Source organism: Halomonas sp. MS1 (assembly GCF_024182575.1).
GTDB lineage: Bacteria > Pseudomonadota > Gammaproteobacteria > Pseudomonadales > Halomonadaceae > Vreelandella.
In genome coordinates this window covers 1,612,879-1,728,221 of the sequence record NZ_CP098926.1, presented here as the reverse complement: position 1 = coordinate 1,728,221, position 115,343 = coordinate 1,612,879, and the positions used below count along the sequence as shown (strand labels likewise).

At 52.9% G+C, this 115,343-nt stretch carries 100 protein-coding genes, 6 rRNA genes, 1 other RNA gene and 1 pseudogene (2 of these 108 only partly in view); 46 read left to right on the top strand and 62 right to left on the bottom strand.

Features of this window, described 5'->3' with window-relative positions:
- From cheY to NF683_RS07675, 17 genes and pseudogenes are all read right to left on the bottom strand, one after another.
- Window positions 1-363 carry the 5' portion of a chemotaxis response regulator CheY gene (cheY, locus tag NF683_RS07755; RefSeq protein WP_009097747.1) on the bottom strand. It extends 27 nt beyond the left edge of the window, so 363 of the gene's 390 nt are visible here — the first part of the coding sequence; the start codon lies at window positions 361-363; the stop codon falls past the left edge of the window.
- 97 nt (window positions 364-460) lie between these two features.
- Window positions 461-2,146, bottom strand: a complete 1,686-nt coding sequence (locus tag NF683_RS07750; RefSeq protein ID WP_089040053.1) for a methyl-accepting chemotaxis protein — start codon at window positions 2,144-2,146, stop codon at window positions 461-463.
- 38 nt (window positions 2,147-2,184) lie between these two features.
- Entirely contained in the window at window positions 2,185-3,246 is a 1,062-nt protein-coding gene (locus NF683_RS07745; RefSeq protein WP_089040054.1) for a protein-glutamate methylesterase/protein-glutamine glutaminase, read from the bottom strand.
- 88 nt (window positions 3,247-3,334) lie between these two features.
- Window positions 3,335-4,207, bottom strand: a complete 873-nt coding sequence (locus NF683_RS07740; RefSeq protein ID WP_089040055.1) for a CheR family methyltransferase — start codon at window positions 4,205-4,207, stop codon at window positions 3,335-3,337.
- Window positions 4,204-6,366 (bottom strand): methyl-accepting chemotaxis protein, encoded by a 2,163-nt coding sequence (locus NF683_RS07735; protein WP_253921678.1) that lies wholly within the window; start codon window positions 6,364-6,366, stop codon window positions 4,204-4,206. The genes NF683_RS07740 and NF683_RS07735 overlap by 4 nt, the downstream gene beginning before the upstream one ends.
- Window positions 6,367-6,424: 58 nt before the next feature.
- The gene (locus NF683_RS07730) at window positions 6,425-7,738 is read right to left on the bottom strand and encodes a methyl-accepting chemotaxis protein (protein ID WP_089040057.1); all 1,314 of its coding nucleotides are present in this window, start codon (window positions 7,736-7,738) and stop codon (window positions 6,425-6,427) included.
- 102 nt (window positions 7,739-7,840) lie between these two features.
- Window positions 7,841-8,341, bottom strand: a complete 501-nt coding sequence (gene cheW, locus NF683_RS07725; protein ID WP_038480211.1) for a chemotaxis protein CheW — start codon at window positions 8,339-8,341, stop codon at window positions 7,841-7,843.
- Window positions 8,338-10,428: a chemotaxis protein CheA gene (gene cheA / locus NF683_RS07720; protein ID WP_253921677.1), complete on the bottom strand. Its 2,091-nt coding sequence runs from the start codon at window positions 10,426-10,428 to the stop codon at window positions 8,338-8,340. Before cheA ends, cheW begins: the two co-directional genes overlap by 4 nt.
- A 43-nt stretch (window positions 10,429-10,471) precedes the next feature.
- On the bottom strand, window positions 10,472-11,392 hold the full coding sequence (motB, locus tag NF683_RS07715; RefSeq protein ID WP_253921676.1) for a flagellar motor protein MotB: 921 nt from the start codon (window positions 11,390-11,392) through the stop codon (window positions 10,472-10,474).
- Window positions 11,389-12,257 (bottom strand): annotated as a pseudogene (motA, locus tag NF683_RS07710) (flagellar motor stator protein MotA). Before motA ends, motB begins: the two are co-directional and overlap by 4 nt.
- 227 nt (window positions 12,258-12,484) lie before the next feature.
- Entirely contained in the window at window positions 12,485-13,009 is a 525-nt protein-coding gene (gene flhC / locus NF683_RS07705; RefSeq protein ID WP_095604338.1) for a flagellar transcriptional regulator FlhC, read from the bottom strand.
- Window positions 13,006-13,338 carry a flagellar transcriptional regulator FlhD gene (gene flhD, locus NF683_RS07700; protein WP_089040062.1) on the bottom strand — a complete coding sequence of 111 codons (333 nt, stop codon included), beginning with the start codon at window positions 13,336-13,338 and terminating at the stop codon, window positions 13,006-13,008. The genes flhC and flhD overlap by 4 nt, the downstream gene beginning before the upstream one ends.
- Window positions 13,339-13,441: 103 nt before the next feature.
- Window positions 13,442-13,735: an EscU/YscU/HrcU family type III secretion system export apparatus switch protein gene (locus NF683_RS07695; RefSeq protein WP_253921889.1), complete on the bottom strand. Its 294-nt coding sequence runs from the start codon at window positions 13,733-13,735 to the stop codon at window positions 13,442-13,444.
- Window positions 13,719-14,945, bottom strand: coding sequence for a flagellar hook-length control protein FliK (gene fliK / locus NF683_RS07690; RefSeq protein ID WP_253921675.1), 1,227 nt, complete (start codon window positions 14,943-14,945; stop codon window positions 13,719-13,721). Before fliK ends, NF683_RS07695 begins: the two co-directional genes overlap by 17 nt.
- Entirely contained in the window at window positions 14,942-15,349 is a 408-nt protein-coding gene (fliT, locus tag NF683_RS07685) for a flagellar protein FliT (RefSeq protein WP_253921674.1), read from the bottom strand. Before fliT ends, fliK begins: the two co-directional genes overlap by 4 nt.
- Before the next feature lie 8 nt (window positions 15,350-15,357).
- Window positions 15,358-15,774, bottom strand: coding sequence for a flagellar export chaperone FliS (gene fliS, locus NF683_RS07680; protein ID WP_125744821.1), 417 nt, complete (start codon window positions 15,772-15,774; stop codon window positions 15,358-15,360).
- 196 nt (window positions 15,775-15,970) lie between these two features.
- Complete coding sequence (locus tag NF683_RS07675; protein WP_253921673.1) at window positions 15,971-17,662, bottom strand: HD domain-containing phosphohydrolase; 1,692 nt, start codon at window positions 17,660-17,662, stop codon at window positions 15,971-15,973.
- 230 nt (window positions 17,663-17,892) lie between these two features.
- Here NF683_RS07675 and NF683_RS07670 point away from each other — a divergent pair, with 230 nt between their 5' ends.
- Complete coding sequence (locus NF683_RS07670; protein WP_089040068.1) at window positions 17,893-18,261, top strand: flagellar protein FlaG; 369 nt, start codon at window positions 17,893-17,895, stop codon at window positions 18,259-18,261.
- A gap of 131 nt (window positions 18,262-18,392) precedes the next feature.
- Here the strand turns inward: NF683_RS07670 and fliE are convergent, their stop codons facing one another.
- On the bottom strand, window positions 18,393-18,719 hold the full coding sequence (gene fliE, locus NF683_RS07665) for a flagellar hook-basal body complex protein FliE (RefSeq protein ID WP_089040069.1): 327 nt from the start codon (window positions 18,717-18,719) through the stop codon (window positions 18,393-18,395).
- 257 nt (window positions 18,720-18,976) lie between these two features.
- Here fliE and fliF point away from each other — a divergent pair, with 257 nt between their 5' ends.
- From fliF to fliR, 13 genes are all read left to right on the top strand, one after another.
- On the top strand, window positions 18,977-20,740 hold the full coding sequence (fliF, locus tag NF683_RS07660) for a flagellar basal-body MS-ring/collar protein FliF (protein WP_089040070.1): 1,764 nt from the start codon (window positions 18,977-18,979) through the stop codon (window positions 20,738-20,740).
- Complete coding sequence (gene fliG, locus NF683_RS07655) at window positions 20,733-21,740, top strand: flagellar motor switch protein FliG (RefSeq protein ID WP_089040071.1); 1,008 nt, start codon at window positions 20,733-20,735, stop codon at window positions 21,738-21,740. Before fliF ends, fliG begins: the two co-directional genes overlap by 8 nt.
- The gene (locus NF683_RS07650) at window positions 21,733-22,503 is read left to right on the top strand and encodes a flagellar assembly protein FliH (RefSeq protein WP_253921888.1); all 771 of its coding nucleotides are present in this window, start codon (window positions 21,733-21,735) and stop codon (window positions 22,501-22,503) included. Before fliG ends, NF683_RS07650 begins: the two co-directional genes overlap by 8 nt.
- 40 nt (window positions 22,504-22,543) lie before the next feature.
- The gene (gene fliI / locus NF683_RS07645) at window positions 22,544-23,932 is read left to right on the top strand and encodes a flagellar protein export ATPase FliI (protein WP_089040072.1); all 1,389 of its coding nucleotides are present in this window, start codon (window positions 22,544-22,546) and stop codon (window positions 23,930-23,932) included.
- Between the two features lie 2 nt (window positions 23,933-23,934).
- Window positions 23,935-24,387: a flagellar export protein FliJ gene (fliJ, locus tag NF683_RS07640; protein WP_089040073.1), complete on the top strand. Its 453-nt coding sequence runs from the start codon at window positions 23,935-23,937 to the stop codon at window positions 24,385-24,387.
- Window positions 24,388-24,410: 23 nt separating this feature from the next.
- Entirely contained in the window at window positions 24,411-26,048 is a 1,638-nt protein-coding gene (locus NF683_RS07635; RefSeq protein WP_253921672.1) for a flagellar hook-length control protein FliK, read from the top strand.
- Window positions 26,049-26,216: 168 nt separating this feature from the next.
- Complete coding sequence (fliL, locus tag NF683_RS07630; RefSeq protein WP_089040075.1) at window positions 26,217-26,693, top strand: flagellar basal body-associated protein FliL; 477 nt, start codon at window positions 26,217-26,219, stop codon at window positions 26,691-26,693.
- A 20-nt stretch (window positions 26,694-26,713) separates the two neighbouring features.
- Window positions 26,714-27,769: a flagellar motor switch protein FliM gene (gene fliM, locus NF683_RS07625; protein WP_038480163.1), complete on the top strand. Its 1,056-nt coding sequence runs from the start codon at window positions 26,714-26,716 to the stop codon at window positions 27,767-27,769.
- On the top strand, window positions 27,766-28,284 hold the full coding sequence (gene fliN, locus NF683_RS07620) for a flagellar motor switch protein FliN (RefSeq protein ID WP_089040076.1): 519 nt from the start codon (window positions 27,766-27,768) through the stop codon (window positions 28,282-28,284). Before fliM ends, fliN begins: the two co-directional genes overlap by 4 nt.
- Complete coding sequence (gene fliO / locus NF683_RS07615; RefSeq protein WP_089040077.1) at window positions 28,281-28,733, top strand: flagellar biosynthetic protein FliO; 453 nt, start codon at window positions 28,281-28,283, stop codon at window positions 28,731-28,733. Before fliN ends, fliO begins: the two co-directional genes overlap by 4 nt.
- Before the next feature lie 8 nt (window positions 28,734-28,741).
- The gene (gene fliP, locus NF683_RS07610) at window positions 28,742-29,509 is read left to right on the top strand and encodes a flagellar type III secretion system pore protein FliP (protein WP_089040078.1); all 768 of its coding nucleotides are present in this window, start codon (window positions 28,742-28,744) and stop codon (window positions 29,507-29,509) included.
- A 28-nt stretch (window positions 29,510-29,537) separates the two neighbouring features.
- Complete coding sequence (gene fliQ / locus NF683_RS07605; protein ID WP_009723992.1) at window positions 29,538-29,807, top strand: flagellar biosynthesis protein FliQ; 270 nt, start codon at window positions 29,538-29,540, stop codon at window positions 29,805-29,807.
- A 4-nt stretch (window positions 29,808-29,811) separates the two neighbouring features.
- Window positions 29,812-30,603, top strand: coding sequence for a flagellar biosynthetic protein FliR (gene fliR / locus NF683_RS07600; protein ID WP_253921671.1), 792 nt, complete (start codon window positions 29,812-29,814; stop codon window positions 30,601-30,603).
- An 89-nt stretch (window positions 30,604-30,692) separates the two neighbouring features.
- Here the strand turns inward: fliR and flgL are convergent, their stop codons facing one another.
- The 11 genes from flgL to flgB form a co-directional block, all read right to left on the bottom strand.
- Window positions 30,693-31,946, bottom strand: a complete 1,254-nt coding sequence (flgL, locus tag NF683_RS07595; protein ID WP_253921670.1) for a flagellar hook-associated protein FlgL — start codon at window positions 31,944-31,946, stop codon at window positions 30,693-30,695.
- 15 nt (window positions 31,947-31,961) lie between these two features.
- Window positions 31,962-33,620 (bottom strand): flagellar hook-associated protein FlgK, encoded by a 1,659-nt coding sequence (gene flgK / locus NF683_RS07590; RefSeq protein WP_253921669.1) that lies wholly within the window; start codon window positions 33,618-33,620, stop codon window positions 31,962-31,964.
- Window positions 33,621-33,682: 62 nt separating this feature from the next.
- Window positions 33,683-34,738 carry a flagellar assembly peptidoglycan hydrolase FlgJ gene (gene flgJ / locus NF683_RS07585; protein ID WP_089040082.1) on the bottom strand — a complete coding sequence of 352 codons (1,056 nt, stop codon included), beginning with the start codon at window positions 34,736-34,738 and terminating at the stop codon, window positions 33,683-33,685.
- A complete protein-coding gene (locus NF683_RS07580) occupies window positions 34,739-35,881 on the bottom strand; it encodes a flagellar basal body P-ring protein FlgI (RefSeq protein ID WP_089040964.1) in 1,143 nt (380 codons plus the stop codon). It abuts the gene before it with no gap.
- 39 nt (window positions 35,882-35,920) lie between these two features.
- Window positions 35,921-36,610, bottom strand: coding sequence for a flagellar basal body L-ring protein FlgH (locus NF683_RS07575; RefSeq protein ID WP_089040083.1), 690 nt, complete (start codon window positions 36,608-36,610; stop codon window positions 35,921-35,923).
- A gap of 51 nt (window positions 36,611-36,661) precedes the next feature.
- Window positions 36,662-37,444 (bottom strand): flagellar basal-body rod protein FlgG, encoded by a 783-nt coding sequence (gene flgG, locus NF683_RS07570; RefSeq protein ID WP_089040084.1) that lies wholly within the window; start codon window positions 37,442-37,444, stop codon window positions 36,662-36,664.
- A gap of 30 nt (window positions 37,445-37,474) precedes the next feature.
- On the bottom strand, window positions 37,475-38,233 hold the full coding sequence (locus NF683_RS07565; RefSeq protein ID WP_089040085.1) for a flagellar basal body rod protein FlgF: 759 nt from the start codon (window positions 38,231-38,233) through the stop codon (window positions 37,475-37,477).
- A gap of 42 nt (window positions 38,234-38,275) precedes the next feature.
- The gene (locus tag NF683_RS07560; RefSeq protein ID WP_089040086.1) at window positions 38,276-39,607 is read right to left on the bottom strand and encodes a flagellar hook protein FlgE; all 1,332 of its coding nucleotides are present in this window, start codon (window positions 39,605-39,607) and stop codon (window positions 38,276-38,278) included.
- Between the two features lie 75 nt (window positions 39,608-39,682).
- Window positions 39,683-40,381 (bottom strand): flagellar hook assembly protein FlgD, encoded by a 699-nt coding sequence (locus NF683_RS07555; protein ID WP_232471397.1) that lies wholly within the window; start codon window positions 40,379-40,381, stop codon window positions 39,683-39,685.
- Window positions 40,381-40,791 carry a flagellar basal body rod protein FlgC gene (flgC, locus tag NF683_RS07550; protein ID WP_089040088.1) on the bottom strand — a complete coding sequence of 137 codons (411 nt, stop codon included), beginning with the start codon at window positions 40,789-40,791 and terminating at the stop codon, window positions 40,381-40,383. The genes NF683_RS07555 and flgC overlap by 1 nt, the downstream gene beginning before the upstream one ends.
- A 24-nt stretch (window positions 40,792-40,815) precedes the next feature.
- Window positions 40,816-41,247 carry a flagellar basal body rod protein FlgB gene (flgB, locus tag NF683_RS07545; RefSeq protein ID WP_089040089.1) on the bottom strand — a complete coding sequence of 144 codons (432 nt, stop codon included), beginning with the start codon at window positions 41,245-41,247 and terminating at the stop codon, window positions 40,816-40,818.
- Window positions 41,248-41,441: 194 nt separating this feature from the next.
- On the opposite strand from flgB, the gene flgA reads away from it, so the two are divergent.
- From flgA to NF683_RS07525, 4 genes are all read left to right on the top strand, one after another.
- Window positions 41,442-42,158 carry a flagellar basal body P-ring formation chaperone FlgA gene (gene flgA / locus NF683_RS07540; protein ID WP_083000285.1) on the top strand — a complete coding sequence of 239 codons (717 nt, stop codon included), beginning with the start codon at window positions 41,442-41,444 and terminating at the stop codon, window positions 42,156-42,158.
- An 85-nt stretch (window positions 42,159-42,243) separates the two neighbouring features.
- A complete protein-coding gene (flgM, locus tag NF683_RS07535) occupies window positions 42,244-42,510 on the top strand; it encodes a flagellar biosynthesis anti-sigma factor FlgM (protein ID WP_089040090.1) in 267 nt (88 codons plus the stop codon).
- 10 nt (window positions 42,511-42,520) lie between these two features.
- Window positions 42,521-42,970 (top strand): flagella synthesis protein FlgN, encoded by a 450-nt coding sequence (locus NF683_RS07530; protein WP_253921668.1) that lies wholly within the window; start codon window positions 42,521-42,523, stop codon window positions 42,968-42,970.
- Between the two features lie 107 nt (window positions 42,971-43,077).
- Entirely contained in the window at window positions 43,078-43,833 is a 756-nt protein-coding gene (locus NF683_RS07525) for an SDR family NAD(P)-dependent oxidoreductase (protein ID WP_089040092.1), read from the top strand.
- 302 nt (window positions 43,834-44,135) lie between these two features.
- Here NF683_RS07525 and rrf (NF683_RS07520) read toward each other — a convergent pair.
- The 4 genes from rrf (NF683_RS07520) to lldD all read right to left on the bottom strand — a co-directional run bounded on the left by rrf (NF683_RS07520) (window position 44,136) and on the right by lldD (window position 50,840).
- Window positions 44,136-44,251, bottom strand: a 5S ribosomal RNA gene (gene rrf / locus NF683_RS07520).
- A gap of 128 nt (window positions 44,252-44,379) precedes the next feature.
- Window positions 44,380-47,272: ribosomal RNA gene (locus NF683_RS07515) — 23S ribosomal RNA — on the bottom strand.
- A gap of 293 nt (window positions 47,273-47,565) precedes the next feature.
- Window positions 47,566-49,100: ribosomal RNA gene (locus NF683_RS07510) — 16S ribosomal RNA — on the bottom strand.
- The 16S, 23S and 5S rRNA genes sit together here, the layout of an rRNA operon.
- Window positions 49,101-49,685: 585 nt before the next feature.
- Entirely contained in the window at window positions 49,686-50,840 is a 1,155-nt protein-coding gene (gene lldD, locus NF683_RS07505; protein ID WP_089037296.1) for an FMN-dependent L-lactate dehydrogenase LldD, read from the bottom strand.
- 308 nt (window positions 50,841-51,148) lie between these two features.
- On the opposite strand from lldD, the gene NF683_RS07500 reads away from it, so the two are divergent.
- The 3 genes from NF683_RS07500 to NF683_RS07490 are packed head-to-tail and all read left to right on the top strand — an operon-like array spanning window position 51,149 to window position 55,213.
- On the top strand, window positions 51,149-51,922 hold the full coding sequence (locus NF683_RS07500; RefSeq protein WP_009724995.1) for a GntR family transcriptional regulator: 774 nt from the start codon (window positions 51,149-51,151) through the stop codon (window positions 51,920-51,922).
- On the top strand, window positions 51,919-53,838 hold the full coding sequence (locus NF683_RS07495) for a sensor histidine kinase (protein ID WP_253921667.1): 1,920 nt from the start codon (window positions 51,919-51,921) through the stop codon (window positions 53,836-53,838). The genes NF683_RS07500 and NF683_RS07495 overlap by 4 nt, the downstream gene beginning before the upstream one ends.
- A complete protein-coding gene (locus NF683_RS07490; protein ID WP_253921666.1) occupies window positions 53,831-55,213 on the top strand; it encodes a sigma-54-dependent transcriptional regulator in 1,383 nt (460 codons plus the stop codon). Before NF683_RS07495 ends, NF683_RS07490 begins: the two co-directional genes overlap by 8 nt.
- On the opposite strand, the gene NF683_RS07485 is transcribed toward NF683_RS07490, so the two are convergent.
- The 3 genes from NF683_RS07485 to NF683_RS07475 form a co-directional block, all read right to left on the bottom strand.
- Complete coding sequence (locus NF683_RS07485; RefSeq protein ID WP_253921665.1) at window positions 55,189-55,860, bottom strand: metal-dependent hydrolase; 672 nt, start codon at window positions 55,858-55,860, stop codon at window positions 55,189-55,191. The two genes, NF683_RS07490 and NF683_RS07485, sit on opposite strands and share 25 nt — an antisense overlap.
- A gap of 111 nt (window positions 55,861-55,971) precedes the next feature.
- Window positions 55,972-56,508 carry a gamma carbonic anhydrase family protein gene (locus NF683_RS07480; RefSeq protein ID WP_089037291.1) on the bottom strand — a complete coding sequence of 179 codons (537 nt, stop codon included), beginning with the start codon at window positions 56,506-56,508 and terminating at the stop codon, window positions 55,972-55,974.
- Window positions 56,509-56,551: 43 nt separating this feature from the next.
- Complete coding sequence (locus tag NF683_RS07475; RefSeq protein ID WP_253921664.1) at window positions 56,552-57,892, bottom strand: sodium-dependent transporter; 1,341 nt, start codon at window positions 57,890-57,892, stop codon at window positions 56,552-56,554.
- 222 nt (window positions 57,893-58,114) lie between these two features.
- Between NF683_RS07475 and prlC the strand changes: the two genes are divergently transcribed.
- The 4 genes from prlC to NF683_RS07455 all read left to right on the top strand — a co-directional run bounded on the left by prlC (window position 58,115) and on the right by NF683_RS07455 (window position 64,130).
- Window positions 58,115-60,163, top strand: coding sequence for an oligopeptidase A (prlC, locus tag NF683_RS07470; protein ID WP_089037289.1), 2,049 nt, complete (start codon window positions 58,115-58,117; stop codon window positions 60,161-60,163).
- A 62-nt stretch (window positions 60,164-60,225) separates the two neighbouring features.
- Window positions 60,226-60,477 carry a YheV family putative zinc ribbon protein gene (locus NF683_RS07465; RefSeq protein WP_089037288.1) on the top strand — a complete coding sequence of 84 codons (252 nt, stop codon included), beginning with the start codon at window positions 60,226-60,228 and terminating at the stop codon, window positions 60,475-60,477.
- 375 nt (window positions 60,478-60,852) lie between these two features.
- Window positions 60,853-61,833 (top strand): TAXI family TRAP transporter solute-binding subunit, encoded by a 981-nt coding sequence (locus NF683_RS07460; RefSeq protein ID WP_253921663.1) that lies wholly within the window; start codon window positions 60,853-60,855, stop codon window positions 61,831-61,833.
- Window positions 61,834-61,994: 161 nt separating this feature from the next.
- A complete protein-coding gene (locus NF683_RS07455; protein ID WP_253921887.1) occupies window positions 61,995-64,130 on the top strand; it encodes a TRAP transporter permease in 2,136 nt (711 codons plus the stop codon).
- 118 nt (window positions 64,131-64,248) lie between these two features.
- Here the strand turns inward: NF683_RS07455 and metF are convergent, their stop codons facing one another.
- A complete protein-coding gene (gene metF / locus NF683_RS07450; RefSeq protein WP_089037284.1) occupies window positions 64,249-65,091 on the bottom strand; it encodes a methylenetetrahydrofolate reductase [NAD(P)H] in 843 nt (280 codons plus the stop codon).
- A gap of 178 nt (window positions 65,092-65,269) precedes the next feature.
- Here metF and NF683_RS07445 point away from each other — a divergent pair, with 178 nt between their 5' ends.
- Complete coding sequence (locus tag NF683_RS07445) at window positions 65,270-66,208, top strand: AEC family transporter (protein ID WP_253921662.1); 939 nt, start codon at window positions 65,270-65,272, stop codon at window positions 66,206-66,208.
- Window positions 66,209-66,213: 5 nt separating this feature from the next.
- Here NF683_RS07445 and ligB read toward each other — a convergent pair whose 3' ends face one another.
- Window positions 66,214-67,899: an NAD-dependent DNA ligase LigB gene (ligB, locus tag NF683_RS07440; protein ID WP_253921661.1), complete on the bottom strand. Its 1,686-nt coding sequence runs from the start codon at window positions 67,897-67,899 to the stop codon at window positions 66,214-66,216.
- A gap of 138 nt (window positions 67,900-68,037) precedes the next feature.
- A complete protein-coding gene (metK, locus tag NF683_RS07435; RefSeq protein ID WP_089037281.1) occupies window positions 68,038-69,258 on the bottom strand; it encodes a methionine adenosyltransferase in 1,221 nt (406 codons plus the stop codon).
- Between the two features lie 247 nt (window positions 69,259-69,505).
- Between metK and tkt the strand changes: the two genes are divergently transcribed.
- From tkt to fba, 6 genes are all read left to right on the top strand, one after another.
- Window positions 69,506-71,497 carry a transketolase gene (gene tkt / locus NF683_RS07430; RefSeq protein WP_253921660.1) on the top strand — a complete coding sequence of 664 codons (1,992 nt, stop codon included), beginning with the start codon at window positions 69,506-69,508 and terminating at the stop codon, window positions 71,495-71,497.
- Between the two features lie 33 nt (window positions 71,498-71,530).
- Window positions 71,531-71,884, top strand: coding sequence for a CidA/LrgA family protein (locus NF683_RS07425; RefSeq protein ID WP_089037279.1), 354 nt, complete (start codon window positions 71,531-71,533; stop codon window positions 71,882-71,884).
- Entirely contained in the window at window positions 71,874-72,593 is a 720-nt protein-coding gene (locus NF683_RS07420) for an LrgB family protein (protein WP_193060204.1), read from the top strand. Before NF683_RS07425 ends, NF683_RS07420 begins: the two co-directional genes overlap by 11 nt.
- 60 nt (window positions 72,594-72,653) lie before the next feature.
- Window positions 72,654-73,697, top strand: a complete 1,044-nt coding sequence (locus NF683_RS07415; protein ID WP_253921659.1) for a type I glyceraldehyde-3-phosphate dehydrogenase — start codon at window positions 72,654-72,656, stop codon at window positions 73,695-73,697.
- Window positions 73,698-73,745: 48 nt separating this feature from the next.
- Window positions 73,746-74,915 (top strand): phosphoglycerate kinase, encoded by a 1,170-nt coding sequence (locus tag NF683_RS07410; protein WP_253921658.1) that lies wholly within the window; start codon window positions 73,746-73,748, stop codon window positions 74,913-74,915.
- A 64-nt stretch (window positions 74,916-74,979) separates the two neighbouring features.
- Window positions 74,980-76,044 (top strand): class II fructose-bisphosphate aldolase, encoded by a 1,065-nt coding sequence (gene fba, locus NF683_RS07405; protein WP_038480053.1) that lies wholly within the window; start codon window positions 74,980-74,982, stop codon window positions 76,042-76,044.
- Window positions 76,045-76,143: 99 nt separating this feature from the next.
- Here fba and NF683_RS07400 read toward each other — a convergent pair whose 3' ends face one another.
- The gene (locus tag NF683_RS07400; RefSeq protein ID WP_253921657.1) at window positions 76,144-76,485 is read right to left on the bottom strand and encodes a hypothetical protein; all 342 of its coding nucleotides are present in this window, start codon (window positions 76,483-76,485) and stop codon (window positions 76,144-76,146) included.
- A 248-nt stretch (window positions 76,486-76,733) separates the two neighbouring features.
- On the opposite strand from NF683_RS07400, the gene NF683_RS07395 reads away from it, so the two are divergent.
- From NF683_RS07395 to NF683_RS07385, 3 genes are read left to right on the top strand one after another with little or no spacing between them, the layout of a single operon-like run.
- On the top strand, window positions 76,734-77,432 hold the full coding sequence (locus NF683_RS07395; RefSeq protein ID WP_089037274.1) for an HAD family hydrolase: 699 nt from the start codon (window positions 76,734-76,736) through the stop codon (window positions 77,430-77,432).
- 2 nt (window positions 77,433-77,434) lie between these two features.
- Window positions 77,435-77,809, top strand: coding sequence for a translation initiation factor Sui1 (locus tag NF683_RS07390; protein ID WP_089037273.1), 375 nt, complete (start codon window positions 77,435-77,437; stop codon window positions 77,807-77,809).
- 58 nt (window positions 77,810-77,867) lie between these two features.
- Window positions 77,868-78,776 (top strand): nuclease-related domain-containing protein, encoded by a 909-nt coding sequence (locus NF683_RS07385; RefSeq protein ID WP_089037272.1) that lies wholly within the window; start codon window positions 77,868-77,870, stop codon window positions 78,774-78,776.
- Between the two features lie 4 nt (window positions 78,777-78,780).
- Here the strand turns inward: NF683_RS07385 and NF683_RS07380 are convergent, their stop codons facing one another.
- The 5 genes from NF683_RS07380 to NF683_RS07360 all read right to left on the bottom strand — a co-directional run bounded on the left by NF683_RS07380 (window position 78,781) and on the right by NF683_RS07360 (window position 87,385).
- Entirely contained in the window at window positions 78,781-80,124 is a 1,344-nt protein-coding gene (locus NF683_RS07380; RefSeq protein WP_089037271.1) for a deoxyguanosinetriphosphate triphosphohydrolase, read from the bottom strand.
- Between the two features lie 128 nt (window positions 80,125-80,252).
- Entirely contained in the window at window positions 80,253-81,788 is a 1,536-nt protein-coding gene (locus NF683_RS07375; protein WP_253921656.1) for a class I SAM-dependent methyltransferase, read from the bottom strand.
- Window positions 81,789-82,381: 593 nt separating this feature from the next.
- Window positions 82,382-82,497, bottom strand: a 5S ribosomal RNA gene (gene rrf / locus NF683_RS07370).
- 128 nt (window positions 82,498-82,625) lie between these two features.
- Window positions 82,626-85,519: ribosomal RNA gene (locus NF683_RS07365) — 23S ribosomal RNA — on the bottom strand.
- A gap of 331 nt (window positions 85,520-85,850) precedes the next feature.
- Window positions 85,851-87,385 (bottom strand): 16S ribosomal RNA (locus NF683_RS07360).
- A 643-nt stretch (window positions 87,386-88,028) separates the two neighbouring features.
- Here NF683_RS07360 and pyrB point away from each other — a divergent pair.
- The gene (pyrB, locus tag NF683_RS07355) at window positions 88,029-89,054 is read left to right on the top strand and encodes an aspartate carbamoyltransferase (protein WP_083000221.1); all 1,026 of its coding nucleotides are present in this window, start codon (window positions 88,029-88,031) and stop codon (window positions 89,052-89,054) included.
- A 15-nt stretch (window positions 89,055-89,069) separates the two neighbouring features.
- On the opposite strand, the gene ruvX is transcribed toward pyrB, so the two are convergent.
- From ruvX to NF683_RS07320, 7 genes are all read right to left on the bottom strand, one after another.
- Complete coding sequence (gene ruvX, locus NF683_RS07350; RefSeq protein ID WP_038480028.1) at window positions 89,070-89,525, bottom strand: Holliday junction resolvase RuvX; 456 nt, start codon at window positions 89,523-89,525, stop codon at window positions 89,070-89,072.
- 12 nt (window positions 89,526-89,537) lie between these two features.
- Entirely contained in the window at window positions 89,538-90,095 is a 558-nt protein-coding gene (locus NF683_RS07345; protein ID WP_089040093.1) for a YqgE/AlgH family protein, read from the bottom strand.
- Between the two features lie 73 nt (window positions 90,096-90,168).
- Window positions 90,169-91,125, bottom strand: coding sequence for a glutathione synthase (gene gshB, locus NF683_RS07340; RefSeq protein WP_089040094.1), 957 nt, complete (start codon window positions 91,123-91,125; stop codon window positions 90,169-90,171).
- Window positions 91,126-91,201: 76 nt separating this feature from the next.
- Window positions 91,202-91,906: a CvfB family protein gene (locus NF683_RS07335; protein WP_089040095.1), complete on the bottom strand. Its 705-nt coding sequence runs from the start codon at window positions 91,904-91,906 to the stop codon at window positions 91,202-91,204.
- Window positions 91,907-92,174: 268 nt separating this feature from the next.
- Entirely contained in the window at window positions 92,175-92,930 is a 756-nt protein-coding gene (locus tag NF683_RS07330; protein WP_089040096.1) for a 16S rRNA (uracil(1498)-N(3))-methyltransferase, read from the bottom strand.
- A gap of 2 nt (window positions 92,931-92,932) precedes the next feature.
- Window positions 92,933-93,442, bottom strand: coding sequence for a protein-export chaperone SecB (secB, locus tag NF683_RS07325; protein ID WP_009102012.1), 510 nt, complete (start codon window positions 93,440-93,442; stop codon window positions 92,933-92,935).
- A gap of 70 nt (window positions 93,443-93,512) precedes the next feature.
- The gene (locus NF683_RS07320; RefSeq protein ID WP_030071716.1) at window positions 93,513-93,935 is read right to left on the bottom strand and encodes a rhodanese-like domain-containing protein; all 423 of its coding nucleotides are present in this window, start codon (window positions 93,933-93,935) and stop codon (window positions 93,513-93,515) included.
- Between the two features lie 251 nt (window positions 93,936-94,186).
- On the opposite strand from NF683_RS07320, the gene gpmI reads away from it, so the two are divergent.
- The 3 genes from gpmI to NF683_RS07305 all read left to right on the top strand — a co-directional run bounded on the left by gpmI (window position 94,187) and on the right by NF683_RS07305 (window position 98,280).
- Window positions 94,187-95,749, top strand: a complete 1,563-nt coding sequence (gpmI, locus tag NF683_RS07315) for a 2,3-bisphosphoglycerate-independent phosphoglycerate mutase (RefSeq protein ID WP_253921655.1) — start codon at window positions 94,187-94,189, stop codon at window positions 95,747-95,749.
- Complete coding sequence (locus NF683_RS07310; protein ID WP_456362355.1) at window positions 95,749-96,891, top strand: murein hydrolase activator EnvC family protein; 1,143 nt, start codon at window positions 95,749-95,751, stop codon at window positions 96,889-96,891. The genes gpmI and NF683_RS07310 overlap by 1 nt, the downstream gene beginning before the upstream one ends.
- 87 nt (window positions 96,892-96,978) lie before the next feature.
- Window positions 96,979-98,280 carry a S41 family peptidase gene (locus NF683_RS07305; RefSeq protein ID WP_193059895.1) on the top strand — a complete coding sequence of 434 codons (1,302 nt, stop codon included), beginning with the start codon at window positions 96,979-96,981 and terminating at the stop codon, window positions 98,278-98,280.
- On the opposite strand, the gene NF683_RS07300 is transcribed toward NF683_RS07305, so the two are convergent.
- From NF683_RS07300 to NF683_RS07285, 4 genes are all read right to left on the bottom strand, one after another.
- Window positions 98,277-99,533 carry a UbiH/UbiF/VisC/COQ6 family ubiquinone biosynthesis hydroxylase gene (locus tag NF683_RS07300; protein ID WP_253921653.1) on the bottom strand — a complete coding sequence of 419 codons (1,257 nt, stop codon included), beginning with the start codon at window positions 99,531-99,533 and terminating at the stop codon, window positions 98,277-98,279. The two genes, NF683_RS07305 and NF683_RS07300, sit on opposite strands and share 4 nt — an antisense overlap.
- Window positions 99,534-99,558: 25 nt before the next feature.
- On the bottom strand, window positions 99,559-100,797 hold the full coding sequence (gene ubiH, locus NF683_RS07295; RefSeq protein ID WP_193059897.1) for a 2-octaprenyl-6-methoxyphenyl hydroxylase: 1,239 nt from the start codon (window positions 100,795-100,797) through the stop codon (window positions 99,559-99,561).
- A gap of 86 nt (window positions 100,798-100,883) precedes the next feature.
- On the bottom strand, window positions 100,884-102,224 hold the full coding sequence (gene pepP, locus NF683_RS07290) for a Xaa-Pro aminopeptidase (protein ID WP_253921652.1): 1,341 nt from the start codon (window positions 102,222-102,224) through the stop codon (window positions 100,884-100,886).
- Between the two features lie 14 nt (window positions 102,225-102,238).
- Window positions 102,239-102,817, bottom strand: coding sequence for a UPF0149 family protein (locus tag NF683_RS07285; RefSeq protein ID WP_193059899.1), 579 nt, complete (start codon window positions 102,815-102,817; stop codon window positions 102,239-102,241).
- Window positions 102,818-103,021: 204 nt separating this feature from the next.
- Between NF683_RS07285 and NF683_RS07280 the strand changes: the two genes are divergently transcribed.
- From NF683_RS07280 to NF683_RS07270, 3 genes are all read left to right on the top strand, one after another.
- A complete protein-coding gene (locus NF683_RS07280; RefSeq protein ID WP_089040104.1) occupies window positions 103,022-103,330 on the top strand; it encodes a cell division protein ZapA in 309 nt (102 codons plus the stop codon).
- Window positions 103,331-103,381: 51 nt separating this feature from the next.
- A non-coding RNA gene (gene ssrS / locus NF683_RS07275) (6S RNA) lies at window positions 103,382-103,564 on the top strand.
- 34 nt (window positions 103,565-103,598) lie between these two features.
- Window positions 103,599-104,231 carry a 5-formyltetrahydrofolate cyclo-ligase gene (locus tag NF683_RS07270; protein ID WP_089040105.1) on the top strand — a complete coding sequence of 211 codons (633 nt, stop codon included), beginning with the start codon at window positions 103,599-103,601 and terminating at the stop codon, window positions 104,229-104,231.
- Window positions 104,232-104,643: 412 nt separating this feature from the next.
- Here NF683_RS07270 and ilvA read toward each other — a convergent pair whose 3' ends face one another.
- Window positions 104,644-106,158: a threonine ammonia-lyase, biosynthetic gene (gene ilvA / locus NF683_RS07265; protein WP_253921651.1), complete on the bottom strand. Its 1,515-nt coding sequence runs from the start codon at window positions 106,156-106,158 to the stop codon at window positions 104,644-104,646.
- A gap of 160 nt (window positions 106,159-106,318) precedes the next feature.
- Between ilvA and rpiA the strand changes: the two genes are divergently transcribed.
- On the top strand, window positions 106,319-106,993 hold the full coding sequence (gene rpiA, locus NF683_RS07260; protein ID WP_198348717.1) for a ribose-5-phosphate isomerase RpiA: 675 nt from the start codon (window positions 106,319-106,321) through the stop codon (window positions 106,991-106,993).
- Here rpiA and waaA read toward each other — a convergent pair.
- From waaA to NF683_RS07245, 3 genes are read right to left on the bottom strand one after another with little or no spacing between them, the layout of a single operon-like run.
- Entirely contained in the window at window positions 106,985-108,274 is a 1,290-nt protein-coding gene (gene waaA, locus NF683_RS07255) for a lipid IV(A) 3-deoxy-D-manno-octulosonic acid transferase (RefSeq protein ID WP_253921650.1), read from the bottom strand. The two genes, rpiA and waaA, sit on opposite strands and share 9 nt — an antisense overlap.
- Window positions 108,274-109,704, bottom strand: coding sequence for a bifunctional D-glycero-beta-D-manno-heptose-7-phosphate kinase/D-glycero-beta-D-manno-heptose 1-phosphate adenylyltransferase HldE (gene hldE, locus NF683_RS07250; protein WP_253921649.1), 1,431 nt, complete (start codon window positions 109,702-109,704; stop codon window positions 108,274-108,276). The genes waaA and hldE overlap by 1 nt, the downstream gene beginning before the upstream one ends.
- Entirely contained in the window at window positions 109,694-110,791 is a 1,098-nt protein-coding gene (locus NF683_RS07245) for a glycosyltransferase family 9 protein (RefSeq protein WP_089040108.1), read from the bottom strand. Before NF683_RS07245 ends, hldE begins: the two co-directional genes overlap by 11 nt.
- On the opposite strand from NF683_RS07245, the gene NF683_RS07240 reads away from it, so the two are divergent.
- Window positions 110,790-111,545, top strand: a complete 756-nt coding sequence (locus tag NF683_RS07240) for a 3-deoxy-D-manno-octulosonic acid kinase (protein WP_253921648.1) — start codon at window positions 110,790-110,792, stop codon at window positions 111,543-111,545. The two genes, NF683_RS07245 and NF683_RS07240, sit on opposite strands and share 2 nt — an antisense overlap.
- A 3-nt stretch (window positions 111,546-111,548) precedes the next feature.
- On the opposite strand, the gene NF683_RS07235 is transcribed toward NF683_RS07240, so the two are convergent.
- Together NF683_RS07235 and NF683_RS07230 are read right to left on the bottom strand one after the other, a co-directional pair.
- Entirely contained in the window at window positions 111,549-112,463 is a 915-nt protein-coding gene (locus NF683_RS07235; protein ID WP_253921647.1) for a glycosyltransferase family 9 protein, read from the bottom strand.
- Window positions 112,460-113,491 (bottom strand): glycosyltransferase family 4 protein, encoded by a 1,032-nt coding sequence (locus tag NF683_RS07230; protein ID WP_253921646.1) that lies wholly within the window; start codon window positions 113,489-113,491, stop codon window positions 112,460-112,462. The genes NF683_RS07235 and NF683_RS07230 overlap by 4 nt, the downstream gene beginning before the upstream one ends.
- Window positions 113,492-113,568: 77 nt before the next feature.
- Between NF683_RS07230 and NF683_RS07225 the strand changes: the two genes are divergently transcribed.
- Both NF683_RS07225 and NF683_RS07220 read left to right on the top strand, forming a co-directional pair.
- Window positions 113,569-114,321: a glycosyltransferase family 2 protein gene (locus NF683_RS07225; RefSeq protein WP_253921645.1), complete on the top strand. Its 753-nt coding sequence runs from the start codon at window positions 113,569-113,571 to the stop codon at window positions 114,319-114,321.
- A 135-nt stretch (window positions 114,322-114,456) separates the two neighbouring features.
- A protein-coding gene (locus NF683_RS07220) for a sulfatase-like hydrolase/transferase (protein WP_253921644.1) crosses the window boundary here: on the top strand, window positions 114,457-115,343 show its 5' portion. The gene runs 766 nt beyond the window's last position; the window shows 887 of its 1,653 coding nt (coding positions 1-887); the start codon lies at window positions 114,457-114,459; its stop codon lies beyond the right edge, outside the window.

Sequence of the window (115,343 nt, the reverse complement as noted above, 5' to 3'; positions counted from 1 at the left end):
GTTTAGCTTTTCTTCGAGTGTGGCTGCTGTAAACGGCTTGACGACATAGCCGTTAGCGCCCGCTTGAGCGGCCGCGATGATGTTCTCTTTTTTGGCTTCCGCGGTCACCATCAATACGGGTAGCCCTTTCAGTGCTTCATCCTGGCGGATCTCTTTAAGCATTTCTAAGCCGTCCAGATTAGGCATATTCCAATCGGATACAACGAATTCGAAGTTACCCGCACGCAGCTTATTCAGCGCGTCCTGACCATCTTCTGCTTCATCAACATTGGTAAAACCCAGCTCTTTCAACAAGCTGCGAACGATCCGACGCATGGTGGGAAAATCGTCAACTACCAGAAAACTCATGTTCTTATCGGCCATTGGTCATCCTCTCAATCAAATTATTTCTTACATAACGATGCTTAAAAATCGTTCTTAAAACCGTCCTTAAAACGGCTCTTACAACAATCCTTAAAACCTAGAACGCTTCCCACTCGTCGTGGTGGCTAGGCTCTGGGATTCGGCGAGGGCTGGGCGCAGTGTCTGCCTGCGGCCTAGCCGCAGGCACGTTTACTTGGCTACTCGCTGGCAGTGCTTGACGCTGCACGCCCGCTTGGCTAGTTAACAAAGCAAAGACAGCCACCGCCTCTTCTAACTTGTTTGCTTGCTCTTCGAGCGACATAGCCGCCGCGGAGGCTTGCTGAACCAGCGCTGCATTCTGCTGGGTCACTTCATCCATCTGCCCTACCGCTTGGCTGACCTGCTCAATGCCATCGCTCTGTTCCTGAGACGCTGCAGAAATCTCATCCATAATATCGGTCACCCGACGGACAGCCGTCACCACATCGGACATGGTAGTGCCCGCTTGCTCTACCAGCGTAGAGCCTTGCTTGATTTGTGCAACGGAGGCATCAATCAGCGTTTTGATCTCTTTTGCCGCATCGGCACTGCGGCTAGCCAAGTTGCGCACCTCACCTGCCACAACGGCAAAACCACGCCCTTGCTCGCCAGCGCGTGCCGCTTCGACCGAGGCATTGAGCGCCAAAATATTGGTTTGAAAAGCGATAGAGTCGATCACACTGGTGATATCTGCCACTTTCTGGGAGCTGGTAGAAATACCGTGCATGGTCTGCACTACCTGCTCAACCACTTGGCCCCCCTGCTCGGCAGTAGTGGAGGCATCTGCTGCCAGCGTGCTTGCCTGGCGCGCATTGTCGGCATTTTGTTTAACCGTGGCCGTCATTTGTTCCATGCTGGCGGCCGTTTCTTCGATCGAGGCGGCCTGCTGTTCAGTGCGTGATGACAAATCCGCATTACCACTGGCTATCTCACGAGTGCCGTGATGAATTTCACTACTGCCTTCACGAACCCGCGTCACAATCGCCGTCAGGTTTTGCTGCATCGTGCCCATCGCTGAAAACAGACGCCCCACTTCATTTTTGCCTGATGCAGGAACGGGTTCCGTTAAGTCAGCCTGGGAAATTTTGTCTAGTCGCCTTACGGCGTCATTCAACGGCGCGATGACCGTACGGCGTAATGCTATATAGATGAGCACAGTCACCAATAGCGCAATTGCCACGGCAAGCGCATTGACTAACATAAACATATCGCCTTGCGCTTCAGCGTCGCCACGAATGCTATCTACCTGCTGAAAACCATGCTGCACAAAAGCAGTGGCGCTATTGGCTAAATTGCTCAATGGCTCAACCAGCTCGCCCCGAAGCCGATTAAAAGCATTGATGTCCATGGTTTCGAACGTCGCATGCTGCTGTTTGACCAAGGCCAGTACGTCGCGAAAGTCGTCTATCAATGCCTCGCCCAATGCGTCGTTTGTCGTCGCAGCGAAGCGTTCAAAACGCTCTTCGGAACGGGCAATTCGATCCAGAGCAATGTCGACCTGGGCATTGGATTGGCGCGTTTGACCGACCATTAAAAAGTTGGATGCCGTTTCCATAGCCAGCATCGCCTGATTGAGCAACGAGTCAGCGCGATTAATCTCATTGAGCTGACTATTACTGATGAGGCTATAGGTTGACAGGTTAGCCTGAGCATTACGGTCTGCCATAAAGCTGATACCAGCTAACACCACTATCAGCATGACAAAGCTAGCCAACGCGGTAATAACGGCAGAGTGAATACTGATATGACGCAGTGAGCGTGTCATTTTTGTCCCCTTTTTTTTTATTTATGCGCAATGGGGTGTTATACCCGCTGAGCACGCCCTGAAGCGGCAATTAAGGCCATCAACCGCGATGGAATATCATCTAACGCAACCACTTCGACTGCTCCCCCGACGGCGATGGCTTCTCTTGGCATACCAAACACCACACAGCTTTGTTCATTTTGCGCAATGGTAGCCGCCCCGGCTTCACGCATCTCAAGCAGACCTGCAGCGCCATCCTTGCCCATGCCGGTCAAAATCACCCCAATGGCGTTTTTACCCGCATGCTTGGAAGCAGAGTGAAACAGCACATCAACAGAGGGACGGTGACGGTTGACCGGTGGGCCATCATTTAAGCGCACGACATAGTTAGCACCACTGCGGACAAGCTCTAGGTGCTGGTCGCCTGGGGCAATGTAGGCATGGCCTGGCAAGACACGCTCGCCATCGGTGGCTTCTTTTACGCTAATTCGGCACAGCCGATCTAGCCGCTCAGCGAAAGAGCGGGTAAAACCACCCGGCATGTGCTGGGTAATCAAGATGGCTGGCGCATTCGCCGGCAGTGGTTCGAGCACTGAGCGAATTGCCTCTGTGCCGCCGGTAGAAGCGCCAATGATAATCAGCTTCTCGCTCGACACCATGGGTGCTTTTAGCTGTGTGGGTGGCGGCGCATTTTTATGACGGGCCTGGCGAGGACGCGAGCGGGCAGCGGCGCGAAGCTTGTCGGTAATTTCAGTTGCATACTCCATCATGCCACTGCGAATACCCAAGCTGGGCTTGGCCACAAAATCCAATGCGCCTAACTCTAACGCACGCAGAGTGATCTCTGAGCCGCTCTGGGTCAGCGATGACACCATGAGCACCGGCATAGGGCGCAGCCGCATTAAACGCTCAAGAAAATCAAGACCATCCATCCGTGGCATTTCTACGTCCAATGTCAGCACATCAGGATTGTGTTGTTTGATCAGATCCCTCGCAGCAATCGGGTCTGGCGCGACGGCGACGACTTCCATATCCGGCTGAGAGTTGATTATTTCCGTTAACAAATCACGAATCAGCGCCGAATCATCAACGCACAACACTTTGATTTTGGCTGCGCTCAAAGCACGCCTCCTTTATGACGGTAGCCACCTGTGTGCCAGCCCACTCCGCTAAGGCGATTGCCAAAAGGAGTCAACGCACGTAACCGATTTATTTTTTTGCGAGGGTATAAACCGTTTGCCCACGCAGCTTGAATGCATCGCTGATATACGAAAAATTTTCCGAGTGTCCCGCAAACAGTAAGGCGTCTGGCTTCATTAGCGGGGCAAACCGTTTTAATATCTTGGCCTGGGTATCTTTATCGAAATAAATCATAATATTACGACAAAAAACGGCATCAAAAGGGCCTTTTACCGACCACTGGGACGCCAGCAAATTGAGCGGCAAAAACTCCACCAACGATGAGACTTCTGGCCTTATACGTGCCAAACCTGCATGACCACCGGTGCCTTTCTGGAAAAATCGCTTAACCCGCCCTTCGTCTAATTTACGCACCTGTTCAAGCGGATAAATACCGGCACGCGCTTTACTGAGTGCGTCGGTGTCAATATCGGTGGCAATGACTTTGGCCTGGGTGGCTTTTGGCCCCAAGGTTTCTAGCAGCGTCATTGCAATCGAGTAGGGCTCTTCCCCGGTGGACGCCGCTGAGCACCAAATAGTCACGGGACTTTGCTGTTTCTTAATGTGCTCAGCTAATAGCGGAAAGTGGTGCGCCTCACGAAAAAAAGCCGTGAGGTTGGTGGTTAAGGCGTTGGTAAACGCCTCCCACTCTTTAGCGTCCGGCTGGCGCTCCAACCGAGACAAATAGTCGGTAAAACGCGTAATACCGTGGTGACGCAGTCGCTTGGCTAAGCGGCTGTAGACCATTTCACGCTTATGCTCAGCCAGCACTATTCCGGCACGCTGGTATATCAATTCTCGTATACGCGCAAAGTCGGCATCGGTTAGCACCAGATCACGTTCGATCTGCCCTCCCGATGCCCACTGGCCGACGTCAACTCCCCGCTCGCGTTGGTCGATCAAAATTCTTCCCACTCCTCTACTGCGGCCAGCTGCCGCGTGGTTGGCGACGAAGGCGGTTTAGTTGGGCTATCTGGGAGCAGTGTTGGCGACCGATAGGCAGTAGGTGCTGTGCTAAGCGCTGTTGTTGGCGAGTTTTGATGATTCAAACGAAACGCCTCAACCGACAGGGCCAATAGACCCGCTTGCTGCTCTAATGCCACGGCGGCGCGCGCTGTTTCCTGAACACGAACGGCATTCTGCTGTGTCGCTTGATCCATTTCGGCAACGGCTTGATTCACTTCCGCGATACCGTGGCTCTGTTCTGCTGACGCTGATGAAATGTCATGCATGATCTGGGTAACATTGCGCGCCGCGTCGGCCACCTCACTAATCGCTACTTCGGCTTTTTTGACCAGCCCAGCACCCACATTGACTTCTTGATTAGAACCATCAATCAACACGCGAATCTCTTGAGAAGCACTTGCGCTTCTTCCTGCCAGCTTGCGCACTTCTTCAGCAACCACCGCAAACCCACGACCATGCTCACCTGCCCTGGCGGCTTCTACCGATGCGTTGAGTGCCAGGATATTGGTTTGAAAAGCAATCGAGTCAATCACATTGATGATGTCAGTCATTTTTTGCGAGCTTTGGGTAATTCGCTGCATATTCTCGACCAATTGCGACATTAGCTCCCCGGTCTGGGTCACTTGCTTAGCATTGTTATCGGCAAGACGGCGCGCTTCTTGAGCGTTATCGCTGTTTTGACGCACAGTCGTGGTCATTTCTTCCATGCTGGATGCGGTTTGCTGGAGCGACGCGGCCTGTTGCTCGGTACGAGACGATAACGCCTCATTACCGCTGGCAATATCCCGCGCGGCAGGGGTAACCACATTAATACCGCCTTTTACATCGCTGATAATGCTGCTCAAACTTTTCCGCATAGTGTTCAGCGACTCCATCAGCATCCCAACCTCATCCCGCTGGTGGGGGGGCACTTTTGCGGCTAGGTTTCCGCCCGCAATTTGCAAGGTAAAGCGAGACGCGCTTTTAAGCGGCCGAACAATGGAACGTAACATCAGCCCCCCAAGCAGGATAAGCGCCAGCACGCCAACACCTAGTACAGCGGCCTGAGCGCTTAACATGCGGGTTTGACCTTGCTCAGCATCAGCAGCCATTACCTCCGCGGCCACCTGTTTTTCAGCGATGAGCTGGTTCACCATCGTCGAGAGTTCGCGCCCTTCGTTATTCATCACACTGATGACTGCGTCCAAACCGGTAAACACCTGATACGTGTCTTCTGCTTGCAAGACGGTTTCCGCTTGGAACATGCCATTGTCTAAAAAGCTTTGCAGCTGAGTATTGAAGGAGCTGGCTAGCGCTGTCGTGTTGACATCTCGGGAGTAGTATTGCTGCCAAGCTGACTCGATCGTCGCCGCGCTCTTGGCAATCATGTCGCCCATCTCGAAGCGCTGTTGAATCAGCTCCATACGCTCTGGTTCAATCATGGCCTGGCGTGTTTGCGCGATGGTCTGGTCAATTTGCTGTAAGCGAATAACATCTTGCAGGCCATCATGATTAAGCGTCGCTAACCGCTCTCCGGCGACGTTAAGGCCATACAGCCCAAGGCCACCACTCACCAGCAGCAGTGCGCCAGCGACGACAATCATGCCAACCAATTTGGCGCGCAGGGTATCCAGTCGTATCCGTTTTAAGCCTTGAGTTAGACCTTTCTTACGCAACTTCCCCTTGTCTAAATAGAGCTGTTTGTTACGGCCTTCACGGATTTCAGCGTAGGCCTGTTCCGCTTGGGCGATCGCCTCTCGGGTTGCCTGCACCCTGACAGAGGCATAGCCAACGACCTGGTCGTCTTCAATAATCGGCGTTACGCTGGCACTCACCCAGTAGTGGTCACCATTCTTACAGCGGTTTTTAACCAGTCCTCGCCATGTTTCACCGCTTTTCACGGTCTGCCACAGGTTTTCAAATGCTGCCGACGGCATATCCGGGTGTCGAATCAGGTTATGGGGCGCACCTATCAGCTCTTCATACTGAAAACCACTGATCTCGATAAACGCCGGGTTGGCATAGGTAATGCGCCCTTTAAGATCCGTACGCGAAACGAGGAAATCATCACTCTGTAGTTCAATTTCACGCTGAGTGACTGGCTGGTTATTACGCATCCGCATACCTTATTTTTAGTATTGAAGCCGAGGAAGTCATGAGCCTAAACCGCAAGACCTAAAACGCTTCCCACTCATCGACTGCCGTGTTGCGAGCAGGTGTTTTTTTGGCCGCCGGGGTTTGGGCAGCAGGTACTGGCTGAAGAGCGCGGGGCCGCACGGCATACTTCCCCTCTGCCAGGGCAGGCGTCACCTGGAAGCGCTCAACCGCTTCTCTAAGGCGTGCCGCTTCGCTTTCTAATTCGTTGGCGCTACGTGCTGCCTGTTGAACCAGCTGGGCATTTTGCTGAACAACCTGATCCATTTGGGCAACCGCTTGATTAACTTGCCCAATACCATTGCTTTGCTCTTCGGAGGCAGCCGCAATCTCATCCATAATATCGTTGACCCGCTGCACCGCAGCGACAAGATCCTGCATGGTTTTTCCCGCGTGATTCACCCGCTGGGTGCCCGCGTCCACTTTGCCAAGCGATGCATCGATCAGCGTGCGAATTTCTTTGGCAGCATTAGCGCTGCGGCTAGCGAGACTGCGAACTTCCTGTGCGACAACGGCAAACCCTTTGCCATGTTCACCCGCACGGGCGGCTTCTACCGAGGCATTTAAAGCGAGAATATTGGTTTGAAAGGCAATGTTATCGATCACCGTAATAATGTCGGCAACCTGGTGGGAGCTGGCGCTAATGTCTTGCATGGTTTCAACAATATTGGCAACTTCTTCGCCGCTGCGTTTGGCGGTTAGCGTTACCTCATTGGCGAGCTGACTGGCTTGTAGTGCATTGTCAGCATTGTGCCCAACGGTAGAGGCCAACTGCTCCATGCTCGAGGCCGTCTCTTCTAGCGAAGAGGCCTGCTGTTCGGTACGTGAGGAGAGGTCGTTATTGCCACTGGCGATATGCTGAGAGCGCTCAAAAATTGACGCACCGCTTTGGCGTACCACGCCAACCGTTTCAGACAGTGAAGACTGCATATGCGCCATGGCAGTGTACAACCTGCCAATTTCATTATTGCCAGGCGAGGTAATTTGCTGGCTTAGATCGCCCTGGGCCATTTTCTCAAAGTAACCGACCAGACGATCCAAGGGACGCAACACATTAACGGTCACTCCCCACACCACCACAGCGACCGTTACGCCGGTCATGATCACCACGCCAATCAACACCCAGCGAATACGTGTCGCAAACTCACTGAACGCCGCTTGCTGCGCCTGCAAATCACTCGATGCCTGCACAATAGCGGCACCGTGGTGGAGCGCATAAAGACCTATAGCGCAGGCCACCACCACCAACATTGAAAAAGTGGCTAACACCAGCCCCCAACTGAGACGCACGGTCATATTGCTCATCATTTGACGCAGTAGCGGTGTCACACGCATTACTCCAAACACAACCGTAGTGGCCGATGCTATCCGTAGCACCAGAGAGGGCTGTTTTTTTGGCTTAAGAAGGCACTCTCCCTGTGCCCAGTTACACAGGTATTAGCGGCTGCTAGTGCTATCGACTAAGGCCATTTCTTCGCTGGTTAGCAGCTTATCGATATCAACCAGCACCAACATGCGGTCTTCAAGACTGCCTAAACCGCTCAAGAAATCAGAGGAGAGCGTGACGCCGAACTCAGGCGCTGGTTTGATTTGCTCGGGTGTTAATGTCATGACATCGGAAACGCCATCCACGACAATACCAACGACGCGGTCGGCGACATTGACCACGATAACAACGGTTTGGCCACCGTACTCGACACTGTCTAGGTGAAATTTAATGCGCAGATCGACAATAGGCACAATGACGCCGCGCAAATTGGTCACCCCTTTAATAAAATCAGGGGCATTGGCAATGCGCGTGACATTTTCATAACCGCGTATTTCCTGAACCTTCAGAATATCAATGGCATACTCTTCTTCTCCCAAAGAGAACACCAAAAATTCGCGATTATCGGCTTCTGCGGCGGACAACACCGCTCCATTGTTTGCCTGGCTCATGACGGCTCGGCCTCCTGGTAATAAGAGAGATGGGGATAACTCACCTGTTTTCCGGCTTCTTTCTTGGCACGGCTTAACCGATGTAAACCTGTAATATCTAGAATAAGCGCGACGCTACCGTCACCAAGGATGGTCGCCGCCGAAACGCCCGGCACTTTGCGGTAGTTATCTTCTAAGTTCTTTACAACCACCTGTTGCTGGCCAATCAGCTCATCGACCAACATGGCATAACGACGCCCCTCCCCCTGCACGATGACGGCAATACTTTTGGTCGGGTCGGTAATGGCATTTTCCACATCCAGCACTTCATGGATCGCAATCACCGGCAGGTACTCATCGCGCACTTTAAGCACCACATCATCGCCCGCCATGGCATACATATCGCCTTTGGCAGGCTGCAACGACTCGAGTACCGTGGAAAGTGGCAAAATAAAGGTTTCACTGCCTACTTTGATCGACATGCCGTCAAGAATGGCGAGCGTCAGCGGCAACACGATGCGCGTGTTGGTGCCTTCACCTTTCTTGGATTGGATTTCAACCCGGCCACCCATGCCTTGAATATTCCGCTTGACCACATCCATTCCGACACCGCGGCCAGAAACGTCGGTGACTTCTTTTGCCGTGGAGAAACCCGGCGCAAAAATCAGCTGGAAGACTTCTTCGTCGGGCATGTTGTCGGAAACGTTTAGGCCATTCTCACGCGCCTTGGCCAACAACCGATCACGATCCATACCCGCGCCATCATCACGCACTTCAATCAGAATATTGCCGCCCTGATGGCGTGCTGATAACACTAGCTTGCCAACTCGGGGCTTACCTACCGCTTCGCGCTCATCCGGCATTTCGATGCCGTGATCCAAACTATTACGTACTAGGTGCGTTAACGGATCGGTAATGCGCTCAACCAGACTTTTATCCAGCTCGGTGGACTTACCTTCGGTAATAAGCTCAATTTCTTTGCCCAATTTACCGGCGGTATCACGTACAACACGGGGAAATCGGCTAAACACAAATTCCATCGGAATCATGCGGATCGACATCACCGCTTCCTGAAGATCCCGCGCGTTACGCTGGAGCAGACTCATGCCATTTTGTAGCGAGCTATTGCCAACAGATTGATCACCAAGGTCACTGACCGTTTGGTCCAGCATCGACTGGGTAATAATCAGCTCGCCCACCAAATTGATGATTTGGTCGACTTTATCTACCGACACACGGATCGAGGCAGACTCTGCGGCGGCTTTTTTAGGGGCGGATTTGGCTGGCTTTTCTGGCGAGGGTGTTTTGTCAGCGGGTTTAGCCACCGCTGGCGCCGCAGGCTCAACACTATCAGTCGGCTCAACAACATCAGTCGGCGCGGCTGCTGGCGCGCTAGCACTTTCGTCTTTTTCAACGGCTACCACGCTAATTTCGATCTGCTCAGGCTCAATAATGAAGCACATCACCGCTTCAATATCGTCAGCACTAACGTCACCTGTCAGCGTGACTTCGTAACGTTTTTCATCCCCCGAGTGGGCTTGGACATCGCCCAGTTGCTCCAGCTCTTCCACCAGCAGCGTGCGATCTTTTTCGCTGACATTCAGTAGCGCAACCAACAGATGGCGTTCGCTTGGCGAGGAGGACTCAGCAGCCTCGGCGTTGGTTGATGGTTTTTTTTCAACCACTGGCGCGGGGGCCGCAGGTGCATCCAACGTCTGACCAATTTCTTCTAGCGCGATCTGCTGCAGTGTCTGGCAAATTCGCTCGTAGGCTTCTTGGTTGGGCTCTTCCTCGTTGCGATAGGCATCGAGTTGCTCATGCATGATGTCTTTTGCCTCTAAAAAAGTATCAACGAGGTCGGCTCGCAATGTCAGTTCACCTTTGCGTGCGTGATCTAACAAGTTTTCAAAGATGTGCGTGGTTTTCTGCAGCACACTGAAGCCGAAGGTACCTGCGCCGCCTTTTATGGAGTGGGCGGCGCGGAAGATAGCGTTTAGCTGCTCGCTATCCGGATCATCGACATCCAGTTCCAGCAGATGCTGCTCCATATCGGCCAGCAGCTCTTCAGCTTCTTCAAAAAAGGTGTCAAAAAAATCCGCTATATCCATGCACCGCTCCACATAAACGTCTTAGTGTTGTGATAAGCCCTACTCATTCGCTTTCATCGCTCTGAGACGCGCTTTGTGGCAGCGCCTCTAAAAGCGCATCTTCATCAGGCAATGAGGAATCAAAACTCATAACGCCTGGATTACGAATCGCTTCAGCGATTTCTGGCAATAAGACAACGAGCTCAATGCGGCGATTAACCGGGTCTGTCGGCGCAGTGTCAGGCAACCTGACACGATCGGCAAAGCCCGATACGCGCAGCAGTTGATCTGGATCAAGCCCACCAGCAACTAATTCACGCCGAGAGGCATTTGCTCGGTCGTTGGACAACTCCCAGTTACTGTAGCCTCGAAAACCACCGGCATAAGGCACGCTGTCGGTGTGGCCGCTGATGCTTAAGTCATTGGGTAATTCGTTGAGTAGCGGTGCCATCGTACGTAGCAGGTTGCGCATGTAGGGAGCCACTTGATCGCTGCCTAACTCGAACATGGGCCGCTGCTCCGTATCGAGCAGCTGAATACGTAGCCCTTCGCGGGTTAAATCAAAGCGCATTTGGCTACGTAGGTGGCGCAGCTCCGGGTCTTGTTCAATGGCCCGCTCAATACGCTCTTGCAAATCGTTAAAGAAACGCCGCTCCTGAACACTGGGACGGCTATGCTGAAGAATATCAATCCGAGCACGTTCGCCATCGCTGTGGGTCGGGTCTGGGCCGCCGCCAGGAATCACCTGGGTGCTTCCTGACCGATCGCCACTGGTCATTGCCGAGATCAATGGCGTGCTGAAGTACTCTGCAACACTGCGGCGGGTTTCATCGTCGGAAACACTTAAAATCCACATGACCAAAAACAGCGCCATCAAAGCTGTCATAAAGTCAGCAAGGGCAATCTTCCACGCACCGCCATGGTGGGCATGCACCACTTTTTTGCGCCGAATAACAATCGGACGCTTATCGCCCCCCTTACTCATGCATTACCGCCCTTTTTAGCGTCGCGAACATACTCTTCAAGCTCTGCGAAGCTGGGGCGCTCGGTGCTGTGTAGTGCTTTCCGACCAAATTCAACGGCTAACTGAGGAGCATAACCATGCAGGCTAGCCAGTAGCGTGACACGGATACACTGGAGCATTTTTTCTGCTTCTTTGGCTTGCCGTTCGGCATAGCTCGCGATAGGGCTAATAAATCCATAGCCCATTAAAATCCCCAGGAAGGTACCCACCAACGCCATGGCAATCATTTGTCCCATTTGTTCAGGACTGGCATCTCGTAGGTCAGTGCTTTAATAACCCCCATTACCGCCGCTACGATACCGAACGCAGGCATTGCATCACCGACTTTGGCAATCGCATCGATGGGAATATGGGCTTCCTGCTCAAATACTTCGATTTCGTGAAGCATTAACTCATCGATTTCCATCGGTTCCATGCCACCGCTCACCATTAACCGCAGATAATCGGTTAAAAAATCCATAATATGAGGGTCTGCAAGCACCGTGGGATGCTCTTGAAACAGGGGACTTTCCTGAGGGTTGTCAATGTCACGCTCAATGCCCAACATCCCCTCGCGGCGCACTTTAGAGAGGATCTTGTATTGCAGCGCCATTAACTCCATATACAGGGCTTTATTATATTTTTTGGTGCGTTTGAGCCGGGGAAGTATTTTAAACGTGGCTTTAATCGCTTTGCCGTTATTGGCAGCAATAAAAGCGCCAACGCCTGCACCGCCAATAATCAGCAGCTCCAGGGGTTGGAACAAGGGGCCCAAGCTACCGCCTGCCATCACATAACCGCCAAAGACAGATAGCAGTACGACCAAATAACCCAGAGGAATCAGCACAAGCAGTGTCCTTGCGGTATCAGTTTTATCTCAAGGGAGCGCGATTGCCGTGTTTCAAAAAGAAGACACAGAAAAGTCCCGCTCCACGCGTTTCTTAGCCATAGCATACGCAGGCGTAGGCAGTTCTAATGAAAAAGTACCCACCCCTTTTGGTGCTATCTATACGTTAAAGTCGCACTTTATTGGTTATATGCTTACCCGCTGTGGGCGCGGCCGTTTTTTATCTTTCAAAGCCGCGCCTTGCGTGTTTTGCCAGCTCGCGAGGGAGGCTGGCAAATACCGCAAACATAATCATGAGCGGGGCTATGCGCATGCGCGACAAAGTGCCCCCCACAACGCGTACACATGTTGAGCTGCAGCAAGTCACTTTCAAAAAACCGTACCAGTGTCCACGCCCGCGTAAGCCCCAGCACCGGTTCAACGTTTTCAAGGTTTATCTGCTCTTCATACAGGCGGTAAGCTTTGACAAAGGCATCAATACGCTCGCAGCAGGTATTTTTTTGTATACTGTTGTAAATGTTGTAAAACAGCGACGAATGCACGTTTGGCAGCCACGTTACGAACCAGTCCGCGGAAAAAGGCAGCATACCTTTAGGCGGCGACATCCCCCGCACTTCTTTGTACAACTTAATCAAGCGCGTGCGACTTAGGTCTGTCTCGGTCTCTAGTACTTGTAAGCGTGCACCTAACTCAATCAGCTCTATGGCCAGTTGTACTTGGTGCATTTCATCAACCAAGCTTTTCTGACTCACTCGGACTCTCCTACTGGAAACACCTCAAACTCTTCACAAGCCGACAGTAAAGAAGCATGTAACCCTGAAAGACCTTGATCCCGAGGATTCTGAGTAATTTTGCGCAGTTGATGGACGCTCGTTTGGCTTAGCCTGCATATCAGCTGATTATTGCGTGCCAGTTTCGTCAACTGCCGAGCATTTAGAGACACCAGCAGATCGGCAAGCTCACTGTCTACTTTTAAGCGAAACATCGCTGCCTCACGGTCTTCGACCAATAGGCGCTGCGCGAGAAGTAAATACGCTAAATTAATTTCTTGAATTTCATCGAGAAAGCTGGTTTGACTCATAGTGTTCCATCGAACGGCATGGGCGTTTCATTATGACTTTATATCGACGCCTTAAAGGTTTTTAACATTCCTCTGTCATGGTTACATACAACGTTTATATTGGCTACCAACGCTCTTGCCGAAGAATTAACCCTTCTTCGGATAACTCAAATACCCACACAAGAAGCTCTGCAATCACCTGGTATAAACTTGCAGGAACCTCGGCATCGAGATCTAACTGCATCAGCAGTGCCACAAGCTCAGGCGCATCGTGCACATAAATGCCTTGGCGCTGTGCCTCCGCCATAATCCGCTCCGCCAGCTCGCCGTAACCTTTTGCGATCACTCTCGGCGCCTGATCTTTATCTTGATAGGCTAGCGCGACGGCTTGACGACGATGTTCACCCGAGGTCGCCATCATGACTCTCCAAGGTGGCATAGTGGGCTTTCACCTGAACACTGCGAAAATCTAACGCCTGCAGACGTTTTTCCAAACGCTCGCTCCCCAGCTCTAGAGACTGGTAAGTCGACGCCGTATCCGTGGTCAGATCAATGCTTAACACTGATTGGTAAAGTCTCAGTGATGCACTGAACGCTCCCAGATTAGGCACGTCGAGCTGCATATCTGACTGCCAGACACCATCACCTTCTGCCTCTTGCTGGGCACTTTCGCGCTCACCTTCCCGGGTAGGCATATGAATGACTAATGCCATAAAAATACCGGCCCAAACATCACCTTCCCAGCGAATAACCGGCATCACGAGCATATCGAGCTGTTGACGCACCAGGCTCTGCAAACTTTCATGCACAATCTCACGGCCACCGCGCACTAGCGAACTCTCTTCCATTGCCCGCGCGCTTGCCATATCAATACTGGCGGAAGCGCTCGCAGAGACATTGGCAGGCACACTTTCACGCTGCGCGCCTGCTGGCAGGGTACTATCCGGCATAAGCGCAGCTGGGCGGATCAAACCAGCTTGATCACTTGCCACAGGTATCAGCAACGAATTCGGCAATATGGCAACGTTTGTATTACTCGCACCCAATGTGGCATTTGCCGCAAAAGGAGGCATTACAAACGTGGCCAGACTGGCAGGCAGCAGAGGTCGTGGGCCTGGCTGCATCTGCGGTTCTCGCAGCAATTGTTGTCGGGAAGAGTCCCCTTGAAACCATCGCTTTAAATGCGATTCGTAAAACAGTCCGCTATCCCTAACGCTACTTTCTAACCGACTTGCTAGTGCCGTAGCAGAGGGCGCTTCCTCCAATCCCATCAATGGCGCCTGCGGGCGTATCATCGCCGGTGGTGCAGGAAAGCGCAGTAATACATCGGCGATGGTGCGTGCCGCAGGGCTAAAGTGTGTTTGCGTCGAGCCTAGTGGTGTGTTGGCTAGCTCTCCCTTCGCAGCGGGCAGCCGTTGCCCATCAAGCGAGGAGGAAAGACGCCTAAGATCATCGAGTGGCGATGTTAGAGGGCGCCCATCCAAGCTTGAATCGCCTTGCAGTGCACGCGGCCCCTCACCCGGCGGTACTGGTTGCACGGGCGCGTTAAGAGGACGCTGGGACAGCTCGCCCTTACGCCCAAGCACTTGGTGCATGAGCGTATCGATAAGTGGCGTAATGCCACTCACGTAGCCCCCTTCTCCTGATCGCTACCGGTATCGAAAAGCGCCGCATCACCTTGCTGAGGCGCATAAGCACGATGCAGACTTCGCTGACGTTGAGAAACACCTATCAGTTTGCCTAGCTCATCTCGCCTAGCCACCAAACGACGACGAATTTCAACATCATGCTCAAGAATGCTCTCCAGCAACTCTGCTTTTCGCTTCCGGCCATCATCGTCAAGTACGGTTTCTTCATCGCGCTGACGCAACGCTTCAACTGACATCACATAGTGAGTACGCTGCTCGATAAGCTCTGCCCACTGCTCCGCATGCGCGAGCTCGTGCATTTTTGTCACACAGATGAGTAGCTTAGCGTACGCTTCAATAAGCGCTTGCTGGGCATTTTCACGAGCAGTTTCAGAAGCCGACATGCTTTGCCTCACGCACTTTGCTGTTGACCGATTTCACGCCATGCAGAGGCGATGTCTTCAAGCAAACGTTCTGCTTGGTTAAGGCTGTCTTCATCATTTCGAAGGTTTGCGGCTAACAATAAGCGGGAAATGTAGTCATATAGAGAAGCAAGGCGCTCAGCAATATCGCCGCCCTTCTCTTGATCCAGCGCAGCCACCAAGCCATTGTTAATAATATCCAAGGCCTTGGAAATCGACTTCCCCTTTTCAGCCGTGTGACCTGCCTGCATATGAATACGCGCCGCACGGATGGCCGCCTGAGCACCATCAAACAGCATTACAATAAGCTGATGAGGATCAGCTGACATAACGCCGCTTTCCACGCCAACGCGGGCGTAGGCATTGGCACCTCGGCCATAAGCGGCGCCACCGCGGGAGTATGTCATAAGCGGGCTCTCCTTTATTAATGTGAACAACAGCCACACAATCAACGACTCGTGCTGTTTCTCGTTAGCTGTTTCGCGTCCAAAATCGAGCTTATTGACTCGGTTATAACTAGTATCGGCGCCTGACTAATAGACTTTAATGTTTACCTTACTTTTCGCTCAGAAAATTTCGCTCTCTTTGCCAAGCAGTAAACGGCTACGTAGACACCGCCACTTCACGTGTTGGCTTACCCAACCTTTCTAGAACGTCCCCACGCAGCGTATTACCCAACGTCTTGCGCATGGGCGCCTCTGCCTGACGAGTCAGCGCCACTTCAGCCGGCGCACCTTGCTCGTCAAGGCGAACAATCCAAGCCATCTGTTCACTGGAAAAATACGCCAGCGACCCCACCGGCAGTGGTTTGAAATGCTCGATGTAGCGCTTGGTCCAGCGGGGATCAAATTGGTGAGGGTGGCTCAGCAAATGACGATATATTTGCTGCGCCGTTTTAGCGGGTCGGTCTGCTCGATCACGTCGCATCGCTTCTACCACATCGACCACAGCGCTCGCTTTCGCCAGCTCGTTAATATCATTGCCGGTTAAGCCATCAGGATAGCCACTACCATCCAACCGTTCGTTAATACCACCTATCACCGCTTGGGCAACGGCAGCAGAAAGCCACTGACAGTGCTGAAGACGATCTAACAGCAACGCCACATGCTCGCTCATGGCTTGGCGATGAGTGGCCTCGAAGTGTGGCGCCTTGAACAGTATTTGCGGAACAAGCGCTTTACCAAGATCATGCACTAAACCACTCGCTACAACCGCTTTGCGCACATCACGGGGCATATTTGTCCCCACCAAATCGAGCAAATGCACGGCTACTGCAATGCCATGGCGAACAAGCAGCGGTTCTGGCGACAAGCAGCGCGTCGCAAACAGCAGCGCTTCACGGTCTTCTTCGTGGAGCAACAAAAGACGGTCTGCATTACGTGATAGCTGGCGAGAATCGATGTCGCTGCCTTGCTGTAAAAGCAGCAGCTGGGCATCCAGGTAAGCCGCTATTTTCACTAAGCGCCGCGCCATTGGCGTTGCATAACGGCGAATATCACGCCGCCCGACATGCTCACTCCCCGTCGTACGCTTGCCCGGCTGCTCGAATAGCGGCGATGGCTGACGATCGTCCTGGGCCTCTTTTTTATAGCGGGCGGCTTCGCGCTCGATTTCACAGACAAAATACCAAATTTGTCGCTCTTGCTCGGCAGCGCAATTCGTAAAGCGGAAGCCCACGCGCAATAAGTGCCGTTCAGGATCGGTTTTTTGATGGCGCGGAACACCCTGCACTTCAAAATAGGTGCCATCTGGGAATGTAAAGGCGAGCGTTAGCGGCAGGTCAGCGTCAGCCAACACGCCACTGGCAGTCAGCGGCAGCTCTATTTGGCAGCCATCCTGAGAAAGGTCGCGTAGCTCCCCGTCAACCCCATCACCACTTTCGCCGCATATTGAAGCGGGCACGACCATACCTAAACGCAGCTCAGCGCGAAACGATTCGCGGCGCTGGAGCACCTCCAGGGTCGCGGGGTAGTCGCTACAACATAAAAAGCGCCCCCCTGCATGGCGGGTCTCGGTTAACGATAGAAACGGCGTGCGCACCACTTTGCCCTGGGAGTGGCCGCGCAGAAAAAATGATTCACCTTGCTGTAAGCGGTTTAACAAATGATCGACCGAGGATAAGTCCATCACTAGCGTCTTGCCGGCGTACTGCTCCATTAACACGATAGGTTCTGGGTGTGCATCAGCGGAGGCCAGGCAAAGCGACACCCCACCACCCTCGATCATGGTATTTAAAAGAGAGCTTACGGCCGTTGGACTGGTAACTCTTTCATATTCATCTTGTTGGACTGACATTCTCGTCTCGCTCGCTACCACGTTGTTATTACGTCACACCCACAAAAAGGCGACAGAGCATATCAGAAGCTTTTGGGCTGTCGTTATAACGATCACAGTCCTGCGCTATGCAAAAATAAAGTTTGTAGCTCCCCGGCCGATAATCGTGAAGAGGCCTATAGCTACGATTCGACGGCCTTATCACCTTGTTGCCACCACGCCGCGTGGCTTTTATCTAAAGGATTCCGTCTATGGGCCCCTTGTTAATTGATGAGCTAATCTCGATAGCAACAACTCCCTATCAATCAACCAGCTACCAATCAACCAATCCAACAACATCGTTACAGCAGGCACCTGGCATCACAGGCGTTGCCGGAGAGCAGCCCGAACTTCGCAGCGTGAGCAAAGAGTCACTTGCGGTACCTATACAGCGGATCAACGAAACCTTGCGGCCACGGGGGTTGGAATTTGTACTGAGTGAGCAATCCGAGCGCGTCATCACGAAAGTCATCGACCGCGAAACCGGTGATGTTATTCGCCAAATACCAGCCGAAGAGGTGTTGCTCGTCGCAGAGCGGCTGGAAGAGTTACAAGGACGAATTATTTCTTTAGAAGCCTGACCAAGCGATAGGAGAGGTTACTTCATCATGACCAGTGATCTCTCTTGCTGACGCCACCCGCTAATCAATTACCCACCGTTGTCATTAGCGCTTGTTACTCGCTTTTTTCGACACCAACGAATAAACGCTATCTACACCTGCATATTCATTACGTCGCGATAGGCCGTTACCAGGCGATTACGCACTTGAAGGCCCATCTGAAAAGCAACACTCGCCTTCTGCATATCGACCATCACGTCGTTCAGTTCAACATTCGGCTCGCCTGCCTGAAAAGCCGTCGCTTTTGCGTTAGCAGCCTGCTGTAAGCGATTGATACGCTGAATAGACGCCTGCAACTCACTACCAAAACTGCCCTGACCCACCGCCGTGGCAACCTGCTCACCCTTGATAGGCTGGGCTGCCTGGGTAGCTAAACCTTGCATTTGCTGCAGCGCTGATTGTATGGCAGGTGAACTCATAAGCACGACTCATCCGGAGGAAGGTGAAGTAATACCAAAAGCCTATCACTGGTAGCAGAACACTCATACGTACAAATACGCCTTAAAAGACAACCTGTTCGTTCATTTATGCTCGACCTGCCACAGGATAATGGCGTCCATCACAATTCCGCTTCATCTTTTTAGCGGATAACCGCGATTGACGGATATTAGCCTATGCCTTCTTTGGTGATGCGCCTGAGCCGTCATCAGTTTTGCCTGTCCTCGTGGGGGCACGCATGAGCGAAACTGGTGCTACGGCAGGCCGTCAGAACAGTACGACACAACATGCACCCCGCAGCGGAACGGCAGACAATGACACCAAAAGCCCCACGACGGCTCAGCGCACGTTAAAACAGCTGCGTGGCAACCCGTTGGTTGTGCTGTTGGTCGCTGCTGCAGCTTCTATTGCGATTATTGCTGCCCTTTTCATGTGGGCCAGCAGCCCTGAGTATCGGGTTCTGTATAGCAACCTGAATGAAGCCGATGGTGGACGTATCATTGCGGAGCTGGATAGCCGCGGCGTTCCCTATCAGTTCAGCGAGGGCGGTCAAGCGCTGTTAATACCCAGCGATCAGGTGCACACGCTAAGGTTACAACTTGCTGAGCAAGGGCTCCCCCGTGGCGGTAATCTGGGCTTTGAGCTGATGGAGAATCAAGCCTTTGGTATCAGCCAGTTTGCTGAACAAGTTAACTTTCAACGTGGCCTTGAAGGTGAGCTGTCTCGCTCCATTGAATCACTGGGCCCCGTCGATAAGGTTCGCGTTCATCTTTCGATGGCCAAGCCGTCGGTCTTTATCCGTGATCGTGAGCCGGCCAAAGCCTCCGTTGTACTGACGATGTTGCCTGGGCGTGTTCTGGGCGAGGGGCAAGTCAGCGCTATCGTCCATATGGTATCCAGCAGTGTCCCTGAGCTGGCACCGGAAGACGTCACCATTGTGGATCAGAATGGTCGCCTGCTTTCGTCTACAGCGTCACAAGGCAACGACCTGGATGGCTCTCAGCTGGCGTACATCGCAGAAGTCGAACGCTCCTATCAGCGCCGTATCGAAAATATCCTGTCTCCCATTCTTGGCAATGACAACGTACGCGCCCAGGTAGCGGCGCAGATCGACTTTTCTCGCCGTGAACAGACCTCCGAGCGCTACGCCCCCAACCAGGCCCCCAATGAGTCCGCGGTTCGCAGCCGTCAGCTCAGCCTGTCGTACGATGGCGAGGATCCTCTGGCGACCGGTATTCCAGGGGCATTAAGCAACACCCCTCCCGGTGTAGCGCCATCACCTATCAATCAGCCCGACGCTGATGAAGAGGATGCCGAAGTACCTGAAAACGCCTTACAGAATCTGCGTCAAGATGACGTGGTGAACTATGAAGTTGACCGTAGCATTGAACACATTCAGCACCGCCTTGGCCAGGTAGAGCGCCTATCGGCAGCGGTTGTCGTGAACTTCCGTCAGGTTATTAATGACGAGGGCGAAGCAGAGCAAGTTGCGCTAAGCCCAGAAGAGGTTGCTCAGCTGGAGCGCTTGGTTCAACAGGCCATGGGCTTTTCGCAAGCGCGTGGCGATCAGGTGGAAGTCGTCAATACGCCGTTCGTCAGTGTCGATGACAGCGCGTCTGACGTCGCTTGGTGGCAACAGCCGGAGACCCTGTCGATTGCCTCAACCCTGGGCCGCTATCTGCTTGTCGCCCTGGCAACGCTATTGCTCTATTTGCTGATTCTACGGCCACTGATCAAGCGCTATACCCAGCCACCGGTGATGGCTGCCGCCATGCCTGGCAGTACGTTTAGCGCCAGCGTTGGAGGCGAAAGCGAAGAAGATGAGCAAGAGAACGAGGCATCTGCGTCTGGTGAGAACGAGGATACCTACAGCAACAAGCCCAAACGGCGGCGCAAAACCTCGCTGTACGAACACAATCTTAACGACCTGCGTGAAATGGCCCAGGAAGATCCCCGTATGGTCGCAATGATTATCCGCAGCTGGATGAACACTCATGAGTAGCCCGATTGCCGAGATGACCGGTGCACGCAAAAGCGCCATTCTCTTGCTTGCGCTGGACGAAGATAGCGCGGCGGAGGTCTTCAAGTACCTCAGCGCCAGCGAAGTACAAGATATCAGTCTGGAAATGGCCCGCTTGCATCAAGTCTCACACGAAGACATGAAAGCAGTGCTGGAAGCCTTCCATAAAGAAAGCGAAGAGTTTGTGGCGCTAAACCTCAACTCTAGTGAGCATATTCGCTCGGTACTCACCAAAGCGCTGGGGAGCGAACGTGCCACCAGCCTTATCGAAGATATTCTCGAGACCACGGGCGGCAACTCAGGCATTGATGCGCTAAATCTCATGGAAGCCTCCATGGTGTCTGAGCTAATTCGTGACGAACATCCGCAGATTATCGCCACTATTCTGGTTCATCTGGACCGCCACCAGGCGGCCGATATTCTTGAGCTGTTTGAAGAGAAGCTGCGTAACGATGTGGTATTGCGTATCGCAACCTTCAGCGGCGTTCAGCCAGCCGCGCTGCAAGAGCTAACAGAAGTGCTGACCAGCATGCTGGATGGCCAAAACCTCAAGCGCAGCAAGATGGGTGGCGTAAGAACGGCAGCCGAAATTCTCAACTTAATGAATTCGTCTCAAGAAGAAGTCGCCATCGAAACCGTACGCTCACACAGCGAAGATTTGGCGCAAAAAATTATCGACGAAATGTTCCTGTTCGAGAACCTACTCGACCTGGACAACCGTGCCATTCAGATGGTGCTTCAAGAAGTCGAAACCAACTCTCTGGTGGTGGCCCTCAAGGGCGCCCAAGAAGCCTTGGTCGACAAGTTCCTGCGCAACATGTCGCAGCGGGCAGCGGATCTTGTTCGCGAAGATATGGAAGCCCGAGGCCCTATTCGCGTTTCACAGGTAGAAACCGAGCAGAAAGCTATTTTGCAGGTGGTACGCCGATTGGCGGATTCCGGTGAGATCGTCTTAGCAGGCGGGGACGATGAGTATGTCTAACGCCAAAACGCCTGAATTTGACCGTCACGGTAGTTGGCGGCGCTGGCAGATGGATGAATTGGCTGAACAAAAGACAGGCTCACAACCGGGCGGCATACCAACGCCTTCCGCCCAGCAACGCAAAGTAGAGGCTGCCAAGAAAGCAGCCGAGCAGGCACGCCAACGTGAAGAGCAGGAACGCCAGGCGCTTTACGAACGCATTCGCCGGGAAGCTGAGGAAGCGGGTTATCAGGATGGCTTAGCCCGAGGCCATCAAGAAGGTCTTGAACAAGGCCTTAGCGAAGGGCGCGCCCAGGCAGAGACAGAGCTAGAGCAACACATACGTAAAACCGTGGCGCCCCTACGCTCACTGGCAAAACAGTTTGCTGATGCGCTAGAGCGTATTGATGAAACGGTGGCACACGACCTCGCCGAGCTCGCGCTAGCAACCGGCAAGCAGTTAGCCGCAGACGCGCTGCAAGAGAGCCCTGAGCAAATTCTTGAGATCGTTCGTGAACTGCTCCATACCGAGCCACCGCTCGTAGGTCAGCAACGTCTTTGGCTTAACCCGCAGGACCATGCGCTGGTTAAAGAGCATCTCGGTAGCGAGCTACAAGCAGCCAGTTGGTCGCTTCAGCCAGATGATCAGCTCGCACGTGGCGGGTGCCGGATCACCAGTGCCCAAGGAGAGCTGGACGCTACGTTTGAAAGCCGCTGGCAGTCAGTTGCTGCCCAGTTACGCAAACGCCATCACAACAGTGATTCCCCCTCTTCTACTCGTTAATACAAAGGTAAATGCACACGTTGATGAAACAGGTAATGCAATGAGCGAGGCAACTTGCCCTCACCTCTACCGCTGGCGCAAAGCACTGCACCGTACAACGCAGCGCGTCAGCCAGCTGCCTCACTACCGTACCAGTGGCCGTGTGATACGCGCCACGGGCATGGTCATTGAGGTCGTGGGGTTACGCGTGGCGGTGGGGAGTGCTTGCCGCATTGAATTACCTGGTGCAGATGGGCGGTTGAACGATAGCGACAAACATGCAGAAGCAGAAGTCGTTGGTTTTTCTGGCGACAAACTGTTTCTCATGCCGCTAGAAGAAGTTTCGGGCCTGATGCCGGGGGCCAGAGTCTCTCCGCTTAGTGATGGCAGTGGCCATAGCGCCCGACGTTTTCCAATTGGCGATGACCTGCTGGGGCGGGTGCTCGATGGCAATGGCAACCCGTTAGATGACCGTGAAAGTTTTGAGGACACGCCTCGCGCAACCCTTAATGCGACGCCGCTTAACCCACTTTCCCGAGCGCCTATTGATGCCCAGATTGACGTTGGCATACGCGCCATCAACGCATTACTGAGCGTTGGCCGTGGGCAGCGTATGGGGCTTTTTGCTGGCTCAGGGGTAGGTAAATCCGTGCTGCTAGGCATGATGGCTCGCTATACCCAGGCGGATGTCATCGTAGTGGGGCTTATCGGCGAACGTGGCCGTGAAGTACAGGACTTCATCGACAATATCCTGGGGCCAGAGGGTCGCAGGCGTGCGGTGGTCGTGGCAGCACCCGCGGATACGTCACCACTCCAGCGCCTACAAGGGGCCGCTTACGCGACGCGGTTGGCCGAAGGGTTTCGCGATGCGGGGCGCAACGTTCTGCTGATTATGGATTCGCTGACCCGCTACGCCATGGCACAGCGTGAGATTGCGCTCGCGATTGGCGAGCCGCCCGCCACCAAGGGTTATCCACCTTCGGTGTTCGCTAAGCTACCCGGGCTTGTCGAGCGTGCTGGAAACGCTGAGCGCGGCGGCGGTTCAATCACCGCTTTTTATACGGTGCTGACCGAAGGCGATGACCAACAGGATCCTATTGCCGACTCAGCCAGGGCAATTCTTGATGGCCATATCGTGCTCTCTCGCACGCTAGCCGAGGCGGGCCACTATCCAGCGATTGATATTGAAGCCTCAATCAGTCGTGCGATGACCGCCATTAGCTCTCCTGAACAGCTTCAAGAAGCCCGCACCTTTAAACAACTCTTTTCACGCTATCAGCGCAATCGTGACTTGATCAGCGTAGGGGCTTATAGCCCAGGGCACGACCCAAGACTGGACGAGGCGGTGAACCGCTTCCCGTCATTGGAACGGTTTCTTCAGCAAAACATTGATGAGTGTGCAACGCTTGAAGCATCACGCCAAGCACTGCACGCGGTAGTGGGAGGTTAGCGATGAGTCATTCACAGCTCGACATGCTGACAGGCTTAGCCCGTGATGCGCGGGATAAAGCCGGGAAATTATTGGCAGAAGAACGACAAACGCAGCAACAAACAGAAGCGCAACTTCAATCACTTAACCGCTATCGCGTGGAGTATGCCGAGCGTTTACAGAAGGCGATGCGCGACGGCATCGACCCTGCCACCATGTACAACTATCAGCAATTCCTGGCGTCGCTGGATGCCGCCCTCAGCCGGGCACGGCAGGCGCTTGTAGCCCAGCAAAAACGTGTACAGCAAAGCCAACAGCATTGGCAGCAGGAACAGCGCAAGCTCTCCTCCTACGATACGCTGACATCACGACGCTTATCCGAAGAGCATCGCCGCCAAGAACGTCATGAGCAAAAATCGAGCGATGACTTTGTGACTAACCGTTTAGCCCGCCAGCCGAATGATAAGGCGCATTAGCGCCGCGCCGAGGAGCTGTATTTATGACTATTGAGCTATTGCTAACAACGCAGGGCCAGGGAGCTAACTCGTCATCAAGCTCCTCTGCAGCCCCCGGCTCTCCGCGGGCGGCGCAAGGCATGTTCCTTCAGGCGTTTACGCAGGCTGTAAGCCAGCAGGCCCGCCCCCTCACTAGCGCCCAGGCAGAAAACGCCCCCACAGTTTCACTAAGCGATATCGTTGAACAATTAGCATCACTTGATAGTGAGCTGGATGAGGAAACACTGTCGAGCATAGTGGCCACTGTAAGCGCTCAGGGGCAGGCTACCGACATCTTCTCTTCCGGTACTGATAGCGCTGCGCTTGCTCAAACGCTAGAAACGGCATCAGCAGCGCGAGAACAAGCCCGGGCACCAGAACAGGCTTCTTTATCGCCTGCTAGCGAAGGCAGTGAGACGACCGAGACAGCCACGCAGATGACTATCGCAGAAGTCGCGTCGCGTTTAGCCCTCATCGCGTCATATTCTACGCCGCCAACCGCAAATCCTGCGGGCTCCAGTGCACAGCCAGCGAACCCTGCGACGCTCTCAGCCGCGAGCTTAAGCACGGCGACGACCCAAACGCCACCGAATAACCTTGCGCCTACCAACGCTGCGACTGCCGCCGCCTCTTTCCTTGATCGCCCAACCCTCGCTAGCGCTGCTCCGCGTGATGGGCAGGTAGCCCAAGCAGGCGAACGAGTTGTTGCAGAAACATCACAGGCAACGATACAAGCGTCAACCAACGCTGCTGCGTCAGTCATGCCACCGTTGCCTGCCACTAGCTCAGCCACCACACTACCCAATAATACGGGTGAGCTGGCTCAGTCAGCGGTTGGCTCCTCGCTAACCAGTGCCCTGGCAGCCACAGCACAGCAAACAGCGGGCGTCACCAACACCCCGCGCCTATCAAGTGCTAAGGCGTTGACAGCAGAAGCAGCGACCACACCTATTAACGCCCCGACACTTGCGGCATCGCTGGAAACCATTCCTGCCCAACCGTTTACGAGTATGCAGCCAGGCATGCATGCGCTGTCTCCGCTCAATACTGCACTAGCGCCTACGGTGAATGCTGACGCGGTGGCCAGCTTATTCGCTGAGGCAGAGACGGCGAGTGTCACCAGTGGCGCGAGCAAAGGCAGCGAGCAAGCGTTACCTGCATCGCTGACATCACCAAACCAAGCCATGCCTAACAGCCCAGCGACAGCGACCTTAAACACGCCGCTTACTAGCCCCGCTTGGCCTTCCCAGTTAGGGCAGCAGTTAATTCAGTTTGCTCAGCGTGGCGGTGAGCACCAAGTTAAAATGCAGCTTCACCCTGCTGAGCTAGGGCCATTATCGATCACGCTTAAGGTGACCGAACAGGGCACACAAGCACACTTTTTATCGTCACACGCCCCTGTTCGTCAGGCCATTGAGCAAGCCATTCCTCAACTACGTGAAGCACTTGCTGAACAGGGCATTTCATTAGGCGAAACCTCCGTGGGCGAACAGCAGACCCCGAATGAGCAGGCTTTTGCCCAGCAAACGCCAGGCAAAGCAGCTGGCAATCGAGGCGGTGAGTTAGGTAGCGATAGTGCCCCTTCACCTACTGAGGTGGATGTCCAAGGCAGTCCAGATGGCCGTGTAGATATCTATGCTTAATGCTTAATTCCAGAGTTAGCGTTGAGTATGGCGACACTGATACTCGCAACATCACTTAACTAAACCAAAAGATAGGCTCATCCAATGAGCTTGTTCATTTCATCACCTGTAACAGCGTTAGGCATAATGCTTGACTAGTGTTACGGGTGAAATTTATGGGAACAGCAAATGGCAGAAGCAAGCGGCGGGTCTAAAAAACTGCTTTGGATAATGATTGTATTGGTACTGCTTTCGTCAGCGGGTGCAGCGGCAGCTATTTATTTAGTGCTGGATCAGCGCGGCGGCAATGCTGAAAACGACGAAGCACAGCAAAAAATTGAGCATGTAGCGCCTGTTTTCACACGTATTGATCCATTTACTGTCAATCTGGCAGATGATCGTTATGGCTCCCGTTTGCTTTATACCGGCATTACGCTTCGGGTTGGCGACGAGCAAAGCAAGGCGATTATTGAAGAACACATGCCCCAGGTGCGTAGCCGCTTGCTTATTTTATTATCAGGCAAACAGGCCAATGAATTAACCTCCACCGAGGGGAAAGAAGCGCTGGCCCAAGCGATCATCAACCGCTTGAGCGTCCCGCTTACCGAAAACCAGCCTCCCCTCGACTTACGGGAAGTGCTGTTTACCGAATTCATTGTGCAATAACCCGGGAACTGGAGCCGTTCATGTCACAGGACGATCTACTGTCCCAGGAAGAAATTGACGCCTTACTAAAGGGCGTCAGTGGAGATGATGAGCCTGCTGCTCCGTCATCGTCCACCCAAGAGGAAGTTCGCGTTCGCCCCTACGATCCCGCGACACAGCATCGAGTGATTCGTGAGCGCTTGCACGCGTTAGACTTTATTAATGAGCGTTTTGCACGCTACTTCCGCAATGGTCTATTCAACTTGATACGGCGCAGTGCCGATATCACCGTTGAGTCGGTGCGTTACCAGAGCTTTAGCGACTTTTCGCGCAATGTTCCGGTACCCACTAACTTGAACCTTGTATCAATGAAGCCGCTGCGCGGATCGGCCCTGGTGGTCTTTCCACCTAACCTGGTGTTTATGGTGGTGGATAACCTGTTTGGTGGCGATGGTCGTTTCGTAACGAAATCGGATGGCCGTGAATTCACCAATACCGAGCAGCGTATTATCCAACGCCTGCTCAACTTGGCCATTGATGCCTACCAAGAGGCGTGGAAGGTTGTTTATCCGCTAGAAGTGTTTTTTTTACGCTCCGAAGTGCAATCCAAATTTGCCAACATCACCAACTCGCCCAACGAGATTGTGGTGAACACCAAGTTCAATATTGAAGTGGGCAACCTGTCGAGCAACTTCCAGATTTGTATGCCCTACGCCATGATTGAACCGCTTAGGGATTTGCTCGCCAACCCGATTAATGACAGCAACCATGACCACGATGGCACATGGTCACGGCGCATGGCGAATGAGCTTCGCCAGTCAGAAGTTGAGCTAGTCGCTGAATTTGCCCAAATACCCAGCCGCATTGCCCACGTAATGGGGCTTAAAAAGGGCGATGTATTGCCCATGGATATTCCCAATACGATCACCGCTCGTGTCGACGGTGTCCCGGTGATGGAGTGCGAGTACGGGAGCCAACAGCAGCAACGCGCATTACGCGTGCTACGTATGATCGACCATGCCGCTATGAATAACCTATCGTCCAAGGACTTTATTAAAGGTTCAACGCGACAGAAAGCCAAGGAACCCAAAGCATGACTGATCCAAATAAACCCGATCAAAAGGTCTCTGATGATGATTGGGCGGACGCCATGTCTGAGCAAGAAGAACCCAGTTCAAGTGCCGATGCCGCAGGCGAAGAAGACCCATGGGCAGCGGCCATGGCCGAGCAAGAAGCCGCTGAGGAAGCAGATGCCTCAAGTAGCGAACCTGAGCCAGAAGCGCCTGTTGCTAAACCAGCGAGCGATGAAGTATTTCGTCCGTTAAGTGCTGAAAGTGGCCATGCCGAGTCTCGCGACTTGGAAATGATCATGGATATCCCGGTCAAGCTGACGGTGGAGTTAGGCCGTACCAAGCTGACCATCAAGCAACTACTTGAACTTGCCCAGGGGTCGGTGATTGAGTTGGAAGGTCTCGCTGGCGAGCCCATGGATATTTTGATCAATGGCTATTTAATCGCCCAAGGGGAAGTGGTTGTGGTGGAGGATAAATACGGCATTCGCATCACAGAGATTATTACTCCCTCTGAGCGCATTCATAAACTCAACCGATGAGCGTCGCGTCCTCTTCTTCATCAAGCTCCTCACTTGATGCCATAAGCGGCAGCGGTGATGCCTTAATAGGCATGGCAGCACTCGGCAAAACAGCAGCGGCACTCGCTCTGGTCATTGCCATTATTCTGCTGTGCACAGCGGTACTCAAACGCTGGCAAACCGCCCGTCATCACCATGGTGCCCACTTAAAAATTGTGGGCAACACCGCGGTAGGCAATCGCGAGCGTATTGTCGTGGTTGAGATAGAGGATACTTGGCTGGTCGTCGGCGTTAGCAATGGGCGGATAACCAAACTGCATGAACGCCCTGCGCCGACGGATCGCTCCACCTCGTCGCCCGCCGAGGCGCCTTCGCGGTTTTCTCAGCGTTTAGCCCAGGCACTCGCCACCAGCCGGGGCAAACGCGATGCCGAGCCCCCTACCGCCTCCGATTCAAACCACACACCATGAGATTCGAGATGCACTTCGCTTGGCCTTATGGGCGGCGTTGGTGGCTAATACTTGCCACGATCGCCTGCTGCTTATTTGTTTTACCTGCTCATGCACAGCAGCTTCCCGGGCTGGTTTCTCAGCCTTTGGATAATGGTGGTCAGCAGTGGTCGCTGTCGTTACAAACGCTGCTATTTTTAAGCTCTCTGGCTTTTTTGCCAGCCATGCTACTCATGATGACCAGTTTTACGCGCATCATTATTGTACTTAGCTTGCTTAGAACAGCCATGGGTACCCAGGCAACACCACCAAACCAGGTTTTATTGGGTATCGCGCTTTTCTTGACGTTTTTTATTATGTCGCCTGTCTTAAACCAAGTGTACGACACCGCTTGGATGCCGCTCACTAATGAAACGATCAATTTTGAAGAGTTCTTACTGCGGGCTCAGCAACCGTTTCGTGAATTCATGCTCGCCCAAACCCGCGAGCCTGATTTAGCGCTGTTTGTTCGTTTAGCAGATGTAGGTCCGATGCAAGGTCCCGAAGAGCTGCCTATGCGGGTCTTACTGCCTGCCTTTGTCACCAGTGAGCTCAAAACTGCCTTTCAGATTGGTTTTACTATTTTTATTCCCTTTCTGATTATCGACTTAGTGGTTGCGAGTACACTGATGGCGCTCGGCATGATGATGGTGCCACCGATCACGATTTCACTGCCCTTTAAGCTCATGCTGTTTGTATTGGTCGATGGCTGGCAGTTGATTATTGGCTCGCTAGCAGAAAGCTTTTACATGATTTGAGCGTCGCGTTCAGCGACCAGGAGTATCCATGACCCCGGAAATGGTGATGAGCATTGCTTACCAAGGCATGCGGGTAACGCTTTTTCTTGCAGGCCCTATGCTGCTGGCCGCCCTTTTCACCGGCCTTATCATTAGCTTGTTCCAGGCAGCGACCCAAATAAATGAAATGACGCTGACCTTCATTCCCAAAATATTAGCCGTCTTTGCCGTCTTGGTACTTGCTGGCCCCTGGCTAATTGGTTTGATCACCGACTTCACCCATCGCCTCTTCACCAATATTCCCAGTATGGTGATGTAACGCCATGGTGGAGGTGACGTTCGCCCAGCTCCAGGCGTGGTTAGTGGCTTTCTTTTGGCCATTTGCACGTATTACGGCCTTTATGGCGGCTTCGCCTCTATGGGGCCATTCCAGCGTTCCAAATCAGGCCAAGGTGGCGCTGGCGGCTATCATTGCCATCGTGATTGCCCCGATATTGCCTGCCATGCCTGATGTGCCCATCATGTCGTGGGCAAGCGTAGGTATCCTGGTTGAGCAGCTGCTGATAGGCGTTGCTATTGGCTTAGTCATGCATATTGTTTTCGCCGTGGTGCAGGCAGCTGGGGAGTTTATCGGCTTGCAGATGGGCTTGGCGTTTGCCAGCTTTTTCGATATGTCGAGTGGCACCAATATCATGGTGCTATCGCGTATTCTTTATATGATTACGCTGTTGATGTTTCTTGCTATGAATGGCCACCTGATGGTGTTAGAAACGTTGATCATGAGCTTTGAAACACTCCCCATCGGCATTGGCGCCTTAAACCCGAATGCGTTTGAGCTGCTGGCGCGCTATGCAGGAACTATTTTTGCGTCCGGAATGCTGCTTGCGCTACCGCTGGTCGGTTCACTGTTGATCATTAACTTAGCGCTCGGCATTCTCAACCGCTCAGCGCCACAGCTAACGGTATTCAATATCGGTTTTCCAACCTCATTAACCGTTGGGCTTATTCTGCTGATGGTATTAATGACAGACATCGGCCGCTTTTTACAGCAGCTCTTTAGTCAGGGGTTGGCCTTTATGCAGAGCCTGATCGAGACCATGGCGCCGTTAGGCTAGTGTTCAAAGCGCACCTGCCAAAAGCCCCAACCGCTAGCGATTAGGGCTTTTTTTAATGCGACGTCATGCATTACTAAAGCGTGGCCGTTTTACATATAGTCGAACAACGACATGCCTTTAATATCGACGAATGCTTTCTGAGCAGCCTGAAGACCCACTTGGCGTAAACTATATTCAGAAATCGCTTCGACGTAATTCAAATCGACCAAGTCAGACAGGGTTTGCTCATAGTTAAGCTTTCGGTTGCTGCCTACCGCATCAATTACTTCCAGCTCATTCAGCCGAGCACCCGCAGAAGCACGAACGGAAAGCACGTTATCGAGCGCATTATCAAGATCACGCATCGACGTATTAAGCGTATTGCGCAACGCAGCCTTTTCCGCGGTGCTTTGGGCTGGCGTGTCTAGTACGCTAATTGCTGCTTCCATAGTGCGAAACAGATCCACACCACGCTGCTCGCTGCCCGCCTGGGCAATTAGGATTTCATCATCGGGCTCGGCGCTGCCGGTAAGTGTGACATTAATTCCAGCAAAACTAAGCTGCTGGCCGTCGCCAACATATTCGCCACTGGCCACCAAGTCAGCAGCGTCTTCCTGCCAGGCGCCGTCGCTAAAACGTTGTACTTGATAGCTGATGCCGCTATCTAGCGCTGCATCTTCACTGAACACGACACGGTAGCTGTCGCCATAGCCTGGCGCGTTAACATCTGTAATCTGAGGGCCCTTGAAAGTAACGCCCCCGCGATTTTCTGTACTGGCTTCAGCGATATAGCCAGCACCGCTGGGTACGCCCTGAAAAATCGTGGCGCCATTTTCAGCAACCGGCATCAAACGCGAAGAATCGACACGCTGCTGGCGTGAACTGTTATCACCGTTATATTCCACATTGCCGTCTGCCGATTTAACAAACGGCGGAGCATTATCTTTATAGCCGCCGAATAAGTAGCGACCATTGCCATCAGTGGCATTCGCCTGCCCCAGCATCGTTTCGTAAATGCCTTTTAGCTCGCTGGCAATGGACTCACGGTCCACATCGCTCAGCGTATCGCTAGAGGCTTGAATCAGCAGCGTTTTAGCACTAGTCACTGCATCACTGACACTGTTAAGAATGCTCTCAGTTTGCGACAGTGAATTGCGTGCCGAAACCCGAGCGTCTGAAAACTGCTGGTTCATCGCTCTGGATTGATCAACGCCGACAGCCCGTGATGCTGCCTGCGGATCATCGGAAGGATTAATCACGCGACGGCCACTAGCAAGCTGCTGGCTAACTTTCAAGAAATCGCTTTGCTGACGGTTAATAGAAGCCGTGCTCTGCTCAAACATAGTGACCGTACTAATACGCATCGCCAAAGCTCCTTATTAGTTCCGTAGATTCAAGATGGTATCCAGAATGGCACCCGCGGTATCGATCACGCGCGCATTCGCTTGGTAATATCGCTGATAGCGAATCAGGTTAGCCCCTTCTTCATCAAGATTGACGCCCGACTCCGATTGCTGCACCGCTTCCAGTTGATCAGTTAACCCTTGTCGAGCATCTAAATTCACCTGGACAATATTGGCACGGTTGCCCACATCGCTAACAATGACACCATACGCACCGCTCACCGATGCACTACCACCCACGATGGCTTTTTGCTGTAGGTCCTGTAACGCCAAGGCATTGCGGTTATCACCCGCGCCAGTCGCTACCCAGTCGGCGGGGTCGTCTTCAGGATTGACTGGCTTGCCAGCGGCGATACGGTCTAGCTCATTGATGGTGACATCCATATCGCTTGCGCCACGTCGCACCGGCTGCACTTCAAAACGGTCACCATCGTTAGGCGTGCCGCTAATCGTGAGCGCTACACCGCCAAACGTCAGTGCACCGGTTCCCGCGTTCCAGTCAATATCGTCTACTGTTGCTCCGTTATCGTTACGCGTAACAGTTGGAGCACCATCTTCAAAGCGAACGGTGTAGTCCGTCGCGCGAAGCTGATCAATCGTGTCACTATCAAATTCGGCAGATTCAACGACGGCGGTGCCGCTGTTATTCGTATTACTAAACGCTTGGGGCGAGTACACGGCAAAAAAATCGCCACCTTGCTCACCATCCAGGTCGACACCCTGCTTGTGCTGCTCGTTAAACGCCAATGATAGAGAAACTGCCAGTTGGCCAATTTGGTTCTGAGTTTTATCCAGCGTTTCTGAACGGAATGTCATCAGACCACCCAGCGCACCGCCTTTAATCGCTGACTCTTCTAACTGAGTTACGCCACCTTCACCATCACGATAAGCCACCAATGTACGCTGTGGATCAGCTGCTGATTGCACAGTTTCAAGCTTAAACGCGCTGGTGCCCGTCACTAACGGCTGACCATTCGGCAAACTGAGGTTATAGCTTTTCCCATCCTGGATATTTAAGCGCATATCCATGCGCTCATTGAGCTCAGAAACCAAATGATCGCGCTGGTTCAACAGGCTATTGGGCGCTTCACCGCTACGCGCACGGGCAAGCGCAATTTCGCGATTCAGGCCAGCAATTTGTTCGGTCGTGTTATTTATCTGAAAAACTTCATCTTTGATTTGGCTATTGATGTTGCTCTGCATATCTTGCAGATAACCGTCAAAGGAGCGGAATTGGGCGCTGAGGGTATTGGCCGAGCCAACAACGCCTTGGCGGGCGGCAGGGTCCGCTGGCGCACTGGCCAAATCTTCCAAAGAGGAGAAAAACGACTGCATTAATGGCGATAAGCCCGCTTCTCGATCCGCAAGCAAGTTGTCAATTTGGGTGACTTGGTTGTGATAAGTCGCCAGTGCGCTTGATTGGGTTTTGGCGCTGTTAAGCTGGCTCGAGACATACGTATTAAACTGGCGCTCGATACTATTGATCTTAACGCCGCCACCCACAGCCCCTTGGCCAAGCTGAGCCAGCTCACGATTATACCCAGGCGTATAAACGTTACTAATATTGTTGCTGGTGGTATTGAGGGCATTCTGCGCCACATTAAGGCCGCTTAAGCCGATTGAAAACATGCTCATGGTCAATTCCTTAGGCCGATAAGTTGTCTATCGGCAGTGCGCAGCAAAACTTGAATCACACGTTAGCGGGAATCTGCGAGAAACTCGCGCCCCGTTGCTATCGGCCCCATGGTGTTCATGACGGCGACGAGTTTATTGGCATAGAGGGGGTCCGTCGCATAACCGCCCCGCTGTAGCTCATGAGCGGCTTGATACGCATCAGCGGCCTGTACTACGCCCGCGTAGCGCGGATTGTTGCCGATCAAATTGGCATAGTCGGTAAACGCATGCTCAAACGAGTCATAGACGCGGAAAGAGTCCACGACCTGGGTTCGACGGCCATCAATATACTCGTGGGTAACAATATCGGTCGTTTTACCCTGCCAGTGACTACCCGCTTTAATGCCAAACAAGTTGTGGCTATTGCCGCCGTGTTGCGTGGCAATTTCATGGCGGCCCCAGCCTGTTTCCAGCGCAGCTTGTGCCAAAATAAGCTCGGCTGGTACCCCGGAGGCATCACTAGCAGCTTGGGCTGGAGCGGCCAATGTCGTTAAGAAGCGCTGAACGTGATCGGGTGCATGGCCGAAACCGGCAGGTGTCGCGGCGGAAGTGGCTGATGAGGCAACGGCCGATGCCGTGCTGGTATTGCTGGTCTCAGCGGCTGACGGTTGGCTAATCGCGTCTAGTTCAGCTAAGAACCGCCCACTACCCGATGCGGGCGCATAACCACCACGATTCGGCTGCAGTGGCTCATCCAACACTCTCGGGGTGCCGCGCGGTATACCCGCGATCAGCGCTTGCAGTTCTTGGTCAGCGCTATCTGACTTATGATTGACCGCCCCTTGGCGCTGCAGCTGTTCCACCAGCATATCCGCCAATCCCATGCCTTTAGACGAGATCACTTGCGACCACTGCTGATCTAGCATCTGCTGGTAAGTATCAGTTGTCGAACTGCTCAACAGACCAGAAGAAGGTGTAGCATCACGCATGCTTTTCATCATCATCTGCACAAACAGGGCTTCAAACTGCTGGGCAGCGCCGTGTACACCAGCATCAGGATCCACTCGGGCGTTGTGCTGCAGGCGCTGAAAGCCGTTCATGTCCAGCGCGAATTGGCTGGTCATATCGCCAATGCTCATTTAAATAACCTCAAGCTCTGCGCGAAGCGATCCAGCGGCCTTCAACGCTTCAAGAATCGACATTAAGTCTTGGGGGGTGGCTCCCAATGCATTGAGTGCATTGACCACTTCATTCAATTGGGCACCTTCTACGATTTGCAGAAACGCTTCCTGCTGCTCAATTTCAATATCCGTATTGGGCACAACCACCGTTTCACCTTCACCAAAGGGAGCTGGCTGGCTAACCCCAAACTGGGTATCAATCATGATAGAGAGGTTGCCGTGGGCAACGGCTGCTTGGCGCAGGGTGACAGCGCTATTCATGACGACGGACCCCGTCCGCGCATTGAGTACGACCCGCGCGGGCGCCTCCATGGGTGTCACCTGCACATTCTCTACACGTGCCATAAAGTTAACCCGGGCGTTTTCATCCATCGGGCCATCAAGTGCGATCACCCGCCCATTGCGCGCATACGCTACCGACTGGCCAAATTCGTTATTAATGGCCGTTACCATGCGCTGTACCGTGCCAAAATCTGACTCATTAAGCTGTAACTCTAATCGTCCACCGTTACCGCCAAGATTTAGCGGCACTTCCCGCTCAACCATCGCTCCATTAGGAATGCGTCCGGATGCTTGTTGATTGATCTGAACACTGCTGCCACCTGATTGAGCACCTGCGCCACCCACTAGCATATTGCCCTGGGCAATGGCATAGGTATCACCATCGGCACCTTTCAGTGGTGTCATTAACAGCGTTCCACCACGTAAGCTGCGAGCGTTAGCAATCGAAGACACCACGATATCCAAGCGCTGACCTGGGCGTGAGAACGGCGGTAAGTCCGCGGTGACCATGACCGCAGCAACGTTGCGCAGCTGTAAGTTAGTACCTGCTGGCACCGTAACGCCTAACTGAGAGAGCATGTTCGTCAAGCTTTGGCTGGTAAACGGTGCTTGGGTGGTTTGGTCGCCGGTGCTATCCAGCCCCACGACCAAACCGTAGCCAACCAACTGGTTATCGCGCACCCCGGCAAAGCTTGATAGTTCACGCACCCGTTCCGCTGCGGCTGGCATCGCCAGTACACAACTAACGGCAAAGAGTGCCGTCAACATAGCGACACTACGAAGCCAGTGCTTAACACTACGATAACGGTTTAACTGCATAGCCATGATAGGTCTCTGTTAGCGGGCCGAGTAACTGGCTTAAAACGGCGATACATTTAAGAAAAAGCGCTGTAACCAGCCCATGTGCTGCGCTTCATTGATATAGCCATCGCCGACATACTCAATTCTTGCGTCTGCCACTTGGGTTGAAGGCACGGTGTTTTGCGCGGTAATTGTGCGTGGGTTAACCACCCCAGAGAAACGAATGAACTCTGTTCCCTGGTTAATCGCAATCTGCTTTTCACCGCGTACCCGCAAGTTGCCGTTATTCATCACTTCTAATACCGATACGGTGATGGTACCCGTGAAGGTATTATTGGCCTGGGAGCCGCCGCCACCCGCAAAGTCACTCTCCCCCGACACATCGAAACCATACTCGGCCAATGTATCCAGCACGTCAGGCAACTGCGCAAGCTCTAGGCTGGCACTCCCCGAACGATCTGCATTGGATCGGGCATTTTTGCTAGCACTCACCTCTTCATCGAGCACAATGGTCAAAATATCGCCAATAGAACGCGGACGGCGATCTTCAAACAGCGGCTGATAACCACGGCGCGCTTGATAAATGGAGCCATTAGCGATCGGCGGCGGCCGGTCCACAATGTTAATCTGCTCTTGTTCACCGACCACCGAGGCCCGCGGAATTTGCGCGCAACCCGCCGCAAATAAAAGAAACAGCGCAAGGCCAACTAACAAAAAACGACGTGAAGCAGCGTGTAAATCCAACATAATGCGACCTGTTAGTAAGCCCTATTTAGTAAGCCCTATTCATCAATAACGTTAGAGCTGACTCAAACGCGCTAACATTTCGTCGCTGGTCGATACCGCCTTACTATTAATTTCGTAGGCGCGTTGGGTTTGGATCATATTGACCATTTCCTCAACCACATTGACGTTTGAGGTTTCTACATAGCCTTGGAATAACCTGCCAGCACCATTATTACCGGGAACATTTTGGTTGGGTGCACCAGAAGCACCTGTTTCCAAGTACAAGTTGCCGCCAACGCTCTCCAGGCCTGCCGGATTAATAAACGACGCTACGTTGATCTGACCAATATCAGCATCTTGGGCGATACCTGGTTGGCGCACACTGACCGTACCATCTTCACCAATCGTGACCGACAAGGCGTTAGCAGGAATAAAAATAGCCGGCTCTAATGGATAACCATTAGCAGTCACCATTTGACCATTTTCATTGAGCTGAAAACTGCCGTCGCGGGTGTAGCCAACGGTGCCATCAGGCAGTAACACTTGAAAAAAGCCTTCTCCATTGATCGCCAGATCGCGGGAGTTACTGGTTTCTTCGAGGCCACCTTGGGTATGCAGGCGTTCAGTCGCCACCGCACGCACACCGGTACCTATTTGCATACCAGAAGGCAGGCGATCCTGAATATTATTTTGCGCACCGGGCTGGCGCATATTTTGATAGAGCAGATCTTCAAACACAGGGCGGGAACGTTTAAACCCGTTTGTGCTTACGTTCGCTAGGTTATTGGAAATCACGTCTAGCTTGGTTTGCTGAGACTCTAGCCCCGTCTTGGCTGTCCACAACGACTTAATCATAAGCGTGCTCTCTTGGCTGAGTGGCTGCTATCAGCCCTGAATAGATAAAATGCTGTTAGCGCGCTGAGCGTTTTCGTCCGCCGTGCTGAGCATTTTCATTTGCATGTCGTAACGGCGGGCAACATCAATCATAGACACCATGGCATCTACAGCGCTGACGTTACTGCCCTCTAGGGCACCACTGACAATTCGGGCATCCTCATCACCGGGAAGCACGGCGGCAACGCCTTCCTCATTCAATGGTCCACGAAACAGCCCGTCGTCACCGCGCATTAATGCCTGCTCATCGGGCGTGACTAGCTTGATGCGGCCGACATCGACCAGCGCTGCAGGCCCCTCACCTTGGGGGATCGCGCTGATGGTACCGTCCGCACCAATGGATATCTGCGCACCTTGGGGCAAGGCAATAGGGCCACCCTCTCCCATGACCGGACGCCCAACACTAAGCAGTACACCATCACTGTCCAGTTGCAGATCGCCTCGCCGGGTATACGCCTCAGTGCCGTCTTCGCCGAGCACCGCCATCCAGGCATCATCCTGCATCGCGATATCGAGGGTGCGACCCGTGCGTTCAATAGGGCCCTGCGAAAAATCGGTGCCAGGGGTGGTCGTCACCGCCGATACCCGCGTGTCGAGTAGCCCAGCGCCCTCTACCGGAACTGAACGCGCAGCTTGCAACTGCGCGCGAAAGCCTGCAGTAGACACATTCGACAGGTTATTGCTAATCACTGCCTGCTGGTCCATCGTGTGTTTGGCGCCGCTCATGGCGGTGTATAGCATACGATCCACAACTGACTCCTTAGCGCAGTATCACGCCATTATCACGACTGACTACAGGTTAATAATGGTCTGCAGGAGCTCGTCCTGGGTGCTGATGGTGTTGGAGTTCGCCTGGTAAGAGCGCTGCGCCACAATGGTATCTACCAGCTCACTGGCCAAGTTGACGTTAGACGCTTCTACTGCTTCCGCTTGGATCTGCCCCAGACGACCAGTTCCCGGCGCCCCAAGGTTTGCCAACCCAGAGGCATTCGTCGCCGCCCACAAGTTGTTGCCCAGCGGCTGAAGACCTTCTTCATTCCGGAAGCTGGCTAGCGCAATTTGGCCAGCAGCACGGGTTTCACCGTTGGTAAAGTTACGCTGAATAACGCCTGCCTCAGTAACGGTAATACCGGCCAATGCACCTGAGGTGTAGCCATCCTGGTTAAGTTCTTTTTGCAACGAGTCAGCGGCAAACTGCGTGGTACCGTCGAACTTAAGCTGGATATCAAGAGGTTCTGCCTGAACGCCGCCGGGGATACCTTCAATAGTGACGCGCGTTTCGCCAGTTGCCGGGGCGGTCACTACGTTCGCCCCGTTGGCTCCACCACTAATTCCCGTAACAACTCCCTGTGCATTGGTTTGCAATCTACCGCTTTCTGTAAAACTTAGATTAAAAGTGCCCCTGATATCAGTGGCGCCATTCTGGTCAGCCGTCACAATGGTGACGTTCCACTGATTCCCAGCGCCACGCTCAAAGTATGTCGCTACATTAGTAGCATTCCCTAGCGAATCGTAGGCCGTGAAATTATTGGAAAAATGGAAATTAACTTCTCTTCCTTCTGGCGCAGCAGTCAACTCAACTGAGTTTAAATCTTCACCTGTAGCCGTCGTGGCATCCAGGTTTAATAGTGCATTTACTTCGGTGGTGGCTTTAGCTGGAATATCGTCAACCGGCACATTTAATGCCTGAGGGTCACCGCCCACCAATACGTTTGAGAACGGGAACGCCTGCTGGTCATCGGTGTCTTGGGTGACACCGCGGTCCATGCCGTAACCCATCAAACGGTCACCCTGGGCATTAACAATATCGCCGGTAGCGGTAATGCCGAACTCACCGTTACGCGAATAACCGACTTCTCCAGTGGAGCGCTCTAGGCGGTAAAAGCCCTCACCGGAAATCGCCAAATCCAGCTTACGCCCGGTGCTCTCGATAGTGCCTTGGGTGAAGTCCTGGCGTACATCTGATACCTGCACACCAATGCCCCGAGAGGCCGCAAATACATCAGAGAACAGCACGTCAGAGCTCTTGTAGCCGACGGTTTGCGAGTTAGCGATATTGTTACCCGCAGAGTTTAGCTTCTCTGATTGTGCGTTAAGCCCAGCCACTGCCGTTGTAAATGACATAATACGTTCCTCATCAAAACGTCTTTTTCATTAAGACGTTCTTGCGGTAAAAATGTTGTTTTACTTACACGTTGCTTAAAGAATCTGTTTGATTTGATTCAACTGAACCTGTCCGTAAACAGCCCCTAAATCCAGCTGAATATTTCCGCTGCCATCGTTAGGAGTCACACTATTAACAACCGCATAGTTCAATGCGGTTGAGTCTAGTGCTTCACCTTCAGCATCTTTAGCCTCTAGCTGAACCGTGTAACGGCCACTGGCAGCGGCTTCGCCCTGCTCGTTTTTACCGTCCCACTGGAAAGACTGCACACCAGCTTCTACCGCACCCAAGTTATAGCGTCTGATCACTTCGCCACCTTGGCCAACAATCACCGCGGTAAGCTGATCGGCAGGTTTAGCAAGCTCAATACCAAAGGGTGTCGTATAAAGTTTTCCTTCACTATCTTGCTCTAGCATGACCTTGTTGCCAGGCACCATCACGCCTTGGCCAATCAAGCCACTTGCTTGCAGTGCTTGGTTGGCATCCATTTGGCTAGTAATGCTTTGCAAAGTGGTGTTCAGCTGCTCAATCCCACTGACCGTATTAATCTGTGCAATCTGGGAGGTCATTTCCGCATTTTCCATCGGATTCAGCGGATCTTGATTCTGTAGCTGAGTAATCAGCAGGGTTAGAAAACTGCTACGCAACTCATCTGATGCGCTCTGCTTTAACTGGGAACCACTGCCGCCGCCATTAATCGCCGAAAGTGTTGCCGGGTCGATTGTGCTCATCATTACCCCTCACCCAGTGATAGCGTCTGCACCATCATCTGCTTCGTTGTATTGAACACTTCTACGTTGGCCTGATAGGAACGCGACGCCGAGATCATGTTGACCATTTCATGCACAGGTTCAACATTGGGCTTGGCGACATAGCCTTCTTCATCCGCAGCAGGATGGCTAGGCATATATTCCAGGCGTAGCGGAGCGTCATCTTCAACTACGTCGGTGACACGTACGCCACCGACGCCATATCGATTATTGTGCGCTTGGGTTTCAAACATCACTTGTTTGGCCCGATAGGTCTCTCCATCAGGGCCTGCAATGCTGTCGGCATTGGCCATATTGCTAGCGGTAACATTCATACGCTGCGCCTGGGCGCTCATAGCAGAGCTAGCGATATCAAAGGCTGAAAACATCGACATAAATTACTTTCTCCTACCGCTCGGTTATTCCGGCTGCATCGCGTTTTTCAGGCCCTGAATGCGGCGATTCATGATGGTTAGTGCGGCTTGGTAACGAACAGCATTGTCTGCAAACTGTGTCCGCTCACGATCCATATCGACCGTGTTGCCATCCAAGCTGGGCTGATCGGGAATGCGATAAAGCAGCTCGGCACTGCCTACACCACGCCATGCAGGGCCTTCACCTTGCAGATGACGTTCTGAGGTTCGTGCGAGCGGCAGCGCGCCATTTTGCTGCTGCTGTGTCTGACTGCCCGCAACAGCCTTCTTTAACTCACTGGCAAAGTCGAGATCGCGCGCTTTATAGTTAGGCGTATCGGCATTGGCAATATTGGCTGCTAGCACGTCGTGACGCGCTTGACGCAAGCCCAGTGCCTGCTGGTGATAGTTAAAGGCAGATTCAAGCTGATCAATCATGCCAATCCTCGTTCGCTGAGAGGCAAATTAAAACGGATATTATTGATGATGAATAATAGGCTTCGCATCGTCAGCCTAAAGCATGGAACAGCTGCCGTTTACACCAGCATTTCATATGATGCACAGGGTACTTTTGCACTACACTGCACGGTTGATGATTACCATCTGCTTCCCTTCGATTGAGCGACTCTCCCATGCCACACCCGCTGCGCCCAACGCGATCCTATCTGGCAACTCTTAAGCAAATACTTTGCCTCTCACTGCTCAGCCTTGGCTTTTCATTTCACGCGCATGCCAATAACCAACTGCTGATGGATACCGTTCAGCAGTTCCTTTATCAAGAATCTCAATCGCTTGGGCAGGAAGTGATGATTGATATCTCACCTCCTTCTGCACATTTACCTGAGTGCATTGCACCCGAACCCTTTTTCCCGAATGCTAATCAATCCCCTATCGGGCGCATTTCGGTCGGCGTGCGCTGTGGCGAAAATCGTCGTCAAGTGCGGTATATCCAAGCGCAAATTGATATCATTGGTAGTTACGCCGTGGCTGGGCAGGATATTGATAGGGGCACGCTCATCACGAGTGATATGCTGACATCACGAGAAGGCAATCTTGGGGATCTCGCCGCCCAAGCACTTACCGACCAAGACGATATTATCGGTATGGTCGCGCAGCGTCCTATTCGAAGCGGCAGTACTTTCCAGTCCCACTATCTTCAAGCGCCTCAAGTGGTGAAACGAGGGCAGCGCGTCACTGTCATAGCAGAGGGCGCTGGTTTTCGAGTGTCACGCGAAGGAGAGGCCTTGTCTGATGGTGCACAAGGCGAGCGTATTCGTGTGCGCTTTGATACGCGGGAGTTAGTCACCGCACGCGTCATTGGCCAAGGAACATTGGTGATAGATTTTTAATCTAATGCCTAAAGTCCTTACTACCCAGGCCGATAGTAGGTAATACAGCGCATGCCGCACCAACGTTGACGATGAGGCAAACAACGTGAAAATCGATAACATTAATCCGTTGCTACGTTCTAATCAGGCGCAGCAGCGTGATGAAGCACAGAAAATAGCGGGCAATAAGCCAGCCGAAGCAGACAGCGCGACACGCTCAGCAACGCAACTCAGCCAAACGCATACGGATAGCTCACACGATATCGATACGGCAAAAGTTGAGGAAATTCGCGAAGCTATTCGTGAAGGGAAGCTAGAGATTCGTGCGGATCGCATTGCTGACGGCTTAATTGCCAATTTAAAAGATTTATAAGCGAACGATTATGGGTCTTTCACGACTGCTCTCAGATCAATTACAACGCCTTGATGAATTAGTACTGCTGCTCTCAGATGAACAAGCACAGCTTACTAAAGGCAGCATTGACGGAGATGCGCTCTCTGCTATAGCCCTGAAAAAACAGGCGCTGTTAGTTGAGCTGGAGCGCATAGAGCAATTGCGCCGAAACGTGCAGGCAAAGCTTGGCTATGCAGACGGTGCGCTTGGCGCCAAGCAAGCAGCTAACGATGCGGGCTGTTTAATTACCTGGGAAAGCTTGCTCGAAAAAAGCGAGCGTGTATCACGCATGAACGAATTAACCGGGCAAATGCTATCGCTTAGAATGAAGCATAACCAGGAAATGCTGGATTACATCCGCCAAATTGCTGAAAAAACCCTCTACAAACCAAATGGGCGCAATAATGCCCAACCAGGTCGCTTTAACGCGTCTGCCTAGCACTTATTGTCCAGTACTTCTTGACCAGCACTTCCACACAATCATAGACAAAAACTGTACAAGCAGCTTCAATGTGAATATTAATATTCATAATTGGAGCCGAACGGATGCTTGCCCATCTTCCAGACAACTTTACCGCTGTCGTCACCGGTGCCAATGGCGGCATAGGTAACGCTATTATTAAGCAGCTGCTTACCGATACCCATGTGGGTAATGTCGTTGCCGTAAGTCGTTCACCTCTTGCTTCTCAAGACCCATCTTTTCAAGACGCATCCGTTGAGATGGTAAACGTCGATATCACCACACAATCAGGGCGTGAGGCTCTTTGCCAACAGTTAAACGGTCGCCCGGTACATCTGTTGTTCAATGCTCTTGGCACGCTGCATGATGATGCGCGTAATGTGCAACCTGAGAAACGCTTAGAGCAGTTAGATGAAGCATCATTCGCCCATGTTATGCATGTGAATGCCGCCACGCCCGCCCTACTGATTGCCGCACTTAAATCATCGCTGCAAGGCAAGCATCCGGCTCTTATCGCCAGCTTGTCGGCGCGCGTTGGCTCCATTGGCGATAACGGGCATGGCGGCTGGTACAGCTATCGGGCCAGTAAAGCAGCGCACAACATGCTGATGAAGACACTTTCCATCGAACTAACGCGGCTTAATAAACAATCTATTGTGCTGTGCCTACACCCGGGCACTACAGATACAGCGCTTTCGAAACCTTTCCAAGCCCGCGTTCCCAGCGAAAAGCTATTTACGCCTGATTTCGTCGCTGAACAGCTATTGGAAGTAATGTCTAAACGCACCCCCGAAGATACTGGCAGCTTCTGGGATTGGGCTGGCAAGCCGATAGAATGGTAAATATCAGGCAAAAAAAATCCCCCAAGGCATAAGCCCTGAGGGATTTTTTCTTAATAAGTGCCTGACGATGACGCTACCCAGCCCGCCACCCTCGTCATTCCCGCAGGCCCTTAGCGGGAATCCATGTTGACTTGGGGTTTCGGGCTGCTACAGGTCAAGGTGGATTCCCGATAACCCCACTCGGGAATGACAGTGCGGTGGCTCGGGAATGACGGTGCGGAGACTTGGGAACATCTCTAATTGATTTTCTTCCGCGCAAACAAAAAACCCAGCCGATGGGCTGGGTTCTTTGTTAAATAAGTGCCTGACGATGACCTACTCTCGCATGGGGAGACCCCACACTACCATCGGCGCTAAGCGGTTTCACTTCTGAGTTCGGCATGGGATCAGGTGGTTCACGCGTGCTATGGTCGTCAGGCGTAACTTGTAATGTATATCATGCTGAACGTGTCATCGATGTTTTGTGGCGTCTCTCGTCTCCTGTCACTGACAGGAAGCGCGTATCCGGTTTTCATTATCACTGCGACCAGACCCCTTGGGTGTTATAGGGTCAAGCCTCACGGGCCATTAGTACACGTTAGCTCAACGCCTTGCAGCGCTTCCACACCGTGCCTATCAACCAGCTGGTCTCGCTGGGCCCTTCAGGAGGCTCTAGGCCTCAGGGATGTCTCATCTTGAAGGGGGCTTCCCGCTTAGATGCTTTCAGCGGTTATCCCGTCCGCACATAGCTACCCGGCAATGCCACTGGCGTGACAACCGGAACACCAGAGGTGCGTCCACTCCGGTCCTCTCGTACTAGGAGCAGCCCTTCTCAAACATCCAACGCCCACGGCAGATAGGGACCGAACTGTCTCACGACGTTCTAAACCCAGCTCGCGTACCACTTTAAATGGCGAACAGCCATACCCTTGGGACCGACTTCAGCCCCAGGATGTGATGAGCCGACATCGAGGTGCCAAACACCGCCGTCGATGTGAACTCTTGGGCGGTATCAGCCTGTTATCCCCGGAGTACCTTTTATCCGTTGAGCGATGGCCCTTCCATACAGAACCACCGGATCACTAGAACCTGCTTTCGCACCTGCTCGACGTGTCTGTCTCGCAGTCAAGCACCCTTATGCTCTTGCACTCACTGCACGATGTCCGACCGTGCTGAGGGTACCTTCGTGCTCCTCCGTTACTCTTTGGGAGGAGACCGCCCCAGTCAAACTACCCACCACACACTGTCCTCGATCCGGATAACGGACCTGAGTGAGAACGCCAATGATGCCAGGCTGGTATTTCAAGGTTGGCTCCCCTCGAACTGGCGTCCGAGATTCAAAGCCTCCCAGCTATCCTACACAGGCAACATCAGCGTCCAGTGTGAAGCTATAGTAAAGGTTCACGGGGTCTTTCCGTCTAGCCGCGGGTACACCGCATCTTCACGGCGATTTCAATTTCACTGAGTCTCGGGTGGAGACAGCGTGGCCATCATTACGCCATTCGTGCAGGTCGGAACTTACCCGACAAGGAATTTCGCTACCTTAGGACCGTTATAGTTACGGCCGCCGTTTACCGGGGCTTCAATCAAGAGCTTCGGACGAATCCTAACACCATCATTTAACCTTCCGGCACCGGGCAGGCGTCACACCCTATACGTCCGCTTGCGCGTTAGCAGAGTGCTGTGTTTTTACTAAACAGTTGCAGCCACCTGGTATCTTCGACCGGTTCGGGCTTAGAGAGCAAGTCTCGTCACCCTACGCCGGCGTGCCTTCTCCCGAAGTTACGGCACCATTTTGCCTAGTTCCTTCACCCGAGTTCTCTCAAGCGCCTTGGGATTCTCACCCTGACCACCTGTGTCGGTTTGGGGTACGGTCGCACATGATCTGAAGCTTAGAGGCTTTTCCTGGAAGCGTGGCATCAATGACTTCCTGACCGTAGTCAGTTCGTTTCGTGTCTCGGCCTTAAAGGGTCCCGGATTTACCTAAGACCCAAGCCTACTCACTTTCACCAGGACAACCAACGCCTGGCTCACCTAGCCTTCTCCGTCCCCCCATCGCAATCATGTCCGGTACAGGAATATTGACCTGTTTCCCATCGACTACGCCTTTCGGCCTCGCCTTAGGGGCCGACTCACTCTGCTCCGATTAGCGTCGAACAGAAACCCTTGGTCTTCCGGCGAGGGAGTTTTTCACTCCCTTTATCGTTACTCATGTCAGCATTCGCACTCGTGATACCTCCAGCGAACTTCTCAATTCACCTTCATCGGCTTACACGACGCTCCTCTACCGCTCACACATAGTGTGAACCCGTAGCTTCGGTACCTGGTTTAGCCCCGTTACATCTTCCGCGCAGGCCGACTCGACTAGTGAGCTATTACGCTTTCTTTAAAGGATGGCTGCTTCTAAGCCAACCTCCTAGCTGTCTGAGCCTTCCCACATCGTTTCCCACTTAACCAGGATTTCGGGACCTTAGCTGACGGTCTGGGTTGTTTCCCTTTTCACGACGGACGTTAGCACCCGCCGTGTGTCTCCCACGCTTGCACTCACCGGTATTCGGAGTTTGCCTCGGGTTGGTAAGTCGGGATGACCCCCTAGCCGAAACAGTGCTCTACCCCCGGCGGTGATACGTGAGGCGCTACCTAAATAGCTTTCGAGGAGAACCAGCTATCTCCGAGCTTGATTAGCCTTTCACTCCGATCCACAAGTCATCCAAATCTTTTTCAACAGATCCTGGTTCGGGCCTCCAGTTGATGTTACTCAACCTTCACCCTGCTCATGGATAGATCGCTCGGTTTCGGGTCTATATCCAGCGACTGTGTCGCCCAGTTAAGACTCGGTTTCCCTACGGCTCCCCTAAACGGTTAACCTCGCCACTGAATATAAGTCGCTGACCCATTATACAAAAGGTACGCAGTCACAGAACAAGTCTGCTCCTACTGCTTGTACGCACACGGTTTCAGGATCTATTTCACTCCCCTCTCCGGGGTTCTTTTCGCCTTTCCCTCACGGTACTGGTTCACTATCGGTCAGCCAGGAGTATTTAGCCTTGGAGGATGGTCCCCCCGTCTTCAGTCAAGGTTTCTCGTGCCCCGACCTACTCGATTTCACATGATCAGATTTTCGACTACGGGGCTATCACCCACTATGGCCGCGCTTCCCAGCGCATTCGCCTAATCAGTCACATGCTTAAGGGCTGGTCCCCGTTCGCTCGCCGCTACTAGGGGAATCTCGGTTGATTTCTTTTCCTCAGGGTACTTAGATGTTTCAGTTCCCCTGGTTCGCCTCTTACGCCTATATATTCAGCGCAAGATACTCATCTTATGATGAGTGGGTTTCCCCATTCAGAAATGCCCGGGTCACAGGTTGTTTGCCACCTCGCCGAGCCTTATCGCAGGCTTCCACGTCTTTCATCGCCTCTGGCTGCCTAGGCATCCACCGTGTGCGCTTCATTGCTTGACCCTATAACCCGAAGGAGTCTGGTATCTCGCAATGATAACGATTGCCGGATACGCTTGAGACGTATCACAAAACAATTACGTATAAACGTTTTAAAACGTTTATGTCAGCATGATATACATTGTTAAAGAGCGACTGCTATGCGCAGTGATAAGCGAGTGCTTTTTTCACATTAAAAGGAAAAGAAAGACCTTTTTCTCTTTTTAACGTGAAAAAAACGCTTATCACTGCGTATCAACAGCATTCTGATCAGGTAATTCATTGTGAGCGCTTACCGCGAGGGATGATGCATCGTTTAAGGAGGTGATCCAGCCGCAGGTTCCCCTACGGCTACCTTGTTACGACTTCACCCCAGTCATGAACCACACCGTGGTGATCGCTTTCCCGAAGGTTAAGCTAACCACTTCTGGTGCAGTCCACTCCCATGGTGTGACGGGCGGTGTGTACAAGGCCCGGGAACGTATTCACCGTGACATTCTGATTCACGATTACTAGCGATTCCGACTTCACGGAGTCGAGTTGCAGACTCCGATCCGGACTGAGACCGGCTTTTCGGGATTAGCTGACTCTCGCGAGCTCGCAACCCTTTGTACCGGCCATTGTAGCACGTGTGTAGCCCTACTCGTAAGGGCCATGATGACTTGACGTCGTCCCCACCTTCCTCCGGTTTGTCACCGGCAGTCTCCTTAGAGTTCCCGGCATTACCCGCTGGCAAATAAGGACAAGGGTTGCGCTCGTTACGGGACTTAACCCAACATTTCACAACACGAGCTGACGACAGCCATGCAGCACCTGTCTCTGCGTTCCCGAAGGCACCAAGTGATCTCTCACAAGTTCGCAGGATGTCAAGAGTAGGTAAGGTTCTTCGCGTTGCATCGAATTAAACCACATGCTCCACCGCTTGTGCGGGCCCCCGTCAATTCATTTGAGTTTTAACCTTGCGGCCGTACTCCCCAGGCGGTCGACTTATCGCGTTAACTTCGCCACAAAGTGCGCTAGGCACCCAACGGCTGGTCGACATCGTTTACGGCGTGGACTACCAGGGTATCTAATCCTGTTTGCTACCCACGCTTTCGCACCTCAGTGTCAGTGTCAGTCCAGAAGGCCGCCTTCGCCACTGGTATTCCTCCCGATCTCTACGCATTTCACCGCTACACCGGGAATTCTACCTTCCTCTCCTGCACTCTAGCTTGACAGTTCCGGATGCCGTTCCCAGGTTGAGCCCGGGGCTTTCACAACCGGCTTATCAAGCCACCTACGCGCGCTTTACGCCCAGTAATTCCGATTAACGCTTGCACCCTCCGTATTACCGCGGCTGCTGGCACGGAGTTAGCCGGTGCTTCTTCTGCGAGTGATGTCTTTCCTAATGGGTATTAACCACTAGGCGTTCTTCCTCGCTGAAAGTGCTTTACAACCCGAAGGCCTTCTTCACACACGCGGCATGGCTGGATCAGGCTTTCGCCCATTGTCCAATATTCCCCACTGCTGCCTCCCGTAGGAGTTCGGGCCGTGTCTCAGTCCCGATGTGGCTGATCATCCTCTCAGACCAGCTACGGATCGTTGCCTTGGTGAGCCATTACCTCACCAACTAGCTAATCCGACATAGGCTCATCCAATAGCGAGAGCCGAAGCCCCCTTTCTCCCGTAGGACGTATGCGGTATTAGCCTGGGTTTCCCCAGGTTATCCCCCACTATCGGGCAGATTCCTATGCATTACTCACCCGTCCGCCGCTCGTCAGCGGGTAGCAAGCTACCCCTGTTACCGCTCGACTTGCATGTGTTAGGCCTGCCGCCAGCGTTCAATCTGAGCCATGATCAAACTCTTCAGTTTAAAATCATTGTGATGCTTACTCGTCACCCGAAAACATAATGTTTACGAACAACAAAAGCGCATCAAACTTGGCTCAAGGTTCAAACGAATTCATTCAAACTTTCGTTTTCATGACCGCTTGCCTTGATATTTGGTGATTTATCACCCTCATCGGCAAGCGCCCACATGAATTACCTGATCAAATTGTTAAAGAGCTGTTTTCGCTGCTGAACTTCCGAAGAAGTAACTGGCTAACCGATGAACTGGCTTGCCTGAGCGAGGAAGGCGTATTCTACGCATTTCCTGGTGTTTGTCAATCACTGTTTTAAGTGAGTGAAGCGAGTGAGCGAAGAAAGCGAGATAACGTTGCTTTCTGGCGTGGCTCGTTTCAAAAAGCGTTGGAAGACATCGAAGCATGTTGCTGCTGAGTTCTTCTAACCCTCTGACAAACCGAAGGTTTTCACCTTCAATCACCGCTGGTAACGCTGTGCGTCCCCGGCAGCGGATGCGTACTTTACGGATTCGCTGCCGTCTTGGCAAGTGGTTTTGTAAAAAAACTCCAACATTCGTCTATTACCCTAATGCCAGCAGTAGCATCCCCTCTATTTAAGTAAGCGCAGGAATTGAGTCAGGCACTAATGACTCGGTGCTGAGATCAGCAATTGTTCGCGCACCGGTGAGCGTCATCGCCACCTTCATCTCTTTTTCGAAAAGCTCAAGCAGGTTAGCAACTCCCGCCTCACCTGCTGCTGCAAGCGCATAGATAAAGGCGCGACCAATCAATGCTGTATCTGCGCCCATGGCAATCATCCTTACTACATCCAAACCATTACGCACACCAGAATCAGCCAGAATGGCCAGGTCACCCTTAACTGCATCTGCAATAGCAGGCAGGGCACGCGCGGTAGAAGGCACGCCATCCAACTGACGGCCACCGTGATTTGAAACTACAATGCCATCAGCCCCAAAGCGGACTGCATCACGGGCATCATCAGCATCCAGTATGCCCTTAATAACCATTGGGCCATCCCACTGCTCACGAATCCAATCCAGATCTTTCCAGGAAATAGAGGGATCAAAGTTATCGCCAAGCCAGGCAATATAATCTTCAAGCTCCGTCGGCTGACCACGATAATCAGACACGTTACCTAGGTCATGCGGGCGACCATTCACACCGACATCCCAAGCCCAAAGAGGATGCAACGCAGCTTGAAGCATCCGTTTTATAGGCCCGCTTTTGCCGCTCATGCCCGAATGGGCATCGCGATAACGCGCACCAGGCACAGGCATATCAACGGTGAAGACTAATGTTTTAACCCCTGCCGCCTTAGCACGCTCAAGCACGTGCTTCATAAAGCCCCGATCCTTCAATACATAAAGCTGAAACCAGATGGGCCGCTCCACTGCCGCTGCCACTTCTGCAATTGGGCATACGGAGACCGTCGATAACGTAAACGGTATGCCCTTATTGGTCGCTGCCCGTGCTGCCTGGACTTCACCACGCCTAGCGTACATGCCTGTTAGCCCCACCGGCGCCAAGGCAAGAGGCATTGCCATCTTTTCACCAAACAGCTCGGTTTCCAGCGATAGCGACGACATATCCTTCAACACCCGTTGCCGCAACGCGATACCCGCTAGGTCTTCAACATTGTGCCGCAACGTATGCTCTGCGTATGACCCACCATCAGCATAGTGAAACAGAAACGGGGGGATACGACGCTTGGCAGCTAGGCGGTAGTCCGTCGGTGATGAAATGATCATGGCAGGCCCTATGCAATAAACAGATGCACTATCGATAAGTACTATCTATAAACGGTCATCGAAGCGTCAGTGTTAAACGCCCTAGATAAAATTGGTTTTACCAATTTACAAAAAATTTGCATCAACAGTAATGAGGCGCCGCAGTCGTGTCAAACGCGCATCACGCACCACGGCGTATTTTGGCCATATACTTTAGTTATAAAACAAACAAGCGGTGCCAATAGTCACCAATTTGCTAGCCTTTTACTGTTGAGACAAACCATTAAAGCCCCTACTATTGGTCTTACCAATTATGAGGATCTGCACTAATGACTTATCCACCGCTCCGCCAGCAGCGCTTGGCTGATGTGATTACCGAGCGCCTTGAGGCAATGATTCTTGAAGGTAGCCTCAAGCCTGGTCAGCGCCTGCCCCCAGAAAGAGAGCTTGCTGAACGTTTTGGCGTGTCGCGCCCCTCTCTACGTGAAGCCATCCAAAAGCTTGCCGCACGAGGCCTGCTTACCAGCCGCCAAGGGGGTGGTACCTTCGTGAATGAAACGCTCAACAGCGGCTACACCGACCCTTTGCTGGAGATGCTTTCCCGACACAACGAATTTCATTTGGATTTGCTTGAATTTCGCGATGCGATGGAAGGCATTTCGGCTTATTACGCCGCGTTACGCTCAACGCCAGCGGACAAAGCCGTATTAATTCAGCGCTTTGAAGAACTTGACGGTGGATTTGTGGGCGCTAACCCCGCCCAAGAAGCAAAGCTGGATGCCGCCTTCCACCTCGCTATTGCAGAAGCCGCTCATAACGTACTGTTACTTCACACTATTCGAGGCATTTTCCATTTATTAGAGCAGAGCATCGTTGATAACCTCGCCCATCTTTTTGCAAAGCCCGACTCGCGCTCGCAGTTAATGAAGCAGCACCGCGCCCTGCTAGATGCGATTTTAGAAGGCCGTGCTGAAGATGCCCGCAGCCGAGCGCACGAGCACCTAGTGTACGTTGAGGAAGGTCTTCTCGAGATGGCCAGAGCGGAAACCCGCGCCCAGCGAGCCCTGCGTCGTGCCCAAGGTACCAGTAGCACACCCGCATGAGTCACTTACCTCGCCTTTCAGACCATCGCTGGCGACTGCTCTGGCTGATCGCGATTCCGCTAGGGCTCATGCTATGCATGTGGCAAGCCGCTCAACTAGCCCGTGAGCAGGCGCTATCAAACTTACAAGACGATGCCGAAAACGAGCTGCGGCTTTCTGCCGCCAACTTAAACGGTTACCTGCTGCGCTATGATTATTTGCCACAAATGCTGGCGACCAGGGAAGGCGTACAACGTTTTTTAGACTCCCCTGACAGCCAAGACCCCATGCCGCTCAACTTACTGCTTGACCGTTTTCGCTTTACCTCTGGGGTCTCTGATGTCTATTTGCTTAACCGTAACGCTGATACCATCGCTGCCAGCAACTGGCACCGCCCCAATACATTCATTGGTCAAAACTACGCGTTTCGCAGCTACTACACCGACGCCATTACCGGGGGGCAGGGGCGTTTCTTTGGCTTAGGCGTACAGTCACTTGAACGTGGTTACTACTTTTCTGCGCCGGTGTGGCTTGATGACACCTCGCCCGATGCAAAACCCGACGGCGTTATCGTCGTCAAAGTGCTGCTCGACGATGTTGAAGAGGGTTGGGCGGAACAGGACGCTGAGCTGTTTGTCACCGATAGCGACAATATTATCTTCATGGCCAGCCACCCTGAGCTACGCATGAATGCCCTCCATCCTCTCACTGACGACCAACGTGACACCCTACGGGCAACCCGACGCTATGCAATGGAGCCTTTAACGCCTTCCGGCATTGAGATTGAAGCCCCTTACGGATCCGATAGCTATCTCGTTAGCTTTGCTAGCGGCCCACTAACCGGTGGGCACTATTTAAGCCTTACGCGCCCCATCCCAGAGTTTGGCTGGCAAATGCATATTTTAAAACCACTCACCCCCGTAGTGAACGCCCAGTGGATTGCGGCGCTGATGGCGGGAGGCTTATATGGCGTGATAGCCCTGGGCGGCGGCATTGGTTGGCAACGCATGCGTTTACGCCGAGAGCGCGAAGCATTTGCAGAGCGCGAACGACAGACCTTAGCCAGGGTACGCGATGAGCTAGAGGTTAGCGTAGAACGAAGAACACGTGATTTAGTCGCCAGTAATCAGCGGCTTTCTGGTGAAATAGAAGAGCGGCGGCGAGCAGAAGCTAATCTACGCCAAACCCAAGATGAGCTGATCCAGGCAGCAAAGCTTGCGGTATTGGGTCAATTGGCTGCCGGTATTAATCACGAGTTAAATCAGCCATTAGCGGCTATTCGCGCTTACGCTGAAAATGGCCGGCGGTTTATTGAACTGGCGCGGGTAGATAAAGCGGACGCCAACCTAGCGCAAATTGTCGAGCTTACCCAGCGCATGGCCGATATTAGCGCTCAGTTGCGCCAGTTCTCTCGTAAGAGTAGCGAGCGCCAGGAAACAATCTCTGTGCAAGCCTGTATTGAGTACGCCCTGCGTTTATTTCACAGCCGCTTACGCGATGATGGCATCGAGGTAGTCCAACAATGGCCCGAGGAAACGCTTTGGGTTGAGGGTGATTTAGTCCGCCTGGAGCAAGTACTGGTGAATCTGATCAGTAACGCGTTACAGGCCATGAAAGAGGTAGCATCACCCATGCTGACGCTAAGTGTCGAAATCGCACAACAGCAAGTGATGATCAGCGTTGCCGATAATGGCCCAGGTGTTGCGGAAAACCACTTGGGCCAAATTTTCGAACCCTTCTTCACCACCAAAGCACCCGGTAGCGGATTAGGGCTAGGACTTTCGATTTCCTCACGTATTATGGAGGATCTGGGCGGCAAGTTGCAGGTAGCGAATCAGCCCTCTGGCGGGGCACGATTCATCATTACGCTACCCTGTTCAACAACACCTAACGTACTGCCGCCATACTCAGTCAAGGAGAGTAACAACCATGCATGAGCCGTCGACGCTGCCGGTCATGGTGATCGACGACGAACCGCACCTGCGTATCACCGCCAGCCAAACACTCGAACTCGCTGGCTACACGCCTCACTGTTTTGAGTCTGCAGAACAAGCGCTTGAGGCACTACCAGCAAACTTTCCCGGCGTAATCGTGAGTGATATTCGCATGCCTGGAATGGACGGTATGGCGCTATTACATGAATTACACAGCCGTGATGCCACACTGCCGATTATCTTAATCACTGGCCACGGTGACATCTCAACCGCGGTCGAGGCGATGCGCGCAGGTGCTTGGGATTTTCTGGAAAAGCCTTTTGCTGGGGATCAGCTACTCGATGTCGTGAGGCGAGGAATCGAAAAGCGCCAGCTGAGCCTAGAAAATTTACGCTTAAAGGCCGAGCTTGAGGTTCAGCAGGCAGCTCTTGGGCCACGCCTTGTAGGCCGCACACCCGTGATTTCTCGTCTGGCAGCAATGATTCAGCGCATCAGCCAAGTAGAGGCTGATGTGCTGCTATTTGGCGAAACCGGCACAGGAAAAGACCTTGTCGCCCGCGCCATTCATGAACGTAGCGCCCGGCGCAATAGCCCGTTTATGGCGATCAACTGCGGCGCAGTACCAGAAAACACCATAGAGTCAGAACTGTTTGGCCATGAGAAAGGCGCCTTTACCGGCGCTGTAGAACGGCGAATTGGTAAATTCGAGCATGCCAATGGTGGCACCGTGTTCCTGGATGAAATCGAATCAATGCCATTGGCACTTCAGGTGAAGCTGTTGCGCGTATTGCAAGAGCGTAGCGTCGAGCGCCTAGGGGCCAACGAGACAGTGCCACTCAATATACGAGTAATTGCCGCCACCAAAGTGGATCTCAAAGTCGCTGCTGAAGAGGGTAGCTTTCGCGAAGACCTCTACTATCGACTCAACGTGGTTACCCTGCCACTGCCCGCGCTACGCGAACGGCGTGAGGACATTCCGCTGCTGTTCCAGCATTTCGCCGTGGTCGCTGCCAACCGTAGCGGTTTAGAAGCGCCCACCCTGGGCAGCCATTCAATAGCCGCCCTGCTGGCCCACGACTGGCCTGGTAATGTTCGCGAACTGCGTAACCTTGCTGAGCGTTATGTGTTACTGGGAGCAGCCTTTGACTACCGCCTGGATGCGCTACTGGAAGGGGCCAACTCCGACACCGAAGAGCCAACGTTGCCGCGCCAGGTAGAGCTATTTGAAAAGAGCCTGATTAGCCAATCCCTGTCCCGCCATCATGGGCGCGTAACCGACGTATGCCGTCACCTGGGAATACCCCGCAAAACCTTCTATGACAAACTCAAAAAACACAGTTTAAGCGCTGACGATTATCGCCATAGCAGCGACCCTTGATGAAACAACTCAATCAACACGTCCCACGGCGGCACCCAAGGCACCAAGGTAAATAGCGCAATCAGCATAAAGACGTTCGAGAGTGGGCGACGGCCATCGCCCAGCTTTAGCGCGGTTCCAAAAGAGCGTTTTAACCGCGCACCTTCTAGGTCCACGCTGAAAAGCTCGTCCAGGCTCAAGTGAATGATAAACCCTAGCAGCACCGCTGCACTATGGCACCAGGCCAACCAAGCCGGCTGTGCCAGCAAGTGAAAACTGAACGCGGCAGTCACCAGCGCGCACAGCACAGCCGCCATCAATGAGTGCCAAATACCTCGATGAACCGTTAGCCGTGAGAACACCACCGCCGCAAAATAACGCACGCTAACGTAAATACCACCACACGCCACTAGCAACAAACCGGGTGTTAACCAGGGCTGCAACAGCAACACACCAAGCACCAGCGAAGGCACCGATAAAAAATTAAAAATCAAACGGATAGAGCGAGAACGATCGGCATCTATGTCAGGTAAAATACCGCCAAAGGCTACCAGGGCAATAATTAATAGCGCTTGAGTCGCTGGCCACCACTCAGCCTGCCAGCCGACACAAGCCACTAGCACACCGCCTGCTGCTGCTACCGTAATATGCGTGCGAAAATTCGCCATAGCGCGGCATCCTGGAAAACTGGATAAATTACCAGACTTTTGGCTGCCGCAACATGACTATTTAAGAAAAAAGAGTGTTAGGCCAACTGCTTAGCACCTACATTAGAAAATTTACTGGGCGAGGAACTGATCTTTTAACTTAACGTAGTTACCTGCCGTGTAAGGAAAGAAAGCGCGCTCTTTATCTTTAAGTGGACGCAATGCTTTCGCCGGGTTTCCAGCGTATACATGGCCACTTTCCAAACGTTTGCCTGGCGTGACTACCGCGCCAGCAGCAATAATCACCTCATCCTCGACAACCGCCCCATCCATCACAATCGCCCCCATACCCACCAAAATGCGGCTACCCAGCGTACAGCCATGCAAAATCGCTTTATGGCCAATGGTGACATCATCACCAATCGTCAGTGGAAATCCATCAGGATTGAAATCGCTGGCATGGGTAATATGCAGCACGCTGCCATCCTGCACGCTAGTGCGAGCGCCAATGCGAATCCGGTGCATATCACCCCGAATCACCGTCATCGGCCACACCGAACAGTCATCGCCCAGCTCTACATCACCAATCACCACGCTAGCGGGGTCGACATAAACCCGCTCGCCAAGGCGAGGCGAAATACCTTGAAAGGGTCGTAGGGCATTGCTCATTGCACACTCCTGCTTAACGCTATTGGATTCAAATATTCAAGGACTATAGCAACCCGCCGAGCAATACAATAAACGTCAGCGGAATCGACACCCAGCGTACAATATTACGCCAGAGTACATAGCCACTCTCCCCAACACCCAATGCTTGTACAACCTGCAGACGGGGCATCACCCAGGCCGCAAAGATAGCAATTAACAGCCCGCCCAAAGGCAGGAAAATATCAGGCGGAATACTACTGACTAGCTCAAACACATTGCGTCCGAACAACGGCCTGAAGTCGGCGAGAGTAGAAAACGAAAACGCCGAAAGCAGTCCCAACAGCCATACACTCAGCGCTACGACGGCCGTTGACACACTGCGCCGCCATCCAAGCCCTTGCAACGTCGCCACCATGGGTTCAGCGAGGTTAATCGCAGAGGTCCAGGTAGCCAATAAGAGCAACAAAAAGAACACACTTAACCAAAACGCTCCCCAAGGCAGCTCAGAAAAAGCAATAGGCAGCGTCACAAACATCAACCCTGGGCCGTCAGCGGGGTCCATACCTTGGGCAAATACCACCGAAAAGATCGCAATCCCTGCTAACAAGGCAACGCTGATATCGAGCATGGCAACTGCAAACGCAGCTTTCGGGAGGCTCTGCTCATCAGGCATATAAGCCCCGTAAGCCATTAGCGCGCAGGCCCCTACTGCCAGGGTAAAAAACGCATGCCCCATGGCATGCAACACCACTGTGGCCGTTACATCGCCAAACGACGGTAAAAACAGCCATGAAAGGGCTGTACCAAATCCGTCAGTGGTTGTGGCGTAACCAGCCAGTAGCAACAATAAACCGTACAGCAGCGGCATTAATAGGTTGTTCAGCCTCTCTAGACCTTTGGCAACACCCGCTGCCACCACCGTCATGGTCATAAATAGGAACAACGAGTGGTTAAAAATCAACAGGCCTGGGTTGGCCAGAAACGCCTCGAAACCCGCGCCTATTTCTGCTGCGCTTGCGCCATCGAAATCCCCGTTGATTGAAGCGACTAAAAACTCAATCGACCAACCTGACACCACCGAGTAAAACGACAAAATACAGAAGACGGTGAATGCACCAAACAACCCTAACCAGCGCCAGTGTCGAGAAGCACCTGCTTCAACGGCCAGCTTACTTAGCGCTTGCATTGGCCCACGACGCCCTGCCCGACCAATTAAAATCTCGGCCATCATTACGGGGATACCTAGCAGCAGTACAAACGCCACATAGATCAATAAAAATGCCGCACCACCGTTCTCGCCTGCAACGTACGGGAAACGCCAAATATTACCCAGCCCAACTGCAGCTCCCGTTACCGCTAAGATAAAGGCCCGCTTTGACCCCCAGCGCTCCAGCGTTTCACTCATCACTTGCTCCTGCCATTGGTGGCACTAGTTGGCGACACTAAAAGGCGGCAAGACTAGCAGGCGCTTACGCCCAGGCCAAACCCTGGTGTAAGCCACAGTATTCAGCCCAGACATTGAAACACGGCCTCACCGCCCGCACTGTGTCATTATTATTGCGTTTTTATGCGCCCCTAACGTATTAAAAACGTTGTGAGTTAAAAAATTAATGCCTACGAGGTGCCTATGTCCCGCAATCCGTTGCTAGAGCCGCACGAGCTTCCCCCTTTCGCTGACATTCGCGCCGAACACGTCGTGCCTGCGGTAGAAACGCTGCTGAATGAAAGCCGAGAAGTCATCGACCGACTCGCTCAACAGGCCGCTACAGCGCCACCACGTTGGGATAACTTTGCTGTGCCGCTAGAGGCTGTTAATGACCGGCTTACCCAAGCGTGGTCGCCCATCTCGCATCTCAACGGCACGATGAACACAGCCGAGCTGCGGGAAGCTTATCAAGCATGTTTGGAAAAACTCTCGGCGTTTAGCACCTGGATGGGACAACACGAAGGTCTCTTTAAAGGCTGGCAAGCGCTTAAGCAGGGTGATGAATGGGCAACGCTAACGCCTGCTCAGCAGCGCACAGTAGAAAACGCTTTACGTGATTTCCGCTTAGCTGGGGTTGATTTACCTGCAGACAAAAAGGCTCGCTACGGCGAGATTCAAGCGCGTCTCTCCAGCCTATCCAATCAGTTTTCAAACAACGTGCTCGATGCTACCCAAGCTTGGCATAAGGATATTGGTCATCTTGATGAACTCACCGGCGTGCCGGAAAGCGCGCTTGATACGCTAAAAGCAACCGCCCAGGCAAAAGGCGTCGATGGGTATCGCATCACCCTCGATTTCCCGAGCTTTTTCCCTATTATCAGTTATGCCGACAACCGAGAGTTACGGCGAGAGGTATACACCGCGTTTGTCACGCGTGCTTCCGATCAAGGCCCAGACACAGGTAAGTTCGATAACGCTCCCGTTCTTGAAGAGATTTTGGCACTCCGCCAAGAGCTCGCCCACCTGCTTGGCTTTAATACCTACGCCGATTACTCGCTCACCACTAAGATGGCCGATTCCCCCGAACAGGTGCTTGAGTTTTTGAATGACTTAGCTCGCCGCGCCGTTCCCCAGGCCAAGGAAGAAGTCGCGGAGCTCAGCGACTATGCCCGTGAAGAATTAGGGCTTGAAACGCTTGAGCCGTGGGATGTGTCTTATGCCAGCGAAAAGCTGCGCGAAGCCCGCCACGCCATCTCACAAGAGCAGCTTCGTCCTTACTTCCCTGCGCCACAGGTGGTAGATGGGCTGTTCCAGGTAGTAGAGCGTCTTTACGGTGTTCGCGTGGAAGCAGCGCCTGATGCGCCTAGCTATCACAACGATGTTCAATATTTCCGCATTAGCGAACAAGGTAAGCCGATCGCCGGTTTCTATTTGGATTTGTACGCTCGCGAAAACAAGCGGGGCGGAGCGTGGATGGCGGATTGCCGAGTACGTCGTCAAACTGAAAATGGCCTACAACTGCCAGTGGCGTTTCTGACCTGCAACTTCACCGCCCCAGTGGGCGATAAACCCGCGTTGCTAACCCATGATGAAGTCACCACGCTGTTCCATGAGTTCGGCCACGGCTTGCATCACATGCTGACCAAACAGGACATCGCCGATATCTCTGGCATTAACGGTGTTGCTTGGGATGCGGTTGAACTGCCCAGCCAATTCATGGAGAACTACTGCTGGGAACGCGAAGGGTTAGACCTGATCGCCAAGCACGTTGATACTGGTGAGCCCCTGCCCGCTGACCTGCTAGCGCGTTTACAGGCTGCCAAGAACTTTCAGTCAGCAATGGGGATGGTGCGCCAAATAGAGTTTTCATTATTCGACTTGCGCCTGCACCATGAGTTGGAAGCACCTAGCGCCAGCGACGTTCAAACGCTATTGAACGACGTACGTAGCCACACATCCGTCGTGCCGACGGTTGACTTTAACCGCTTCCAGAATAGCTTTAGCCATATTTTTGCGGGCGGCTATGCAGCAGGCTATTACAGTTACAAATGGGCGGAAGTGCTCTCTGCCGATGCTTGGAGCGCGTTTGAAGAAGCCGGGATTTTTGACCCTAACACGGGCCAACGCTTCCGCCAGGAAATTCTGGAACCAGGCGGCGCGAGGGATGCCGCCGAGCTATTTCGCGCTTTCCGAGGCCGCGAACCAAGCGTAGAGCCATTATTACGCCATAGCGGTATTCGCGCAGCCTGAGATTTATTTTCACTATCACCGGGTGCGGTATCTGTCTTGTTACCGCACCCTTGGAGCCTGTTATGTCGAGCGTGAAACGCTTTATTGCTGGGGTAACCTGCCCACGCTGCGCGGCCATGGATCGGATTCGCGCCTGGGAGCAAAACAACATTCGCTACCGGGAATGCGTTAACTGCGATTTTTTCGAGCAGTTGCCGATTGAAGATGAGACAGCACCAGAGCTGACTACCCGCGTTAACCAAGTACGCGAAGAGCAAAAAACGCAGGATGTACAACCAGTACGCATTCTCGACCCCGGCAAACCTAAACGTTAACCGCCTATTCCCAGCATTGATGCTACCGCTTTCAATTTAAGCCTCCACTACGTTGGGGGCCAACCAATTCCTCACTCCTCACTCCTCACTCCTCACTCCTCACTCCTCACTCCTCACTCCTCACTCCTCACTCCTCACTCACAAAAGTGTGCGAAAAACCACACACCAACTAACCTATGGTGTGCGAAACCCCAGACACTTAACGCTTTTTTTGTTTCAACCAAAGTTGAATAAGAAATCTTTAAGTAGCTGATTTTAATAATCAGCCCGCCTCTTGGCATGACTATCGCTGTATATAAATTGCTTAACGTTGAAGCCACTGGCTGTGCCAGCACGCCAGACGATAATCCCAATAACAGCTTAGGAAATCTCGCCATGCGCAATATGATGCCTAAAACCGTCGCCTTTCTTGCCAGTAGTGCCCTTCTAGCAGCAGGCACTGCCCAAGCAGACCGCTCAGAATGGCCCGATAACTTCACTGTCGGTACCGCAAGTCAGGGCGGCACCTACTTCGTTTATGGCTCAGGCTGGGCTAACTTTATTGCTGATGAGCTGGATGTTTCTGGTGGCGGTGAAGTCACCGGCGGCCCGACTCAAAACCTAGCGCTCGTACACAGCGGCGATATGGCCTTTGGTCTAACGACGATGGGCCCAGCGTCGGACGCTGTTAACGGTGAAAGTCCGCTAGCGCCTGGCTTGGCAATGGACAATGTATGCGCGCTGTTCCCGATGTATGAAACACCCTTCTCTATTGCCGCACTCTCAAGCTCGGGCATTGAATCCATCTCAGATATTCCTGATGGCGCGCGCATTGGCTTCGGCCCAGCAGCTTCTACATCAGACACTTACTTCCCCGCTATCCTCGAAACGCTGGGCGTTGAGTTTGATCGTCGTAATGGCGGCTGGTCTGACTTAGGTGGTCAGCTGCAGGATGGCCTGCTGGATGTGATCGCGTTTGCAGCGGGTATTCCGATTCCGGCCGTTAGCCAACTCGAAGTACAGACCGATGTGAACATCATTGAGTTTACCGAAGAAGAGATGGCCACCGTCCTGGACTCCTTCCCGGTTGCTGAATTCACTATCCCAGCAAGCACTTACACCACACTGGAAGAAGACGCACGCGCTGTGTCTATGTGGAACTTCGCCATTGCGGGTTGTGATCTGCCGGAAGACTTTATCTATGAAGTCACCAAAGCCACGATGGAAAACAATGACCGTATGCGCTCAGTGCACCGCAGCGCTGAAACCACCATTCCAGAAAACATCGTCCACAACAATGTGCTGCCCTTCCATCCGGGCGCCGCACGCTGGTACGAAGAGAATGGCTACGACATTGATGATGACATGATCAACTAAGCCAAGCCCCTCTTCACGCTGCCCTGTTTTCCGCTGGCCGGGCGGGGCAGCGTTCGTTACCGCCTCTTTTTTTGCTTTTGCTGTGAGGGTGACCTCTGAAGAGTCACAATACCGATCAAGACCCCAACGGCCTCAAGGATGACGCCCAAACTGCTTCATCGATACCCGAGTCAATTGCCGAGGGTGTCGATGAAGAGGTTGTCGAGTCCAACCGCCGTGTGTTTGTTGGCTGGCAGTTCTTTTTGTTTGCCGCACTGGCCATTGGCTATTCAAGCTTCCACCTGTTTTCGCTCAATGTGTACCCGATGGAAACCTGGTCGTTTCGCATTGTACATATCGCTGGTGCGCTAATTTTAGGGTACGGGCTGTTTGCCGGTGCTCGTTTTGCAGAAGATGATCAGCAAGCCTCCCCTGCATGGCTCAAGTGGGCCAGCTATGCGCTCCTAGCGCCTGCGATCTATACGCTTATACAAGTTGTTCTAATGCAGCAAACACTCAATGGCGGTGCCATGCGCATCGATCCCAGTATTGAGACACTGCATTACGGCTACCCACTGATAGCCACCACAGCTGCAGCTATTGCTCTCTCGTGGTTCTATCGTCAGGCACGCCACCGCTTCAATCCCGCCGACCTCGTTCTGATGGTGTGCGCCATCGCCAGCGCTGCGTACTTGCTAATGGCCTTTAATACCAATATGCGCATGTCGACAGGCACCTCGTTTGCTCCTCCCGGCATTTCTTGGGCGGCCATTGCCGGCTCACTGCTGATTCTTGAGCTTACTCGTCGCGTGGCGGGTTTAGCGCTAGTAGTTATTTCAGCGGTTTTCTTGGTCTATGTCTTTGCTGGCCAGCATCTACCAGGCTTCCTCGGCTACCCAGGCTTGTCCGTGCAGCGCTTCTTCAGTCAGGTCTATACCGATGCGGGCATCCTTGGCCCAACGACCGCGGTGTCATCGACTTATATCATTTTGTTTATTATTTTCGCGGCGTTTTTACAGGCCTCCAAAGTAGGCGATTACTTCGTCAACTTCGCATTTGCAGCCGCTGGCCGTGCCCGTGGCGGCCCGGCGAAAGTCTCTATTTTTGCTTCCGGCTTAATGGGCATGATCAACGGCACATCAGCGGGTAATGTGGTATCGACTGGCTCGCTTACCATCCCACTGATGAAAAAAGTCGGCTATCCGGCGCGCAGTGCTGGTGCCATTGAAGCAGCGGCGTCTACTGGTGGTCAGATCATGCCGCCCATCATGGGGGCAGGCGCCTTTATCATGGCGGAAGTCACCGGCATTCCTTATACAGAAATTGCGATTGCGGCGGTCATTCCAGCCATTCTTTACTTCGCCTCTATCTACTTTATGGTGGATTTTGAAGCGGCGCGTAAAGGCATGCGTGGCATGCGTAAAGATGAAATCCCGCTATTCTCCAAGCTGGTTAAGCAAGTCTATCTATTCGCACCAATCATCATTCTTATTGTCGCTCTCTTTATGGGCTACTCCGTCATTCGTGCCGGCACGCTAGCCACCGCATCAGCGGCAGTTGTTAGTTGGATCTCACCCAATAAAATGGGTATTCGGGCAATTTTGAGAGCTCTCCAACTAGCGGGCATCATGTCGATTCAGATCATCGCGGTGTGTGCTTGCGCAGGCCTTATTGTTGGCGTTATATCACTGACGGGCGTCGGCGCGCGCTTCTCTTCACTGCTGTTAGGCCTTGCTGGGGTTAGCCAGCTATTGGCATTAGTTTTTGCCATGCTGATCAGTATCCTGCTCGGCATGGGCATGCCTACCACGGCAGCCTACGCGGTAGCGGCATCGGTGGTGGCACCCGGCCTGATCAATATTGGTATCGAGCCGCTCGTCGCACACTTTTTCGTGTTCTACTTCGCGGTCGTGTCGGCCATTACGCCGCCAGTGGCGTTAGCGTCTTATGCCGCCGCCGGTATTTCTGGGGATAACCCCATGGGCACATCGGTCGCTTCGTTCAAAATTGGTCTTGCTGCGTTTATCGTGCCGTTTATGTTCTTCTACAGCCCAGCCATGCTGATGGAAGGCTCCGCGATGCAGATACTGCGTGTCGGTGTGACCGCCACACTGGGGATCATCTTGCTTTCAGGCATGGTGCAAGCTTGGTTCTTTGGACCGGTAAATACCTTGCAGCGTGTGGTTATGCTGGTCGGTGCGCTGTTTATGATTTACGGCGGCATTTATAGCGATATTGCTGGCCTTGCGATTGGCGCAGCGCTGTTCATTATGCAGCGTAAGCAGCATGGCGATAAGGCAACACCCAGCACCACATGACGGCACAATCGGCTATCCACTTAACCACTAGCCGTTAACCGCCCAACGAAAACGCCCGCTCGAGTGCTGTCGAGCGGGCGTTTTTCTTGATCGCTAAGCTAGATTCTTTAAGGGCGCTCTAGCCTCTCAGATTATCAACAATTTTCAGTACGGGGGCTGCCTGATTAAGCGTGTAGAAGTGTAGACCAGGTGCACCGCCATCGAGTAAGCGCTCACACAAACGGCTAACAACATCGGTGCCAAAAGCGGCAATAGCGTCACTATCATCACCATAAGCTTCCAGCTGCTTACGAATCCAGCGCGGAATTTCTGCACCACAGGCGTCTGAAAAACGCGCCAATTTGGTGTAGTTAGTAATCGGCATAATGCCAGGAATAATCGGCTGCTCGACACCTAATGCCCGAGCTTTTTCAACAAAATGGAAGTAGGCATCCGCGGTAAAAAAGTACTGGGTGATGGCCATGTTGGCGCCAGCCTTCATTTTACGGGCAAAGTTTTCCACATCCTTATCGAGATTGGGTGCCTGTGGATGAGATTCAGGATAGGCAGCCACCGCAATATCAAAATGGTCACCGGTTTCCGCACGGATAAACTCGACCAGTTCGTTGGCGTAGCGCAACTCACCAATGCTTCCCATGCCCGATGGCATGTCTCCCCGTAGCGCCACTAAACTGTCGACGCCCTCTTCACGATACTGCGCTAGCAGGTCGCGCAGTTGCGCTTTTTCACTGCCAATGCAGGAAAGGTGTGGCGCGGTCGTAATGCCGCTCTGGCTAACGGTGCGCACAATATCGCGTGTGCGTGCTTGGGTGGAACCACCAGCACCATAAGTGACCGAGAAAAAGCGCGGTTGTCGAGCGGCCAGTTCATCGCGCACGTGCATTAACTTCTCTCTTCCTGCATCAGTACTGGGCGGAAAGAATTCAAAGCTAATACCTAGCGGGTGCTCTTGACTGCTCATGGGACTTCCTCGTAAAGCGTTAACATCGTGATAATTTAGGTTATTCTCCTCTTTCCGCCGCGCTGGAGCTAATGAAAGATTCCACGGTCGGCCTTTAATTCGGCTCATGTTAGCTATTTACGCAACTACTTAGCTATTCACACAACGACGTCGTCACCTAACGACTCAGGATGCAGAAATGGATTTAGCACCAAGCGCCCTAATGGGGCCACTGCTGATGTTATTGGGGTTTGTAGGCTTGGGATGGATTGCCGCACAGCGCTTAAAAATCGATCCGCGCCCCATTGCCACATTACTGGTTTATCTGATCGCACCACTGACCATTTTCCGTGCACTGATGAACGGCGGCCCCACGGCGGAGTATCTGCTATTAACACTAGCGCTATTCATCTTGGTAAGTACCATGGCGCTGGCCGTACGCTGGTTTACCCAGCACCGCTTTGGGCCACAGGAAGGGGCGCTGTTAGCGTTCTCTTCTGGCACTGGCAATACCGGTTACTTTGGCCTGCCCGTGGCGCTAATTTTACTGCCGCCAGAAGGTGTCACGCTTTATCTCTTCTGCATGTTAGGGATTAATCTATACGAGTTTACGGTGGGCTTTTACTTAAGTGCCCGCGGCCACTTTTCCATGCGCCAAAGTCTGATCAAAATTGCTCGACTGCCGTTGGTCTACGCGTTTTTGTCTGCGCTGCTGCTGAGTGCACTCAACGTGACACTGCCCAGTGCATTGATGAACTCGCTGGACGTCTTCCCCGCCACCTACACCCTGCTAGGCATGATGATTATCGGCATGACCCTTAGCCAGGTGACGCTTGATGCTTGGGACTCCCGCTTTGTTGCCACCTGCGTGGGCTTACGTTATTTGCTTTGGCCGCTGGTGATGCTAAGCGCTGTTTTATTACTTCAAGCCTTGGGGCCGCTTACGCCAGAACTCGGTATGGCGTTGTTACTGTTAGGCGTCGTCCCCATGGCCTCTAATGTGGTGGTGGTCGCGATGGAGCTAGGGATTCAACCGCAAAAAGGAGCATTAGCGGTGCTTACCACCACGCTATTAGCGCCATTACTCATTCCTCTCTATCTCCACCTAATGCTGCGCCTTACCGGTCTAGGCCTCTGATTGGGTTAAAAGCCTTCAACCCCCGTCAGCTTTAGCTGAGCGGCCATCCGCTGTACGTCTGGGTGGCTGAAAAATGCCACCAGCGCGTCAGCACGCACGGGGCCTACGCCGGGTTCGGCTTGCCAATCTGAGCGTGTGTACCCTGCCAACGTATCCCAGTCGCCTAGCTGAGCATTGCCACCTGGTGGCATCCCTAACGCCATTAACCACTGAGCATAGGAGGCCGCCTGTGTGGCTTGGAACTGAGCGACAAGCGCTACTGAGCGGGCGTCGCCCACGCCGTATGCTTGCTGAAGTTGGTTTGGCGTTGCTGCCAGCCAGCCTAGCAGTTCGGTCACAACACCTGCCTCCATCAGCGCTTGCCAGGTACCCTCTCCCACGCCCTGCATGTTTAGCTGGTCACTTAAGAAGCTAAGCCGCGCCAGTAACTGCGCGTCGCAGTCCGTGGTAAGCGTAAAGCAACTTAACAGGTGATAACGCTCTGGCGAGGGCACGCCAAGGGCCGCTCGCTCCCGGGTTTGCCAAACGACTTCTGTTGCCTGGGGAATAGTGAGACCCGCCAATGTTATCGCGATATGGTCACCCGGGCGCACGTCCCATGCTTCCCAGCGCTCCAGAGACCCCAGCGACACACGACTAATACGCCGTCCTTCTAGCGTGACTGGATAAAGCCACAACAGCGGCGTCACGCGTCCTGTTCGACCAACGCGAAACTCGACGCCACGCACCTGAGCTAACGCCTGCTGAGCGGGGTACTTCCACGCAACGGCCCACTCCGGCGGCGATGATGACCAGCGTTGAACCCCAGGGCGTTCGGACTGTTTCAGTACCACTCCATCGGTGGCGAACGGCAATGGGCCGTTAAACCACGTATCGCGCCAGTTGGCGGCATCATGCTGGGCATTAATAGGATGGGTGTAATCGGCGGTATCAAAGCCTAACGCGGTCAGTTGGCCTAGCCTTTCATTCATCTCTCTCGGCCCCTCTGGCCAATCCCAGATAAACAGACCGATCCGCTCACGAGTTTGCCGCGAAGGTGATAGTTGAGCCATGGCCCCGGCAACAGCGCCTCGCGCGCCAGAGGCTGGGGACTGCGACTGAATATGATCATTTAATATCCAGTAGAGTTCGCCTTGGAATACGGCTGAGAGCGGCGTTGGTAGCCTATTTGGCACGGCGGGAAGCTGCTGTACACGAGCCGTCCAGTTCTGACCACGTTCGCCGTCACCGCGGCTAATCGCTTCGACCAACACGCCCTCTTCGTAGCGTAGCGTTATCGCGACACCATCGACCTTAGGCTGAATCCAAAGATCATCTCGGCGGCTAATAAAACGCCGCACACCATCACCATCGGCTTTATTCAAGCCCGTTTGCACCACGGGGTGATCTAGAGTGCCAGCGCTACGGGTGACTCTGGTTAGCGGTCGTTGCCGAGCCACTTCACCCAGGCAGGCTTGCCAGTTTGCTAGCCGAGCGACCGCTTGATCGTAAAGCTCATCATCAATCAGTGACTCGCCCTGATCGTGATAGGCACTGTCCCACTGAGCAATATGCTCTGCCAGTGTTTGGCTCTCTTGCGCCAGCCGTTCACGGGGCCAATCAGGGCACACGTTGGCCTGTGCGGATAAGGTGACACTCATTAACCAAGCAACCAGTAACCATTTCCAGCCTGCTGCACGCCACTTTCTCATGCTCCACCTCTCCCGTTTACCTCCCTTATCCATAAAGTAACCTTAGCGTAAGGCTTATCATCCCGTTCAACGCACAACAAAAACGCCCCTTGGCGTAGGCCATAGGGGCGTTCTCTCTTACGACAGGCGTTGCTTGGTTTACAAACCGGCAGCCTGGCGCAGAGTGTCGGCTTTATCGGTTTTTTCCCACGGGAAGGCGGTAAAGGTTTCGGTATGCACTTGGCCTTTGTCGTCTACCCAGCTGTAGCTATGCTCAAACGGCTCACGTCCAAAGTGACCATAAGCAGACGTGAGGCGATACATCGGATGTAGCAGGTCGAGCATTTTAGTAATCGCGTAAGGGCGCAGATCAAAGTGCTCACGCACTAGCTCGACAATTTTAGCATCGTCGACTTTACCGGTGCCGAAGGTATCAATGGAAACCGACGTCGGCTCGGCAACGCCGATAGCGTAGGAAACCTGGATTTCGCACTTATCAGCCAAGCCTGCGGCAACGACGTTTTTAGCCACATAACGGCCAGCGTAAGCGGCACTGCGGTCAACTTTAGACGGGTCCTTACCCGAGAAGGCTCCACCGCCATGGCGCGCCATACCGCCGTATGTATCGACGATAATTTTACGCCCTGTTAAACCACAGTCGCCCACCGGGCCACCAATAACAAACTGGCCGGTCGGATTAATGTGGTACTGGGTATGCTCATCCAGCCACTCAGCGGGAATCACCTGTTCGACGATTTCGCGCTTAACCATTTTGCGCAGGTCGTCTTGGCCGATTTCCGGGTCGTGCTGAGTAGACAATACGATAGCATCGACACCACAGGGTTTGCCTTCCGCGTTATAGCGGAACGTTACCTGACTTTTGGCATCTGGGCGTAGCCACGGCAGCAGACCGTTTTTGCGCAGCTCCGCCTGACGCTCAACCAAACGGTGCGAGTAGTGAATTGGCGCCGGCATAAACGAATCGGTTTCGTTAGTCGCGTAGCCAAACATCAACCCCTGATCGCCAGCACCCTGATCTTCAGGTTTCGTGCGGTCGACGCCCTGAGCGATATCAACGCTTTGTTTGCCGATCAGGTTGATCACCCCACAGGTTGCGCCATCAAAGCCCACGCGAGATGAGGTGTAGCCAATATCGGTAATCACATCACGTACAAGCGCTTCAAGATCAACCCACGCAGACGTGGTGATCTCACCAGCAATAATGGCAACGCCTGTCTTCACCATGGTTTCACAGGCAACGCGGGCCTGTTTATCTCGGGCGATAATGGCATCTAGTACCGCGTCGGAAATCTGGTCGGCAATCTTATCAGGATGCCCTTCGGAGACAGACTCGGAGGTAAACAGGGAATATTCGCTCATCGCGCTCTCGACCCTCTGTATGACGGCTGCAGAGTGACCGCAGCATCAGCAGGAAATCATGGCAGGAAGTTCAGTTCCCTGCCCATATATAGAAGCGGCACGACAATTTTCGCTACCACTTCGGGAGGCAGAGTCTACACGCTGTTGGGGGTTCTTCCCAGAACGTGGCTCCAGAATTTGCCGCCGCCGGGGAAGTCAGCGACAATAGCGCCTTTATTATTTCCGTTTTCAGGCGAGGAGCACCCCCATGCCGTCCCGTTTTGAGCTGGCCAATGCCATTCGCGCCCTTTCCATGGATGCTGTTCAGAAGGCCAAATCTGGCCACCCTGGCGCACCTATGGGCATGGCTGATATCGCCGAGGTGCTGTGGAATGACTACCTCAAGCACAACCCCGAAGATCCCAAGTGGGCTGATCGCGACCGCTTCGTGTTGTCTAATGGCCACGGCTCAATGCTGCTTTATTCGCTGCTGCACCTCAGCGGCTATGAATTAAGCCTGGAACAGCTGCAGAACTTCCGCCAGTTGCATTCGCCCACGGCTGGCCACCCGGAATTTGGCTACGCCCCAGGTATCGAAACCACCACCGGCCCGCTGGGCCAAGGGTTCGCCAACGCCGTTGGCTTTGCGATTGCTGAAAAAACGCTGGCCGCGCAGTTTAATCGCCCTGGCCACAGCATTGTTGATCACCATACGTGGTGCTTCCTGGGTGACGGCTGCTTAATGGAAGGCATCTCCCATGAAGCCGCATCGCTGGCAGGTACTCAGCAGCTTGGCAAGCTGATTGCCCTGTATGACGACAACGGCATCTCTATTGATGGCGAGGTTGAAGGCTGGTTTACCGACGACACCGCTAAGCGCTTTGAGGCGTACGGCTGGCACGTGGTGCCAAACGTCGACGGTCATAAGCCGGAAGAGATCAAAGCGGCCATTGAATTAGCCAAGAGCCACGACGATAAGCCGAGCCTGATTATCTGCAAAACAATCATTGGCTTTGGCGCACCTAACAAACAGGGTAAAGAAGAGGCACACGGTGCACCCTTAGGTGACGACGAAGTGGCCCTCGCCCGTAAGCAACTCGGCTGGGAACACGCACCGTTCCATATCCCCGAGCCCGTGTACTCTGCTTGGGATGCCCGTAACGCAGGCAAAACCCGCCAGCAGGAGTGGGATGCCCGCTTCGCCCGTTATGCCCAAGCATTCCCAGCCGAAGCCAAAGAGTTTGAGCGCCGCATGAAGGCGCAGCTACCGGCAGAACTTTCAACCGCTGCGCTCATTGAGCAGGCGCAAGAGAAAGGTGAAAGCATTGCCTCTCGCAAGGCCTCTTTTGAAGCGTTGAATGTTATCGGCCCGCAAATGCCCGAGCTGCTCGGCGGCAGCGCCGATCTTGCGCCGTCTAACTTAACCTTCTGGAAGGGCGCCAAAGCCATCACGCCGGAAGACGCTAGCGGCAATTACCTGCACTACGGGGTGCGTGAGTTCGGCATGGGCGCGGTGATGAATGGTATCGCCCTTCACGGTGGTTTCGTTCCGTATGGCGCGACCTTCCTGATTTTCATGGAATACATGCGTAACGCCGTGCGGATGGCCGCACTGATGGGCCAACAAGCCATTTATGTATTTACCCATGACTCTATTGGCCTGGGCGAAGATGGTCCCACCCACCAGCCGATTGAGCAGCTGACCAGCCTGCGCACAACGCCTAACCTGAACACATGGCGTCCCTGTGACGCGGTTGAAACAGCGGCTTCCTGGGATGCAGCGGTGAAGCGCCACGCCGGCCCCACCGCGCTGGTGCTCTCGCGCCAGAACCTGCCTCACCAGCAGCGCACCAAGGCGCAACTAGCGGCCATTCAGCGCGGTGGTTACATTTTGAAAGACAGTGACGGCACGCCCGAGCTGATTTTGATTGCCACTGGCTCTGAAGTATCGCTTGCCATGGACGCCGCAGCAGAACTAGAGCAGCAGGGTAACGCGGTGCGCGTGGTTTCCATGCCGTCAACCTACTGTTTTAATGGCCAAGACGCGGAATACCGTGAAAGTGTACTGCCCAAGGCAGTCACCAAGCGGATTGCGATCGAAGCGGGCCATGCCGACTACTGGTACAAGTACGTTGGCCTGGATGGTCGTGTTATCGGCATGACCACCTACGGTGAGTCTGCACCTGCGGGCGAACTGTTCAAACATTTCGGCTTTACGGTTGAAAATATTGTTAAACAGGCCAATGAGCTACTGGGCTAACGCCATGCAGGCTGATCTAGCGCGGGTTCTGCCATGCCCGCGCTAAATGGTCTGCTTTGGCTAATTAGCTATTGGTTAATTGGGGAAGTGGTCATCCACTTCTCCGGTTTGCCTTTTTCTTCAGGGGTGGTGGGCATGCTGTTGCTATGTGCCACCCTTGGTGTCTTAGGGCGCGTGCCTTCAAGTTTAGCGGCCGCAGCACAACCGTTAATCGCGCTTCTGGCCATGTTGATTATGCCAGGCGTCGTTGGCGTGTTCTTTATTCTGGATGAACTCGCGGGTCAGTGGTTCGCCATACTTATTGCGCTATTGCTAGGGACGTTATTAAGCGTGATTACCACGTTATGGTTATTACAACGGCTAATTGGGCGATCAGATGCCCACTGATATGTTGTCCACTCTAACAGCCACACCGCTGTTTGCTGTAGGACTTACCCTTGCAGCCTATTTGCTCGGCAACCTGATTTTTAAGCGCTTGCGCAACCCTTCTTGGCTACCCGCTATTCTAATCGCTGCGTTGCTATTAGCAGCGGCACTTGTCGCGATAGGGCTGCCTTATTCGATTTACCAACAAGGGGCCTCATGGCTCACCATTTTGTTAGGGCCGGCGACCGTTGCCTTAGGCATGCCACTCTATCAACAGTTGCCGCGCATTCGTGAACTGTGGCAACCGCTGACACTTTGTTTACCGATCGCCGCCGCACTAGCGGCCTGCTACGCAATAGGCATTGCTTGGCTAATGGGGGCTAGCCCCACTATTTTGGCGTCACTCGCCGCCAAATCAGTCACCGCGCCAATCGCCATCGGCATTACTGAACAGCTCGGCGGCAACGTAGCGTTACTCATGGGGGCGCTGTTAGTGACAGGAGTGGTTACCATTCCCTTCGTGAGTGTCGTTGCTCGGCTGCTAAAAATTAACGATGAACGCATTATTGGCTTCGCACTGGGTCTCAATGGCCATGCCATTGGCACTGTGCGAGCATTTGAACTGAGCCCAACGGCTGGCGCGTTTGCCTCGTTAGGCATGAGTTTAACCGGTATTTTTACCGCCCTATTGCTGCCACTCGCCTGGCGGCTGATCGGCACGGTCAGCTGAAAAACAAACTCAGTTGAAATACGCTATCATTGAGCAATTTTTTGAGAGCCGCTTCGCGACATGGCTAATGCAAACTCGACATATCGAATTGCCATTAATGGTTACGGACGCATTGGCCAATGCGTGTTAAGAGCGTTGGTTGAGCGCAACCACCCGGAAATTGAAGTGGTCGCCATCAATGAGCTATCTGATCTTGCGACGATTACCTACCTTACTCGCTACGATACGACCCATGGTCGTTTCCCAGGTGAAGTAGACAATGACGGCGAATGCCTACTTATCAATGGCCAGCGCATACACGTTCTTTGCGAGCGTGATCCGCAGGCTCTGCCCTGGGCAGCACTAGACATTGATTTAGTTCTGGAATGCTCTGGTAGTTTCAAGGATCGTGCGACAGCGGAGCAGCATTTAGCCGCTGGCGCTAAGCGACTGCTGTTTTCTCAACCCGCCGAAAGCGATGTGGATACGACGATTGTGTGGGGCATCAACGAACATGAGCTCACACTCTCCCACCGCATTCTCTCAGCAGCCTCATGCACCACCAACTGCCTTGTCCCGTTACTCACCGTACTGGACGAAGCACTGGGGCTTGAACACGGCGTTACCACCACTATTCACTCGGCCATGAACGACCAGCCCGTCATTGATGCTTATCATCAAACGGATCTGCGCCTGACACGCTCGGCCATGCAGTCAATTGTCCCCGTAGACACGGGGTTGGCCGTCGGGATCAGTCGCCTGATGCCAAGTCTGTCCGGTCGTTTTGAATGCCTACACGTGCGCGTACCCACCATTAATGTCTCTGCGATGGATGCCGCATTGACTGTGCGTTGCGACACGAGTGCCGAGCACGTTAACGACTTACTACGATCCGCCAGTCAGCAGCGCTTAGCTGGCGTATTAGGCTATACCGAAGCCCCCATGGCATCGATAGATTTTAATCATGATCCACGCTCTGGCATCCTAGACGCCACGCAAACACGGGTTGCGGGGACACGCTTAATTAAGCTGCTGTGTTGGTTTGATAATGAATGGGGCTTTGCCAATCGTATGCTGGATATCACCCAGCGGCTGGCATCGCTTTCCAAAAGCAACGCCCGCTAGGCCTGCATCATGTCTTTTCATCTGCTTGAACACGAGGAAACCGCTCACATGAACGTGCAAAAAATGACCGACCTGCCCCTGGAAGGGCAGCGCGTGCTGATTCGTGAAGACCTTAACGTACCGATCAAGCATGGCCGTGTTTCCAGTGACGCTCGTCTTCGCGCGGCGCTGCCAACCATTCAGGCAGCAGCTCAAGCAGGTGCAAAAGTGATGCTAATGAGTCACTTAGGCCGTCCTACTGAAGGTGAGCCTGCTGAAGAATTTTCACTCGCACCCGTCGCTGAGCGCTTAGGCGAGTTGCTTAGCCGCCCCGTTACGCTGATCAGCGATTATCTCGAGACAGCGCCAACATTGGCTAACGGCGATGTTGTGCTGCTAGAGAACGTGCGCTTTAACAACGGTGAGAAAAAAGACGACGAACAGCTTTCCAAGCAATACGCAGCGTTATGCGACGTTTTTGTAATGGATGCCTTCGGTACGGCTCATCGTGCGCAGGCCTCTACTCACGGCGTGGCGCGCTTTGCGCCACAGGCGTGCGCAGGACCGCTGCTTGCCCAAGAGCTTGATGCGCTTGAAAAAGCGTTGGCAAACCCGGCGCGCCCCATGACAGCCATTGTAGGCGGCTCTAAAGTATCCACCAAGTTAGACGTACTCACCGCCCTTTCAGACAAATGCGACCAACTGATTGTTGGTGGTGGTATCGCCAACACGTTTATCGCTGCGGCAGGCTATAATGTTGGCAAATCGCTCTTTGAGGCAGATTTAATCGGCCAGGCAAAAGCACTCATGGAAAAAGTAGCCATTCCGTTACCGACGGATGTCGTCGTTGCCACTGAGTTTTCTGATTCCGCAGAAGCTGTCATCAAGCCAGTTGATCAGGTCGCCGATAACGAAATGATTCTGGATATCGGTCCCGACACCGCTAGCCACTTAGCCAGCTTACTGAAAAATGCAGGCACTATTTTGTGGAACGGCCCTGTCGGTGTATTTGAAATTGATCAGTTTGGTAAAGGAACCGAAGTGCTTTCTCAGGCGATTGCCGACAGTAGCGCTTTCTCAATTGCTGGGGGCGGTGATACGTTAGCAGCGATTGATAAATATGCCATTGCTGACCGCGTTTCCTATATCTCTACTGGCGGTGGCGCATTTCTTGAGTACGTTGAAGGCAAGCAGTTGCCTGCCGTCGCCGCACTCGAGGCTGCCGCTCAGCGCGGTTAAATCTTTAAACAAATGGCACGCTCACTGCCTTTGTACATACATACAACCCAACTAAGGTGATCCCATGGCTTTGATCAGCATGCGCCAAATGCTCGACCACGCAGCCGAATATGGCTACGGCATTCCAGCATTCAACGTTAATAACCTTGAGCAGATGCGCGCCATCATGGAAGCTGCTGACGCCACTGACTCGCCGGTTATCGTGCAAGCCTCTGCTGGCGCGCGGAAATATGCTGGTGCCCCCTTCCTGCGCCACCTGATCTTGGCAGCAGTTGAAGAGTTCCCGCATATTCCAGTCGTGATGCATCAGGACCACGGTACTAGCCCTGCTGTTTGCCAGCGCTCCATTCAACTCGGCTTCTCCTCGGTAATGATGGACGGCTCTTTGGGTGAAGACGGTAAAACACCGATGGACTATGACTACAACGTCGATGTCACTCGCCGTGCCGTAGAAATGGCGCATGCTTGTGGTGTCTCCGTTGAAGGCGAGCTAGGCTGCCTAGGCAGCTTAGAGACGGGCATGGCTGGCGAAGAAGACGGCATTGGTGCCGAGGGCAAGCTGGACATGGAACAGATGCTCACCGACCCTGAAGAAGCCGCTGAGTTTGTCAAAGCAACCCACGTAGATGCGCTGGCTATCGCCATTGGTACCAGCCACGGGGCTTATAAATTTACCAAGCCACCCACTGGCGACACCCTGTCGATCCAACGCATTAAAGAGATCCATGCGCGCATTCCCGACACGCATCTGGTAATGCACGGTTCATCATCCGTGCCACAAGAGTGGCTGGAAGTGATTAACCAGTATGGTGGTCAAATTCCGGAAACGTATGGTGTACCGGTCGAAGAGATCATCGAAGGCATTAAACACGGTGTTCGTAAAGTCAACATCGACACCGATTTACGTCTTGCTTCTACGGGTGCAGTCCGCCGCTTTATGGCCCAGAACCCTTCCGAGTTCGACCCGCGTAAATTCCTTAAAGAAACCGTGACCGCCATGCGTGACCTGTGTATTGCACGCTATGAAGCTTTCGGCACTGCTGGTAATGCGAGCAAAATTAAACCCGTCAACTTAGAAGTAATGTTCCAGCGCTACGAGCGCGGCGAGCTGGCACCTAAAGTGAAGTAACTTTCTCTTCACGTACCCCCCTTAAGGCGGCCGATTGGTCGCCTTATTTATTGCAGCGCAGTGTAGTGCTAATTCGCGACGCTTAACACGCTAAAAGCACTACTTATTATCGTCGTTGCTCTGCTCACCCTCACCGCTTTCGATTGCATCCTCGGCACTACCAGTACCTCCCGTGCCTCCCTCTGTATCTTCTGTATCTTCTGTATCTTCTGCATTATCAGCATGGTTACTTTCATCGCCGCTGGTTTCCTCAGCGTCGTTGGAAGTGGGCTCATCTCGCTGAACTGCTCCTGCCTTGATACCGTACTTCTCCTCTAATGCCGCATCGCCTAATGCGTCGTGCTGCGTATTATCTGAATCTGACGTTTCGGCTTGCGCTTGCCCTGCCATCAGTAGGGATGTACAGAAAGCAATTGAAAACACCCAAGGTGTAAATCGCATCGAAGCTCTCCTTTTTTGTGGTTATCAAAGCTTAGTCTAAACATGGCTACCCATCAGTGCTGTTGCTTTAAAAAGCCCTTCCTGCCCCAGCAATGAGGCTATCACTCAGCCCTTTCCTTGGGCCCCTAGATATAAACCTGTAAAAAATTATCAAACAGTGTTCACAAAGAGCTAAAAATCCCGTTCAATAGCAGTATGGTCGGCTTAAACTAACACGGGCAGCGCGAAAGACGTTGCAAGGAATGACAATGCCGCTTCCACTTTTGCTGTTTGACTGTGATGGCACCCTCGTTGATAGCGAGCCACTTCTAGCGGAAGAAATGGCTATCGGTCTAAATTCGGTAGGCTTACCCTTTAAATCCACCGATTATCTCGGCGAGTTTCGAGGTGCCCGTTTTCGACGAATTGTGGCAGAGTTACAGCAGCGTTACGGTAGTGTCGATGAAGCTCAATTAGCTAGCATGGAGCAGGCGATGCGAACCAACTTAGCTAATCGTTTATCAAGCGAGCTGAAGGCAATTCCTGGCGTCCATGAATCACTTGAAGTATTGAGTAATTACCCGAGTGCGGTTGTATCTAATGGCCCAGAAAGCAAAATTCATACTGCTTTACAAGCAACCGGCCTAGCCAGCTACTTTGGGAAGCGTTTGTTCAGCGGTTATACGGCTAACTGCTGGAAACCAGAGCCCTGTCTTCACCTTCATGCAGCTAGTATCATGGGTTTTTCAGCAAGTGATTGTATTGCCATCGATGACGCACTCGTTGGCGTAAGGGCCGCTCTACAAGCTGGCATGACCGTCATTCACTTGAATCGTTACCCAGACGCTGAAACTACGCCTGAAGGCGCTATTATGATCAGCAACATGTATCAGCTACCTGCAGTCGTTGAGCGCCTTACTCATGAAAAGTGGCAGATGCCAGTGCCTCAACATTCAATAGAGAAATAAGTATGGCTTCATTACGTGATCAGCTCGGCGGCCTTGTGTATTCAACAGAGCAAGGCAAGACTTGCCCAAGCTGCCGCGAGTCTGTCGACCAATGCCGCTGCGCAGATACCAGCGAGCAAGCGCGCATTGCTGATTTAGACGGCATTGTGCGAATCCGACGTGAAACCAGTGGTCGCAAGGGAAAAGGAGTCACCACGATTAGCGGCATACCGCTTTCCAATGCGGAGTTGAAAACGCTTGCTAAGACACTGAAGAAACGCTGTGGCACCGGTGGTGCTGTAAAAGATGGCATTATCGAAATTCAGGGCGATCACCGGGAAACGCTACAGCAAGCATTAACATCGTTAGGCTACCAAGTTAAATTAGCAGGTGGTTGACACACTTCTGTGATAGCGCTCTGTCTTGAGGCAAAGCACTAAAGGGCAAGGCACTGCAATGAATTGGTTAGAATACCTGCTACCACTCATTTTTCTGTTTCCCATGGCGGCCATGGGTGGCATTGTCTTGGCGCTGCGTAGCCTTCACGATGCACGCGTTCAGTCTCCCTTTAATGCTCCCTTGCGTGAACCCGGTCAAGCTCTGCGGCACCGCCTTGACCAAGCTTTTTCTAGCCTGTTTTTAAATGGTGCGCTCGGTCCCATTATTAGCCTTGCCCCGCTGGTGTATGGCATGGGCCGTATGCTGTTTGTGGAGAAGCAAGACTGGTTGGAGTGGGCATTATATGGCTTACTTAGCACGCTGTTAGTACTGGCTTTTTCACTGTTACTTGTGCGCGATTACCAGCGCATTCGCCGTCTTAAACTCGGTTTAGCTTGTGAATTAGCCGTTGGCCAAGAACTTGAACGCATGGTGAGGCCAGAAGCCCACCCTTATTATGTGTTTCACGACGTCCCCACCGATAGCTTTACTATTGACCATGTCGTTGTCACACCACATGGCGTTTTCGTGGTAGAAACACGTGCACGAGCATTAGCGATTGGCAGCAATGGTAAGGAGCTTAATAGCGTAGCCGTTGAACGTGAGCGGCTACGTTTTCCTCACTGGCAAGAACGCCGCCCTCTGCATAAAACACGTCAGGGTGTTAGTTGGCTGACGCAATGGCTTGAGCGTCGTTGTGGTGTTCCTGTGCCGGTACAAGGCGTATTGGTTTTGCCGGGTTGGGACGTTGATACTAGCGAAGCTGCCCCCGATATATTAGTCGTTAGCGGTGAGCAGCTATCACGTCAACTAACCGAGCTCACCCCTGGCCAGATGAGCGATGCCATTCACGATAAAGTGATTCATCTACTCATTGAGCGTGCACGCCTTATGGAGCTTAAACACCTGCGTCAACCCTCCGTATAGAAGGTTAATTACCGCGCAAGCGCCCTCCCATTTCTTGCGCAAGATCGACAGCATAGTGATCGGTCATGCCACCAATAAAATCCAGCATGCGCCGATAGCTATCGTAGAGCGTCCAGGACGGCAATGGCGTGTTTTCACCAATCAACGCCAGCACGCGCTGGTGCTTGAATGAGCTATGCCCTGTGTGATGTAGTTCATTAGCAGCACCAATAAATGCTTCTAATAAAATCCCTAGCGTTGTATAGGCACCAATTTCAAGTTTGGCTTTGCGCTCATTTTGAAAAATGCGCTCACGAGCTAACTGCTTTGCCGCTTGAACGCCCCACCCCAGGTCAGGATGACACAGCTCTAATAAATCCTGGCCTAACGTTCCGCTGAGCAACGCTTGCTCATGCTGCACAAAAACCGCCCCCACATCATTCACCGCGCGTTCCATAGCGGCCCCGCGCAGTAAGGCAATTCGACGCCGCTGAGATACTTTCCGCCTCTCCATCTCAGCGTATTCTGGAGGGAATTCACCCGCGATCTGACGCAGTATCTCGACCACTTCCTCATAGCGAAGAATCCCCATCTCTAAGCCATCTTCTAAATCAAGCAGGGCGTAGCAGATATCATCAGCCGCTTCGACAAGCCAGGCAAGCGGGTGACGACACCAACGCTGATCTCCTTGGGGAAGAAGCCCGACAGCATCAGCCACTTCTTTTAACAGCGCCTGTTCAGACTGGTAACAACCGAATTTACCAGCACGCCCGCTGTAGCGTACCGTCCAGGGGTATTTAAGCAGAGTACCTAACGTAGCGGCAGATAACCGCATACCACCATTAAACTGGTTGTACTCAATTTGGGTAATAACACGGAAGCCCTGGGCGTTGCCTTCGTAGGTCAGTAAGTCATCACGCTCTGCATCAGACAAGCCATCTAGCAAGCCACTTTGTTGAGCACGCCGAAACCAATCACGAATTGCATATTCACCGGCATGACCAAAAGGGGGGTTGCCAATATCATGTCCTAAGCACGCTGTCTGAACGATCACCCCTAAGTCAGCGGGTGTGATCCAGCCAGGCAGGCGGTCCCTTAGTAACTCGCCCACAATCATACCTAGCGAGCGACCAACGCAGCCGACTTCCAGTGAATGGGTCAAGCGCGTATGGATATGATCATTTTCAGTCAGTGGATGAACTTGCGTTTTCCGACCCAAACGCCGGAAGGAGCCCGAGAAAACGATACGATCATGATCTTTATGAAAAGGACTTCGCCCGATTTCATGGGTTGCTTCACGTACACCGCCAGGGCGTTTATCGTGAAGGCGTTGAGGGGATAATAACTGGTCCCATTGCATCTGTGTCATAGCGTTCCTCCGTGAGAGCAACATTTTGACATAAATCCAAGCAAGATAACCGCCTTCAACCTCAAGACATGCGTGCAGCGACAACCGTCGCGACACACATGTTATATGGCAGTGGCACACCCCACTGATCAGATAATTTTTAACGCTCGGTAGAGGGGCAACCGCGCGTCTAGAAAATCACCAGCCTGACGCTCAAGCTCAGCCAAATTCTCATTCTCGTCCGAAATTGGCTTGCCCTCTTTAAGCAGACATTTGTTTTGAGACGCCAAAATACGCCATGCAAAAGTAGCTAACGTTTTAGCGTCCTCGCCGCCCTCTAACGTGGCAAGCAGGAAAAACTGATGGAAGAGCGATACAGCGACACCACCTCCTGTCACCGGGCTTGCGAGATAACTCAACTCAGTCGTGCTTCTTGACTGGCTCATTAAAAAACGATTTAGTCGACCAGTCTTGGACGCTACTTCAGAAATATCATCGTCGGACTGGGCAGGCAAAATAATACCCTTTGATGCCAGTATGGCAATTGCACTGTTCAATGCAGGGCGCCCCACTCCATGCTCTTTTGCAACCTGCCAAAGTTCGGATACAAATACCGGTTGATAGGATGAAAGCGCATCTAGCACCGGCGTATAAATATTGCTAGGCAAGTCAAAATTACCCAGGCGCCCTGCGATTTTTAGCTGCACATCTTTACGTGGCACTCCCATAATCACGCGAAGACCATCTAGCATTTCATCTTTATCAAGCCCACTTAAGCGGCGCGCCCCTTTTACCCAGTAATCGGTACGAAACTGACGGTTCTCACAAAAATCACGCACCGACTGGCGAAATAGCGGGTTAGGAATGTTATTAATTAAGGCCTGTTGCTCATTGGTTAACTGAATGCTTTCAATGGCATCTACATATCGCGCACTGCAAGCCCAATCCATCTTGGCGGGTTCTAGCCAGCGTGCCATTTTAGCAAATGCCATCGGCTCCCAATCGCGATTAAAGTATTCATGAGCTATGTAATTTTTATTATCTTGTTTAATTTTCGCTAAGCGATTCTTAATCTGGGGATTAGCATTACAGTACTCTGGGTTCACGGCCACCAGCTGCTCGGCAAACGTGATCGCGTCTTCAATTCTCGAAATGGTGCCCGCCCCCTGAGCACTCATAAGGTCCGCGTGCTCGGCTAATAGGTCACGCATAGGCACCATGGCTGCCCATCCTGGTTGTGTGTTGTAGCTAATGTACAGCACACCTCCCACCTTCAGCTTACGGCGAATAAAATCGACAATCACTGCGCGGTTTTCATCCGAAATCCAGCTCCATATGCCGTGAAGGCCGATATAGTCGAATTCAGGTAGGTCATCACGCTGGCAAAATTCATCAAATGCATCATCGTGTAGCTTTGCATTAGCACCGCTAATAGACGATAGCTCCTGCGCAAAGGCTGCTTGATGAGGATTAAAGTCTGTTCCGTACCAATTGATTTGCGAAGCAGCCGCATGAATGTTGGTGCTAATGCCCTGACCAAACCCTAGTTCACAGGCGTTAATAACGTTTGGCGGCCGAATACCGGCGTTGATAAATCCTAGCGCAATTCGCAAAGGATTAAGTTCAGTATAATATCCATAAGTATAATTAATATCCGCTATGTATCCAGACGTCCAATCCGACATAACACCTGCTCCCAAGCAATGGCATATTATTCAATTGTTAAGCGAAGCCACTTATCACCAGAGTCTGAGAAACAGATAGAAATACGCATATCGCTCTGCTACCTCTGACACACACTCGGTGACATAAACCCTGGCACAAACACTGTTGTTAGAATCTTGATAGTGAAGTATTTGATCCACTGGGTCTACTGAAGAGATGATGGGAAGTTTGAAGGATTGTTACGCAATCGCTAACTATATAATTGAATAAATTCGTAAATTTTTCTTGCTGCCTGCTAAATAGCTTTCTTTCACACACAAAAAATCCAGCCAATGGGCTGGATTCTTTGTTTAATAAGTACCTGGCGATGACGCCACCCAGCCCTCCGCGCCGCCTCGTCATTCCCGCAGGCCCTTAGCGGGAATACATGTTGAATTGGGGTTTCGGGCTGCTGCAGGCCAAGGTCAAGGTGGATTCCCGATAACCCCACTCGGGAATGACGGCGTAGTGGCTCGGGAATGACGGTGCAGTGACTTGGGAACGTCCCTAATTGATTTTCTTCCGCACAAAACAAAAAACCCAGCCGATGGGCTGGGTTCTTTGTTAAATAAGTGCCTGACGATGACCTACTCTCGCATGGGGAGACCCCACACTACCATCGGCGCTAAGCGGTTTCACTTCTGAGTTCGGCATGGGATCAGGTGGTTCACGCGTGCTATGGTCGTCAGGCGTAACTTGTAATGTATATCATGCTGAACGTGTCATCGATGTTTTGTGGCGTCTCTCGTCTCCTGTCACTGACAGGAAGCGCGTATCCGGTTTTCATTATCACTGCGACCAGACCCCTTGGGTGTTATAGGGTCAAGCCTCACGGGCCATTAGTACACGTTAGCTCAACGCCTTGCAGCGCTTCCACACCGTGCCTATCAACCAGCTGGTCTCGCTGGGCCCTTCAGGAGGCTCTAGGCCTCAGGGATGTCTCATCTTGAAGGGGGCTTCCCGCTTAGATGCTTTCAGCGGTTATCCCGTCCGCACATAGCTACCCGGCAATGCCACTGGCGTGACAACCGGAACACCAGAGGTGCGTCCACTCCGGTCCTCTCGTACTAGGAGCAGCCCTTCTCAAACATCCAACGCCCACGGCAGATAGGGACCGAACTGTCTCACGACGTTCTAAACCCAGCTCGCGTACCACTTTAAATGGCGAACAGCCATACCCTTGGGACCGACTTCAGCCCCAGGATGTGATGAGCCGACATCGAGGTGCCAAACACCGCCGTCGATGTGAACTCTTGGGCGGTATCAGCCTGTTATCCCCGGAGTACCTTTTATCCGTTGAGCGATGGCCCTTCCATACAGAACCACCGGATCACTAGAACCTGCTTTCGCACCTGCTCGACGTGTCTGTCTCGCAGTCAAGCACCCTTATGCTCTTGCACTCACTGCACGATGTCCGACCGTGCTGAGGGTACCTTCGTGCTCCTCCGTTACTCTTTGGGAGGAGACCGCCCCAGTCAAACTACCCACCACACACTGTCCTCGATCCGGATAACGGACCTGAGTGAGAACGCCAATGATGCCAGGCTGGTATTTCAAGGTTGGCTCCCCTCGAACTGGCGTCCGAGATTCAAAGCCTCCCAGCTATCCTACACAGGCAACATCAGCGTCCAGTGTGAAGCTATAGTAAAGGTTCACGGGGTCTTTCCGTCTAGCCGCGGGTACACCGCATCTTCACGGCGATTTCAATTTCACTGAGTCTCGGGTGGAGACAGCGTGGCCATCATTACGCCATTCGTGCAGGTCGGAACTTACCCGACAAGGAATTTCGCTACCTTAGGACCGTTATAGTTACGGCCGCCGTTTACCGGGGCTTCAATCAAGAGCTTCGGACGAATCCTAACACCATCATTTAACCTTCCGGCACCGGGCAGGCGTCACACCCTATACGTCCGCTTGCGCGTTAGCAGAGTGCTGTGTTTTTACTAAACAGTTGCAGCCACCTGGTATCTTCGACCGGTTCGGGCTTAGAGAGCAAGTCTCGTCACCCTACGCCGGCGTGCCTTCTCCCGAAGTTACGGCACCATTTTGCCTAGTTCCTTCACCCGAGTTCTCTCAAGCGCCTTGGGATTCTCACCCTGACCACCTGTGTCGGTTTGGGGTACGGTCGCACATGATCTGAAGCTTAGAGGCTTTTCCTGGAAGCGTGGCATCAATGACTTCCTGACCGTAGTCAGTTCGTTTCGTGTCTCGGCCTTAAAGGGTCCCGGATTTACCTAAGACCCAAGCCTACTCACTTTCACCAGGACAACCAACGCCTGGCTCACCTAGCCTTCTCCGTCCCCCCATCGCAATCATGTCCGGTACAGGAATATTGACCTGTTTCCCATCGACTACGCCTTTCGGCCTCGCCTTAGGGGCCGACTCACTCTGCTCCGATTAGCGTCGAACAGAAACCCTTGGTCTTCCGGCGAGGGAGTTTTTCACTCCCTTTATCGTTACTCATGTCAGCATTCGCACTCGTGATACCTCCAGCAGACTTCTCAATCCACCTTCATTGGCTTACACGACGCTCCTCTACCGCTCACACCTAAGTGTGAACCCGTAGCTTCGGTACCTGGTTTAGCCCCGTTACATCTTCCGCGCAGGCCGACTCGACTAGTGAGCTATTACGCTTTCTTTAAAGGATGGCTGCTTCTAAGCCAACCTCCTAGCTGTCTGAGCCTTCCCACATCGTTTCCCACTTAACCAGGATTTCGGGACCTTAGCTGACGGTCTGGGTTGTTTCCCTTTTCACGACGGACGTTAGCACCCGCCGTGTGTCTCCCACGCTTGCACTCACCGGTATTCGGAGTTTGCCTCGGGTTGGTAAGTCGGGATGACCCCCTAGCCGAAACAGTGCTCTACCCCCGGCGGTGATACGTGAGGCGCTACCTAAATAGCTTTCGAGGAGAACCAGCTATCTCCGAGCTTGATTAGCCTTTCACTCCGATCCACAAGTCATCCAAATCTTTTTCAACAGATCCTGGTTCGGGCCTCCAGTTGATGTTACTCAACCTTCACCCTGCTCATGGATAGATCGCTCGGTTTCGGGTCTATATCCAGCGACTGTGTCGCCCAGTTAAGACTCGGTTTCCCTACGGCTCCCCTAAACGGTTAACCTCGCCACTGAATATAAGTCGCTGACCCATTATACAAAAGGTACGCAGTCACAGAACAAGTCTGCTCCTACTGCTTGTACGCACACGGTTTCAGGATCTATTTCACTCCCCTCTCCGGGGTTCTTTTCGCCTTTCCCTCACGGTACTGGTTCACTATCGGTCAGCCAGGAGTATTTAGCCTTGGAGGATGGTCCCCCCGTCTTCAGTCAAGGTTTCTCGTGCCCCGACCTACTCGATTTCACATGATCAGATTTTCGACTACGGGGCTATCACCCACTATGGCCGCGCTTCCCAGCGCATTCGCCTAATCAGTCACATGCTTAAGGGCTGGTCCCCGTTCGCTCGCCGCTACTAGGGGAATCTCGGTTGATTTCTTTTCCTCAGGGTACTTAGATGTTTCAGTTCCCCTGGTTCGCCTCTTACGCCTATATATTCAGCGCAAGATACTCATCTTATGATGAGTGGGTTTCCCCATTCAGAAATGCCCGGGTCACAGGTTGTTTGCCACCTCGCCGAGCCTTATCGCAGGCTTCCACGTCTTTCATCGCCTCTGGCTGCCTAGGCATCCACCGTGTGCGCTTCATTGCTTGACCCTATAACCCGAAGGAGTCTGGTGTCTCGCAATGATAACGATTGCCGGATACGCTTGAGACGTATCACAAAACAATTACGTATAAACGTTTTAAAACGTTTATGTCAGCATGATATACATTGTTAAAGAGCGACTGCTATGCGCAGTGATAAGCGAGTGCTTTTTTCACATTAAAAAAAAGAAAGGTCTTTAAAGAAGATCTTTAAAGAAGGCCTTAAAAAAAGATCTTTTCTCTTCTTTCAACATGAAGAAAACGCTTATCACTGCGTATCAACAGCATTCTGATCAGGTAATTCATTGTGAGCGCTTACCGCGAGGGATGATGCATCGTTTAAGGAGGTGATCCAGCCGCAGGTTCCCCTACGGCTACCTTGTTACGACTTCACCCCAGTCATGAACCACACCGTGGTGATCGCTTTCCCGAAGGTTAAGCTAACCACTTCTGGTGCAGTCCACTCCCATGGTGTGACGGGCGGTGTGTACAAGGCCCGGGAACGTATTCACCGTGACATTCTGATTCACGATTACTAGCGATTCCGACTTCACGGAGTCGAGTTGCAGACTCCGATCCGGACTGAGACCGGCTTTTCGGGATTAGCTGACTCTCGCGAGCTCGCAACCCTTTGTACCGGCCATTGTAGCACGTGTGTAGCCCTACTCGTAAGGGCCATGATGACTTGACGTCGTCCCCACCTTCCTCCGGTTTGTCACCGGCAGTCTCCTTAGAGTTCCCGGCATTACCCGCTGGCAAATAAGGACAAGGGTTGCGCTCGTTACGGGACTTAACCCAACATTTCACAACACGAGCTGACGACAGCCATGCAGCACCTGTCTCTGCGTTCCCGAAGGCACCAAGTGATCTCTCACAAGTTCGCAGGATGTCAAGAGTAGGTAAGGTTCTTCGCGTTGCATCGAATTAAACCACATGCTCCACCGCTTGTGCGGGCCCCCGTCAATTCATTTGAGTTTTAACCTTGCGGCCGTACTCCCCAGGCGGTCGACTTATCGCGTTAACTTCGCCACAAAGTGCGCTAGGCACCCAACGGCTGGTCGACATCGTTTACGGCGTGGACTACCAGGGTATCTAATCCTGTTTGCTACCCACGCTTTCGCACCTCAGTGTCAGTGTCAGTCCAGAAGGCCGCCTTCGCCACTGGTATTCCTCCCGATCTCTACGCATTTCACCGCTACACCGGGAATTCTACCTTCCTCTCCTGCACTCTAGCTTGACAGTTCCGGATGCCGTTCCCAGGTTGAGCCCGGGGCTTTCACAACCGGCTTATCAAGCCACCTACGCGCGCTTTACGCCCAGTAATTCCGATTAACGCTTGCACCCTCCGTATTACCGCGGCTGCTGGCACGGAGTTAGCCGGTGCTTCTTCTGCGAGTGATGTCTTTCCTAATGGGTATTAACCACTAGGCGTTCTTCCTCGCTGAAAGTGCTTTACAACCCGAAGGCCTTCTTCACACACGCGGCATGGCTGGATCAGGCTTTCGCCCATTGTCCAATATTCCCCACTGCTGCCTCCCGTAGGAGTTCGGGCCGTGTCTCAGTCCCGATGTGGCTGATCATCCTCTCAGACCAGCTACGGATCGTTGCCTTGGTGAGCCATTACCTCACCAACTAGCTAATCCGACATAGGCTCATCCAATAGCGAGAGCCGAAGCCCCCTTTCTCCCGTAGGACGTATGCGGTATTAGCCTGGGTTTCCCCAGGTTATCCCCCACTATCGGGCAGATTCCTATGCATTACTCACCCGTCCGCCGCTCGTCAGCGGGTAGCAAGCTACCCCTGTTACCGCTCGACTTGCATGTGTTAGGCCTGCCGCCAGCGTTCAATCTGAGCCATGATCAAACTCTTCAGTTTAAAATCATTGTGATGCTTACTCGTCACCCGAAGGTAACAAAAGCGCATCAAACTTGGCTCAAGGTTCAAACGAACTCATTCAAACTTTCGTTTTCATGACCGCTTGCCTTGATATTTGGTGATTTATCACCCTCATCGGCAAGCGCCCACATGAATTACCTGATCAAATTGTTAAAGAGCTGTTTTCGCTGCTGAACTTCCGAAGAAGTAACTGGCTAACCGATGAACTGGCTTACCTCAGCGAGGAAGGCGTATTCTACGCATTTCCTGGTGTTTGTCAATCACTGTTTTGAGTGAGTGAAGCGAGTGAGCGAAGAAAGCGCGATAACGATGCTTTCTGGCGTGGCTCGTTTCAAAAAGCGTTGGAAGACATCGAAGCATGTTGCTGCTGAGTTCTTCTAACTCTCTGACAAACCGAAGATTTTCACCTTCAATCACCGCTGGTAACGCTGTGCGTCCCCGGCAGCGGATGCGTACTTTACGGATTCGCTGCCGTTTTGGCAAGAGCTATTTATAGATAAGTGCGAAAAAGTTTTAAGGCAGGCCGTTTGCTAATTGAAAGCGCTTCGACGGCACTCCATTGGCGGTTACACTTATACCAGCTTTATAGCCCCCAACGCCCACCCCCATTCTGAGGTCCGTGATGAGCCAGCATCTATTAACTGTCGATTCATTACAGCGCGAAAGCGTTGACCACCTGCTACGCGTTGCAGCGCGTATGGAACCTATTGCCAGCCGTCGCCACGTTACTCGGGTGCTGGAAGGTGCTGTGCTTGGTAATTTGTTCTTTGAAGCGAGTACACGCACACGCGTGAGCTTTAATGCTGCGTTTTGCCGTCTGGGGGGAAGTGTGTGTGACACCACCGGTTTTACTTTCTCTTCTATGGCCAAGGGTGAATCGCTTTACGATACTAGTCGAGTGATGAGTGGCTATTGCGATGCGATTGTAATGCGCCATCCTGATCAAGGATCGGTAGCAGAGTTCGCCGCCGCCACCAATGTGCCGGTAATTAACGGTGGGGATGGCCCAGGTGAACACCCAAGCCAAGCACTGCTTGATCTCTATACGATTGATAAAGAGTTTCAGCGATTAGGTAAATCACTCAGTGGCGCACATATTCTGCTGACCGGTGATTTGAAATATGGCCGCACCGTGCATTCGCTGATCAAGCTACTGTCTCTCTATGATCCGCTGCGCATTACCTTGGTATCTCCACCAGGCCTGGAAATGCCGACTGCGCTGATTGACCTTGTGACGTCTCGCGGGCACCGCGTCGAACAACGTGACTCACTGGCCAGCGACTTCTCAGATCTGGACGTGGTTTACACCACACGCATCCAGAAAGAGCGTTTTACCGATGAAATGAACGAGAGCTTTCAGGGGCTTTCCGACGACTTTATGGTTAATCGCGACTTTCTGGATCAGCGCTGCAGCCAAAGTACGATTGTCATGCACCCACTACCCCGAGATAGCCGCCCTGGCGCCAATGACCTAAACGTGAATCTTAACGGTGACCCGCGTTTGGCGATTTTCCGCCAAACTGACAACGGGATACCCATGCGGATGGCCATTTTTGCCACGCTATTAAAGGTAGATGAGCTGATTGAGAAAGACCTGAGACCCGTGCGCTGGTTTGTGCCATCTCAAACCGGCACTCTAGACCGTTAAGTCATTACATCAGGTTTAATGAGCGATCCGCCCACCAGGAAGTCCTTCTTGGTGGGCAAACCAACCTTCTAGAATAAGCACAGCAGCGATGCCATCGACACTTTCTTCTCGATAGTTACCACGATGGCCTGCCGCATGAGCGATCTGCTTCGCTTCGCGAGTAGAGCCACGCTCGTCAACCATTTCACAGGGCTTGCCATAGCGCCCGTGCAGGCGATTACCGAACTTGCGTGACCGCGCGCTCATCGCAGACTCAGTCCCATCCATATTCAGCGGCAAGCCAACTACAAACAAGTCAGGCTGCCACTCTTCTACTAACCGTGTAACAACATTCCAGTCAGGAATGCCGTCTCGAGCGGTTAGCGGCGTTAGCTCGCGTGCGCTATTAAGCAACTCATTCCCTACCGCGACGCCAATACGCCGAGTACCAAAATCAAATGCGAGTATTAGCCGTTGCCCACGATCAGCCATAAAACTCAACCATCATGCATGGCCCGCGTCGCGGGTCATCAGGTTCAGATCAACGCCCAGAATGCCAGCGGCAGCGGTTAGACGCTCAGCGGGAGGGGTGTTAAACAGTACGTTGCCTTGGCCTTCGACCGTCAACCACGCATTCTCTTTTAGCTCGTCTTCTAATTGCCCAACGTCCCAGCCAGCACAGCCTAGACACACCAGAAAGTCCTCGGGGCCTGTGTCATCGGCAAGCGCCTGAAGAATATCCATCGAGGTGGTCAGCGCAATACCGTCTTCTACCTGGACACTGGAGTCCCACTCCTGGCTATCACCGATATGCAAAATGAAGCCACGGTCCTTATGCATAGGGCCGCCATAATAGACCGGCGCATTACGGTGCGGGCTATCATCGCCTCCCAGCGACAGCTGTTCAAAGAGGGCATCGAGAGTGATTTCAAGTGGACGATTGGCGATGACTCCCATACAACCATTGTGATCATGGTCGCAAAGGTAGATCAGGCTACCGGCAAAATTAGGGTCATCCAAGTGAGGCATAGCCATCAAAAAATGATGCTTAAAGCTTTGCATGCGTCTCCTACGGCTCGCTGAATACTCAGCGAGCCTCGCGTTATTAGGCGAATAGAACGTTCAACGGCATCGGTTAGTTAAGACGACGCTCAATAGCATCCAGCAGCATTCCGGCAATGTCCGTGCCGCGCTGATCATCAATTTCACGTACACAGGTAGGACTGGTGACGTTAATTTCAGTGATGTAGTCACCAATCACATCTAAACCAACAAACATCAGCCCTTTTTCACGAATCATGGGCTGCACCTGCTGAATCAACCAGTGGTCACGCTCAGTCAACTCACGGCTGACACCGCGCCCGCCAGCGGCGAGGTTACCCCGAGTTTCACCCGCCGAGGGAATACGCGCCAGCCCATAGGGCACGGGTTCACCGTCAACCAATAAGATGCGCGTGTCGCCATCTTTGATTTCGGCTAGGTAGCGTTGCGCCATAATTTGCCGCTGGCCACGCAGGGTTAATTGCTCAATAACCGCGCCAATGTTGCGGCCATCAGGGCCGATATGAAAAATCCCTGTACCGCCCATGCCATCAAGGGGTTTGAAAATCACATCACCATGCTCCGCGTGGAAAGCACGCAGGACGTCATCACGACTGGCGACAATGGTGGGCGCACAGCACTGGGGAAACTGCTGGGCAAATAATTTTTCATTACACTGCAACAACGCAGCGGTTGGATTAACTACCAGAACGCCTTCCCGCTCGGCAAACCCCAGCAGATGGACCGCATTGATAAAGTCGGCATCGACAGGCGGGTCTTTGCGCATTAGCACAATATCCAACTCCACCAGTGGGCGCTGAGCCGCTTCACCGAGGTCGTACCAATGGTTAGGATCGCGATGCACCGTTAATGGGCGCATACGTGCATAAGCCTGTCCTGCGTTCAAGAAAAGATCTTCTTGCTCCATATAATGCAGTGTGTAGCCGCGCTCTTGCGCCGCCCACAGCATGGCCATGGTGGTATCTTTCTTGTAAGCGATGTCGCTGATGGGATCCATCACCACACCGAGATGCAACGTTGATTGGCTCATCGGGGTAACATCCATACATGAACAAAAGGTAAGCAGTATGCCGCACTGCCTGCACAGCTCCAACCGTCGCTAGGGACTACTCGTCTTGCCCGCCCGTTAACGCCCCCGGTACAAGCCGGATAGCACCAGGCTCTAGGGTAATTAACTGCTGCTTATAAAGTCGCCCAATGGCCTGCTTGTAAGCACTCTTGCTAACACCTAATCGCGTCTTAATATCATGCGCGGAGCTTTTATCACCCAACGCTAGATAACCACCACTTTCACGTAGCGCCTGCAATACTTTATCACCCACTACATCTAAGCGAGCCACACCCGGGGGGAGCAGGCAAATATCGACACGACCATCTTCGCGGCGTTGCTTTACATAACCTTTCAGCGACTGCCCGCGGCGCAGCGGCTGGGTAATATCATCTTGATAGATTAATCCCCAATAACGGTGGTTAACCACTACCTTCATCCCAAGGTCAGTACGGTCAGCTACCACCACAGCCACTTCATCACCTTTTTCCAGCGCCCAAGCATCGTCTGTCAAAAAACGATCCAGGCGCATGGTAGCCACAGGCCGCCCTTGGTCATCGCTATACAGCATTACCAGTACCCGCTTACCGGGATCGGGGCGAAAGCGCTGCTCGCTATAAGGCAGCAGTACATCTTTGGGCTGTCCCCATTGCAGAAACGCCCCTGTGCTATTGACCGCCGTCACGGTCAAATAGGCTACGTCACCCAGCTGAGCAGCGGCGTCGCTTGCGGAACGGGGAGAAGAGTGAGACTCACGGACCATAGGTACCGTCCTTACAGAAAGTAGACCTTCATTATGGTGCCTTGCGCACGCAAGGCAAAGCGCAGCCGGTATACGTAAATTCGACAGCGCATAAACAGCGATCGACACCACTCAGCAGGGCATCAGCCAGCTAGTAAGCACTCACTTACGCGTACCGCTAAAAAATAAGCCCCTAAAATATTCCTTAAGAATAGGCCCTTAAGAATAAATATTTAAAGATGAGCTCTTACAAGTGGGTACAGAGAAGTGAGCGCTGAAAAGTGAGTACTTACACATCACCAAAGTGGTGCTGTAGCAGCGTTAACGCAACAACAGGCGCCGTTTCAGTACGCAATACTCTTGGGCCGAGCGTCAGCGGTGTAAAGCCACTGGCAGTGGCCGCATTAATATCCGCAGCACTTAAGCCACCCTCTGGGCCGATTAAGAGTGCTACTGCAGCAGGGCATGGCTGTTGCGAAAATACATTGCCAGTCGCTAGGTGAAGCATCAAGCGTAACGGCTCTTGCCGCTCGGCCAGCCAATCATCCAGCGCTTTTGGTGGATAGACGGGGGGGACAACCGCTCGCCCACTCTGTTCACAAGCACTCGCCGCAACCGCCTGCCAGTGAGCCAGTTTTTTTTCTTCACGATCGCCCTTGAGACGTACATCGCCCCGCTCTGTGTAGAGCGGGGTAATCGCTGCAACGCCAAGCTCAACGGCTTTTTGAATGGCATAATCCATCCGGTCGCCTTTCGAGATCGCTTGGCCAAGGTGCACCGCTAACGGCGATTCGCCACTACCCGGCCAGACAGCCTCGATGATCACTGTCGTTTGCTTGCGACCAACATCGGCTAAGCGCACGCCAGCCTCTTGGCCGTTGCCATCAAACAGCATCAGCGGTGCACTTTCGCCCAACCGTAGCACCCGCGTCACATGCCGCGCCGGGCCGTCAGGCAGAGTAATGGTTGCGCCCACTGCAAACTCAGCGGGCACATAAAGGCGGGGCATTTTGCCGTGTAAGGCAACCCAGTCAGCAGCATGCATACTTAGTGAGTATTCTCGGCTGCTTGCTGAGCCTGCTGCGCTTCACGCTGCTTGCGCTGAGCGTACATGGCTTCAAAATTCACCGGCGCCAGCATTAGCGGCGGGAAACCACCACGGTTGACCAGGTTGTCAACGCATTCACGAGCATAAGGGAACAGCAAGTTGGGGCAGAATGCACCCAGAGTTTGTTCCAGCTGTGCCCCTTCAATTCCAGAAATACGGAACAGGCCAGCTTGCTCTACTTCTGCAAGAAACGACGTAGTGCCAGTTTCGCTATCGTTAACCTGGGCAGTCACCTTTACAACCACTTCGTACTGGTCGTCGGCTATTTTCTGGCTAGTGGTGTTCAGATCCAGATTCACCTTAGGCTTAAATGCCTGCTTGAATACGGAAGGTGAGTTCGGCGCTTCAAAGGAAATATCTTTCACATAGATACGCTGTAAAGAGAACTTCAGCTGAGGCTTTTCACCTTCTGCGGCGCCTGCCTGCGGGGTGTTGTTATCTTCCGCCATTGGGATACTCCTAATTGTTCATCTGCTAAAAAATTGCGCGACAGCGCACGGTTAAATACTTGCTACTTAATTACTTTTTTACCACCGGAAGACCATCGGCCTGCCACTGCACCATGCCACCTCTTAACTTATTGACACGTTCAAAACCTGCCTTAGCAAGTTTTGCCTGGGCAGCACCAGAGCTTTGGCCATGCTTACATACCACGATGATCGGCTGGCTTTTCACTTTCTCCAGTTCATTCATGCGGCTGTCGAGGCTGCTTTGAGGAATATTGCGTGCACCTGCAATATGTCCTGCTTTAAAGTCTTTGCTTTCACGGATATCCAGCACCACCGCATCTTCACGGTTAATAAGCTGAGTCGCCTGTGTAGAGGTCACAGCATGCGTGGCGGCGCTGCGCGCTTCGTACGCCACCCATGCTATTAATACCAGCAAAAACGCCCCGACAAGTAGGGGGTGGTTCATTACGAATTCGAACAGCTGATCGATCATCGTGAACACAATCTCTTGGTCTATGCAGAAAAAAGCGGCCTAGCCGCCTCCAGAAACGCAACAAGTATACACGTCACACGGCATACCGCGCAGGCCATGACGCCCAACGGCTGCCTGCGTTATGATGCCCCATGCGCGCGCCTGTCGCGACCCTGATTATAAGGTGTTGTCTGAAAACTGTTTGAGCAACCTTCACCAACGTTTCAAACAGCACCTCATGTCGCTTGGCTGACCAACATAACGAGGTTTTCATGGCTACAACTGCACCGCGCCCCGTGGCGCTAATCATTTTAGATGGCTACGGCCACAATCCCGATAGCGCCCACAACGCAGTGGCCGCAGCTAATACGCCTAACATGGACAAACTGTGGGCCAATCGCCCGCACGCCTTTGTGCACACCGATGGTCGCCATGTGGGCCTGCCTGACGGGCAGATGGGTAATTCCGAAGTAGGCCATATGAATATTGGTGCCGGGCGCATTGTCTACCAGGACTTCACCCGCATTACCAAAGCAATTGAAGACGGCGACCTAGACACCAACGAGGTGCTGACCAAGCCCATCGACGAGGCCGTTGCCAATGGCCGCGCCGTTCACTTACTTGGGCTGCTTTCTCCCGGCGGCGTGCATAGCCACGAAGATCACTTTATTGCCATGGCTGAGCTTGCTGCCCGACGCGGCGCGCAGCGCATTTTTATCCATGCGTTTTTAGACGGACGCGATATGCCGCCGCAAAGTGCGCTCCGCTCGATCGAGCGTGCTAATGCACGTTTGGCAGAGTTAGTAGGTGCCGACAATGGCTTTGTTGCCTCAGTCATTGGCCGCTTTTATGCAATGGACCGTGATAACCGCTGGGAGCGGGTTGAGCAAGCCTACCGCTTGCTGACCGATGGTCACGCTGACTTTATTGCTTCCAGCGCTGAAACCGCCCTGCGCGACGCTTACCAGCGCGGCGAAACAGACGAATTTGTCGCTTCTAGCAGTATTCCGCTGAATGGCACCGCCATTACGCTCCAAGACGGCGATGCGGCTATTTTCCTCAATTTCCGCTCCGACCGCGCCCGCGAATTAACCCGCGCAATCACTGAGGCTGAGTTTAACGGCTTTGAGCGGCGAGTACGTCCTACACTGGCTGGCGACGGTTTAGTCACGATGACCCAGTACGCCGCCAACATTCCAGCACCGGCGGCCTTTCCCCCTTCTGATCTCACCGACACCCTGGGGGAAGTGGTTGCTAAACGAGGCCTAACTCAGCTACGTATTGCAGAAACAGAAAAGTATCCCCATGTCACCTTTTTCTTCTCCGGCGGCAATGAAGCCGAGTACGCAGGCGAAGAGCGCATTTTAGTGCCCTCCCCCCGTGACGTTAAAACCTACGACGAAAAACCCGAGATGAGCGCCTTTGAGATCACCGATAAGCTGGTGGACGCTATCGACAGTGGTCGCTTTGACTTAATAGTGTGCAATTATGCCAATGGCGACATGGTTGGCCATACCGGTGACTTCAACGCCGCGGTAAAAGCGATTGAAACCGTTGATACTTGCGTTGGCCGGGTAGTAGAGGCCATTGAACGTGCCGGTGGTGCTTGCCTGATCACAGCTGACCATGGCAATGCCGAACAGATGGTGCATCCGGAAACAGGTGCGCCGCAGACAGCCCACACCACCTTTACGGTGCCGTTGATTTACGTGGGAGAGCAGAATGGGCGGCTGGAAGGTGGACGACTGTGCGATTTAGCGCCGACGCTGTTAACCATGATGAACCAGGCTCAGCCCGAAGCGATGACAGGTAACCCACTGATTCATTTTGATTGATGCTGATGCGATGGACGTTAGCTGTCGCGCTCATGCTGGCGTTAGGTTATGCGCCAGCAAGTTTAGCCCAGCCAAATGAAAATGCCGCGCGCCAACAGTTAGATGCGATTGGCCAGGAGATCGAAGCGGCTGCCCAGCGCCTCAGTGCGACCGGGCAAGCGCGGGATAGCGCCGAGCGCGAGCTGCGCCATGTGGAAACGGAGCTTGCCGAGACTCACCAGCGCCTGGATCAACTTCAGGCTGAGCGCCGTCAGCTGGCCGACGAAACGACCCAACTTCGCCAGCACCGAAAACGCTTGGAAGGTGAGCGTGAAGCACAATACGCTGCGCTGAGCCAACAGCTGGCAGCCCTTTATCGACTGGGGCCAACACCTCAGTTAAAACTGCTCCTTAACCAAAGCGATCCAGCCGAGCTAGACCGAATGCAGGCGTATCTAAATCGCCTGACTCAGGCGCGTCAGCAACGCCTTACGGATATAAGCCGCCTCGACACCGCACTGGCAGATACCGAGCAAGCGCTTAGCGAGCGTCAAACGCGCCTTGATGCATTAGCCGACGAGCTAGAAGAGCAAAGTACGATACTCGCTCAGCGAACCGAGGAACGGCGTGGCGTCGTAGCGACCCTGGATGACCGCTATGGCAGCGAAGAGGACCGCTTAGCCGATCTTAACCAAAGCCGAGAGCAGGCCGAACAGCAGCTAAGGGCGATACAAGCGGAGCTGGCTCGTTTAGCCGAGCCAACACCGACCACACACATCACCCGCACGCGGGGCGATTTACCCTGGCCCGTTCAAGGAGCCATTACGGCAACCTTCCAGCGTAGAGACGGCGTGCACTATAACGGTATCGTGATTCGAGCAGATTCGGGCAGTGCAGTAACAGCCGTTCATACAGGCCGCGTGGTATTCGCCGACTGGATGCGTGGCTTTGGCAACCTGCTGATTATTGATCACGGCGATCAGATCATGACGCTCTATGCTCACTTGCAACAATTTAGTGCACGGCCCGGCCAACAAGTAAGCCGTGGCACTGAAATTGGACGTGTCGGCAACAGCGGCGGGCAGACCAACCCCGCGCTTTACTTCGAAGTGCGGCGTAGCGGTGAACCAATTAATCCACAACGTTGGATTGCACGCCGCTGACGGGATAAGCTGACTCCTATGAATTAACAATCATGTCTCAACTTATGCAGCGCCTTCTGGCGCTGCCTTTCGCCTAGCGGAGTCCGCATGACGCTATCTGTTACCAAGGTATCGGCCCCTGCCAAGCGCTTTTTGGCTACCCTGCTCCCGCTTGTACTGCTGACTGCTCCTTTCCCCTTAATGGCTCAGTCTGCAAATAGCGTTGCTGATGACCTACCGCTTGAAGAGATCCAGACCTTTGCTGAGGTGTTTGAGCGCATTAAACGCGGCTATGTCGAAGAGGTTGACGACCGCACGTTATTGCGTAATGCCATGCGAGGCATGCTCAGCGAACTAGATCCCCACTCAGCCTATTTAGACGAAGAAGAGTACCGAAGCCTGCGCGAATCCACCCAAGGTGAGTTTGGCGGTATTGGCATTGAAGTAGGCACAGAAAATGGCCAGCTAATAGTTATTACCCCCATCGATGACACACCAGCTTCACGAGCGGGCCTGTTATCCCGCGATGTGATTGTGGCTATCGATGGAACGCCAACTGACAGCTTATCGCTTCAAGAGGCGGTTAACCTGATGCGTGGCGAACCGGGTAGCCAACTGCGTATTTCCGTCTTGCGGGCGGGTGAAGAGTCTCCGCGTGAGTTCACACTAACGCGCGAAGTAATTCGCAATGAAAGCGTTAAGCATGAAGTGCTGGAGCCAGGCTATGGCTACTTGCGAATTAGCCAGTTTCAGTCGCGCACCCCAGAGCAGGCACGTAGGTCGTTAGAGCGCATGGCCCGAGAGCAGCCACTTGAGGGACTCATTCTCGATTTACGCAATAACCCAGGTGGCGTTTTGCAGGCCGCCGTTGGCGTTGCCGACCTGTTCCTGGATGAAGGACTAATTGTGTACACCGAAGGGCGTCTTTCTGACACCGAAATGTCGTTTTCGGCATCGCCAGAGACACCCGCTGGTGATGTTCCGCTCGTTGTACTGATAAACAGTGGTAGCGCCTCGGCTGCTGAAATTGTCGCCGGGGCGCTTCAAGACCAGCGCCGCGGGGTGATAATGGGCACCGAAAGCTTTGGTAAAGGCTCCGTGCAGCAGATCATGCCGCTTGGCAATGGCGAAGGTCTTAAGCTGACAACCGCGCTTTACTACACCCCCAATGGGCGCTCAATCCAAGCACAAGGTATCGAGCCTGACGTGGAAGTGGTACGCGGCCGGCTGGAAGTGGCTGAGGGGCAACGTCAAATTCGCGAAGCTGATCTTGATGGTCATCTAAGCGGCCAAGACGCAATGCCCCGGGAGCGGACTGAAATGTCTCAGCGCCTGCGCGAGGACTATCAGCTCAGTGAAGCGCTGAACTTACTCAAAGCATTGAACGTGGTGGATCGTCGGCGTCGTTAACGACACGATTGCGGCAGGCGTCCTCGCTCTCCAATTGCCTGCCGCATCACCAGTCGTTTTATCGGCACCAACTGATTCATACCACTCATCCCCATATTGCGCGCCAGCGTCAATGCAGGCACTTGGCTACCGAAAAGCACTTTAAACCCTTTCATCAGCCCCAGCATGGCGCTGTTATCTAAGCGCCTACGCCGCTCGTAGCGACTCAGCGTGGTCAGCGCCCCCCAGGGGGCTCCTCGCTGCCATGCATTAATCACTTCCTCAGCCAGCACTGCCGCATCCATAAATCCTAGGTTAACGCCCTGCCCCGCTAGCGGGTGAATGCTATGGGCAGCATCGCCCACCAAGGCAAAATTAGGCTGCACGTAGTGAGCGGCGTGGCGCTGAATCAGCGGAAACCGATAGGCCGCATCGACGGCACTCACCTGACCTAAACGGTAGTCAAAGGCTTCACTTAGCGCCTGCCCCAACGCCTCACTAGAGAGCGATGTAAGTTGATGTGCATGCTCAGGCGTGGTCGACCAGACAATCGAACAGTAGCGATCATCACCGCCCACTGTTAACGGCAAAAAAGCCAGTGGATGGCCAGCGATAAAAGCCTGACGAGCCGTGTCGCCATGGGACTTTTCACACCTTACGGTGGTAACGACAGCCTCTTGCTGCATAGACTCTTCGGCCACCGATATCCCTGCCAATTCACGCATGGTGGAGCGTGCACCGTCGGCAGCAATTAATAATGGCGTATGCAATTGTCGGCCATCATCCAGCACTAGCCAGCGCCCGCTATCAGAGGTTTGCAAAGCCTCCACGCCCACTCCAAAGAAAGTGCTAACGGAAGGCAGCGCTAGCACCTGCTCATTTAACGCGGCCAATGTCACATCGTTTTCAACAATATGCCCAAGTACGGGCGCACCTGCTTCATCGGCGGAAAAATGGATGCTACCGCTACCTTCTGCATCCCACACCTGCATATAACGGTAAGGCGTTACCCTAGTAGCAGCCATCGCGGGCCACGCTTTCAAGTGTGAGAGCAGCCGCTGAGAAACCGGCGTCAGTGCACTCACCCTGGGGGCAGGCGGATGGCCACCAAAAGCATCTAAGCGCAGTGGTGCTGCTTTGGTTTCTACCAACGCCACTTGCATCCCAGCGTTAGCCAGCAGCCCTGCTAGTGCCGTGCCGACCATTCCGGCGCCTACGATCACCGCGTCAAAACGTTCAACCGGCACATCTATTGCCGCTGTTTGCGTTTTCATAACGTTCCCTTAGCTACTTGTTGCATCAGCGCTCCAGACCCATTGCTCTGCGTGCCAAGCTGCGGCGAAGCGGGCCCACTAAATTGAGCCCCACCAGGCCAGCTGCTCGGGCATGCGGCAGTAGGGGCAGCGAATAGCCAAATAGACGCACTAACCCATCGCTAAACCGAATGACATTGGCTCGGTCTTGCGCACGACGCTGCTCAAAGGCGAGTAGCATGTCCATATCACCAAGAGCACGCTGGTTCTGAGCGCCCTGGGCTAGTGCTTCGACCAGATCCATCACTGAGCGCAGTGCCAAGTTGAACCCCTGACCCGCTACCGGGTGAAGCGCATGGGCAGCATTTCCCAACACCGCCAACCCAGGTCGAACGGGCTCTTCCGCGGTAATCAGCGAAAGTGGGTAGCTGAAACGCTGCCCCACCCGAGTAAAACGCCCGACTCGATCACCAAAGGCAGCTTGTAGCTGGCGTAAAAACGCCGAATCGGAGAGCGCTAGTCGCGCCTGCTCTGTGCCGCTGGCATGCGTCCAGACCAGCTCCATCGCTTGGCCAGGCAATGGTAGCAGTGCGATCGGCCCCTCTGCTGTAAAGCGCTCATAGGCAACCCCCTCGTGGGGCTGGCTAATACCGACATGGGCAATGACGGCTGTTTGCTCGTAAGAGCGGTGGCGACTACTGATGCCCAACTGCTCTTTCAGTCCAGATCGCCCGCCATCGGCGAGAATAGTCAGCGCTGCCGTTAGTTCACTGCCATCGGAAAGCACCAGGCGGTGGCCGTTAGCTTGTGGCATTAGTTGCGCCACCGTTGCAGGGCAGTGCCACTCAATCGGCAGTTGCTGAAGATGGTGATGCAGCACGCGCCCCATCCAAGCATTCGGAATGACATGCCCCAATGCCGACACTCCCAGCTCCTGAGCACTAAGCCTCGTGGCACCTAAGCGACCCCGCTCGCTGATATGAATGCGCTTGATCGGGGTAGCTTCACTACGCATCGCCTCCCAAACACCCAGTTGGCGAAAGCGTTGGGCAGAGCCTTCAGCAATAGCACTGGCCCTAGCATCAAAGCTTGGCTGCCACGCTGACTTCTCAGCGTTTTCAGGTAAGGCAGCCGCTTCAACAATTGCCACACGCCAGCCGTAGCGCTCAATCAACGGCGCCAACGCGCAGCCTAAGCTGGCACCGACCAGCCCGCCTCCCACAATAACGATATCGTGGGTGAGCGTAGCTGCTTGCTGCTGTCTTACCTGCTGAGTCCCATGCATTGTCATCTCCTACGGATAAACCAAACCCAGCAAATGTAATTTCGTAATGTAAATTACATAAACAAATATCAATGGAATTTTACTGCTTATTTATTAACCATTAATTGCTCTATATCAGCAATTCGCTTCGGCACGTCTGACGTAAGCACTTCGTGCCCATCACGGGTCACCACGACATCATCTTCAATACGAATTCCAATTCCGCGGTAAGCGGCAGGAATATCATCATCGCTGGGAATGTATAAACCAGGCTCAATCGTGACGACCATGCCTTCGGTTAGCAGGCGCGGCGTCTCTTCATCCGACCGATAAGTTCCTACATCGTGCACGTCTAACCCCAACCAATGGGACGTAGAGTGCAGGTAGAAGCGCCGATAGCTCTCATCGTCAATGCGCTCCTGCGCATCGCCCTCTAACAACCCGAGACCGATCAGCCCAGCGGTTAAATCCCTCACGACCCCTTGGTGAATATCCGCCAGCGTGGCTCCCGGCTTGACGGCGTGCACTGCACGCTCTTGCGCATCTAGCACCACTTGATAAAGCGCCCGCTGAGCGTCATTGAACCGACCATTAACCGGGAAAGTACGGGTAATATCCCCAGCGTAGAGGTCGAACTCGGCCCCTGCGTCAATCAGCACAAGTGTATCGGCCTGCAACGTATCGCTGTTCTCAATATAGTGCAGCACGCAAGCGTTAACGCCACCACCAACAATGGTGCTATACGCAGGCCCGCTAGCACCTTGCCAAACGAATTCGTGCTCTAACTCTGCCTGCAACTGATACTCGCTTAACCCTGGATGGCAGACACGCATCGCACGCGTATGCGCCTTTGCTGAAATAGCGGCCGCATGGCGCATTAAGGAAATTTCAGCAGGGCTTTTAATAAGGCGCATCTCATGTATAAGCGGGCGGCTATCCAACCATCCTTTCAATGCTGGTTTACCTCGGCGTAGGCCAGCTTGAGCGAAGGCCAACGCCTCTTCTGCAATATTCAGCGCCTCAGGGTTATCTAACGGCAGGTAGAGCAGTTCGCGGCCTGCCAATAGATCTGGCAACAGTTCTTCCCGCTGAGCATTTTCAAACGCTTGGTCAATGCCATGCTGAGCCTCAACGCCCTGGGCGCCTAGTCGTCTACCTGTCCAGGCTTCCATAGTGGCGTCGCGGTCTTGGCAAAACACCACGCTTTGGCCTGCCTCGCGCCCAGGCAGCACTACAAGCAACGCATCGGGCTCTTGAATGCCGGTTAAGTAGTAAAAATCACTCTGCTGGCGGAACGCGTATTCGCTATCGTGAGAGCGCGTTACCAAGGCAGCGCTTGGCACCACTAGCGCAGCACTGGCAGGCAGTTGGGCGATGAGCGCTTCTCGGCGCTGGCGGTACTCTGCAGGCGCAATAGCGGCGGGCCGAGGCAGTAACTCAGGTAACATAGATAACTCCTGTATTAATGAACGGGGGCGTCGGTCTGCTCAACCTGGGGCATTCCTGGGTGCTGCTCGGTGTAGAGCAACATTGCCGCCATACGCGCGTGTTCCGTCAGCGCAAATAGATCATTTTCGTTTTCAGGACTATCCTCGATATCGGTTTCGATCTGTACGAGTCCTGCGAGATCCTCGATGGCTTCTTGAAGCGTCTTAGACCAACGTTCGCGTAGCGCTTCATCAGCCACGTCTTCAACGACTTCCATAAAACCCAGCGTCCACTCTTTTAGCCCCTGGGCTTGCTCGGCGAGTGAAAAAAGCTCATCGGGTAGCAGCGGTGTGTAATTCAAATCGCTGGCGCTCAATGCCTCCAGCGTTTGACGCCGCCAACCTAGTAAGCGTTCAGCGCTATCAGGATCTCGCGGCTGCTCGACCCCTAAGCTTAGGCATACCTCTTCTAGCCATGCTTCAGCCGTCACATCACGCAGCGCTAGCAGACCACTTAGGCGGCCATCCAAAAACGCGGGCGACTGCATACTTCCATGCAGAAGAAAAACATCCGCGACGTCAGAAAAATCCTGGCGTTCATTGATTAGGGACATGGGCATTGCTCGCTATACAAAATGGGGAATGAAGTCGTCGTAACAACATCGCTAAGGGTGTTAAACCGCAGAAGGAATCTTACGGCGCGCGCGCCTGTGCGTTGACCCCACATAAGCGGCTCTCTTATAGTGAACGCCAACTATCCTTCCTATGCAGCGATGTTAACGCATTGGTCAATAAAATGACCTGTGCCGGAGTTTTTGATGAGTAACGCGAAGCGGCCAACCAAAGAAATCACCCTACTGGGTCGCAGCTACATGATTGCTTGCGACACTGGCGAAGAAGCTAAGCTGGAACGTGCTGCTCGCTATTTAGATCGCGCGATGAATGGCATTCACGCCCAAAGCAATGCCCTTGGCAGCGAGCGGGTTGCAGTGATGGCAGCGCTGAATATCACCCATGAGTTGCTTGAAATTATGGATGAGCACCGCGCGAGCGAAGCAAACCTGAACCGCCTAAACGACCGCCTTGAACGGGCACTAGCGGATACACGCCAGCAAAAAGAACCGTAAGAACCTGCTGTCGGCTCTTTGGCATTACCACTGGCTCTGTTAGGATAGAGATGTTCTCTGGGGTGTACGCCAGTCGTTATAGTCCCTCGAGCCTATGCGAAGTACCCAGGGGGCCAAATGCTAGCCAAACCCGTGTGCATGTCCGTGCGTCGGAAAGCCTGACGGTTTGGCTGCGGCCACCCACCTGAACCAGTAGGTTCAGGGCCAGAACGACAGCGGCATTCTGGGGAACACTTAGTCTTGATTAGCTCATCACGAGTAGCTCGTTATGAACGATACTGCTGCCCGCAGTACATTCGGCGATAAAATTGCGCTTCGTCGTGAGCTTAGACGCAGACGCCGCACCCTTTCCCTAGATCAGCAAAAACAAGCCGCTACCGCCCTTTGCCAGCGCCTTAAAGGGCTGCCTGAAATTTGTCGTGCGAAACGCATTAGCCTTTATTTACCGGTTAACGGCGAGATAGACCCGACACCATTAATACCTTGGCTTCGAAAGCGAAAAGTAAGTATTTACTTACCGGTATTGCGCCCATTTTCGACTAATCGCCTTTGGTTTGTTGCCTACCGCGAATCTACCCCCATGGTTAAAAACCGTTTTGGCATCGCAGAGCCCTGTTCACGATTTGCCGCCGATAGGCGCAATCGCCTGCCAGCTTGGGCGCTAGATACGCTTATTGTTCCGCTGGTAGGTTTTGATAAGCAAGCAAATCGCATGGGCATGGGAGGTGGTTTCTATGATCGCAGCCTCGCTTTTATGCGCCGCCAAGGGCCTGCACCGACACTCATAGGCGTTGCTCACGCCTGCCAACAGGTGGATGCGCTCCCCATCGAACCTTGGGATATTCCGTTGGACGTGATAGCTAGTGACACAAGGGTTATTCGACCAACTAAAACGGGCTGATCTTAATGATCAGCCCGTTTTAAATATCAACCTCGACTAGCTTGGCGCAGCGTTTACGCTGAAAGCGCTGTGATCAACTTAGTAAGTTAACTCCCCGATAGCGCTTGCGCGTATCCAGTGGCGAGTACTCCAAGTAAAAACACCACTGTTAGCGCCATCACCATATCAGGCTTTTTACGCCGCATGCCTCATCTCCAACGTCTTTCACGGTTGCCAAATGTCCTTAATGCGTCATCTAGACAATGCTGCTAAAAAGATGACGCACCTCATTAATTTCGCCCACGACTATAGGGCTATAGGGGAGGACTGACAACTGCTTTCAGTGCTATTTTTAATACGCCATTAAACGTTTTCAAAAATTCACTTTTCTTAACAGCCCTGCATCCTGGGGTTAGTAAGTACTTACAATTATTTACGCCATGAAGAGCCGATACGCTGGGTTATCACTCTCCCACCAATAACGGTAGCCAATCGCATCTAAGTACTCTGCAACATGGGTTTGATCACTGCTCGGCACTTGCATACCGACCAATACACGACCATAGGCAGCACCATGATTTCGATAGTGGAACAGTGAAATATTCCAGTCATGGGGTAGCTGGGTTAAAAAGTTCATTAGCGCACCAGGGCGCTCCGGGAACTCAAAGCGGTAGAGCTCTTCTTCAAAGCGCTCGCTAGGCCGACCACCGCTAAGGTGGCGAATATGTAGCTTCGCCAGCTCATTGTCGGTCAAATCTTCAACCTGATAGCCAGCTTCACGAAGCTTATCAATCACCGCCTGGCGGTCTTCCCCACCCGGTTTAACTTGAACACCCACAAAGATATGGGCCTCGTTATTATCTGCATAGCGATAGCTGAACTCGGTGACCATGCGCTTGCCCAGCGTTCGGCAAAACTTTTTAAAACTGCCTGGGTTTTCCGCAATGGTCACCGCCAAGATCGCTTCACGCTGCTCACCCAGCTCGGTGCGTTCCGCAATATGTTGCAAACGATCAAAATTGGTATTCGCGCCAGAGTTAATACATATCAACGTCTCGCCTTCAGCACCGGTTTGCTGCACATATTTTTTCAAGCCAGCTAGCGAAAGCGCCCCAGACGTTTCTGCCACGGCGCGAGTATCTTCAAAGATATCCTTCACCGCAGCGCACATCTCATCGGTATTCACCGTGATAACGTCATCGATTAAGTCACGTACTAAAGAAAAAGGCACTTCACCGATTTGCGCGACGGCGACCCCTTCCGCGAACACGCCAACTTGATCCAGCACGACCCGCTCCCCGGCTTCTAGCGCGGCTTTTAAACAGGCACTGTCTTCGGCTTCTACGGCAATGATTTTGATATCTGGGCGCAGATATTTCACATACGCCGCGACGCCTGCGATTAAGCCGCCGCCACCGACAGGAATAAAAATAGCGTCTAGACGGCCGCTGTGCTGGCGCAGAATTTCAACACCAATGGTGCCCTGACCTGCGACCACATCGATATCATCAAACGGCGGAATATAGGTATAGCCATGCTCTTTAATCAATTCTTGAGCATGCTCAGCAGCAGCAGCAAATGCATCACCTTTCAAAATAACCTTAGCGCCGCGGGCACGTACTGCCTGAACCTTAATATCGGGCGTAATACGCGGCATCACAATAACCGCCTTCACCCCCATCAGCTTGGCTGCCATAGCCAAACCCTGGGCATGATTGCCCGCCGATGCTGCAATCACGCCCTTGGCCTTCTGCTCTTCAGTTAGCTGGGCCATTTTGTTGTAAGCACCACGAATCTTGAAAGAAAACACTGGCTGAAGATCTTCGCGCTTAATCAAAATTTGGTTATTGAAACGACGCGACAAAAAGGGAGCGGGTGAAATAGGGGTCTCACAAGCGGCTTCATAAACGCGGGCTTGGAGGATCTTTTTGACGGTTGCTTCGAGCATGCGGGAATCCCAAAAAAATAACGTGACCCTGACGGGAGAGAGCAAAGCCTTTATTGGTAGCAGATTACGCCTAGCGTCGTCTAGCGGCGTTTCCATCGGCAGTGGGCGCTAAGGCCGTTATACTAGAGAGCACTGCCTAACCCTGACGCAGGAAAATATGATGACCCAAGATGAATTGAAAGCGGCCGTAGCGGATGCTGCGGTTAAAGAGATTGAGCCTCATCTCGAAAAAGATACCGTGCTAGGTATTGGCACAGGTTCCACAGCGAACCTGTTTATTGATCGTTTAGGCCCGCTAAGAGATCGTTTCAAAGGGGCCGTTGCCAGCTCAGAAGCCAGTGCTAAGCGCCTACAGGCGCTAGGTATTGAGGTGTTCGAGCTGAACAATGTTGGCGATGTTCCTTTTTACATCGACGGTGCAGACGAAGTAAACGCTAACTTACAAATGATTAAAGGGGGTGGCGCAGCGCTAACCCGGGAAAAAATCGTCGCCGCCTGCGCCAAGCGATTTATTTGCATTGCCGATGGCTCTAAATACGTGAACCAACTTGGCAACTTCCCGCTACCGGTAGAAGTTATTCCGATGGCACGCTCCTACGTCGCTCGGGAGCTGGTCAAGCTAGGTGCTGACCCCGTCTATCGGCAAGGGGTAGTCACCGATAATGGCAATCAAATTATCGACTGTTTTGACTTTATGATCGACGACCCAGCCTCCATGGAAGCGCGTATTAATGCCATTGTAGGCGTCGTCACGAATGGTTTATTCGCCCAGCGCGGTGCCGATGTACTGCTGTTAGGTAAGACGGACGGCGTGGAACGAACCGCGTTACGTTAACCACTGACTAAGCCCATCGAGCGTGCGCGCCAATGCGCCTCTATGGGCTTCAACGACCTCTCGCCCAGCCTGCCCAATTTGCAGCGCAAATGATGGCGTTGCCAGCCGCTCGGCTAGCGCGTCGGCCAAGGCATCGGGTGTTTCCACCACGCTTAACGCACCTACCGCTAACAGCGGCTCAGCCACATCGCTAAAGTTGTCAAGTGAAGGGCCGCAGAGCACTGGCTTACCCAACGCCGCAGGCTCCAGTACGTTATGACCGCCCAGCGGTACCAAACTACCGCCAACATAGGCCACATGCCCTGCTGCATACAGCGTTGCCAGCTCACCTAGCGTATCCCCCAGGTAAACCTGCGTTTGTGGCGTCACGGCCTGCTGCTGGCTGCGACGGCTGAGTGCCCAGCTGCCTTGGGCACACAGCTTGGCCACTTCGTCAAAACGCTGCGGGTGTCGCGGCACCAATACCAATAACGCTGTTGGAAAGCGCTTCAATAGCTGACGGTGAGCCTCCAAGAGCAGTGCTTCTTCCCCGTCGCGGGTGGAACCTGCCACCCACACTGGGCGCGCGCCCCAGACTTGAAGTAAGTACTTACTCTCTTCCAAAGCCTTTTCCTGAGAAGGCACCTCAAATTTTAACGATCCAACGACATGAGTTACTGCTGCGCGGCAACCCAGTGCCTGAAAGCGCTCGGCATCTTGGACAGATTTAGCAGCCAGCCATGTGACGTTAGCTAATGCACTCGCCATTAACGAACGCAAGCGCTGATAGCGTGCAAAGGCTCGTGGCGATAGCCGCCCGTTGACGACCGCGACAGGTACTGCTTGTTGGTGGCAAGCGTGCAGCAGGTTGGGCCACAGTTCGGTTTCAAACAGAATGGCAAGAGTGGGCTGCACGCGGGTAATAAAACGCTTGGCCGATCCCGGAAAATCCAAAGGGAGGAAGCAGTGAGCAAGCCTTACTTGATCCGGCGCGGTTTGTTCACCGATGAGTGTTTGAACCTGCTGAGCACCCGTCGCGGTCATTGTGGTCAACAACAGGCTGTGCTGAGGGTAACGCGCCAGCAAACCCTCTATTAGCGGACGGGCAGCGCGCACTTCCCCCACCGAGGCACAGTGCAACCAAATTCGCGGCCCAGGGGGAAGCTTACCCAAACGCATACCAAGCCGCTGCAAGCGCGAGTAAGTAAGTACTTGCTCACGCCAGACACGCCAGCCAATCAGCGGCGACAACATATAAAGCACCGCTGAATAAACAAGCCGAGGCCAAATCGGCGACGCCATTAGCCCTCGCGATCCAGGATGGAGCTAATCATTGCGGTGGTCGATACGCCATCTTCAAAGCCAAGTACTTTTACATCGCCACCGTTGGCGATAACGGCCTCCCCTCCTGCAATATCTTCAGGGCGGTAATCGCCACCTTTCACCAAAATATCCGGTAAAACGGCTTCAATTAGCGCTTGGGGAGTATCATCATTAAATGGCACGACCCAATCGACAGCGCCTAACCCAGCTAGTACTTGCATGCGACGGTTAAGCGGATTGATTGGCCGTTTAGGGCCTTTCAAACGGCCAATAGAGGCATCATCATTCACCGCAACGATGAGGCGATCCCCCAGGCGTTTGGCTTGTTCCAAGTAGGCCACGTGTCCGGCATGAAGAATATCAAAGCAGCCATTGGTCATCACCACGCGCTCGCCACGCAGCTGGGCAGCACGCACGGCGTCGACCAGCGGGACTTGGTCAATCACCCCAAATTCAGCCAGCTTGTCGCCGTGTAGCGCGGTGTAGAGCTCGGCTATCGAGAGCGTCGCCGTTCCCGGTTTGGCCACCACCAAGCCCGCCCCCAAGTTGGCCAGCATCATCGCTTCTGGCAATGCATGGCCTGATGCCAGCGCGAGCCCCATCAGGCCAATCACGGTATCGCCTGCGCCAGTTACGTCGAACACTTCCTGGGCGCGGGTGGGTAAATGGAGCGGTGCGAGGCCTTCACGAATAAGCGTCATACCTTTTTCGCTGCGAGTGATCAGCAGCGCTTCTAACTCAAGCTCGGCGCGCAACGCTTCTCCGCGCTGGGCAAGAACATCGTCGTTGGCACAGTGACCAACCACCGCTTCAAACTCGGTTAAGTTAGGCGTAATTAAACTCGCCCCACGATATTTACTAAAATCTTGGCCTTTCGGATCGACCAGCACTCGCTTGCCGAAAGCACGCGCCATCTGAATCAGCGTCTCGACCTGGTTAAGCGTTCCTTTACCGTAGTCAGAAAGAATCATCACATCGCAATCAGGCAGCGCTTTTTCGACCTGCTCCAGCAGAGCAGTGGTATCGACACCATCAAGGCGCTGCTCAAAATCCAGCCGCAGTAGCTGTTGATTACGACTCATCACACGCAGCTTGGTAATCGTTGGTATCTCTGGGCTTCGCTGAAAGTAAGTACTCACATTCGACGATGCCAAACGCGACGTCAACAGCTCGGCGTTCTCATCCTCTCCCACCACACCTGCCAGGGCGACGTGGCCGCCTAGAGAGGCCACATTCAGTGCCACGTTCGCTGCGCCCCCGGGACGATCATCAGCATCTTCGACACGCACCACCGGCACCGGCGCTTCGGGTGAAATACGCGACGTGCCACCATGCCAGTAGCGGTCGAGCATCACATCCCCCACCACCAATACGCGGGCATGTTCCAGGGCGGTTAAATCAACTCTCATCCAAAGGTCCTGTTGTTGGCGGCACTGCGGTATACGCCAGCAGCGCGTCTAGCTTAGCAATCACGTCGTCGGCTTTGATCAAATCCATGGCATCCGCATGGCGTACTCGCTGTCCCCAGCTAACCTCATCGACGGATTTATTCAGATACGTACGAACCGCTTCGGGATAAGCATTGACTGCAAAATCCCGCCAACAATAAGGCGCGGCACGCTGAGGATTGGTGGTCGCATAGAGACCAAGTGTGGGCGTGCCCATGGCATTCCCCATATGCGCCGGCCCCGTGTCGGGGGCAATGACCGCACGGGCATTGTCAATCAACGCCAGTACGCCTTTGAGCGATGTACCACCGATAGCATTAATAACGCTATCCGGTTGGCATAGCGCCTCAATTTGATCGCCGATTTCTCGCTCTAATGAACTCCCCCCACCGGTCAGCACGCTCTTCAGACCATGGTGTACCCAAGCATGTTCAATTACGCTGGCATAGCCTTCCACTGACCAATTGCGGAAATTGCGCAGCCGTGCGTTGCTGCAAGGATTAATGACTAGATATGGCGTATCGCCACTGACCCCTCGGGCTTCTTCATAGGCCAGCGGTGGTACGGCCAGATTCCACTCCAATCGATCATCTTCTACGCCGAGCAAGCGAGCAAAGTCCATAAACGATTCCAACACATGGGCGTTAGAATGTGGCGCAAGCTGATGCTGTGTAAACCAATGCTGAGCGTCTTTGGCGCGCGACTTATCATAGCCCACGCGTACATTGGCCTTGAGGCCAAGCGAAAGCACGCTGGCGCGTATCGCTTGCTGCATGTGCAGCAGTACATCAAAGCGAGTATCGGAAAGCTCTTTCCACAGGGCACGCATGCCCGCAAGACCGGTGGACTTGTCATAGACAACAAACTCGACCCCAGAAAGCCCCGCCAGTAAACTGTGCTCCCCCTTGCCGATTATCCAGGTAATGCGAGCGTGCGGCCATTGGCGCTGCAACGCACGCACCGTGGGCACAAGATTGCACACATCTCCCAACGCGGAGAGGCGCAAAATGGCAATATGGTTAGGTTGAGCAGGCAGAGAGGGCTTCATGCGCTTAGCGGCACTCCGGCAAAGAAATTGGCTGATTTTACATGATGTAGACAGTTTAAGTGACGCTGCCACGTCACACCAACTGTCGCAACATGGATCTCAACAACGGTCTCAAGGGCAGTCACACCCACTTCATCCTGATCTATTCCATCAGGCCTATTGGCGTGAGCGTAATTTAATCGTCGGGGAAGCACCAGGAAGGGGTAGCAGTTTCTTCTTAAAGGCCAGTGATTCAGAGCAGTGGGTATTGCGTCCTTATCGCCGCGGTGGATTGATCGCCAAGCTAAGCGAGAAACGCTATCTGTGGCTGGGTGAAGAGCGCACCCGTGCGTTTCGCGAGTTGCGCTTAAACGCTGCACTGTATGACCAGGGACTGCCAGTGCCACGCCCCGTTGCCTGCTGTGTTATGCGTTATGGCCCTACGTATGAAGCCGCGCTCATCACCGTTAGGATTCCAGGCGCTCAGGCGCTGGCTAGCTTATTGGCGGCAGGGGAAGCAGATGAGGCGTTACTTCAGCGCGTTGGCGCAATGATCAAGCGCTTCCATCAAGCAGGCCTTGATCATGTTGATCTAAATGCGCGCAATATCTTGATCGCCCCCCATGGCGAACCTTGGCTGATTGATCTGGACCGCTGCCGCCAACGGCCACCAGGTAAGTGGCAGGAACACAATATAAACCGCCTAGCAAGGTCACTAAAAAAATTCCATTGCCATAGTGTGCTGCCTAGCATATTAAAAGGTTATAACCGTTAACCTTTATTTTTCAGCGCCAACATCACACGCGAGGATTTTCGATACGCAGTTTATTAGCTCATCAGGAGTAATTGATGAAAGGTCTGCTTGTGATGAAACATAACCACTGTTATCTCTTTCAAGAAACCATTCAGGCAAATATTCTTTAAAAACAACAACTTGATTTACTCCCATTATATGGGCGACATGCGAGGGGCCACAATCGTTACTGACAAATAGTTTGCAACCATTTACCAATCTAAAAAGAGTAGTTACATCAGGACTATGAATAACAGAAAACCCTTCTTGCTCAAGGATGTTCTTTTCCTCTTCTTCTTTAGGTCCTGTGAGAAAAACAATCTTCTCTGATCTTAACTCAGAAATCTTTCTTGCTAGCTGAATATAATTAGCAAGCGACCATTTTTTTTCTTCGCCCCCAGCACCAGGAGCAAGCACAATTTTATTGTTTAATACTTCATCAGACTCAATCTGTTTTTTCAAACAGGGAGTAATATCTAATGTTGATGATATCCCTAGAAGGGACAAGAAAAGGTCTGCCCTGTAGGTAGTTACATCAAGAGGTACCGAGTGTGTATAAAACGCTCCAAATTTTTTAAATCCTATTCTATAAGGAATTCGCAGCTTCAACATTTGAAGTGAAGTCCCAATACTAGAGGGACGCAAGTTAAAACCAATATCGAAATTATATTTCCTACTTAAGCTGCTGGTGCTAAAGCCGTCAATCACTTCAAGCTCGTTTAAAAAACCCGATTCAACTAGGAAGTCTGCCCCTGAATTTTTAGAGATACCCACCAATTTAGCATTTGGATACCTTTCCTTAACAGCGACTAAAAAAGGAATATGAACTACATATGCACCAAAAAAAGGCCTATTATGTAAAAATATAGCGATGCATTTAACTTTTAAAAAGTCGTTCATTTAAAAACAATTCCCTTATAGACATCGAGATAACTTTCAGCCATTTTTTCTTTACTATAAAGTTCTAAAAGAAGACGTGCATTCTCAACAACAGACTCTCTCATCTGTTTGTTTTTTGCTAGTTTTATTATCCAACTCTCGATTTCTTCACTACTTCCTGGCGTTACTAGAAAACCTGTTTCACCATGCTTAATTAAATCAGGAATGCCGCCAACATTACTAGCAACAATAGGCACGTTTGCATCCATAACATCTAAAAGAACTGAGCCTAGACCTTCGTTGCGAGACGGAAAAACAAACAGATCCAGCGCTGGAATAAAATCACCAATATTAGGCTTAAAGCCAGCCCATACAACATTTTTTAAGTGACTGCTTTCCAAGCGAAGCTCTTCCTCGTCTTCACCTCGGCCAAAAAAAACGCACAGCACTTCGGGATAGCTATGCTGTAATCGTTCTGCAGCTTCAAGTAGTACCCGCTGACCTTTGTGACGATCAACTAATGCACCTATATGGCCGACAATAAAGCGGCCTGGATAGCTGGCACGAAAGCGAGCAGCAACTTGGGCATCCGCGGTAAATCCCGTCATCGCACTAGGAATCGTCAATACTTCATTCTTATTCCAGTGTGATAGCTGTTGCCGAATAATCGATGAAATAGCGACACAACGATCTGCATTACGATAGAACAGTCGATTCACCCATTTATCTTTAATGGGTGTATCCACTCGGCGAGTCACCACATAGGGTGTACCGTATATACGCTTATGCAACCACGCCCAGTGTACCGCTTTAGCTTCATGAGCATGCACTAGCGATGCACGGCCGGCTTGCCTATGCCCAGCCATCTGCTGGTTAGCATCCACGAATCTTAAGTTCTCAATGCATTGAAGCTCATTACGCAATGGAGAATCTTTCCTGCATACCAGCGTTTGCTGATCTACATGCCGTTGCAAGGCTTGAATTAGCAGCGCTGTCTGGCGTTCTCCACCGCGAAAACCTTTGGCAAGGTTAACGTGAATAATATGCAAATTGCCCTCATACAAATCGTTGCCATCACCCTGGTATAGTACTGTATCTACCAACCACCAGAGCAGGGTGTGAATAAATGTCTATGGATGTGAGCGTCGTTATCATTACTCGCAATGCGGCCGCGACACTTAGCCGAACACTAGACGCCTTGACGTGCTATGACGATGTCGTGGTATATGACAACGGCTCCACAGACGACACATGTAGCATTGTACAAGCCTACTCCAATACAACATTACACCATGGTGAATTTTTAGGCTTTGGCCCTACCAAGCGTGCTGCCGTATCGTTAGCAAAATATGACTGGATCTTCTCAATAGATGCTGACGAAACGCCGACAAAAGAGCTTAACGCTGCGATTAATGACTGGGTCGCCACGGCAACACCTCAGCAGGCTGGCAAAATATTGCGCGAAAACTGGATGCTGGGTAAACCCGTTCACCACTCTGGCTGGGGAAATGACTGGTTAATTCGACTGTTTAACCGTAACACGTGTAACTTTAATGATGCCGCTGTTCATGAGTCAGTGAGCTTAGCAAAAAATACAGAAGTTTCTCAGCTTAATGGAAAAATTGAACATCTTGCCGTTAACGACCTCGCTCAGTTTCTTGATAAGATAAATCGCTATTCAGACCTTCGCGCATCATCAAAAAAACTCAAGCATTATCCTTTTGCGCTGATATTTCTCAAGGCACTTTACGCATTTATACGCACTTATTTTTTCCGCCTCGGCATACTGGATGGCTGGCGTGGGCTGACTATATCTGTGGCTAATGCAAATGGCGTTTTTTGGAAATATGCCAAAAATAATGTTAATAACCGCCTATAATACGCTGTAAATTTTCTATTACGACGTGTTGATATCACTAAAGATATCTCTACTACCGGGCAGTCTCTCACCTGATCTTGTGATCAATATGCGTCCGTATTTCTTTACTCTATCAACACTCGTTTCGGGAGACGCATGCCAGCACTAAGGTCACTCAAACTTACTCCATGGTTGCCACTACTCGTAATCGGCATCTGTCTTGGCTATGCCCTCACCGTGCTTACTCGGCTACCTTGGTGGACACTATTTTTCACAGCCGCTGTATGGCTAGGTTGTGGCATCAAGTTGCGCTGGGGAGCACCGCAAAACGCCCGCTACCGCACGATGTGGCCTTGGTCGCTGGCACCGCTCAGCTTACTAGGCATTTATGTCTACTTAGCTGATAGCTTTGGCAATGTTGATTTAGGTGCGGTGTTTTTCCACCTTCAGGCGGGCATGGCCGAACATGGCGGTGCTGAAAAAATGATCACTGCCGTTATTTACACAGTGAGCGTCATCGCAGTGCTGGCATCCGTTACCTGGATCACGCGGCATGATCAGCGATGGCGGCTCACTGAACGCTTCGTTGCCCTCCTCTTATTGGCCGCAAATCCAATGCTTTACGGTTTAGGGCAGCGCAGCGCAGCCATTGTAACGGACGATGGTGCCTGGCTAGACCGCCGTTACGTGCCGCCGCCCACGGACGATCAAGCTAATACGCCTAACCTGCTGGTCATGTACCTGGAAAGTATTGAGCGTACGTATCGCAATGAGCTATTTGGTGATGCTTATGCTGACTTAACCGCGTTAGGCGAACGCGGGCTGGTCTTTGAAGGCATCCAGCAAATGGAAAATACCGGCTGGACCATGGCAGGCATGATTGCTAGCCAGTGTGGTGTGCCGCTGATGCCTGCGGGACTTTTGCACGACAGCCAGTTCGAGCCGCTTTCCAAAGTAGTTCCCGGCGTCGATTGCCTGGGTGATGTGCTAGCGGCTCAAGGCTATCGACTTAGCTATTTGGGTGGAGCGAGTGCTCAGTTTGC

Coding starts and splice junctions, on each gene's coding strand:
- NF683_RS07750 (WP_089040053.1), bottom strand. CDS start 2,146: ATGACACGCTCACTGCGTCATATCAGTATTCACTCTGCCGTTATTACC.
- NF683_RS07735 (WP_253921678.1), bottom strand. CDS start 6,366: ATGCGTAATAACCAGCCAGTCACTCAGCGTGAAATTGAACTACAGAGT.
- NF683_RS07730 (WP_089040057.1), bottom strand. CDS start 7,738: ATGCGTGTGACACCGCTACTGCGTCAAATGATGAGCAATATGACCGTG.
- cheW (WP_038480211.1), bottom strand. CDS start 8,341: ATGAGCCAGGCAAACAATGGAGCGGTGTTGTCCGCCGCAGAAGCCGAT.
- cheA (WP_253921677.1), bottom strand. CDS start 10,428: ATGGATATAGCGGATTTTTTTGACACCTTTTTTGAAGAAGCTGAAGAG.
- motB (WP_253921676.1), bottom strand. CDS start 11,392: ATGAGTAAGGGGGGCGATAAGCGTCCGATTGTTATTCGGCGCAAAAAA.
- flhD (WP_089040062.1), bottom strand. CDS start 13,338: ATGAGTCAAACCAGCTTTCTCGATGAAATTCAAGAAATTAATTTAGCG.
- NF683_RS07695 (WP_253921889.1), bottom strand. CDS start 13,735: ATGGCGACCTCGGGTGAACATCGTCGTCAAGCCGTCGCGCTAGCCTAT.
- fliT (WP_253921674.1), bottom strand. CDS start 15,349: ATGTCGGCTTCTGAAACTGCTCGTGAAAATGCCCAGCAAGCGCTTATT.
- fliS (WP_125744821.1), bottom strand. CDS start 15,774: ATGACATACTCCCGCGGTGGCGCCGCTTATGGCCGAGGTGCCAATGCC.
- NF683_RS07675 (WP_253921673.1), bottom strand. CDS start 17,662: ATGTCAGTCCAACAAGATGAATATGAAAGAGTTACCAGTCCAACGGCC.
- NF683_RS07670 (WP_089040068.1), top strand. CDS start 17,893: ATGGGCCCCTTGTTAATTGATGAGCTAATCTCGATAGCAACAACTCCC.
- fliE (WP_089040069.1), bottom strand. CDS start 18,719: ATGAGTTCACCTGCCATACAATCAGCGCTGCAGCAAATGCAAGGTTTA.
- fliF (WP_089040070.1), top strand. CDS start 18,977: ATGAGCGAAACTGGTGCTACGGCAGGCCGTCAGAACAGTACGACACAA.
- fliG (WP_089040071.1), top strand. CDS start 20,733: ATGAGTAGCCCGATTGCCGAGATGACCGGTGCACGCAAAAGCGCCATT.
- NF683_RS07650 (WP_253921888.1), top strand. CDS start 21,733: ATGTCTAACGCCAAAACGCCTGAATTTGACCGTCACGGTAGTTGGCGG.
- fliI (WP_089040072.1), top strand. CDS start 22,544: ATGAGCGAGGCAACTTGCCCTCACCTCTACCGCTGGCGCAAAGCACTG.
- fliJ (WP_089040073.1), top strand. CDS start 23,935: ATGAGTCATTCACAGCTCGACATGCTGACAGGCTTAGCCCGTGATGCG.
- NF683_RS07635 (WP_253921672.1), top strand. CDS start 24,411: ATGACTATTGAGCTATTGCTAACAACGCAGGGCCAGGGAGCTAACTCG.
- fliL (WP_089040075.1), top strand. CDS start 26,217: ATGGCAGAAGCAAGCGGCGGGTCTAAAAAACTGCTTTGGATAATGATT.
- fliM (WP_038480163.1), top strand. CDS start 26,714: ATGTCACAGGACGATCTACTGTCCCAGGAAGAAATTGACGCCTTACTA.
- fliN (WP_089040076.1), top strand. CDS start 27,766: ATGACTGATCCAAATAAACCCGATCAAAAGGTCTCTGATGATGATTGG.
- fliO (WP_089040077.1), top strand. CDS start 28,281: ATGAGCGTCGCGTCCTCTTCTTCATCAAGCTCCTCACTTGATGCCATA.
- fliP (WP_089040078.1), top strand. CDS start 28,742: ATGCACTTCGCTTGGCCTTATGGGCGGCGTTGGTGGCTAATACTTGCC.
- fliQ (WP_009723992.1), top strand. CDS start 29,538: ATGACCCCGGAAATGGTGATGAGCATTGCTTACCAAGGCATGCGGGTA.
- fliR (WP_253921671.1), top strand. CDS start 29,812: ATGGTGGAGGTGACGTTCGCCCAGCTCCAGGCGTGGTTAGTGGCTTTC.
- flgL (WP_253921670.1), bottom strand. CDS start 31,946: ATGCGTATTAGTACGGTCACTATGTTTGAGCAGAGCACGGCTTCTATT.
- flgK (WP_253921669.1), bottom strand. CDS start 33,620: ATGAGCATGTTTTCAATCGGCTTAAGCGGCCTTAATGTGGCGCAGAAT.
- flgJ (WP_089040082.1), bottom strand. CDS start 34,738: ATGAGCATTGGCGATATGACCAGCCAATTCGCGCTGGACATGAACGGC.
- NF683_RS07580 (WP_089040964.1), bottom strand. CDS start 35,881: ATGCAGTTAAACCGTTATCGTAGTGTTAAGCACTGGCTTCGTAGTGTC.
- NF683_RS07575 (WP_089040083.1), bottom strand. CDS start 36,610: ATGTTGGATTTACACGCTGCTTCACGTCGTTTTTTGTTAGTTGGCCTT.
- flgG (WP_089040084.1), bottom strand. CDS start 37,444: ATGATTAAGTCGTTGTGGACAGCCAAGACGGGGCTAGAGTCTCAGCAA.
- NF683_RS07560 (WP_089040086.1), bottom strand. CDS start 39,607: ATGTCATTTACAACGGCAGTGGCTGGGCTTAACGCACAATCAGAGAAG.
- NF683_RS07555 (WP_232471397.1), bottom strand. CDS start 40,381: ATGATGAGCACAATCGACCCGGCAACACTTTCGGCGATTAATGGCGGC.
- flgC (WP_089040088.1), bottom strand. CDS start 40,791: ATGTCGATGTTTTCAGCCTTTGATATCGCTAGCTCTGCTATGAGCGCC.
- flgB (WP_089040089.1), bottom strand. CDS start 41,247: ATGATTGATCAGCTTGAATCTGCCTTTAACTATCACCAGCAGGCACTG.
- flgA (WP_083000285.1), top strand. CDS start 41,442: ATGCCACACCCGCTGCGCCCAACGCGATCCTATCTGGCAACTCTTAAG.
- NF683_RS07530 (WP_253921668.1), top strand. CDS start 42,521: ATGGGTCTTTCACGACTGCTCTCAGATCAATTACAACGCCTTGATGAA.
- NF683_RS07525 (WP_089040092.1), top strand. CDS start 43,078: ATGCTTGCCCATCTTCCAGACAACTTTACCGCTGTCGTCACCGGTGCC.
- lldD (WP_089037296.1), bottom strand. CDS start 50,840: ATGATCATTTCATCACCGACGGACTACCGCCTAGCTGCCAAGCGTCGT.
- NF683_RS07500 (WP_009724995.1), top strand. CDS start 51,149: ATGACTTATCCACCGCTCCGCCAGCAGCGCTTGGCTGATGTGATTACC.
- NF683_RS07495 (WP_253921667.1), top strand. CDS start 51,919: ATGAGTCACTTACCTCGCCTTTCAGACCATCGCTGGCGACTGCTCTGG.
- NF683_RS07490 (WP_253921666.1), top strand. CDS start 53,831: ATGCATGAGCCGTCGACGCTGCCGGTCATGGTGATCGACGACGAACCG.
- NF683_RS07485 (WP_253921665.1), bottom strand. CDS start 55,860: ATGGCGAATTTTCGCACGCATATTACGGTAGCAGCAGCAGGCGGTGTG.
- NF683_RS07480 (WP_089037291.1), bottom strand. CDS start 56,508: ATGAGCAATGCCCTACGACCCTTTCAAGGTATTTCGCCTCGCCTTGGC.
- NF683_RS07475 (WP_253921664.1), bottom strand. CDS start 57,892: ATGAGTGAAACGCTGGAGCGCTGGGGGTCAAAGCGGGCCTTTATCTTA.
- prlC (WP_089037289.1), top strand. CDS start 58,115: ATGTCCCGCAATCCGTTGCTAGAGCCGCACGAGCTTCCCCCTTTCGCT.
- NF683_RS07465 (WP_089037288.1), top strand. CDS start 60,226: ATGTCGAGCGTGAAACGCTTTATTGCTGGGGTAACCTGCCCACGCTGC.
- NF683_RS07460 (WP_253921663.1), top strand. CDS start 60,853: ATGCGCAATATGATGCCTAAAACCGTCGCCTTTCTTGCCAGTAGTGCC.
- metF (WP_089037284.1), bottom strand. CDS start 65,091: ATGAGCAGTCAAGAGCACCCGCTAGGTATTAGCTTTGAATTCTTTCCG.
- NF683_RS07445 (WP_253921662.1), top strand. CDS start 65,270: ATGGATTTAGCACCAAGCGCCCTAATGGGGCCACTGCTGATGTTATTG.
- ligB (WP_253921661.1), bottom strand. CDS start 67,899: ATGAGAAAGTGGCGTGCAGCAGGCTGGAAATGGTTACTGGTTGCTTGG.
- metK (WP_089037281.1), bottom strand. CDS start 69,258: ATGAGCGAATATTCCCTGTTTACCTCCGAGTCTGTCTCCGAAGGGCAT.
- tkt (WP_253921660.1), top strand. CDS start 69,506: ATGCCGTCCCGTTTTGAGCTGGCCAATGCCATTCGCGCCCTTTCCATG.
- NF683_RS07425 (WP_089037279.1), top strand. CDS start 71,531: ATGCCCGCGCTAAATGGTCTGCTTTGGCTAATTAGCTATTGGTTAATT.
- NF683_RS07420 (WP_193060204.1), top strand. CDS start 71,874: ATGCCCACTGATATGTTGTCCACTCTAACAGCCACACCGCTGTTTGCT.
- NF683_RS07415 (WP_253921659.1), top strand. CDS start 72,654: ATGGCTAATGCAAACTCGACATATCGAATTGCCATTAATGGTTACGGA.
- NF683_RS07410 (WP_253921658.1), top strand. CDS start 73,746: ATGAACGTGCAAAAAATGACCGACCTGCCCCTGGAAGGGCAGCGCGTG.
- fba (WP_038480053.1), top strand. CDS start 74,980: ATGGCTTTGATCAGCATGCGCCAAATGCTCGACCACGCAGCCGAATAT.
- NF683_RS07400 (WP_253921657.1), bottom strand. CDS start 76,485: ATGCGATTTACACCTTGGGTGTTTTCAATTGCTTTCTGTACATCCCTA.
- NF683_RS07395 (WP_089037274.1), top strand. CDS start 76,734: ATGCCGCTTCCACTTTTGCTGTTTGACTGTGATGGCACCCTCGTTGAT.
- NF683_RS07390 (WP_089037273.1), top strand. CDS start 77,435: ATGGCTTCATTACGTGATCAGCTCGGCGGCCTTGTGTATTCAACAGAG.
- NF683_RS07385 (WP_089037272.1), top strand. CDS start 77,868: ATGAATTGGTTAGAATACCTGCTACCACTCATTTTTCTGTTTCCCATG.
- NF683_RS07380 (WP_089037271.1), bottom strand. CDS start 80,124: ATGACACAGATGCAATGGGACCAGTTATTATCCCCTCAACGCCTTCAC.
- NF683_RS07375 (WP_253921656.1), bottom strand. CDS start 81,788: ATGTCGGATTGGACGTCTGGATACATAGCGGATATTAATTATACTTAT.
- pyrB (WP_083000221.1), top strand. CDS start 88,029: ATGAGCCAGCATCTATTAACTGTCGATTCATTACAGCGCGAAAGCGTT.
- ruvX (WP_038480028.1), bottom strand. CDS start 89,525: ATGGCTGATCGTGGGCAACGGCTAATACTCGCATTTGATTTTGGTACT.
- NF683_RS07345 (WP_089040093.1), bottom strand. CDS start 90,095: ATGCAAAGCTTTAAGCATCATTTTTTGATGGCTATGCCTCACTTGGAT.
- gshB (WP_089040094.1), bottom strand. CDS start 91,125: ATGAGCCAATCAACGTTGCATCTCGGTGTGGTGATGGATCCCATCAGC.
- NF683_RS07335 (WP_089040095.1), bottom strand. CDS start 91,906: ATGGTCCGTGAGTCTCACTCTTCTCCCCGTTCCGCAAGCGACGCCGCT.
- NF683_RS07330 (WP_089040096.1), bottom strand. CDS start 92,930: ATGCATGCTGCTGACTGGGTTGCCTTACACGGCAAAATGCCCCGCCTT.
- secB (WP_009102012.1), bottom strand. CDS start 93,442: ATGGCGGAAGATAACAACACCCCGCAGGCAGGCGCCGCAGAAGGTGAA.
- NF683_RS07320 (WP_030071716.1), bottom strand. CDS start 93,935: ATGATCGATCAGCTGTTCGAATTCGTAATGAACCACCCCCTACTTGTC.
- gpmI (WP_253921655.1), top strand. CDS start 94,187: ATGGCTACAACTGCACCGCGCCCCGTGGCGCTAATCATTTTAGATGGC.
- NF683_RS07310 (WP_456362355.1), top strand. CDS start 95,749: ATGCTGATGCGATGGACGTTAGCTGTCGCGCTCATGCTGGCGTTAGGT.
- NF683_RS07305 (WP_193059895.1), top strand. CDS start 96,979: ATGACGCTATCTGTTACCAAGGTATCGGCCCCTGCCAAGCGCTTTTTG.
- NF683_RS07300 (WP_253921653.1), bottom strand. CDS start 99,533: ATGAAAACGCAAACAGCGGCAATAGATGTGCCGGTTGAACGTTTTGAC.
- ubiH (WP_193059897.1), bottom strand. CDS start 100,797: ATGCATGGGACTCAGCAGGTAAGACAGCAGCAAGCAGCTACGCTCACC.
- pepP (WP_253921652.1), bottom strand. CDS start 102,224: ATGTTACCTGAGTTACTGCCTCGGCCCGCCGCTATTGCGCCTGCAGAG.
- NF683_RS07285 (WP_193059899.1), bottom strand. CDS start 102,817: ATGTCCCTAATCAATGAACGCCAGGATTTTTCTGACGTCGCGGATGTT.
- NF683_RS07280 (WP_089040104.1), top strand. CDS start 103,022: ATGAGTAACGCGAAGCGGCCAACCAAAGAAATCACCCTACTGGGTCGC.
- NF683_RS07270 (WP_089040105.1), top strand. CDS start 103,599: ATGAACGATACTGCTGCCCGCAGTACATTCGGCGATAAAATTGCGCTT.
- ilvA (WP_253921651.1), bottom strand. CDS start 106,158: ATGCTCGAAGCAACCGTCAAAAAGATCCTCCAAGCCCGCGTTTATGAA.
- rpiA (WP_198348717.1), top strand. CDS start 106,319: ATGACCCAAGATGAATTGAAAGCGGCCGTAGCGGATGCTGCGGTTAAA.
- waaA (WP_253921650.1), bottom strand. CDS start 108,274: ATGGCGTCGCCGATTTGGCCTCGGCTTGTTTATTCAGCGGTGCTTTAT.
- hldE (WP_253921649.1), bottom strand. CDS start 109,704: ATGAGAGTTGATTTAACCGCCCTGGAACATGCCCGCGTATTGGTGGTG.
- NF683_RS07240 (WP_253921648.1), top strand. CDS start 110,790: ATGCGCTTAGCGGCACTCCGGCAAAGAAATTGGCTGATTTTACATGAT.
- NF683_RS07245 (WP_089040108.1), bottom strand. CDS start 110,791: ATGAAGCCCTCTCTGCCTGCTCAACCTAACCATATTGCCATTTTGCGC.
- NF683_RS07235 (WP_253921647.1), bottom strand. CDS start 112,463: ATGAACGACTTTTTAAAAGTTAAATGCATCGCTATATTTTTACATAAT.
- NF683_RS07225 (WP_253921645.1), top strand. CDS start 113,569: ATGTCTATGGATGTGAGCGTCGTTATCATTACTCGCAATGCGGCCGCG.